Source organism: Psychrobacter sp. ANT_WB68, from assembly GCF_008369115.1.
In the GTDB taxonomy this organism is placed as follows: Bacteria; Pseudomonadota; Gammaproteobacteria; order Pseudomonadales; family Moraxellaceae; genus Psychrobacter.
Genome location: NZ_VOAZ01000002.1, coordinates 115,343 through 230,685 on the forward strand (window position 1 = coordinate 115,343; position 115,343 = coordinate 230,685).

Here is a 115,343-nt window from a genome sequence, read left to right on the forward strand (position 1 = left end):
TTCATCAGAACCCAATGCGTGATGAATATTGCCGGCCCGAGCAAGAGTGAGTAGCTGCTCAACCAAACGCTGATTGCGCTTGAGGCGGATAGCCAGTTTATCCAAGCCTTCTATCATGACATCATCTTCAGCAATGCGCTGTAATCGTTGCAGCTGTAGTGAGATAGCGGTGAGTGGTGAGCGCATCTCGTGCGCCGCATCGGCTATAAAGCGTTGTTGACGCTCAATACTGACTTTTACCAGTGCCAGTAATCTATTTAAAGATCCTGCCAAAGGTAATAACTCAAAAGGTAGGTGCTCAATCTGTAGAGGATTTAAGTCGTTTTCATTACGCGCCCTTATCTCACTATGTAATTCGCGTACAGGTTTCATCATTCGCCACATGATAAAAGGTAGCAAAAATATTAACAGTGCTATACCGATAATAAGTGGTAAAAACGACTGTAGAGCGCTGGCTTTGGCTAAATCATCTTGTAGGTCAGTTTGCTGGCGTAGGATAAGGGCAAATTTTTCGTTGGTACTCGAGGGTTTGATGCTGACGTCACTTCTATAAGTTCTCCAAGTGTGGCCGTCAATTTCTTGATCGCTTATTCCCGATGGGATATCCGCTAATAACTCGTTTGGAATAGGTTTTGAGTAATCATGCCCATTACTTTTATTGTCATTCTGATAATCTTTGACAAGATTAATGGGTTGCACGGGTATCCTGACAATATCAACTGTAATGGCACCATCATCATCATCGGTATCGAAATGAATGTTGGGGCTCGCACTTTTATTATTGTCTGCAAGAATTGTAGTGCTATTTAAACCATTAATATTGAGCGATTGCTCTAATAATGCCGCTGTATTTTTTAGATTGTCATCTTGAAAATCGTTTATCTCGTTATAGCTATACCAAAATCCATAGCCACCGGCGATGATTGCCAATAGTAATAATGACAAAACAGACCAAAACATCAGTTGGAACTGTAGGGAGTTAATGAGCTTTTGAAATTTAGCCATCTTAGGCGACTTCTATGAATGGTAAGATATTTTAGGGTTATGAATTGCTTATATACCAACCCAATCCGCGAACGTTTTTTATCCTATTTTGCCCGACCTTTTTGCGTAAATTATGAATCAAAAACTCAATAGCATTGCTCTCAACTTCATCGCCCCAGCCATATAATGAGTCCTCAAGCTCAGTCTTGGACATGACCTTTTCAGGGGCGAGCATAAAGGTGGTGAGCAGCATGTATTCCTTGGCAGTCAAGTCAACAGGCGCATTATCTATTAGGACACGCTTATGTGCGGTATCGAGGTTTAGGTTGCCAACGCTAAGCTGATTGTCTGATTTGCCTTGTGCACGGCGAATAAGCACCCGCATCCGCGCAAATATTTCTCCAAGCTCAAAAGGCTTAACCACATAATCATCTGCCCCTGAATCAAGACCAGCGATACGGTCTTTTACGTCATCGCGCGCGGTAATGATTAATACTGGAGTATCAATCTTCGTGTCACGAATAGCGGTCAATACGCCCATGCCATCGATTTCAGGTAAACCTAAATCCAATAGGATAATGTCATAAGGTTGAACCTTTAAGGTCAGAATTGCTTGGCGCCCATCTTTTACCCAATCAACGGTATAAGCCTCGTCTTGTAAGGCTTCAGTAAGGCTCTCACCAATCATTAAATCGTCTTCGACCAGTAGCACGCGCATGGGACGTCCTTATATTATTAGTGATGCGATATATCGATAGACCAAAGACCTCATCTATAGGGGCATGGTGTCATTACTAATGTTTTAAATAGTGGTAAGGAGTATTTATTAAGAGCGCTGCCGTTACTTTATTATAGGGTCAAATTTCATGTTCTCAGCTTTAGTCAAATCAACCTTAGCAAAGAAGAGCATCGCCAATCCGCAAGCTAGCGACCATGCTAGCAGCATCGATACCAGAGTATGGCTGAAAAAGTGATCGCCAAATGCCATTTTATATAATCCCATTATCCAGCCTAAAGCAGTGACTATTATAAATATTCTCATACGATAGCGCTGTAGAGTAGGTAGATACGCTAGCCCATATAGCGCAAAACCCGCGCTGGCATGAGCTGCTGGAAAGCACTTCGCGTCGGTTTTGGCGACTATGTTTTGCCAAATACTGAGGTACGGTAAATCGCCATTAAACAAGTATAGATGGTTCGGGCAACTGACGTGTGTGACACTTTTTAGGGTGGCGATAATGGTTGGCACCACAATGATTACCAGCAATAAATATCCAATTTCACGACCGGACAAAGCTGCTGTTGGTTTCAATAACGATGGTTTGATGACCGTAGTATTGGCATTAGAGTGTGGACGCTGCCTGTATCTCCAAATGGATATCATCAGTAGATAAATACCAAACAGTATTAATAATAATTTAGGACCATCATAAAAGAGAAATCTATAAGGCTGTGCGCCTTTTTCTAATAACCAATGCCCATCCGAATAGAAAAGCTCGCTGATACGAACATCCCATTGGCTGTGTTCCAACATCAGCGTAGCGATGACAGTCAAGGTCAACAATAGCAATAACTGCGCAATACCAGATTTAGTCGCTCTATTCATTATCACACCTTAAAAACTGTTAGATCTATAAAAAACCAGTTAGGCATTGCTTAAAATAAAAGCGGTGATAATGCAAGTAACCATAAGATAAACAACAGTAACAATGATAAGAACTGGGCAGCAGAACCCACATCTTTTGCTATTTTAGCGAGAGGGTGTTGAGCGGTTGAAGTATGGTCGACACTGGCTTCAATACCAGTATTAAATAGCTCAACGATAAGCGATAAAAAAGAAGCGCTTATTAACATCATTTTTACATTAATATCAAAAGGCATGACTATGATGACAATGAACAGCACGAGATTGAGCCAAAGGACTTGTCTAAAAGCTGCCTCAAACTTATAAGCCGCTTTAAAACCATCTATAGAGTAACCAGTGGCTTTTATGATACGAGAAAGACCTTTTTTACCTTTAGCATCGCTGGCATAGCTATCGGCTGCGAGCAATTGATTAGAGGTTGGTTGGCTCAAAGGATCATGATTGGTCTTTTCGTCATTGCGACTGCTAAGATGGTCATTGCTCATATAAATTCTCAGTAATCATGAATATCAGGGTTGATGGTAAATTTTAAGCAGTATAAGGCAATGATGATTAAGAAAGCGTTAAGACCATATAGATTCGTTGAGGTAAAAAATCACCAAAATAGCTTCTGATTTAGAAGCGCTATCACTAGTTGCCTAGGATCTAAATACTAAATAAGCAATAGCCGATACCACGTCTAGCATAGTATCAGCTATTGCCTACTTTTAAAGTGGTGGATTAAAAATTAAACCTTTATAGGTTAAGGAGTTAGTTTAGTCATCATCTTCTACATCGACTTGACTGCTTAAGACTTTGCCAGTATTGGCATCTATACTCACATCATATATCTGATTGCCTTTGACAACTTCAATATCGTAAAGAGACTGGCCCTTTTTTAGCTCAAACTCAGCACTAATCACTTTACCATTCACACTTTGTGCTGCTTTTTGCATGGCACTCGTCAGCGTAACTTTGGCTTGCTTCATGGCACTATATTCAGCCATATCCTTTTTATCTAGTTTCTCTTGCTTGGTCTTAAGAACTTTACCGGTATTGGCATCAATCTTCACTTCATAAGCTGTACCTTTTGCCACGAACTCGACTTCATATTTGCTGGTCCCATCATCGTCATCATAATCAAACTCGGCACTAACCAGATCACCTTTGGCATTTTGTTTGGCGATATTGATTGCCTGCGTTAGGCTGATTTTACTTTGCATGGCGCTGACAGCTTCACTTGAGCTGGCTGCAGCTTTAGTGTTGGTAGCAGCTGGCGCTGCGATAGCTGCTGCGCCCACACCTGCAATACTAAGGGCAACAATCATTGATTTGCTTAACATTGATACGTTTTTCATAAGATTCATCCTTTAGATTAAGTCAGTTTCTGACACTCCCTTTAATGGTGTTGTCAGCTACCTTATTGGTATGAATCTATACTAGCAAATGAGACATAGGAGACACTTAGCGCTAATTAAGGGTTTAATTAGCGACCAAAATTTTCTAGGTCATTAGGTTAATAAATGAAAGGCAATCTTTAGCAGTCGTTTAAGTGAAAAAAACAAGCAGAGGGTAGCTGATGAGGTCTTAACGCTTTCTTAATAACTGGGTGGTTAATATGGTTCTATGGCGTAGCAAAAATAGTGCTATCTCATCACTACCTTATAAAAGGAAAGTATCTATGTCTACTTACCAGCACTCTCTACCACCTATAAATGGGGTACCCAAGCAATCAAAATACGCCACCATGCTTAATAAAGTACCGGAAATAACGTTGGTGTTTTGGCTGATAAAAATGATGTCGACCACCGTCGGTGAAACGGCCGCTGACTTTATGATTTTCAATTTCAAATTAGGGTTGCCAACGACGTCCCTTATCATGACAGTGCTGTTTTTAGTTGCTTTGACCATACAGCTAAAAGCAAAAGACTATATACCGTGGAAATACTGGTTAACCGTAGTATTCGTCAGTGTGCTCGGTACGCTCATCACTGATAACATGACCGATAATCTAGGTATACCATTGTCCCTCTCGACCATAGGTTTTAGTGTGGTGCTGGCAATCGTGTTTTCTATTTGGTACGCCAGAGAAAAAACCTTGTCTATCCATCACATCGATACCTTTCCCCGTGAGTTGTTCTATTGGACGGCCATCTTAGCGACTTTCGCACTGGGCACTGCCGCAGGAGACTGGTTTGCAGAAGGGCTTAATATCGGTTATCAAAACTCTACTCTGATATTTGCTAGTGGTATCGCCTTCATCGCAGTAGGATTTTATGTGCTAAAACTTAATAATGTTTGGTGTTTTTGGCTGGCTTATATTTTGACCCGTCCTTTAGGAGCGGCGCTTGGTGATTGGTTGTCTCAACCCATCAAAAATGGTGGATTAGATTTGGGCGTCACTAGCATCAGCATCGTATTTTTACTGATGATAGTGGGTCTAGTTGGGTATGAGACTTATAAAAAGGGTATTCAAAAAAAAGTATGAAACTAAAGGTTTGAAACTAAAGGTTGAGTCTGAAGTTAAACTAATATCTGCTACAAAAGCGTGTTATAAGTAAGATGATTGAAGATTGGTTAAAAGCAAGATCTCATAGGTAGCATGATCTCAATTCCCATTAATGAAGCTTGATTAATACTATGGCAATATCATCAAATACGTTCCTTAGTCATTGGCGCTTGCTCGGCAGTCTCATGATTGGGGCAATTATCGGCTTAATAATAGTGGCAATATGGCCACTCTCTTTTAGTACGGTCTTTATAATTGGTTGGGATAGTGCCATTTTGATTTACATTGTGAGCATCGTTATGATGATGCGGGCAAATACCATTCATGGTCATCTAACCCAACATCACGAAGGCAAAGTAATTATCTTGAGCCTCATCAGTATGGCAAGCTTAATCTGCTTAGTAGCGATCGTGAGGCAAACGCAGCTCGGCAAGGATTATCAGGGCATGGCGCGTATTTTAACTATTGTGCTTACAGTGAGCACTATTTTTATTACTTGGTTGATGATACAAGTCGTTTTTGCGATGCAATACGCTTATTTATATTTCTCTAAGCAACGTAGCGGAGTGACCCAACCTTTTATGTTTCCTGAAGCAATGGTTGAGGATAAAGGTAACAATGAGGAGCCTAAAAAATTGGTAAATGCTAAGTTTGAAGACTTCTTTTATGGTGCCGTTGCGATCGGTACTTCAGGGCAAACGGCTGATATTGCTTTTACCTCAAGCGCTGGCAGAAATCTTGCTACCTTGCATAGCATCATCGCCTTTGTATTCAATTTAGTCATCATCTCTTTACTGATTAATATCATAGCCAGTTATATATAATTGATTTGAGAGTTAGATAGCCCTATTTATCATAAATACTAAAGGTACTGCCACCAGTCTCATTCGCTTGATGGCTCAACTTCTAGTTCATATGAGTCATAATACGGCACGATACTGAGCCCTCAATGGCAATACATTACGAATATTTGCTAGGATTTAGGAATTATCAGGATCAATAACCTGATAGCCAATACCCGCTATAGTCATTATCATAGGCTCAGAAAATGGCTTATCAACTTGTGCACGCACACTGTGCATATGGGTACGTAAGGCATCACTACTTGGAATATCTTGTCCCCATACCTTTTCCTCAAGCTCCGCCTTACTGACGACTCGAGGTGCCACACTCATCAGCGTATGCATTATTTTAAAGCCTGTTGGGGTTAGTTTTAGCACTTTGTCTTCGCGCTTGATACTATGTTCAGCTGCATTTAAAGATAGTTTGCCTATTCTTATACTATGCTCAAAATGCTCATCTTGATGACGGCGTATCAAAGCTTTGATACGGGCTTCTAACTCAACCAGTGAGAACGGCTTAACCAGATAATCGTCAGCTCCGCTATCAAACCCTGCTACTTTGTCCAAAACCGTGTCACGTGCAGTCAACATCAATACTGGCGTCTTGTCATGCAGCTCTTCTCTGAGTGTTTTGCACAGTTTAGTGCCATCCATACCGGGAAGCATTACGTCCAACAGTATCACGTCGTAGCGGTTGCTCGCTGCCAGTGCCAAGCCACTCAGACCATTATGGGCATTGTCCAACTCAAAGCCTTTTGGCTCAAAAAAAGCATAAATATTTGCTACGATATCGGGGTTGTCTTCAATAACAAGTATCTTGTACATAGATGTCTCGAGCATAAATGCTAGCAGTGCTTGGGTTAAAAAGATTCATTAACAGTTTTAAAAAAGGTTGGCGCGGATGCCACTTCTTTAGTAGTAATATTAAAAAAGCTCAGTAGGGTTGGCGTAATAAAATCGTGCGATACTGGCTGATCGGTCATACTAGAGAGACTATTACTATCGATGCTGTTGCCATTAGGAGACCAAATAATCACTGGCACCTGCTTTTGAGCATGCGGTGCAATACTATACGGCAAACCATGTAAGTAGACGTTATTTTCTCCTAAACTCTCTCCATGGTCACTAATATAAACCATCACTACATCGTAGTCTTGCTCGTAGGTTTTTAGCTTATCGATAGTGGCATTTAAAAAGTAATCGGTGTAGCGAATCGCATTGTCATAACCATTGATGACGGATTGAGTATCACACTTGGACAGCTCATTAGTCATACATACTGGCTTATATTCCTCAAATTCTTTGGGGTAGCGTTTATAATAAGCAGGACCATGATTGCCCATTTGATGCAACAATATTAGCGTGTCTTTTGGCGCCGTGTCTGACTTAAGTAATTTATCAAACCCATCGAGCATACCTATATCGCGACATTCAACATCGCAATTAGGATTTTTATCGGGAGTTTTATAGTCCTCAAAAGTCACGCGGTCTGCAACGCCTTTAGAGCTAGAGTTATTATCCCGCCAAATGACATTGACGCCTTGCTTGTTGAGGGTATCAAGTACGTTTTCATTATACTCAGCAGTATCGACATCATAGTCTTCGCGATTGGCATAACTGAACATACAAGGTACTGAATAGGCGGTTGAAGTGCCACAAGCGGTAGCATTCTTGAAGCTATAAACGTCTGGTTGGCTGGCAAGTAATGGCATCGTCTCGCGCTTATAACCATTCAAACCAATGTGATCAGCACGCACCGTTTCGCCTACCACAAATACCATCAGCTTAGGCTTTGTGCTACCAGCAGAACTTGTGCGCTTAGCATCTACGGCGTGAGCAGTCATAGTATCAGGACGGCGCAAATCATCGACGTAATTCTGACCCAATTTAACGACCGAATAAATAGGGGTAATCGGGTTGGCGTAATAACGGACTTGTTTGTGTTGACGAAAGAAGCTGGCGTACTGGTCACCAAAGGGTAACAGGCAGACCGCGATAACCGCGATCGACCCTATTAAAGTGGCGGTTTTGTAGCCTATCGCTCGTTGGCACGAGGGACGTTTTAAGCGAATTCTACTAATAATAAAAGCAGGTAACACCCCTAATAACAGCAGTCGAATAATAAAACTTGGTGCCATCAATCCCATTGCTTCCGCTTGATCTGTCTGTAAGCTGTTCACCAGCATATTAGGGTCAAATATCGTCCCATACGCATCGGTAAAATAACCACATATCGCGGCAATAATAACCATTATGATCAGCACAGGTTTTGCTATTGGGCGGTAGCATAGCAGCTGTAATATCAGCCACATCAAGCCAAATAATAATCCTGTCAGAGAGAGAATAAATCCCGTATTGTCAGCAAACGGATAAACAGCCAATACTTGCTTAAAAAAGCCGATATTTGCTGTAGCGACCAGATATAGCGCAACGACTATAAGCAGATAGTTGAGGTTAAGCTCACGATTATAGAATTTGCTTTTAGCATTGATTGCAGTATTAGCCTTTGCAAGACTTGCATCATTGGCTTCTGCAACTCTTGTATCAGTAACTAAGTTTTTTGACATACATGGACTCTTAATAGGATGAGTGAGGACTGTATTCGCTAAAATAGCATATACTGCGTTAAGAATGTGTTAAGAGGCTTAAATGAAATACGTGATTGATACCGGAGTTCATATGATATGTGATCACTTAAAACCAATAAGAGGCTGCTCAAATGATTGCTAAAAAACTACTGGTTATTTTGCCTATGCTGTTGGGGTCTGTGAGTGCGATGGCGATGGTCGGCGAAGTTGCTGGAAATACGACTTGCACCACAGTGTCATTGACCAATAAAAAAGTGCTGAAAAAGACACCTTGTAGTTTTGAAGGTGCCATAGGCGCCAGCATGGTCTACTCGGTTCAGCAGCTTAATTTTACAACAACCTCAAATGAGACATTTTCAACTGTCAATAATGCCAGTTTTAGATTTGGTGATAATGCAGAGATGCTGGATCTAGAAGAAACTATCAGTCTCAATGATAAGCCGGCAGAGGTCATAAAACTTGACTCACGTACTCTAAAAAGGTTAACAGAAACTGAAATTAATACACTCCATAAAAAGAAAAACCCTGATTTTTCCAAGGTTTTACAATGCTTTAAACCTCTTAAGAAAAAGACTGCTTTTTGTATTCCTTATGGCTTAATTTATGGCATGTCATAGGGCAATGCGTTTGAGGTAAATTGGTAAGTTGTATCCATGAATGCAAAGGACCTATACCTACAAAAAGCTCTCCAAAATGAGTTCTCTTACTTATGATCAATTTTATTCAAACAAATCAGCCGTTGTTCACCTTAGGTAGCCTGCTTCTATTGGTGATTATTGTGTTGTGGATTTTGCAGTATGGGATTATTCGTTACGGCAGAAAAACGCTTACTCAAGCTATGCAATATTGGAGAAGGCTGCAACAGTATTTTGGATTAGACAAACGAATCGCCCAATTTAAGACCAGCTATCCAAAATCTTATTATTTTTTATCACAAAGGCTCCATGTAGAGCATTTTTACGGTTTACCTCTTACCCTTTTGGTTTTAGTAATGGGCTATATTTTGGTTTTGTTTATCGGACTGGTTGAAGATGTCGTTACCTCAGATTCGATTGTAGCCATGGATCACTTTGTGTCACAACAGATGAGTCTACTGAGTGAATCACCTGTGGTAAATTTCTTTATTTTAATTACCAGTTTAGCTTCTACGCCACTTACTCTTTTGATTGTATTTTTGACTGGTGTCATATGCTATGTCATTCGCCAACGCTACCTGTTAATTGGATTGCTGATAGCGGTTATAGGAAGCACTGTATTTACCTATTTAAGTAAATTACTGTTTCATCGTGAGCGACCAGTAGATATTCTATTGCTTGAGCGAACATACTCCTTTCCGAGTGGACATGCGACGGTTACTATTGCCTTATATGGCTTTATTGCTTACATGGCCATTCGTTTTAGCCAAGATTTTAGCAGACAAGTGCGTATATTGGTGATCAGCGTCTTTTTTTGCATACTGGTGGGATTGAGTAGAATTGTGCTCAATGAGCACTATATGAGTGATGTGCTGGGAGGATATTTGATAGGTGCATTATGGCTAACGGTAGCGATTAGTATGACAGAGTGGCTAAGGACGAGAAATAAAGTCAACTGGCACATAGATTGGTCTACCTCTCAGGTTCGTCTGGTTTGGCTCAGCGTCGTTTGTGCAATGATAGGCGTTCTCATATATGCTAACGTTTATCAATTTCCGTTATTGCTCTAGGTAAATCAGGATACAGCCCATAAATTGATGCCTGCCTCATACAGAAGATGAGCAGATAGTAAACTTAGTTGGATGGGTGGTCATCTATACTGAACAGGATGAGGGTAATCCGTTGCCCGATAATCTAACCGCTGGTACATCAATAAAAGGTCTCACTAACTTTATAAAGTACCGATTACTGTTTTTGTTGTTGAAAATTAAAGCACGTTATCAACACTACTAAAAAGATTTAGGTAAATATACAAACACAAAAAAACCTCAAACAATATAATGTTTGAGGCGAAACTTGCTTAAACTCGAGAGTTTAAATTCGTTTTAAATATGGCGCAGCGGACGGGACTCGAACCCGCGACCCCCGGCGTGACAGGCCGGTATTCTAACCAACTGAACTACCGCTGCTTAGGTCGTTTTTAGCATCTTACCCTTATTAATAGGGCTCACTCGCTAAAAGAGTGGTGGGTGATGACGGATTCGAACCGCCGACATTCTGCGTGTAAGGCAGACGCTCTACCAACTGAGCTAATCACCCTGAGAACCGTTGAAAAATTGCAATGCAATTTTAGATTCACAATTGAAATCCTTTAAATAGGGTTTCTTGAAAGCTTTAACATTCAGAGCTGTCACACTTCGAATAACTTTCAACAGAATATAGCTAACTAAAGCCTCGCTCTGTGGGTGTGTATTATATACATTTACACATGGCTGTCAAATATTATTTCAAGTATTTTTAAAATTGTGGTTAATAACCAGTATTAACGGTCAAAGAAAGGTACATGTAGGGTGATTGTCAGACGATAGAGCCGCGATACAGTTTGCTATTGCGTGCCCCCTAAAAGACACTATACTGATAATGCTTTTTGCGTCTAACTAACAAAGCGTCTAGTTAGTAAGACAGCTGGCTAATAAAAATAGGTAAATAGTTTGAGTGATATAGGTTCATGGAGGCGAGCATAGATATTTTTAATATAGAGAGCTTTTCTATTGAAGACTACTTTACGACATGGTCGTTAGGAGACTTTGCTGGATTGGGTCTGATATTGCACGTGGTTCTCATGATAGTCATGACACTGCGCATCGTCTCGGTACAGCGCAATATCGGGGTATCGATTGCTTGGGTTGCTGTGCTCTATACCTTGCCTGTGGTTGGTTTTATCGCTTACCTACTCCTAGGTGAGCCAATGATTGGGCGGCGTTATCGTGCGCGTATGAATCAGGCAAGGCTACTGATGAATAATATGGCTAAGCGTGAGCAGCTAGTGTTTGACCAAGGACAAGAGCTACTGACCGATAACTACCGCGGTGTCAGTAAAATAGGCACGCGCTGGACAGGGTTTGGGGTGTTCCCCGATCATCAGATGCAGCTATTGACCACACCGAGTGCTATCTTTGGACATTTGATTGAAGACATCAATGCTGCCCAGCGCATCATCCTAATGGAGTTTTATATTATTTATCCAAAAGGTCAAATACTCGAGGTCATGGATGCGCTGATGGCAGCGGCGCAGCGTGGTATAGAGTGTCATATATTAGCGGATAGTGTGGGTAGTTTTAGCTTTTTTAATAGCAAACAGCATCGTATGTTAGAAGAGGCCGGGGTTTTTGTGCATCAATCGCTACCAGTTGGCCTATTTAAAACCTTATTTAAGCGCTCAGATTTGCGTAATCATCGCAAGATTATCGTCATTGATGAACACATAGGGTATATCGGTAGCTTTAACTTGGTGGATCCGAAATTTTTTAAACAGAATAAAAATGTTGGTCAATGGATTGATGTGGCGATACGTAGTGTCAGCCAAGAGCCGATTAGTATTGCCACGGCGATGGCAAAAGTAGTGGTCACTGATATCGGTGCGGAAAATAAAGACAATTTAGACGCGCTCAATCACCGCGTGAATACCTATACCCGTAAGCTCTATGTCATGCACCCGACCATTAATGATATCAACAGCCGCGTCAAAGTTTTAGACGAATTTAGTGATGCTGATGAGCCGCCCGAGATTGGCTCGACATCGATTTTGATACCGCGCATGCCAGTGGTAGAAGATGTGCTGGCGCAGCTGATACCTTCGGCACCGCAAGTGACGGCGCATGTGATTTATAATACGTTGGTGACGGTTATTCATCGCGCCAACAAACTTATTCGCATTACCACGCCGTATTTTGTCCCCGATGAAGCTTTATCAGGAGCGCTGACTACCGCAGCCAAACGCGGGGTTGAGGTAACGATTATTGTCCCCGAAAAAGTGGATTCGTTTTTGGTGCAGCACGCCTCCCAAGCTTATTACCAAGAACTACTCGAAGCAGGGGTGACCATTGCTTTATTTAAAGGTGGGCTGCTACACGCTAAGACGGTGGTCATTGACGATGATTATTGTCTGTTTGGTACGGTGAATATTGATATGCGCAGTTTTTATTTGAATATGGAAGTCAGCTTAGCGATTTATACCCCAGAGATGGTTGCGCAGGTTGCTGATTGTCAAGAAGTGTACTTGCAAAGCTGCCGTTTTTTGACTTTAGACGAGTGGCAAGAGCGTCACGGGGCAGAGCGCTTGTTTGATAATGTGGTGCGCTTATTTAGTCCTTTATTGTAGCGCTTTCGATTTTCAGTTAAGGTAAACTACTTATTTTTATTATCAGCCAAATTGCGTCATCACTTCTATGATTGTTTTTAAAGGATAGGCTTACTTTATGTCTGCATCACTCTTAACGCCCCTTGATTATATTGCAGCAGGCTATTGGCAAGATTTTTTGGCTGGCCGCCCTATTGCTGGCGGCATAGCTTATGAAACTGAATTGCATCACTGCAAACTGGATGGGTCGCTAGCAAGTTTACAGCGCGTAGATATCCTGCTGTCACAGATACGCCGCGACATGATTAAGACTGGTATATGGGATGAGGCTTCGCTGTTGACAGATGAGCGTTATCGTAATTTTATGGTGTTTTTAGCGTTTTATGCAGGACGAGTATTGGCACAGCAATGGCAATATGCGCCGCATTGGTTTGGTGATTTCGAGCTACGGAAGCGTTATCCTGCATTGCCACTGCTGACTGCTGACTTTTATCAACATATGGCAGTGGTTTATCGTGATGACATTGAAGCCACTGATAAGCCTAATGCGACTGCATCGCTCTTTTTTGCGTTAGAGCCGATAGGGTTGCGTCTGTTTGGTCATATTGATCGACCGTTTCAAGCGGTGCAAGGTGATCAAGTGGCAAGCGGACTATATCAAGCGGTTAATGCAAGACTGCCAAACACCATTGATAACCATGGATTACCGGTATCTACGGCTATGGAGTCTGCCACTAAGCAAGGAGTTGAAACATTAGCGGCGCAACATAGCAGCCAAAGTATTCAGACAAATAGTGATGCTGTTAATAATACTTCTTCTTATAATGAGCTTCAAACAACATCTGAAATCTCTCAAACAGAGGCGCTATTAGCAAAAGCTAATTCATCAACGGCTTCATTAACTGTTCCATTAGAAGTCCCTTCAACAGAAACTGCGCCAGTAGAACCTTTACAAGCAACATTAAAAGAAGTAGCAGTAAAACCAACTATAAAACCAGCAGTAGAAGGATCGCCAACCCCAGAGCTTTTTATCCAATTGCTCATAGAGCTTGATGAAATAGAGGTGCCGCAAACCGCTGGCAAGACAGAATATGAGCAAGCCTGCAAAGTCTTGGATCAATTTGAGCAGCATATCGCTAAACAAAAGAAACCGCGCGCGCAAGTTATATTTTCAGAAAAGCATTTGGCAGCAAAGCAGCAAGCCCTAGCAAAATTGCAAGAAGCTGCCGATGCAGGTAACAGTACGGCTATGCTACGTTTGTCTATGTATGAGCTACTTGGTGAAGGGATATACGCTGATAAACTGGCTGCTATGGAATCAGGAGTTGAATGGGTTAAGCAAGCGGCCAGCAAAAATGACAGTCGTGCTCAGCGTCTATTAAGTAAGCTGTACTATCAAGGGTTTGGCGTGCCACAAGATATGAATAATGGAAAATATTGGCTTGAGCAAGCGGCCGAAAACGGGCACATAGAAGCGGCAAGCTTGGTCAGTCAGTGGCAGCAAGCACAAATGTTAATTAGCACACAAAAGCAAGAGCAGCATAGCTTAAAACGTTATCAGCTATTATTTGTAGTAATTATTGTTATCGCTATATTAATCTTCATTATTGTCTAAGCGATTATTTTAAATTCGGATTTTTAAAATCTGACTTTGAAATTCTTGTTTCTAATAACGAGTGCTTAAAAACTATTGTTTAGCATTAAATTCAGGTAGAATTGGCGCGCTTTTTATCGCCACTTCTTATCGTCCGATCCATTACTAATCTGGGCTTCTTCATGCCATCTTCTGATAATTCCTTACCCTCTTTTGATAAATCGACTCAGCCACTGCAAAGCCGAGCCGTTTATAAGCCACCTGTTTATTATCAGATGACGATTGGTTTGCTAAAACCGCTATATCGTATGCAGGTATGGCGTCGCTCGCATAAACGTGATAATTATCAGCAAGAGGTGGAGCAGCGTTTTGGTAAGCGCTATCCCGCGCCGCCCATGCTGGATACAAATATGAAGTCTAATACGGCGGATTATATATCTGCTGCAAAAGCTGACGAGAATGGCAAATATGGCAATGGCAAAAAAGTCATCTGGTGCCATGCGGTGTCTTTAGGGGAGACCAATACTGTCGCGCCTTTGCTCGACGCGCTATTAGCAAAAGGCTATCAGATATGGTTGACCAATACCACGCAGACAGGGTTTGCGCGTGGTGCCAGTCGTTTTGCTGATGATATTGCTCAAGGTCGTTTGAGTCATAGCTACGTTCCTGTCGACAGTCCTGCGGTGATTGAGAGGTTTTTAGCGCATGTGCAACCGGTTGCGGCATTGTTTGTAGAAACAGAGCTTTGGGCGAATATCTTAACTAAATTGTCCGAGCATCATATCCCGAGTATCTTGGTCAATGGTCGGTTATCTGCTGCTTCTTTTAAAAGTTATCAAAAAATTGGCGCGGTCAGTACCAGTATGATGAAAAACCTGAGCCTCATCATTGCGCAAGACAATGACTCTGCAAAACGCTTTCGGCAATTGGGCGCTCATAGTGCTCAAATCCGCGTGGCAGGCTCGCTGAAATGGGTGATTAATACCGCGAAGCTGAATGATAGTAGTGCTAAAGAAACTGAAATAGAAAATGATGCCGAAGATTTAGGTATAGTAGGTCGTCCGATTTGGGTGGCAGCAAGTACTCATAGCGGTGAAGAAGAGACGGTATTATCATGGCAGCAGCAAATCCTCTCTAACCCTTTATTAGCCGATACCTTGTTAATTATCGTCCCGAGGCATCCTGAACGCTTCGATGAGGTGGCAGGCCTAATCGAAAAGTCTGGTTTGGCAATGGCGCGGCGTAGTGATGCACTGGCTGTTAATCCCGACACTATTGATGGCGACCCTATTAATCCTGATACCATAGACGAGTATATTATTCATCCAAATACCCACGTTTATTTGGCTGATAGTATGGGTGAATTGATGACATGGTATGCGCTGGCGGATGTGGCGTTAGTGGGTGGCTCATTAGTCGATGTTGGGGGGCATAATCCGGTTGAGCCGGCGAGTGTAGGGACACCGGTATTGATGGGTGCTTATACCCAGTCTTGCCAAAGCGTGGTTGATAAGCTCGCTAGCGTCGGGACGTTATATCAACCACATAATGCATTTTATAGCGCTATTGGTACGGATGGGCAGCTATCTCAGCAGCAAAAAATTGACAGTAATCTGCCATCTAGCGATGACGATAGTCTTCTTTATCAGCAGCTGCAGTTTTGGCTCAGTCATCTAGCATTGGCAAAACAGGCAGGGCAAGCGGGTGCAGAAATGACACAGCAGCAGCAAGCGGTATTGAATCGTCAGTTATCAATGATTGAAGATGTGATTCAGCAATACGCAAAACCATCTTTCAATCAAGACGTGAATCAAGAGCTGATATAAGTGACGCTATGAATTGTATATTACTACCAGAGACCAGCTTTCAACATGACACTGCGCACATTTATGACTTGGCGCAAATTGCTCATGTTAATAAAGTATTAAGCGCGAAGGTGGGTGATTCTTTAAAAATTGGGCAATTGGACGGCAAGCTTGGCAGCGCTATCATTGAAGATATCGCGCCCGACCGTATTCAGTTGGGTGATATACAACTGACCATCAATCCGCCACCGAAGCTCAATCTTACGGTGGTACTGGCATTGCCACGACCAAAGGTTTTGCGCCGTCTGATCATGGATATGACCGCGCTTGGCGTCAACGACATCATTCTTATCAATAGCTACCGTACGCAAAAAAGCTATTGGCAAAGCCCGATGTTGGGTCGCCTTGATGAGTTTGTACTAGAAGGGCTGCAACAAGGCGTCGATACGATTGCGCCACGGATTAGTCTGCAAAAACGCTTTAAGCCCTTTGTTGAAGACGAGCTTGCAAGTTTAATAACCAATCGTGCCATTGTCGCTCATCCTTATAGTGCGCTGTCGTTTTCGCAATATGTGCAACAGCTAGGCAGCAATGAACCACCTCATAGGTCAGTTGGTTCATTGCTGCCTAGCATGGTCTTTATCGGTGCAGAAGGCGGCTGGATTGATTATGAGATTGACTTACTTGCCACTCAAGGTTGCGCGGCAGTCAATATAGGTCCGCGTATATTGCGTACGGAAGCAGCGGTTAATGTCATTTTGGGGCAGTGGCTGCTTTAGGGTAGGGCGACTTTAATATCAAGATAAGTCCATAGAAAGTGATAAAAATCCTACTGAAAAGCAGCTATCCAAAGGGTGTTGATAAGCGATGATTTTGCATCATTGTTGTCATAAATAAATGTATTGATAATTAATCTCATTTCGATTAGTATATTGTGTCTCAGACATTAATGTCATATTAATCGCGCTATACAATCATTTTTTAGTGATGTTAATGTCCTTTTATCTTACTTATCCGTAGCACCATTATGGGGAAAGCCATGTCATTAACTGCTATTAGTGCAAATCTATCTTCTACTAAGCTTACTTTACCTGTTGCTGTATTTGGCATGATGTTGGGGCTCGCTGGCTGTAATAATGCATCGACGCCAACAGAAAACGTGGATGCTGAATCTGCGACAACTGGTACTGAACAATCTAGCACTGAGCAAGAAGTGGCCAAAGATGGCGCGACAGGGGCTGGTGGGCAAACGGTAACCATCTACTCATCACGTAATGAGCAGTTAATTAAACCATTATTAGACCGTTATACTGAGCAAACGGGCGTTAAAATTGAGCTGGTAACCGATAAAACTGGTCCACTGATGGCACGCTTGCAAGCGGAAGGTAAAAATACCCCTGCTGATATGCTGTTAACGGTTGATGCGGGTAACTTATGGCAAGCAGCAGAGCAGGGTTTATTACAACCAGTTGCCTCTAGCGTGTTAGAAAAAAACGTTCCTGCTAAATATCGTGATCCAAAAGGTATGTGGACAGGTCTATCATTGCGTGCCCGTACTATTTTTTATGATCCGAGTAAAGTTGATGCTGCCCAGCTATCAACCTATGCTGATTTGGCCGATCCAAAATGGAAAGGTAAGCTTTGTCTACGCTCATCAAAAGCGGTCTATAACCAATCATTGGTTGCCAGTATGATGGAAAATTTAGGCGAAGAAAAAACAGAACAAGTCATTCGTGGTTGGGTTGATAATTTAGCAACTGATGTCTTTAGTGACGATACCAACATGTTAGAAGCGATTGCCGCTGGTCAGTGTGAAGTAGGTATTGCCAATAGCTACTATTATGGTCGTCTGCTTGATGAAAAGCCAAACTTCCCCGTCAAAATATTTTGGGCAAACCAAGGTACTACAGGAACGCATGTAAACATTTCTGGAGCGGGTGTGATAACAGGCTCAGACAATCCAGATGGCGCGCTGAAGTTGATGGAATGGTTATCCTCTGATGAAGCACAAGGTCTCTATGCCAGCTCTGATAAAGAATATCCTGTGAAAGACGGTGTTGATGAGTCAGAAATGCTTAGATCTTGGGGCCCATTCAAACAAGATAGCATCAGCGTACAGAAATTTGGTGAGCTACAAACCAAAGCCATTCAAATGATGGATAAAGCTGGTTATAAATAACAGGCTAGAAGTAGCTGAGTGGTTGGTTTTTAGCTATTAGTTGTTAGTAAATGCTCATCTAATAGCGTCATTATGCGTATGACACGGTAACTATTTATGATAACAATGCCAGAAGCGTCTGCTAATCAAGACAATACTGTCAATGAAACTAATAATGACAATAGTAGCCCATCTATTAGTCACGACCACGTCGTCCGCAAACGTATTATCTCGAAATCAGTCTTAGGACTGATTTCGTTGTTTATGCTAGTACCGATTTTAATCGTATTATTATCATGGACGCAGCCGGTCGCTGATATTTGGACCCACATGCGCGAATATGTACTGCCGCAAGTGTTAAAAAATACCGTCATTTTATTGATGATGGTGACGGTGATTTCTGGCGTTGTCGGTACATTGCTTGCTTGGGTGACCAGTATGTACCGCTTCCCTGGACAGCGGTTTTTTACGTGGGCGCTGATGTTGCCCTTAGCCATACCAGCCTATGTATTGGCATTTGTTACCGTTGGTATCGTTGACTTTAGTGGACCGCTGCAAACCGCCTTAAGAGAGTTTGGTTTTGCTACTGCTATCCCATCGGTACGTAACGTCTGGGGCGCAGGTTTGGTATTGTCATTGGCATTTTATCCTTATGTCTATTTGCTGGCACGCCAAGCGTTTTTATCGCAAGGTAGGCGAGCAATTGAAGCAGGGCAGATGCTTGGGTTAAGTCGTCGCAAGGTATTTTTTCGGCTGGCATTACCACAAGCGCTACCGTGGATCATTGGCGGCTTGTTGCTCGCCAGTATGGAAACGCTTGCAGATTTTGGCGCAGTGTCGGTATTTAACGTCGATACTTTTACGACGGCAATTTATAAAGCCTGGTTTGGCTTCTTTAGTTTAACCACCGCCGCGCAGTTGGCCGCGCTATTAATCGGCGTGGTCTTTATCGTTGTCTTGTTTGAGCAGTATTGGCAAGCAAAGCGTGGTAGTACAGTAGCTCAAGGTAGCAGCCAACGTTTCGAAGCCAGTAAGCCTGCTAGGTGGGGCATGGCGTTACTTTGTACATTGGTATTTTTAGTGGCGTTTTTGATTCCTTTTTTGCAGCTGCTCTATTGGACTGCCTTAAATTTCCAGCAAGATTTTGATGCGCGTTATATTGATTTTGTCACTAATAGTCTTATGATTGCGAGCATGACCACCATATTTATCGCTTTTTTGGCGATTATTATTGCGTGGGTTAAGCGTCAATATCCGGATAAATCGACTAAGCTGATGAGTACCTTAGCCAATTTGGGTTATGTGGTGCCGGGTACGGTATTGGCAGTTGGGATATTTATTCCGATTGCGTGGCTTGATAATCAGCTGATAGCTTTTGGTATTACCTCAACGCAATTTTTATCTGGTAGTGTTATTGTGATGCTGCTAGCCTTATCGACGCGCTTTATGACCGTGAGCTTCCAGCCGGTCGATCGTCAGCTACAGCGCTTAACGGTCAATCAAGAAGCGGCTGCTAAATTACTCAGTGATAGCCCATATCAGCGCTGGCGGCAAGTGATGTTGCCTGTATTGAGCCCAGGGGTATTGACTGGGTTATTAATGGGCTTTGTCGAAGTCATGAAAGAGATGCCGATTACTTTAATGACGCGGCGGCAAGGCTGGGATACGTTGGCGGTACGGGTGTTTGAGATGACCAGTGAAGGCATGTGGGGACGCGCCGCATTGCCAAGTCTGTTGATTGTGTTGGTCGGTCTTATTCCTGTTTGGATATTGCTGCGTCAAAGCGATAAGCAAGGTTAAGCGCGTCTCTTATTAAATGCTCATAATTAAATAGCTACATTAAAAAGAACCCCATTAAAAAATAACCATATTAAAAAGAGCCTTATTAAAAACCGCGCTAATGATGGGTTTTATTCACTAATAGCTTACTGGTACTGTCTATGTATACTGACTTGATGAACGATTCAACCAATCCAGCAGCGCCTAAATCTGTCAGGGTTGGCGGCAAGCCAAGACCGGAGTATGTAAAAAAAACACCCGTCACGTTATTAACCAAAGCTCAGATAGCACAGCTTCAAGCTGATAAAAGCTTGCCTCTAAACACCTTACATCAAGGCGTTTCAAATCAAAGTGTTCTAAATCAAGAAACAGCAGAACAAAGCAGCTTTCTAGATAACCATGCTATTAATGCATTTAGTAAGAACACTAGCGCTGATGATGCTTATTTTAGCGTTCAAGATTTAATCGTTGGTTATGATGATACGATAATCGTTAATGGCTTATCGCTTGATTTGCAACAAGGTGAAATCGGTTGCTTTTTAGGCTATAGCGGCTGCGGTAAAACCACCGCATTGAGAGCAATTGCAGGCTTAGAGCAGAGCCGTGGTGGCAAGATTCGCTTAAATAATCAGCGTTTAACGGAGCAGACAGCACGTACTACCTTTGCAGTCGCGCCAGCCAAGCGCGGTATGGGCATGGTGTTTCAGGATTATGCTTTATTTGGACATTTGAGCGTGGCAAAAAACATCGCTTTCGGCCTTAATAAATGGTCGGCTGCTGACAAAAAAGCTCGAGTTAAAGAGATGCTAGAGCTTGTCGAATTATCTGAACACGCGGATAAGCGTCCTAGCGAACTATCGGGTGGACAGCAGCAGCGGGTAGCGTTGGCACGCGCATTGGCACCAAAACCCAAACTTTTGCTACTTGATGAACCGTTTTCTAACTTAGATGTGGTGCTACGTGAATCACTGGCGATGAACGTCCGTGATATCCTTAAACGCACCAATACTACTGCTATTTTGGTCACTCATGATCAAAACGAAGCCTTTGCTTTAGCTGATAAAGTCGGGGTGATGGATAAAGGTAAGTTGGTTCAATGGGCGACGCCAAGTGAGTTATATCATGAGCCGGTTAGTCCGTTTGTCGCTGAGTTTGTCGGCGAAGGGGCAATGATAGACGGTATCATCAAAGAAGGTCATGTCGAAACTGCGCTTGGGGATATTTATCGCCGCATGGAAGTCTATGATGAGTCAGGTCAGCCGCAGTATTGCGAGTATGACTATCCGAATGGTACACCGATTAAGGTGCTAGTACGTCCCGATGATATCGTCCATGATGATGAAAGTACGCAGACGGCTTTAGTAGTCGGACGCGTATTTCGTGGGGCAAACTATCTTTATCGCTTGCAGCTTGCCGATGGTCAAACCGTATTATCGTTAGTTGCCAGTCATCATAACCATGAGATTGGCTCGCAAATTGGTATCTTACCTATCCTAGAGCATGTGGTAGTGTTTGATGAAAAAGACATCAATGCCACCACGTGGTCGGAGTATGATCGGTCAGAACGTGTGTAAGACGTCAGATAGTTATCAAATTTAAACTTGGCACTGCCTTTTAAACTTAACGAAGACGTTAAGCGTGACGCGTTGCCAATATATGCAAATAGCGCCCCAACCATTTATATGGCTCGAGTTGTGAGTAGCGCAGCTCCATGCGTATCACCGCATCAGGGTCGTTATGACCGCCACGTTTGAGCGGTGAATAATCATGAAATACGCGCAAGCCACTCGCAAGTATCGTTTGATACTCATGCGCCTTTAGCCAAGATTCAACCTCTTCTTTAGCGACTGGATGATTGGGTGTGAGGCTTTTTTTATTGTCCGCTTTATACTCGGTGTTATCCAATAAATTAAAGTTACCCATGATTAGGTTGCGATAATCGAAACTCGCCGGATTATAAAAGCACAGCGAGAGCGCACCATTTTCAGTCAAATGCTTATCGAAAAAATCCATCACAGCTGCCGGTTCTGCCAACCATTCAAGCAGCGCATGACACATAATCAAATCAAACTTCTCTGTGTTACCCGCTAGCTTCTCTTCAAGCTCTTGATAGGGGCATACATGCCAGGTGATATCCAGTTTTTCATTGTTTTGATTGCTTTCACCGCTTTGTACGACGCTCGCTTGGGCTTTCTCTAACATATTGGCTGAGATATCATTGATAACCAGCGTATGCCCTTGAAGGGCAAGCTCAATCGCAATCTGCGCCAGCCCTGCGCCCACATCTAGGATACGTAACGGTCGCCCAAGCGTTTGGCTCATGTTTGCACAATATTCAAAAATATCACGGCGCAATACTGCTAAACGAATGTCACCCTTTAAGCCGCCGTAAACCTTTTTTTCAAAGTGATCCGCAATCTCATCAAAGCTGCGATCTGTGCGCGTATCAGATTGTTCAACTAATGGTGTGATGGTTTGATTGCTTGGCTGGCTAGTTGCTTGACTAATGGATGGACTGCTTGCTTGGCTGATTTCCTGATTCATAACGGGCTCTGTTTTATCTAAAGTATTCGAAAGGGTTTTTCATAACTTTTTATTGGATTTTAATAGGGTTTTAGCGTATAAATAGTAGCGTTGAAGCAATAATTTTCATTAAGCAATCTTACTTAAAATTCTATATTAAGGCTGTTTTTATTAAGGCTATCGTTAAAAGAATGTCTATTAAAATATCTTAACTAAGCTGCACCTACCAATTGCCAAGGATTCTAGGCAATTTTTTGCATTATCACTGCTAAGGATAGCAATCATGGTCTTACCCAATTCCTCCATTATAAACAAACCCATCATGACGCGCGGCCTCTTATCGCTAGCCATTGCCAGTAGCTTATTGCTTGTTGGTTGTAATGATGATGACAATGAGCGTTTCGTTGAATCACCTTCGTCCTCTGCCAGCGCTAAGTTTGTAAAAACCTTTACGGCAAATGATATCAATAGTGGTCTTGGTCTGGGAAGTACGGCAACACCTGCAGCTAAGTGCGGCGTTACGATAGAAAAAGTCAGCTATGATACCAAAGGTGCCGCCGATGAAGATACCAATGCTACGGCTGCTTTGATGCTACCTACTGGCGACGCTGCTGAATGCAAAGGTGATCGCCCAGTATTATTGTATGCGCATGGTACAACCACTGATAAAGGCTATGACTTTTCCCAAGTAGGTAACACTAAAAATCCTGCGGTAGGGGAAGCCAACTTAATTGCCGCAAACTTTGCCGCTCAAGGCTATATCGTCGTCGCCCCTAATTATGCAGGCTACGATGAATCGAAGCTTGACTACCATCCTTATTTGGTTGCCCAGCAGCAGTCGACCGACATGGTTGATGCGCTAGATAGCGCGCGTAGTATTATCGAACGCAAAAAACGCGCCAATGATGCCAATTACAGCAAAATTGATGATTCAGGGAAGCTGTTTATCGCTGGTTACTCGCAAGGTGGCTATGTCACTATGGCAACCGCAAGATTGCTAGAAGCGCAAAAGAAAGCAGTGACGGCGATTGCACCATCATCGGGCCCTTATGCGTTGGCCGCCTTTGGTGATGAAATCTTTACAGGCAATGTCAATATTGGGGCGTCGCGCTTTGCACCATTACTTGGTATTGGCTTACAGGCAAAATACGGCAATATTTATACCAAGAAATCAGATATTTTCTTAGATAAGTATGCGGACGCGCAGTTGCCTAGTAATACCCCATTTGGTGAGTTAGTTCAAGCAGGAAAACTGCCTAACAATGCTTTATTCCAAAAGAATCCTAGCGATCCAAGGCTGGCAGATTTATCACAAGGTAAGCTGTTTTCTATTTTAGGTGGCTACGATGAGACGGATTATCTGATTAAAACGGATTTCCGAGCTGCTTACGTGGCTGATGCGCAAAAAAATCCTGATGGTTTAACGTTAGCCAATGGTAATAATTTACCGGCTGGCAATCCGCAAAACAACTTGCGTAAAGCATTAAAAGATAATGACTTACGTGGTTATGTGCCTACTATGCCAACGTTTATTTGTGGTGGCAACCAAGATCCGACTGTGTATTTCGATACCAATACCGGCTCGATGGTAAACCTGCTACAGGCAGAAGTGGCTAAAAATTCTGCTAAGAAACTTAATGTTACGGTTTTAGATGTGGATGCAGATAATAAAGCAGAGCGCCCAGATAAGCAGGACTTTATCATGATTGGGCAGGCGTCAATGAATAAATGGGATGCGGTTGCTGTTAAAAATAGCGTACAAACCAATTTTAGTAATAGTGTTAAGAAGATTAAGGATGATGCAGCCCCACAGGGCGGTGTAGCGTCGCTATTGGCGTTTTATACCAATTATCATGGCGGTTTGGTCAGTCCAGCCTGTACTGAGGCAACCCGCGAATTCTTTAATCAGGAATTTAAACCTGTTTAAAATGCTTTCTAACTAAGCATATAAGTAGTTTTAATCTCACTCGCAAAAAGAACTGTATCCCTCGGATGCGGTTTTTTTATGAAACAGCCTTTAAAAACGGTAAAGAAAACACTCTGTCATTAAAGTCGTTTTGGTATATCTTACCAGATTCAGAAATCAGCGCTAATAAGCTGTTTTGCTTGATTTTAATAGCATCTAGAACCCCCTAAATTGACAAAAATGTGCTAAAATAGCTTCTTTTATTAAACATTACTTTTAACAAAAACCGTATCGCCATTTTCCTATGGTTTTGATCGTTTGATGGTGCTTTTTAGAGTAGATATAGCAATCATAGTTGCGCGTTTGTGCAGCTATATTTTTGCATAAGCTGAAGCACTTTTAAGGCGCGCAATCCTTAGAGAAAGTATGTGAGTGAAGGAGTGTATATGAGCGACTCGATCAGTCCTATTGCCATCGTGGATGAATTAAAGCAGTCCTATTTGGATTATGCGATGAGCGTGATCGTCTCGCGCGCGCTGCCTGATGTGCGTGATGGGTTCAAACCGGTACACCGCCGCGTGATGTACGCGATGCATGTGCTGTCTAATGACTATAATAAAGCCTATAAGAAGTCGGCACGTGTGGTCGGTGATGTCATCGGTAAATATCACCCGCATGGCGATAGTGCGGTCTATGATGCGATTGTACGTATGGCGCAGGACTTTAGTCTGCGTTACCCTATGGTCGATGGTCAAGGTAACTTTGGTTCGATTGATGATGATCCACCGGCAGCGATGCGTTATACCGAAGTCCGTATGACCAAGCTGACTCACCAAATGCTTGCTGACTTGGACAAAGACACCGTCGACTGGGAAGACAACTACGATGGCTCTGAGCGTATGCCAAGCGTGTTGCCTGCGCGTATTCCAAACTTATTGGTCAACGGTGCAACCGGTATTGCGGTTGGTATGGCGACCAATATGGCGCCGCACAATCTAACTGAGGTGATTAATGCGTGTTTGGCTTATGCTGAAAATCCGCAAATATCTGCAGAAGAGTTGATGTCGCATATTTCAGGTCCTGACTTTCCAACGGGCGGTATTATTTACGGTCGCGCAGGTATTTTAGATGCTTATCGCACCGGTAAAGGTCGCCTGCATGTACGTGGTCGTTATATTATTGAACCGATGAGCGAGACGGGTGTGAACCGTGACCGTGAACGTATTGTCTTTACCGAAGTGCCTTATCAAACCAATAAAGCTAAGTTGATTGAGCGTATCGCTGAACTGGTACGTGACAAAAAAATCGAAGGTATTACCGAAATTCGTGATGAGTCTGATAAAGACGGCATGCGTATCGCTATTGATTTGCGTCGCGGTGAGACGGCAGAAGTGATCGTTAATAACTTGTTCCTGCAAACGCCTCTCGAATCTAGCTTTAGTATCAATATGGTGGCACTCGATAACGGTCAGCCAAAACTATTGACTTTACGCCAGCTGATTGCGGCATTTGTACGCCATCGTCAAGAAGTCGTGACGCGCCGTACGATTTATGAGCTCAATAAAGCCCGTGTTCGTGGTCATCTGCTCGAAGGTTTGGCCGTGGCACTGGCCAATATTGACGATATTATTGTGACGATTAAAGCGTCTGCTAACCGCGGCTTGGCACGTGAAAGCTTATTAAATAACACTTGGGGTTCAGGTAGCGTCGTCGCGATGCTAACTGCTGCAGGTAGCCAGTCGGTACGTCCAGATTTTATCGAAGGCGAAGATCCCAAAGCGCCGTTTGGCTTAATTGATGGTTCAGTTGAAGGTGAGCAACGTTATCGCTTATCGCTTGAGCAGGTCAATGCCATTTTAGACATGCAGTTGCATCGCCTAACCGGTCTTGAGCAAGATAAATTGACCGAAGAATATCAAGATTTACTGCGTGAAATTGCCCATTTAGAATCGATTCTTGGTGATTTTGATAAGCTGATGACGATTATCTCAAACGAGATGATTGAGATTCGTGAAAACTTCGGTGATGAGCGCCGTACGGATATCATTGATTCACGCATGGACTTCAACCGTGAAGACCTTATCCCAGAGCAGACTGTAGTAATGACAGTTTCTCGTACGGGTTATGCAAAAACTCAACCAATTGATGATTATGTCGCGCAAAAACGTGGTGGTAAAGGCAAATCTGCGACCGCGATGAAAGAAGATGATGTGATTGATCATTTAGTTGTGACATCTACGCATGCCACCGTATTATGCTTCACCGATAGCGGCCGTGTCTTTAGCTTACGTGGTTTTGAAGTACCGATTGCCAGTCGCGGTGCCCGTGGTCGTCCATTAGTGAATTTAATTGGTTTAAATCCTGATGAAACGGTTACTACGATACTGCCTATTCCAAAAATAGTAGAAGAGCTGTCGGTGAAAGGTGAGGCATCATCAACAAGCACTTTAGTAGATGGTGATGATGAGTTATTAGACGATAGCACGCAAGCAGAGCCGCCTTTTGTATTCTTTGCAACCGCCAATGGTACCGTGAAGCGTGTCGAGCTGAAACAGTTTGCTAATATTCGCTCGAACGGCTTGATTGCGGTTGGTTTAGAGGAAGGTGATAAATTGGTGAGCGCTCGTATCACCAACGGTAGCCAAGAAGTGATGCTATTTGCTTCAAGTGGTAAAGCCATTCGTTTTGATGAAAATGATGCGCGTGCCATGGGTCGTACGGCTAAAGGCGTTCGTGGTATGCGTCTGGCGGCTGATGAATTTATTAAGTCATTGGTGGTTATCGAAGATGATGTCCGCGAAATCCTCATTGCTTGTGAAAATGGCTTTGGTAAACGTACCTTTATCGATGAGTTTAATACCCAAAATCGTGGTGGTGGCGGTGTGATTGCTATTAAGACCAGTGAGCGTAATGGCGCGTTAGTTCGTGCGACCAAGGTAGATCCTGAAGATGACATCATCTTAATCTCAGACAAAGGCACCTTAGTACGTACGCCAGTTCAGCACGTTGCCAGCTCAGGTCGTAACACCCAAGGTGTGACGCTGATTCGTCTTTCAAAAGATGAGAAGCTAGTCGCTATGGCGCGTGTTGAACATGAAGAAAGCGACGATGAGCTAGTCGATGCTATGAGAGAAGATGGAACGTTTGCAGTAGACGGTCAAGAGCAAATTGATATTGATGCCGAAACTGGCAATACAGCGACGACCGATATCAATGACGTTATTGATGGTGCAAACGACGACTTAGTAGACAACGAAACATCGAATGATGAAAACACAGACGATGAAGAATAAATATCTCAGTTGTTAGCTTTTTAGTTTAGTTAGCAATACTGCTCTAGAAAAAGCCTCTGACGATATCGTTGGAGGCTTTTTTCTGAGTGCTGTTTATTTTTAAAGTTTGTTTTTTAGCTTTTAATCTATATCTCTTAGCTTTTATCTTCTAACCTTTATAAACTGGTTATAAATTATAAAAAATACTCATTAAGCGCTATTTTTAAGGCCGTTGTTATGCTTACGACCAATCAAACTTTTCAGGGAACCTTAGCAGCCGTATCATCCAGTTTTTTATTTTCATTGATGTTTTTGTTTGGGCTATTTATGTTGCCCTTAACGGGTACACAAGTGGCGTCATGGCGGGTGCTGATGATGCTGTTGAGTTTGCTTATATTGGTAAGTTTCACTAAGCAATGGCAACATGTTTTTGATTACCTGAAAACTTTAAAAACCCTGAAAGAATGGCTGATATTTATATTACCTACGCCGATATTGGGTGGGCAGATTTGGCTATTTATGTGGGGTCCTGTCAATGGTTTCGGGCTTGATGTCACCTTGGGCTACTTTTTATTGCCGCTGGTGATGATAATACTGGGGCGCTTTTTTTATCGTGAGCATATGAGCGCGCTACAGTGGACCGCAGCATTATTCGCAGCATTGGGAATTGGCTATGATATCTTTCAATATGGAACGGTATCATGGGTGACATTATTTGTATGCTTGGGTTATCCGCCTTATTATCTACTGCGGCGTAAGCTTGCCGTACCGCCGATTACCGGTTTGCTTTCAGATTTGACCTTGCTGACGCCGGTGGTGCTCATCATGCTGTATAGCAGCGGCGGCTTTAGCGTGGCGGCACAAAACATAAAGTTTTGGTATTTATTGCCGCTGCTCGGTGCTTTTAGTGCGCTTGCCATGTCGCTGACCATGGTTGCCAGTAGTAAGCTGCCAGTGTCATTATTTGGCGCACTCAGCTATGTAGAACCCATGCTGTTGTTTGTTTTGTCCATCACGGTTTTAAACCAAAGCCTCGATGAAGGCGGCTCGCTATTTATGTATGGCATGATTACTCTGGCGTTATTTATTATGATTGCTGATAGTGTCAAAGGCTATCTCATTCGCCGTCGTGATAATCGTTTACATGGCTACCGAGAGCCACAAGTAGGCGGTTTTCCTCCGCGCCGCCGTCTTATTAATCACCGCATAGAAGGCGTTTTAACCGCGCATCGCTTCCGTAAGATTCGTCGTTATCAAAAAAAGATGGATAGAGTACAGCGCAAAATAGAACAGTTAGATGGCAAATAAGCCGAGCTATTGATGCAGATTGAATAAACCAGGTATAGAAATGAATAAATGGGTTAAGTCAATGTATTGCTTATCTATTCTGACTTTGACATAATGTAAACCTTGAGATAAATACCCTATATATACCGCCTTTATCTCAGCATGATACGATTAAGTTATCAACAAAAGATTTTATAGACAGAAGGCCTCTGACGTTCGCGTCTGAGGCTTTTGTTTTTTTTCAAAATTGCCAAGGATGTGCGCTTATCTTCAAAGGCTGTTGTTATGTTTCCCACCAATCAGACATCTCAGGGCACCATCGTTGCAGTGGCAGCAAATTTTCTCTATGCATTGCTATTTTTATTTGGTCTATTGATGCAGCCATTATCGGGGACGCAAGTTGCTTCTTGGCGTGTGCTGATGATGCTATTGAGCTTGGTGCTACTGGTCAGTGTCCTTAAGCAATGGCAGCATATTTTTGATTACCTCAAAACCTTAAAGACGGCAAAAGAGTGGTTTTTATTTATCATACCCACACCGATTCTGGGCGCGCAAATCTGGATATTTATGTGGGCGCCGGTCAATGATTTGGGTCTAGAGGTGACATTAGGGTATTTCTTATACCCAATGATTATGATTATCGTGGGGCGCTTTTTTTACAATGAAGACATGACGCTGCTACAGTGGGTGGCTACTATCTGTGCTGCGCTCGGTATTGCTTATGATATCTGGCAGTATGGCGCTATTTCTTGGGCGACTTTATTTGTCTGTTTGGGTTATCCGCCTTATTATCTCCTGCGTCGCAAGCTTGCTGTGCCGCCAATTACAGGGCTTATTTCGGATTTGGTTTTATTAACGCCGGTGGTTATCATTGTCTTGTATATGAGCGGTGGTTTTGAGCTGGCGATATCTACCGACAAATTCTGGTATCTGTTGCCGCTACTGGGTATCATCAGTACAGCGGCGATGGCACTGACTATGGTCGCAAGCCAAAAGCTGCCCGTCTCGCTATTTGGCACTTTATGCTACCTTGAGCCGATATTCCTATTTATATTTTCCATCACCATTTTGCATCAAAGTATCGATGAGGGCGGCTCATTATTTATGTACGGCATGATTGTTATTGCGCTGCTGATTATGATTGCCGATAGTGCGCTTGGTTATGTGACTCGTAAGCGTGACGACCGTTTGCATGGGTACAATGAGCCACAGGTGGGCAGTTTCCCGCCACGTCGCCGTCTAAAAAATCACCGTATCAAAGGCGTGTTGACCGCGCATCGTTTTCGTAAGATTAGAAAGTATCAGCAAAGAATCGACAAGATGACGCGCAAAATTGAAGCGTTACATACCAAATAATACTTGCTGGTTAAGTAAGTTGAGTTTGACTTGGTTAGCATGATTTTTCGCTATTTCTCTACATAGTTTCTGTGTTAAAGGGGCGTCAATTGCGTTATTATCGACAGCAGTGCTGCCACGCTTAATAAATTTTATTAATACAATGCGTAGCACCAACTATAAATATTATTACTTATTCACACGATAACTTAATAATTTTAATAACTAGGATGGTTTATGTTACACCTTCATCATTTAGCAAACTCACGCTCGTTTCGTATTATTTGGCTATTAGAAGAACTTGGCGTCGACTATCACCTGACGTGCTATGAGCGCAATAAAGCTTACCGCGCACCTGACAGCTTAAAAAAAATACATCCGCTCGGTCATGCGCCCATGTTAGAGGTAAACGACCGTGTGCTCATCGAGTCAGGATTTATCATCGAGTATTTGATTAAGCATTACGACACTGAGAAGCAATTCAAGCCTGCGGATGATAATGAAACAGCGTGGGAAGCTTATACGTTTTGGCTTCATTTCGCTGAAGCATCAGTGATGCCGCTATTGGTCATGCGTTTGGTATTTACCAAAGTGGTTGATCAGTCACCCATGCTCATCAAGCCTGTCAGTAAAAGCATTCGCAATCAAGTCGAAAAAAGCATGATAAGCAAAAGTTTAGATACCATATTGGCTATGATGGAGAAGCATTTGCAAGACAATCATTGGTTTGCCGGGGCTGAATTTAGTGCCGCTGATATTCAAATGCATCTTGCGGTAGTCGGTGCCAATGCTGGTGCCGGTTTAGATAGCAGTAAATATGCCAATATCTTAAACTGGCTTAAACGCTGTGAAGAGCGTGATGCCTTTAAGCGTGCAGAAGAAAAGGGCGGTCGTTTGAAGTTCTAAACGCGGCACATTTAATTATTAATAAATTATTAATTTGATATGACAATAAAAGGTTTTGTTTATTCATAGACAAAACCTTTTTTAGGATAAAAAATGACAGACTTGGATAAATCAAATAACAAAAATACCGATACCGATATTGTTGCTCAACAAGCGCTGAATACTGCCAACGGTCATGTGCCTAGTCAGCAAGTATCGATCAAAGCATGGTCACAAAAATTGCTCGTAGTGATTCTATGCATCGCCAGCTTTTATGGCGGCTGGAAATCTTATGAGTCCAATATGGTCAATGAATGCACTGCCAATGGCGGGAAAATGATTGAAGGTCAAAGGACCATGATATGTCAGTCGTTATAGAGCATAAGTATTTAGATAGAAGAGCTCGTCCATGTTAAAACTAACCTTTTTGGGCACCTCAGCAGGCGTGCCAACTAAGCAGCGTAACGTCACGGCATTGGCAGTTGAATGCCTCAATCCTTATAGCTCAGGGACAAATCAACAGCAAAACAAAAAGTCGCGTCCTTGGGTTTTGATTGATTGCGGTGAAGGCACTCAGCAGCAGCTATTACATACCAAGTTATCTTTGCATCAACTGACTGCCATTTGTATTACTCATGTGCATGGCGACCATTGTTATGGTTTGCCAGGGCTGCTGGCGAGTGCGGCAATGTCAGGACGTACCGCACCGCTGATGCTTCTTGCCCCAAAAGCAATTGAGGCGCTACTTGAGGCGATTACCTTAACGACAGAACTATACTTTCCGTTTGCCATTAACTTTATGGCGATAGAAGATTTGCTGCCTGAGCCAGATAGTAAAAATAAAGGCCAGGTAACGATCGGTTTAGACAATCAACATCAGCTTGTCATAGATATTCATCCCTTATCTCATCGCGTCGCTTCTTATGGCTTTGGTCTCACGCAGGCTATCAGCCGTCGCACCCTTAATACAAACAAACTGACAGTCGATGGCATCCCAGCAAGCGCACTGTGGGGCAAACTGCAACAGGGCAACGATGTTATGACCGAAGACGGTCGCAAGCTTCGTTCAGTGGATTATGTCGATAATGAGAGTCAGTGTACAAAGGTAGTAGTTGCTGGAGATAACGATACGCCAGAGTGTCTTAGCGCTGCGGTAGTCGATGCCGATTTACTGGTGCATGAAGCCACTTATACCAATGACGTGTTAAATAAGATTCAGGCAAAAAAACCAGACTTTGACCCGATGCATAGTAGCGCGCAATTGGTAGGCAGATTTGCACAGAGTATCGGGCTAAAAAACTTGATTTTAACCCATTTTAGTGCCCGTTATCAGGGCTTTGATGACCGAAATAGCAGTACGCCAAATATGGGGCATATTCGATTAGATGCCGACAGTGTTTATCAAGGCAATTTATGGTTGGCAGCAGATTTTGACCAATATATGGTAAATGGTGCAGCGGAATTAGCAGATGGAAAAGAGAATAGCCGCGTGCAGTATCTAGGCGCTGCACGCGATGAAAGAAAATAACTTCAATTAAGTTTTATGATTGACTGTCTTCAGCTGCCAAGCGTGTCTGTCCTATCCAATAGCGGCTGAACTGATATGCTACTCGCCCCGAACGTCCACCGCGCTCTGATGCCCAACGTAATGCAGCTGCTCTGATATAATCAGGTAGTGTATTATTTGTTGTTTCAATATCAGCTTCTTTCATATCATTTACTTCACCGTCACTGACTTTGACATCATTCGCATTATCTAGAGTTTGTTTGGCCGAAAGTGATAAATAATGGCGCACGATGTGTAAATAAGTATTTTGATCCATTGGATGAAATGACAACCATAACCCAAAGCGATCAGATAGCGATACCGTCTCATCAATGGTTTCGTAAGGGTTAACCTCATCGGTTTGACCATTATAAATATTGACGTTATCTTTCATCAGCTGTGGCAAGAGGTGGCGGCGGTTACTGGTGGCATAGACCAATAACTTGTCTTGCTCTGAGTCTATCGAGCCGTCCAGCACGCTTTTTAACGTTCGATAACTCTCGTCTTGACCGTTAAATGCCAAATCATCGCAGTACACCACATAGTGACAACCACAATCCGCTGGCAAAGCATTAATGGCGGCGCGAATCTTATCAAGTACCCGCAGGTCATCACGGGCAATTTCAATAATACGCAGCCCTTCGTTATGGTAGGCTTGTAGCAATGCTCTAATCAGCGACGATTTACCGGCGCCGCGTGTCCCTGTCATCAGCACGTGATTGGCAGGATGGCCTTTTAGGAATTGTCGCGTGTTTTGTACCAGTTTTGACTTTTGCGTATCGATACCATGCAAGTCATCTAAACTTAAAAACAGATTGACCGCTAACGGCTCTAAATATCCAGTCTGCCCACCGACCCAGCGGTAGGCAAGCTGCGCAGGATCAATGTTGATAGTTGGCGTGACTTGCTCTTGCAGGTACTGTCCGAGCAAATCTAATAAATGGTCGGGCAGGGCATAACTCATAACGGGCTTGGGTAATTGAGACATAATACTTGGTTACTCATAAAGAATTAAGATGACATTTGGTATATTAGATACATAGAGGTATCACTTTATCATGAGAAATAGTGCCAGCATTCCCTCTACAATACAAGCAGGTGCAAAACAAGCCTTACAAAGGCACGCACAGCAAATACTGCCAGCATTGACGGCTCTATTCTCAGACTTGAATTATAGTGAGATAGCGCATCAGCGTATCAGCCAGCAAAGTAATAGTGGCGAGGTATTTTACCAAGGTTTAACGTGCGCCCAGCATCCACAGTTTGCGACTGTGATGATTAAATGGCAGTTAAGTATTGATGCCAATCAAAACTCGGCTGATTTAATCCATGAAGCTGGCATTTTAAGATCGATAAATAGTTTATCGAACAATCAGAATGGTGTTGCCGCTATCGCACCACCAATACTCGCCTATGACAACCTAAGGGTGCAGATCTTAGCGCAGTCTTTGCCACTGACAATACTTGTTATGCCTTATTATCCAAATGGGAACTTGGCAACTCAGCTTAATTCTCGAAACCACCTATCATTAACCGCTCAAAAAAAGCATCGTTTCATCGTGCAAGCTACCCATCTCGTAGCCAACCTACATAACGCTGGCTGGCTACATAATGATATTAAGCCCAGTAACATTTTGCTAGATGGTTCCATGCAAAATCATGCGGATAATAGCCGTATTACGTCTGATGTATTGTTGACTGATTTTGCCCTAGCAGAAGGTCTTAATGCACCAATCTTGGCAAGCCCTGCGGGTACACCAGCGTATCTCGCACCTGAGCGCTGGCAAGGGTACGCTGCAACACTACAGTGCGATATCTACGCATTTGGGATAATGGTTTATGAGATATTAACGGGCATGCGACCATTTAATATTGCCAATCAACGTAGCGAGCCGTTAAAAGAATGGGCAATTCAGCATTGCCAACAGCCTGTTCCGACCTTGTCATTAGAGTATAGTCGCTATCAAGACATAATTGATAAAGCATTGACAAAGCGCGTAGAGAAAAGGTATCAGAGTATGGATGAGATACTTTTGGATTTAGAAAGTATGGGAAAGTAATTGAGCTAAAAAACTGACGTTAAAAACATAAATCAGCCGAACGTTAAATGCAAAAAAATAGACGAAAAAAAACCTGCTAAAAAGCAGGTTTTAATATTTGGTCTAAGATGTACTATCCGAAAATGGTGGGGCTGGAGAGACTCGAACTCTCACACCTTGCGGCGCCAGAACCTAAATCTGGTGCGTCTACCAATTCCGCCACAGCCCCATTTTCGTTACTCTATCATCAAAAGCAGTTAAATTCAAATGCTATCAAGATAGTTAACTGATTCGGTAGTGCGTCTCAGTGGTTGGCTATTATATAGAGTTTGAATGGTTTGGCAAGCCCTATTTGTGATTATTTTTAATTATTTGGCAATTAATTTTAATGATTTCTATAAATTATTGATATTACTAATATTTTAATTCGGCAGTTTGTGGTTTTAATTCCAATTATTTGGCGTTTCTGATGCGGTAATCCCTAATTGCTGCAATTTACGCGTCAAAGTATTGCGTCCCCAACCAAGTAAGTTAGCGGCTGCTATCTTTTTGCCACCACTATGGTTTAAAGCAGCCTTAAGCAACACACGTTCAAATTCTGGCGTTGCGGTTTGCAAAATATCTGTTTCACCAGTTTGCAGAGACTGCTCAGCCCATATGGCAAGTGCCTGCTGCCAACTCTGGTTTTCATTAGTTTGGCTGACTTGATTGTTTTGAACGTTTTGCTTGTTTTGATTGGGACTATACACGCCATCACTGTGCTGCTGATTTTGAGTGGTTTCTATTACGGAAAGATTTTGCTGTGGATGCGGTTCTTGAAGCGAGAGCGTATTTTCAAGCATCTCTGGTGGTAAGTCCTCGACCATGACAGTGTCGCCCGTTGCCATCACGGTCAACCAAAGGCAGACATTTTCAAGTTGACGGACATTGCCACGCCACTCAAAAGATTGCATCACCTGTAGCGCCGTGGAGTGCAATTGCTTCTCTGTGCTATTCATCTGTTTAGCGGCGCGCTGCATAAAGTAGGTAGCTAATGCTGGAATGTCTTCAGGTCGCGTTCGTAATGGCGGTAAGGGTAGGCGAATCACATTGAGGCGATAAAATAAATCCTCACGGAATTTGCCTTGTTTGACGAGCGCTTCCAAATTTTGATGGGTGGCGGCAATGATGCGCACATCTACTTTGACCGGTTGTTGTCCGCCCACACGAAAAAACTCACCATTGGCCAGTACGCGCAGCAAACGCGTTTGGGTGCTATAGGGCATGTCACCGATTTCATCTAAGAATAGCGTCCCGCCGTCAGCTTGCTCAAAACGACCTTGCCTAGTCGTCGTTGCGCCAGTAAACGCGCCTTTTTCATGACCGAATAACTCAGATTCAATCAAATCATGTGGAATTGCTGCCATATTAAGAGCAATAAAAGGTTGCTGCGCTCGCGGAGAGTGCTCGTGGAGTGCGCCTGCAACCAACTCTTTACCCGTACCTGATTCACCAGTAATCAGAACGGTAATAGGTGAGTGTGCTAAACGTCCAATAGCGCGAAACACTGTCTGCATGGCTTGTGATTGACCAACAATACCGCTGGGATTGTTATTAGCATTGCTTTTAAATTCAGCGTTATTTTTGGTAGTTTTATTAGGCTTACTGATAGTATCAATCTTGCTAACAGGTTTAATCGGTTGCTTTATCTTATTGCTGTTTTTTGAATAAGCATTGGTTTTTGAGATGGTCTCAGATGGAGTGTCAGTTATTATATCGGTAGCAGGCTCATTTGACTGATTTACTAGCTCCTTATTCGGCTGATAATTAATGGCTTTATAAATCGTGGCGACCGCGTCATCTAAATCAAAGGGCTTGGGCAGATATTCAAATGCCCCAGTTTGATAGCTACTGATCGCAGAAGTAAGATCAGAGTGAGCTGTCATAATGACAATTGGCAGCTTAGGAAAATGCTTATGTACCCAATCACTAAACGATAAACCATCCATCATCGGCATACGAATATCGGTCAATATCACATCTGGTAGTTGGTCGGCTGCTTCGTGCTGTTGCAAAACATCGTTAAGGCGTGTCCACGCTGCTTGCGCATGGGTAAAGCTAATAACGTTGAGACCGGCATCCTCAAAAGTATCTGCCAATACCAAACGCAGCGCCGCATCATCATCTATAAGCCATAACGTTGCTGGATTATCATTAGGCGCGTTATTCACGGTGACCCTTGAAATTTGCTCATTGCTCGTAAGGTGTTGAGTATCATTATACTGAGTCATGTGTTTCGCCTAATAAGCAGTGAGAGGAGGGAAGTGGCAGCATTAACTGGCAGCGATTGGCTGCTGAAAAGGTAGGTAAAGGGTAAAGCGGGTCTGACTGTTGTTGTAATTATAACTGGGATTATCGCTTTGTGATGAATTTGAGCTGACGTCAATCATACCATGATGGCGGCTGATGATATCTTGTACGATAGATAAACCAAGACCCGTACCTGCTGCTCGGCTGGTCACCATCGGGAAAAATATTTGACCAATCAGCGCGGCATCTATCCCTGACCCATTATCAGTAATGGTGATTTGCAAGACTTGTTTGTGCTGCTGGCTACCGATGGTATGTTGAAAGGCAACACGCGTTTGAATATGCAGCTTGGGTTGATAGCCATCATCAATGTCAAGATTATTCAGCGGAGTATCTGATGTTAATTGACTGGGTACGGCTGGCATGTTTTGCTGCAGTGTTTGCTCAAACTCAGTCATCGATTCACAAGCATTATTAATGAGGTTTAAAAAAACTTGGATTAATTGATCTTTATCAGCGCATAACTCAGGCAATGACAAATCATAATCACGCTGTAGCACTACTTCTGGATATTGATTAACTATTAAGGCTAGAACATGCTCTAGCGGCTCATGAATATTTAGCATTTGCCAGTTTGGTAACTGACTTGAGCCAAGCAGTTGTCCAATCAACTGGGTCAAACGATCGGTCTCTGAAATAATGATATCGGTATAATTTCGGAGCTTTGCCGCGTTTTTTTGCAGGTTGTTATTATGGTTTAAATCAGCACTTTCATTGCTAATAGTGTTGATAGCCTCTCCGTCAAAAAAAGAGGTGTTACTAAGTTTAATAAATTGCCGCTGTAATAATTGCGCGGCACCGCGAATACCAGCCAATGGATTTTTTATCTCATGGGCGACCGAACGCAGCATATGACGGGCAACGCTGTATTGTTGCTGCTGTCGTTGCTCCTCCGAGATACGACTTTGGCGATCTTTACCCCACATCTCAATAATGAAATAAGGCTGCTGCTCGTAGACGACAGGCGTTACGCTATAATCTACTAATAGCGTTAGTCCGCCATTTAGCTGGGTGTGTATGAGGTGGTCATGATCGATAAAGGGTTGTTGATATTGCTTTGCCTGCGTAAAGCGCTCCGTTAGCGGGCAGGTTTGCTTATCGGTATTTTCATCAAAACCGTTATCGACAGCATTACTATCTAAATCGCCATTATCGGCATTGTTATCATTAGGGTTGGCGCTATCTGTTGATTTCAATTCTTCAGGTGCCAGCAGTGTCAATATGGATTGATTAAGTAAGCGTCCACTGCTGATAGCTAATATTTGTTCCGCTTGGGCATTTAGCCAAGTGATAGACAGCTCGTCATTGATCCATAAGATAGCCGTGAATAAATGCTGTGATATAAATACCAAATCTGGCGTCGGTTTTGCTGTAATCAAATCAGCTGTCATGAGTGCTGCCTAGAGTAAAGAGGTGCGCAAGATAATATTTAACCATAAATCAACACTATAGAGCGGCAAAACTGGCGGTTTTTGCAAAAAAAACGTACAATGCGCACAGCCATTTTTCTCTAGCAAGGTCAGCCATGCCCAAAATTTCTACCGAGTCGGTTAATACGACTGTTACCACCTCACAGACAGCTTCTACTGCCCCAAAAGACACTGCCACCATCTTTAATCCTGCTAAGTCGACAGCAACACCCGCGCAAAGCTCGACCGACAGTGTTCAGCCTTACCACCATAAAGCTAACCACAATCAAAATCGCAGCATTGAGCAAAGTAGCCATTTAAATTCAGCTTCTTCATCTGCGCCAGTGAACGCAGCACCGAAGATTGGTTTTGTGTCGCTCGGTTGCCCAAAGGCACTAGTGGATAGTGAACGCATCATCACAGAGCTTAGCCGTGATGGCTATCAAGTTGCGAGCGACTACGAAGGCGCTGACTTAGTGGTGGTCAATACTTGCGGCTTTATCGAGTCAGCGGTACAAGAGTCGCTTGACGCCATCGGTGAGGCTATCAGCAAAAACGGTAAAGTTATCGTTACAGGTTGCTTAGGTAAAGAAGCGGAAAAAATTCGTGCCATGCACCCAGCCGTGCTAGCCGTGACGGGTGCGCATGCTTATGATGAAGTGATTACGGCAGTAGCGCAGCATGTGCCTAGACCAAACCGCAGTCAGGATGCTAATTATGATCCAAAAATAGATTTGATTAATGAGGCGGGTATCAAATTGACCCCAAGCCATTATGCTTACCTCAAAATATCGGAAGGTTGTAACCATCGCTGTACTTTCTGCATTATTCCAAGCCTACGCGGTGATTTGGTCTCACGTCCGATTGATAGTGTGATGAATGAAGCGATGGCGCTTAAAAATGCTGGCGTGAAAGAGTTGCTTATTATCTCGCAGGATACCTCTGCTTATGGGTTAGATTTGAAGTATAAGACCAGCTTTTGGAATGGTATGCCGCTAAAGTCGAAATTTTATGACTTATGCCAAGCGTTAAATGATTTGGGTATTTGGGTGCGTTTGCACTATGTTTATCCGTATCCTCACGTGGACAAAGTCGTTGAATTGATGGGTGAGAAGAAGCTATTGCCTTATCTCGATATTCCCTTCCAACATGCTAGCCCGCGTATCCTAAAAGCCATGAAACGTCCAGCACATAGCGAAAACACCTTGGCACGTATCAAAGCGTGGCGTGAGATTTGCCCTGATATCGTCATTCGCTCAACCTTCGTTGTTGGCTTCCCCGGTGAGACAGAAGAAGATTTCCAATGCCTACTTGATTGGTTGGTCGAAGCTCGCCTTGATCGCGTTGGTGCATTTACTTATTCAGAAGTCGAAGGTGCGGTCGCCAATGACTTGCCAAATCATGTACCTGAAGATATTAAGCAAGAACGCTATGAGCGTTTGATGACGCTACAACAGGACATCTCAGCACAAAAACTACAAGAAAAAGTTGGTAAAACCTTGATAGTTTTGGTCGATGAGATTGATAGTGAAGAAGGGATTGCGATTTGTCGTAGCTATGCGGATGCACCAGAAATTGATGGTCATGTGTATGTTGATGAGATTACCCCTCAAGTCAAAGTTGGACAGTTCTTGACAGTCACTATCGATGACGCCAGTGAGTATGATTTGTTTGCCAGTTATAAAGGCTAAGCAGTCACTACAATAGGCGCGTGAAAATTGCCCAATCGTGGGCAGTTTTTGCTACAATTAGCGCAATTTAGCCTTTTTACACGTTTGTCATCAGTGGTAGTGCTTTTATGGCATTTCGAGTCAGTTCAAAGGCGAACTCTATTTGTGTTTTACCGCTCATTTTACTTATAATTTAATGCTAACAAGGTGCCCTCATGTCTGACAAAAACCCGCGTTACTCTCGTATCTTGCTGAAACTCTCTGGCGAAGCCTTAGCTGGTGGCAAGGAGATGGGAATTGATACCGAAGTGCTCGATAAGATGAGCTTGTCTATCGCCCACTTGCGTGGACTTGGGGTGCAAGTCGGTATCGTCGTTGGCGGTGGTAACTTATATCGCGGTGCGCAGCTACAAAAAGAAGGCTTGGTCGGTCGGGTTACTGGTGACCAGATGGGTATGCTAGCCACTGTGATGAATGGTCTGGCCATGCGTGATGCCCTTGAGCGCCGCAACATCAAAACCCGTTTGATGTCAGCCTTGCCAATCGGTGAAGTCACTGAAAGCTATAGCAGTCGTAATGCCATCCGTTATTTAAAAAACGGCGAAGTTTGTATCTTTGTTGCGGGTACTGGTAACCCTTTCTTTACCACCGATACTGCCGCTTGCTTACGTGGTATCGAAATCGAAGCGGGTTTGATTTTAAAAGCGACCAAAGTAGATGGCGTTTACGATAAAGACCCCAGCTTACATGCCGATGCCAAAAAATATGATGGTTTAACCTTTGATGAGGTGCTTGAGCAGAAACTTGGCGTTATGGATTTAACAGCGATTGCCTTATGCCGTGAGCACAATGTACCGCTACAAGTATTTGATATGACCAAGCCCAACGCATTGTTAAACGTCATTATGGGCGAAAACGAAGGTACCCGCGTTTATCATTAAGCCCCCGCTTCATCATGAGTATGAAATCACTGATGTGGTCAGCATTAATATTTGAATAAGCTTTATACCTAACAATAATGAATGATTTATCGGTATCGATAAATAAGGATACATAATGATTAATGAGATTAAGAAAGACGGCGAAGCACGCATGCAAAAAACCTTGGAAGCGCTTGAGAGTACCTTTAGTAAGGTACGTACCGGACGGGCTCATCCAGGAATGTTATCAGGTGTGATGGTCAGCTATTACGGTGCAGATACGCCATTGAATCAAGTGGCGAGCGTCAACGTCGAAGATTCACGCACGCTATTGGTGCAGCCTTTTGAGCGTACTATGGTTCAAGCAATTGACAAAGCCATCCGCGAAGCAGACTTAGGCTTAAACCCGATGACAGCTGATGTGATTCGTGTGCCGATGCCAGCGTTAACAGAAGACACACGCCGTGACATGCAAAAGCTTGCCCGTAGCGAAGCTGAAAACAGCCGCGTTTCTATTCGTAATATCCGCCGCGATATGATGAATGATATTAAAGAATTGGCGAAAGAGAAAGAGATTTCAGAAGATGATGAGCGCCGCGCCAGTGATGACATTCAAAAAATCACTGATAAATATATTGAAACGATTGATAGCCGCTTAAGCAAAAAAGAAAGCGATTTGATGGAAGTGTAAAAGCGACCTTTCTCTTCTTCTATTGAAAGACGACATTTTATTCATATTCCTTTTCTAAAAATCAACAGTCAATATTGCATGGTTATTGGCTGTTGATTGTCGTATATAGAGCCAAGTCATTATTAAAGCATTTATTTTATAGCGGCTTTCTAATAAGCCCATGGCAAATAAGCACTATATTTTTTAAGAGGCTATAGCGCGCCTTATAATTACTTTATCCAAACAACCAACAAGTCAGCCTATGTCTAATCCCACTGCTTTAGCTTCAGATCTACTTCCTCGTCATATTGCTATCATTATGGATGGCAATAACCGTTACGGTAAAATCAATCATTTAGGCGAAGGTCAAGGGCATATCGCTGGCAAAGACGCGCTAGACCCTGTTGTCGAATACTGCGTCAGTACTGGCATTGAAGTCTTGACGGTATTTGCCTTTTCCAGTGAGAATTGGCAACGTCCACCGAGTGAGGTAGCACTGCTGATGCAACTATTGCGCTTAACCATCAATGAACAAATGCCACGTATGCAGCAGTATCGCATTCGCCTACGTTTTATTGGTGACCGCGGCCAGCTTAGTGAAGATTTGCAAGCATTAATGGCAGATGCTGAGGCAAAAACAGCTGACTTTACAGCGATGACCTTGGTAATCGCTATTAGCTATGGTGGTCAGTGGGATATTGCGCATGCTGCCAAACAGTTGGCACAGCAAGTAGAGGCAGGGCAGTTACGAGCTGAGGATATCGATAAGGAAATGCTCGGTGAATATGTTCAATTAGCAGATACACCAGCAGTAGATATGTTGGTACGGACTGGTGGCGAATACCGTCTGTCTAATTTTTTATTGTGGCAATCTGCCTATGCCGAATTGTTCTTTACCCAAACCCTATGGCCAGACTTTAAAGTCAGTGAGCTGGCAACGATGATAGCAGAGTTCGCCCAACGTCAACGCCGCTTTGGTAAAACGAGCGAACAAGTAGTGACAGAGCAACAGACGCGTTAATAAAACTTAAGCTGAGCACTGCAGCCTCTAATCGATTTAAAATAGTTTGTTAAAACGTGCTAGAGATTCGAATTACACTTGTTTGGTAAATGATAAGCTGTTTTAATGAGCGTTAATCATAATTAATGGGCTATTTGATTCACTGTTCTAGTTCATCGTTATGATGCATTTTGACCAAATATTCTTCGTTATATAAGGCTCGATAAGTATGTGGCAACGAATTAAGACGGCAATTGTTCTCGTTATTATCGTTGGTATTGCAATGTTTGCGAGCCAAACCCCTATTTTATTTGCACCGTTGCTAGCGATTGGCGTCATTATCGCCGCCCATGAATGGACGAAACTGATGCCAAAATGGCGCCAACCTGCGCTATTTGTGCTCTTGGTTTTGGTATTGACCCTAGTATCGCTGATGTTTAAAGTGACCTGGCTGTTTTGGTGGGTGGCTTCAGTTGTCATCTGGTTAATGGCGCTGTCTTGGGTACGGGTTTTTCCAACTCATACCAATTGGTATGGTAAGAAATTAGCATTGATGGGTGCGGTGATATTAACCGCTGCCATTACTGCCATGTTTTACTTATGGCAGCTTTCAGCATGGTGGCTGCTCTATGTGTTCTTACTGGTATGGTGTGCCGATAGTGGCGCTTACTTTGTTGGGCGTAAGCTCGGTCGCCGCAAGATGGCACCAAATGTCTCACCCAATAAGAGCATGGAAGGACTGGCAGGCGGATTAGTCACAGGTTTAATTGTGGTTATCGTCATTAGTGTCTTTAAACTACAACTGACTGGCGTGCCATTAATCGCTTTTGTGGCATTGTCGGCGTTGACTATTTTAGCCTCTGTACTGGGTGATTTGTTTGAGTCTATGCTAAAACGCCGCGCTAACGTCAAAGACTCTGGAACGATTTTACCTGGTCACGGCGGTGTATTAGACCGTATTGATTCGCTATTATCTGCCACACCGATATTTGCACTGGGTTTTTGGGCAATACAGAAGCTTGGCTTAATCCTAGTATAAGAGAAAAAAGCTATTATACTGTCAGTGATAAGATTGTAAGTTAGCAAACTAAGACTAGTAGGCTAAAAAGAGGTAAAGGCTATTTTATAACCACTAAGTCGCCTTGATGCTGTGATCCTATTGGTTAGATTTTATTTATCATGATAAATGGCTGACGCGCTTTAAGTCTGGTATGTATGCTCTTTATTTCTCATTTAATTTTCCCTGTATTATAGGCACAAATGGTTATGACCCAACGCATCGCCGTACTAGGCGCGACAGGCTCGATTGGCGATAGCACGTTAGCAATTTTGGCGGCGCAACCACAGAACTATGAAGTTTATGCCTTATCAGGCTACCACCGTTTAGATAAGTTGTTAGCGCTCTGCAAGCAGTTTTTGCCCAAACGTGTCAGTGTGCCGACAGCAGCGGTCGATGATTTCGCTCAGCGTCTTAGCGCAGCAGGTCTCGATATCAACGTAGTCGGCGGTGAAGCAGGTCTGATCGATATTGCGACTGACACGCAAACTGATACCGTGGTTGCGGCCATCGTAGGCGCAGCAGGTCTGCCTTCTACCTTAGCTGCTGCACGAGCAGGAAAGCGTATCTTACTGGCTAACAAAGAAGCGCTGGTGATGGCAGGGAAAGTCATGATTAATGCGGTTAAAATTCATCATGCCACCTTGTTACCGTTAGATTCAGAACACAATGCCATTTTTCAGTGTTTGCCATTAGCAATTCAGCAAGACAACACCCAAGTGCATCAGCCAAATCATGGTGTGCGTAAATTATGGCTAACGGCGTCTGGCGGACCTTTTTTGCAGCAGTCATTTGTGCAGATGCAGCAAGCTAGCGTCGCTGAAGCAGTCAAACATCCAAATTGGTCAATGGGTCAAAAAATATCGGTCGACTCGGCAACTATGATGAATAAAGGGCTTGAATTAATCGAAGCCTGCCATTTATTTGATTTGCCAGAAAATAAGATAAATGTCGTCATTCACCCACAAAGTATTATCCACTCAATGGTAGAATATAGCGATGGCAGTTTCTTAGCGCAGCTCGGCAGTCCTGATATGAAGACTCCAATTGCCCATGCACTCAGTTATCCTGACCGTATCGATAGCGGCTCGCAGCCATTAGATTTATTTGCCCTAAGTGCACTTGAATTTATTGAACCTGATTTACAAAAATTTGCTTGTTTGCGTTTGGCAAGGCAGGCGATGCAAGCGGGTACACAGGCAACGATTGTGCTAAATGCCGCCAATGAGATTGCGGTTTCCGCATTTTTAAATGGGCAGATTCGTCTAACAGATATTGCGGATATTAATGAGCAAGCATTGGATGAGATACAAGTGCCGTTATTAAATGAAACGGCCGATATTGAAGACATTTTGTCGATTGATAGCCTAGCGCGTCAGCATACCGATAAGCTGGTGGCAAAGTTGGCGTAGTCTTCTTAAAAGTCAGCTATTTGACAAACGATGTTAAAAGATATTACTGAGAAAAGATCATGACGTTTTTATTAACGCTGCTTGCGGCAATATTTGTCTTAGGTCCGCTCATTGCCTTACATGAGTGGGGCCATTACATTGTGGCGCGTCTTTGCGGCGTTAAAGTGCTGACGTATTCGATTGGCTTTGGTCCTAAACTCTTTGGGTGGACCAGCAAAAAAAGCGGTATTGACTATCGCATTTCGGTATTACCACTTGGTGGTTATGTTAAAATGCTTGATGAGCGTGAAGGCGAGGTGGCAAAAAATGAGCTGCACTTAGCCTTTAATCGTCAGCATCCGCTCAAAAAAATTGCCATTGTCGCCGCCGGCCCTATCATGAATTTTGTCATCGCTATTGCGCTGTTTTGGGTGTTATTTATGACCCCATCAGAGCAACTAGCGACAAAGATTGGGCAAGTATTACCGGATACCCCAGCAGCGATGGCGCAGTTGCCCGTTGGTGATAAAATCGTTGCAATTGATGGTCATGACGTGCAGACGTGGGAAGGTATTAACTATCGTCTGGCGGGGCGCATGGGTGAGACTGATAATGTGAGTATCACTCTACAATCAGAAACACAAAGTAATAACGCTACCAAGACCTACCAAGCCCCTATCAAAGAGTTTATGCAAGGCGCAGCGCAAGGCAAAGATGCCTTATCGAGCTTCGGCATGATACCGTGGCAGCCGCAGATTGAACCAGTGGTTGGTGATTTAACGCCTGATGGCGCAGCTACTCGCCAAGGTTTACAGGTCGGTGACCGCATCACTGCCATTAACGGTGAGGAAATCAAAGACTGGATCAGTGCCACGCGTATCATTCGTGATAGCCCTGAGGTATTGCTTAATTTTACCGTATTACGTGACGGAAAACTGGTCCAGTTATCCATCATGCCACAAGGTAAAAAAGACAATTTAGGTAACGATTACGGTCAAATTGGTGCTATGGTGGCACAGTCTAAGATTGTGATTCCTGATGCCTACAAAACTACGGTCGTTTACGGTCCAGGCGAGTCACTGGTGAAGTCATTTGAGAAAACCGAACAGTTAGCGGTTATGACCGTGAGCTCGATGGGCAAGATGCTGTCAGGCATAATTGGTTTAGAGAATTTATCAGGTCCTATTACTATTGCAAAAGTTGCCAAACAAAGCTTTGATATTAGCTGGCAGATGGTATTGTCAACGGCAGCTTTGATTAGTTTAAGCCTTGCAGTATTGAATCTTTTACCCATTCCAGTGTTAGATGGTGGCCATATTGTCTATTACCTTATCGAGCTGATACGCGGTAAGCCCCTCTCTGAAGGCGTGCAAATGGTCGGCTTGAATATCGGTTTACTCTTGCTGGCAGGTTTCATGGTGTTAGCAATTGGTAATGATATCAGTCGGCTGTTTTGACAAGTAATGGCGCAGTTTAGCAACTAAAGCACTATGGATTAATGGTTGTGCGCTTCTCAAGGCCTTTTTGTTAGGGCGATACGGTGTTGATTTCATAGTATCCCTACTATACTAATTTTATTTTTTAGTTTATTTTATGATGCGTTTTATATAAAGTGTCCTGAGTCTCCCACGCTGAAGTTTACGACTTTATGCGAAATGGGCTAGACAACACGTGCTTTTTACCTTAACTTAAGCAAGTTTTTTATTGACGGATAGTGTTTATGCGTACGCCTTTATTTATGAGCGCGGCTGGGTTGCCGTTAGTTGTAGCGATGATGAGTATGCCCGTTCAGGCTGCAGAGTTTGTGGTCACTGACATCGGTTTCAATGGTCTACAACGCCTAACTCCTGATAGTCTCTATCCAGTTTTACCTATTACAGTGGGTGACACGGTTAATGATAGTAGTTTGGCTGCCAGTATTAAGGCGCTATATGCGACTGAAAACTTCGCCGACATTCAAAGTCGTGTTGAAGGTGGCAAGCTGCGCTTTGATGTTGTCGAGCGTCCTATCATCGCTGAAGTAAACTTTGAAGGCAATAAACTCATCCCAAAAGAAGGGCTTGAGCAAGGACTTGGCAATGCTGGCTTGTCTGTCGGTGATGTACTTAAACAAGCTACGCTACAGGGCGTCGCCAATGAGCTGCAGCAGCAATATATCAGTCAAGGTTATTACAACAGTAATATTGAAGTCGATCAAACGCTGCTTGATGGCAATCGTGTAAAACTTGACGTGCGCTTTATCGAAGGTAAGCCTGCTAAAGTGGTCGATATCAATGTCATAGGCAATAAACACTTTAGTGATGAAGAGATTAAAGACGTCTTTGCGGTAAAAGAATCGTCATGGACACGCCTGTTGTCTAAATCTGATCGCTATGCCAAAGAAAAACTGGCGGCCAGTTTAGAGAATCTAAAAGCCCTTTACCAAAATGATGGTTATGTGCGCTTTTCGGTAGACAATGCCGTGCTTAATATTAGCGAAGATAAAAGCAGTGTGTTTATCGAAGTCAGCTTAAGTGAAGGCGAGCAATATCAGTTTGGTGAAGTTAACTTCTTAGGTAAGCCAACCTTTGATACCAATGAGCTAAAAAAGCTGGTCAGTTTTGCGCCTAATGAAAAATACTCACAAGCCAAGCTTGACGATACAACGGCCGCACTTAAGAGTCGTTATGGTAATGAAGGCTATTATTTAGCGCAAGTCAGACCGGTTCCTCGTATTAATGATGAGACCAAAGTAGTCGACGTCGATTACTATATTGACCCTGCGCGTCCTATCTATGTTCGTCGTATCAACTTTACCGGTAACATAAAGACCCAAGATGAAGTACTGCGCCGTGAGATGCGTCAGTTAGAGGGCGCTCTTGCCTCTAGTGAAAAAATTCAGCTGTCACGTACGCGCCTGATGCGTACCGGTTTCTTTAAAGGCGTCAATGTTGATGTGAAGCCAGTACCTAATCAACCAGATCAAGTTGATGTGAATTACATGGTTGAAGAGCAGCCTTCTGGTAGCTCAACGATTGCTGCGGGTTATTCACAAAGTGGTGGTGTGACTTTCCAGTTGGATTTGACCCAAAACAACTTTATGGGCACGGGTAACCGCGTTAAAGCCGCACTCTCACGTTCAGAGACGCGTGACTCTTACAGCTTGGGCTATACCGACCCATACTTCACTGAAAATGGCGTTTCACAAGGTATTAGCGCTTATTATCGTGAAACTAAATATGATGACAGAAACGTTAGTAACTATGTCACCGATTCTTACGGTGCAACATTAAACTACAGTTATCCTGTCGATGAAACAAAACGCGTTAGCGCGGGTCTAAACGTTGATAATACCTCAGTAAGGGGTGGTCGTTTCCTTGGTGTATCAAACGTACAGCAAATTATTGACGATGGTGGTACTTTCGAAGATTTTAAAGATAATGAAGGTAAACCTACTGGGCGTACCGGTTTTAAAAACGACTACCAAACTTACAACCTACTGTTCGGTTGGGATTACAGTACCCTAGATCGCCCAGTATTTCCAAATAAAGGTATGAGCCATACGGTTGATGCTACTATTGGTTTGGGTGATGCCAGCTATCAAAAGCTCGTTTATCGCGGTAACATTTATTATCCTATTTATAAAGATTGGGTGGCTCGCGGGTATACTAAGCTTGGTTATGGTAATGACTTACCATTTTATGAAAACTTCTATGCTGGTGGTTATGGCTCTGTACGTGGTTATGAAGCCTCAACACTTGGCCCAAAATCACAAACCTATTTTGATGCTATCGATGACACAGTACGTTACAAGGACGAAGAGATTGGCGGTAATGCCTTAGTTAGCTTCGGTACAGAACTGATTTTGCCGATGCCATTTAAAGGCGATTGGGCAGACCAAGTGCGTCCAGTATTGTTTGCTGAAGGCGGTCAAGTATTTGATACGACAAACAAAGAAGACCGTACTTTCATCAATCCTAATACGGGTGTCGATACTGGAGTACCTTTATTGACGCAAGATAATAATATGCGTTTTAGTGCGGGTGCAGGGGTGACTTGGTATACTCCAATCGGTCCAATTTCTCTGAGTTATGCGATTCCTATCGGTGACAAAGAAGGCGATGAAACTGAAAAAGTACAGTTCCAAATTGGTAACACCTTTTAATTTTATAAAGCCATGTAACGATAAGTCATGTAACAATATTTAATTGCTTTGGTTTATGCAGATAAGTAAATTAACAGACAATTAGATGCTAGCGGGTCGCCAAGATGATATCTCAACTTGGCGACCATCTTATTCATACCAATACTAATACTAACTATGATAACGATTGAGCAACTCATCACTCGGATTGAGCAGCGTCAGCCTGTTCTTAATAAGGCTGAACTTAGCACTGAGCAATTATGTCTAAATTTAGACGGTATTGGTAATTTAACGACGGCCAATCCGCAACAATTAAGCTTTTTAGCCAATCCTCATTATATTCCCAGTCTCGCTAGCAGTCAGGCAGGGGCTGTGCTCGTCACTGCAGAACATCGCAATGAAGTCGTAAAAAGCGCTGTGGCATTAGTCGTTAGCACACCTTATTTGGCTTATGCCAGCGCCAGCCAACTCTTTGCTCATCAATCCTTGGTAAGCGGTATTCATCCGAGTGCTGTGATAGCTGAAAGCGCAGTGATTGGCAATGAGGTGACTATCGGTCCTTTTTGTGTCATTGGTGAACAGGTGCAAATTGGTGACCGTAGTATGCTTGATGCCCATGTGGTCATCGAGGAAAATACCAGTATTGGCACGGATTGTGTGTTCAAGTCACAAGTGGTGATTGGGCATGATTCTGTACTTGGCAATTATGTTAGATTGCACGCTGGAGTCAGTGTAGGGGCGGAAGGTTTTGGTTTTGCACCCACAAGCAACCCTAGTGTTACTGGTTGGGAGCGTATTGCTCAGCTAGGGCGTGTGGTGATTGGTGACTATGTGCGAATTGGTAGCCAAACCTGTATCGATCGTGGGGCTATTGACGATACAGTGATTGGCGATCATGTTATTATTGATAACCTTGTACAAGTTGCCCATAACGTCCATATCGGTGATGGTACTGCCATCGCGGCACAAACTGGCATCGCAGGTAGTACCACTATTGGCAAGCGCTGTATCATAGGTGGCGCTGTTGGCATTACCGGTCATATTGAAATCGCCGATGATGTGACGTTATCTGGCATGACCATGGTAACCAAATCCATTACAAAGGCGGGTTCGTATTCTTCTGGAACGGCCGCCATGCCGACTGCCAATTGGCGCCGTGCGGCGGTGCGTTTTCGCCAGCTTGGACGTGACTAATACTTTTAAAATGAACATTTAGTTAATGCAACAGTACATTATTTATAGAGTTTAAAATCACAGCAACGCTTAAAAATAAAGCGAAGCTTAGCATATAGCAAGGAAGCGCCATTATGAGCACGACTGATATTGATAGACCTAGTGATGAAGACATCAAAAGCTTGGCTGAACAAGGCTTAACCTTACCATTAACATACCATACACTTAAACATTACCTGCCGCATCGTTATCCGTTTTTGCTAGTAGATAAGGTGGTATCTTGCACACCTGGTGAATGTATTACTGGTATCAAAAATGTGACCATTAACGAAGAGTTCTTTAATGGCCATTTTCCTGATGAGCCAATTATGCCAGGCGTCTTGATGATTGAGTGTATGGCGCAGGTATCTGGTGTGCTTGGTTTTATTAGCGCGGGTTTGACGGCAGAAGACGGTTATCTTTATCTGTTTGCAGGGGTAGATAAAGTGCGCTTTAAACGTCGCGTTATCCCTGGTGATCAGCTGATTATCCGTTCTAAAATTGTGATGCAAAAGCAGGGTATTTATAAGTTTGACTGTACCGTGCATGTTGAAGATGAACTTGCTGTTAGTGCGCAGATTATGATTGCCCGTCAGGAACAATAAAATATTCTTTATGAGTGTTGCGCGGCGAGTCGGTAAGGTTGTTTAGACCTTACCGCCAATCGTGAATATTAAAGTCATATTGGTATTTTAGACAGAGTTATATTATCAAAACTGTTGTACTTTTAGACAGAGCCAGCTTTAGGCATAATTCATGCCACTAAGCTGTCTGTATTTGTTTTACTAATTTATTTGCATTCGATGATACAAAGGCCTCTATTATGAGTCAGATCCATCCAACAGCACTCATCTCACCATCCGCTAAGATTGATGAAACTGCAACCATTGGTCCTTATTGTATTATCGGTGATGAGGTTACGATTGGTGCACATACGGTTCTACATCGGCATGTGGTCGTGGCAAGATTGACGCGTATCGGTGAGTACAATCAGTTTTATCAGTTTGCTAGCATCGGTGAAGATCCACAGGATTTAAAGTACGACGGTGAGCGCACTTGGCTTGAGATTGGCAATCATAACACCATTCGTGAGGCATGTAGCTTACACCGCGGTACTGAACAAGATGGTGGCTTGACTAAAATTGGCAATCACAATCTTTTGATGGTCAATACCCATATTGCTCATGATTGCTTAATCGGCGACCATAATGTATTGGCTAATAACGTTGGTATTGCAGGGCATGTGACCATTGGCAATCATACGATTATTGGTGGTAACTCAGGTATACATCAGTTTTGTACCGTTGACGATTACAGCTTAGTCGGAGGCGCAAGTCTGATTTTAAAGGACGTGGCTGCTTTTACTATGGTGTCCGGTAATCCTGCGAAAGCGCATGGTTTGAATGTTGAGGGTATGCGCCGTAAAGACTGGTCTAAAGAGACCATTGATGTACTGCGTCAAGCGTATCGTACTGTCTATCGCTCAGGCTTAACGACGCCTCAAGCGCTAGAGATATTGAAGGAGGAGCTGTTACCACAAGAGCCAAAAATTGCTCTGCTAATAGACTCCCTACAAAAAAGCCGTCGCGGCGTTGTGCGCTAAATATTATTTTACTAAATATATGAGCAGTATATAAAAATAATGTTACAGCCTAAGTGTTAAATATAAATCTTAAAACAGTAAATGCTTGTAAGTAGCGATAAATATAAAAAGCCATAACTATTAGTTATGGCTTTTTATATTTATCGCTACTTGACTTTTTTGGTCGCTTAGCAGAAACTGAGCGTTTACGATATTGTAAACAATTCTTTCGTAATGTTGCTAGACGTGTCACATTGAGACGTTGATTAGATGGCCCACTAAGATAAGGGGTGGTTTATGATAATCAAGGAAGATTATAAGTAGCATTAATTGAAGCACGAGGAAGGCAAAATGGCTATTAATAAACAAGAACATGCTCAGTGGAGCTCAAGTTTTGGCTTCGTACTGGCAGCAGTAGGCTCGGCAGTTGGTTTGGGAAATATTTGGAAGTTCCCTTATATGGTAGGTGAGAGCGGGGGTTCAGCTTTCGTTATCGCTTATCTATTTTGTATTGCTTTGGTTGGTTTTCCAGTCTTGGTTGCTGAGTGGCTTATCGGTCGCCGTGGTCAAAAGAATCCTATTAATACGTTCAAAGATGTTGCGGCAAGTGAAGGCAAGTCAAGCAGCTGGGGCATTGTTGGCGCAACCGGTATCTTAGGTGGTTTCTTAATACTTTCTTTTTATAGTGTTATCGGTGGTTGGGCGCTGAACTATATTACTAAAGTTGGCACGGGCAGTTTTGCTGGTCAAAATAGTGACTCTGTTGCGGCAACCTTTGATGCGATGCTAGCGTCGGCTGGTACGTTGACGATTTGGCACACGGTATTCATGGTCATCACCGCGCTTATTGTCGGCATCGGTGTAACACGCGGTATTGAAAACGCTGCTAAAATCATGATGCCATTGTTGGGTGTGATTTTATTTGTCATCGTTGGTTACAACGTGATCAATGGTGGTTTTGGTGAAGCGGTTAGCTATTTATTTGCGCCTGATTTGAGCAAATTGACCGTTGATGTGATGCTAGCTGCATTGGGTCATGCATTCTTTACGTTATCTATTGGTATGGGCATCATGGTCGCTTACGGCTCGTACCTAGGTCGTGAAGTAAACTTGTTAAAAACAGCTCGTACCGTGGTTATCTTAGATACGGTAATTGCTTTAGCAGCTGGTTTAGCGATTTTCCCAATCATCTTTAATAACGGTCTTGATCCTGCATCAGGTCCTGGTCTGATCTTTGTAAGCTTACCAATCGCGTTTGGTAGCATGGCGGGCGGCGCTATTATCGGTACGTTATTCTTCTTATTGATTACCTTTGCTGCTGTGACGTCATCGATATCACTACTAGAGCCAAGTGTTGAGTTTCTAGAAGAGCGTACGCCAATGAACCGTACAATGTCTACTATTGCAGCAAGCTCTATTATTTGGTTGTTGGGCGTTGCAGCGCTATTGTCGTTCAACCTATGGAGCGACTTTACTATCATGGGTAACGGTATATTTGATGCGCTAGATAAAGTTACCAGTAAGTTCTTATTGCCGTTGACCGGTCTTGCAGGCATTGTCTTCTTTGCTTGGAAAATGGATCAAAGTAGCATTCAGCAAGAGCTTAATTTATCAAATGGCACTTTGCAGATTTGGCAAATCGTCACTAAATTTGTGGCACCAATCGCGATTATCGTGGTATTTGTGGCGGCATTGGTAGGCTAATTATTGATAGTTAGTTTATTAAAATTTGGCGAATAAAAAAGGCTTAAGATGAATCTTAAGCCTTTTTTTTATCTATTATATTTGCCTTCAAAGAATGACGGCTATTAACTAACGCAAATTCAGCTCTGGCACCGTTTGACCACGTTTACTATAAAATTCATTCACAAATTCATCAAACGTATCTTGTTCAATCGCGTCTCTGATATCCTGCATCAAACGTTGATAGTAACGTAAGTTATGAATGGTCGCCAACTGCGCACCCAGCATCTCTTTGCATTTATTAAGATGAGATAGGTAAGCACGACTAAAGTTTTTACAAGTATAGCAATCACATTCAGGGTCTAATGGACCTTCATCAGTACGATATTGGCTATTGCGTATACGTACCACGCCCGCATTTTCAGCGTCGCCTGCGACAAAGTAATGACCATTACGCGCGTTGCGAGTTGGCATGACGCAATCGAACATATCGACGCCGCGGCGAACGCCCTCAACGAGATCCTCAGGCTTACCCACACCCATCAAATAGCGTGGCTTATCGGCTGGCATATCATCTGCGATATAGTCTAAAACCTCTATCATCTCTTCTTTTGGCTCACCAACCGACAAACCGCCGATGGCATAACCATCAAAGCCAATTTCAAGCAGACCTTCGAGAGATTGCTTACGCAAATCGGCATACATACTGCCTTGGATGATGCCAAATAACGCATTGGTACTACCAAGTTTTTTGTGCTCATCGACGCAGCGCTGTCCCCAACGTAATGATAGCTCTAAAGACTTCTTAGCTTCATCATGGGTAGCAGGATAGGGCGTACACTCATCGAATTGCATGACGATGTCTGAGTTCAAGCTATACTGAATCTGCATCGATTTTTCTGGCGATAAAAATACTTTCGCACCATCGATAGGCGATTTAAAAGTTACGCCTTCTTCTGTGATTTTACGCATCGCACCCAGACTGAATACTTGGAATCCGCCTGAATCGGTGAGGATTGGTTTATCCCAATGCATAAATTTATGCAAGCCACCGAATTTATCAATGATATCCGTACCCGGACGCAGCCATAAATGAAAGGTATTGCCTAAGATGATGTCCGCGCCAATCGCTTCGATATCACGAGGCAGCATACCTTTAACGGTACCATAAGTACCTACTGGCATAAAAGCAGGCGTTTGCACATCGCCATGATTGAGATGAACCGTACCTCGACGTGCACGCGTGACGCCGCTGACCGTTTTGTGTAAGACAAATTGCATAAGATAACCGCTATATGAGCTATGAAAATGGCGCCAATTATAGCATTGTTAGGCATTTTTTTGGACACTGATATTTATAGCACAGCCCATTCAAATAAACAGCAGTGACAGCTATTAAATAGCCTACGTAAAATAATTCTATGCTTGAAAACTTATTTTTTTTGATACCACGGTATAACCAAAAGACACAGACATCTTAGCCAAATCGTTGCTAAAGTAGAAAGGTGACTACTGCAAAAATACTTTTTGCACGGCGGAGAGATAATATGAGCAAAGCAAAGGACTTATTATCGAGTAGTTTCTTATTAAGTGGCGTGTTATTAACCAGTACCTTATTGCTATCAGGAGCAGCTATGGCGACCGAAGAGCCGAAATATACCGTATTGTCGCAAACTAAAGACTTTGAGTTGCGTCGTTATGAAGCACAATTGGTGGCGCAGACTTGGGTGTCTGGTGACCAAAATGCGGCTAGTCGTGCAGGGTTTAAGATACTAGCGGACTATATCTTTGGTAATAATATGGCGCCCAGTGGGGAGAGTAGCAAGATTAGTATGACAGCGCCTGTAGCCATGCAATTTGAAGCACAGCAAACTGAAAATAAAAATAGGGGTAATGAGTCGCAAAAAATCGCTATGACAGCACCAGTTAGCATGCAAGAGAAAAATGGTAAATGGCGCGTGCAATTTACCATGCCAAGCCAATACAGCATGCAGACGCTACCCAAACCAAATAATTCAAATATCAAGATTGTTGAAGTGCCAGCGCAGACTTATGGCGTTATTAAGTTTTCAGGGGTGGCTGGTACTGAAAAAGTCGCTGCTAAAACCATAGAGTTACAATCTTGGATGCAGGCGCAAAAATTAACCATAATAGGCAGCCCTGAACTGGCACGTTATAATCCACCTTGGACACTGCCGTTTATGCGCCGTAATGAAGTGATGATTGCCTATCAGCCCAAATAACGCCAACACCAAGAGATATGATTGGCTGTACCCAACTCGCTTAGATTACTAGGTAATTGCCCTGCTTTTCCTTGCTACTCAAATTTTTAGAAATGGTATACCCATAAAAAAAGACAGTAATCACTGTCTTTTTTTATTTAAAATCAAACCAGTTAATTTAGCTATTTTGCTCGCGGATGATATTGAGCATGCGGCGTAATGGTTCGGCTGCACCCCATAGCAACTGGTCACCAACGGTAAATGCGCCTAGATATTCAGGTCCCATATTCAGCTTACGCAGGCGACCCAAAGCAACGGTTAAGGTACCGGTTACTGCCACTGGCGTCAGACGGTTCATAGTAGCTTCTTTATCGTCTTCTACCACGTCCAACCATTCATTACCACTATTCTTCAATGCCGCTTCGATTTCTTCTAGCGGAATGTCTTTTTTGAGCTTAATCGTTAAGCCTTGTGCATGACAGCGCATGGCGCCAACGCGGACACACATGCCATCGATAGCAATCTTATCCACTTCAGAGTTACCAAGAATTTTATTGGTTTCAACGCCGCCTTTCCATTCTTCACGAGACTGCTTATTCTCTAATTGAGAGTCAATGTAAGGAATCAAGCTACCGGCTAATGGCACGCCAAAATACTGTTTAGGGAAATCGTTTGAGCGCTGAGTTTGAGCGATTTTCTTATCAATTTCAAGAATGGCGCTGGCAGGATTGGCAAGCTCATCTTTAACGGCATCATGTAGCACACCCATGCCTTCGATTAACTCGCGCATGTTGTTGGCACCAGAACCACTGGCTGCTTGATAAGTCATGGCGCTGACCCATTCGACCCAACCTTTATTGAACAGCTCACCAATCGCCATGAGCATGAGTGACACCGTACAGTTGCCACCGATAAAGTCTTTTTTACCCTCAGCAAGTGCGCTATCAATAACATTGCGGTTAACCGGGTCTAGAATGATAATGCTGTCATCTTCCATGCGCAAGGTGCTTGCTGCATCAATCCAGTAGCCAGTCCAACCACTATCACGCAATGGCTGATGTACCTTTGAAGTATAGTCACCACCTTGACAGGTGATAATCACATCACAAGCGGCAAGAGCGTCAATATCATGAGCATCTTTTAGTTGGCTAGTCTTAATACCATCAAAGCTTGGTGCGTCGCCACCTGCATTGCTGGTTGAAAAAAACACTGGTGTGATACTGTCGAAGTCTTTTTCTTCACGCATACGTTGTATCAATACAGACCCGACCATACCGCGCCAGCCTACCAAGCCTACTGTTAAATTACTCATGAAACTTAATCCTTTTTACAATAAATTGTTGCATCGCCAACCAATAACAATGCCGTGAATGGCCTCAAAAAGCAAGGTTTTTTAGAGGGTTTTCCGTGTTTTATAAACACTGTGTATTATGTTCACTATCATGTGGGGTAATATTTATGAATATAATTCCGCTATGACGGGTTATTTATTATGAAGCAGACTGTTTATGAAACTTATTATTTATGAAAGTGGTGGTTTATTCGTGGCAGTTTATCAAGGGTGTCGACTCACCTTAAACGTAAATCAAGCTTATTGAAATGGATTTATAAAGATATATTGGTCACTTTCTGAATAAATTCGAGTTACCAGCAAGAGGAACGTTTATTAATATTTTGCAATCGTTTAAAGATATCAAGATTGTAATTTTTTATAGTTGCTAGCGCTTAATTAATTTTCAACAGTAGGCGTTGGTGTCATGAAATGCTAGAGTAAGCAGCTATTGCTCAACGCGATATCAAAGTTTTGGATATGTGTAGTTTAGATAGCAACCATATTCGAATCATTCACTGTCAATTAGTACAAATAGTCAATGAATACAATCATTGGCTTAACTATTCATTTAAGAAACGGTCGATACACATTATGGATTTCTCCCTATTATATTATGGCGCACAGTGGTTAGCGGGGCTAATCGTATTTGTCACCATTTGGGGCTGGCTGCCACTTGATCACTGGTGGGTGCGCGGTGTTGAGTTCCCACGTATCCAAATCATGATACTTGGCATTGCGGCTTGGCTTGGTATGTTGATATTTTGGTCAGACTGGCAGCTTGGACAGTGGCTGTTATTTATAGTTTTGAGCATCAGTTTAGCATTTCAACTTAGAATGGTCTTGCCCTACACCAAACTGTGGAAAAAAGAAGTAAAAAATGCCAAAAACAAGCCAAAGGGGCAGGCTCATCAACTCAAGATTATGGTCTCAAATGTATTGACGCCTAATGATGAGACTCAAAAACTGGTGGACTTGGTAAAAGAAAAACAGCCTGATATCTTAATTACCCTAGAAACAGATGAGAAATGGGAGAAAGCTCTCAATCAAATTGAAGCAGATTATCCTTATACGGTAAAAGTTCCATTAGACAATCTGTATGGGATGCACCTGTATTCCAAGCTTGAGCTGATAGATCCTGAAGTTAAGTACTTAATTATTGATGACATACCTTCTATTCATACGCAGATGCGCTTACAGGGCGGCCAAGTTGTTTGGCTGTACTGCTTACACCCGATGCCACCAAGTCCAACGGAAGCCGATAAATCTACGACTCGCGATGCCGAATTGCTGATGGTTGGAAAGCATATTAAAGAGAATCAGCAAACAGCTATATTGGCGGGTGATCTAAATGATGTTGCTTGGTCAAAAACCACTCGTCGCTTTCAGCGTATATCAGGCTTGCTAGATCCGCGTATCGGGCGGCATTTTATTAACACCTTTCATGTTAAGTACCCATTTTTACGCTGGGCATTAGACCATATTTTCCATAGTGCTTGCTTTACCGTAGTCGATATCAAGCGTATGCCTTCTATTGGCTCCGATCACTTTCCGGTGATGACGACATTGCAATATGAGCCAGAACAGGCAAGTAAACAAGAAAGCAACGCGCCTACTGAGCAACCAGCAGACATCAAAGAGGCAAAAAATACAATCGAAGCGGGCAAAAAAGAGGGCTGCAAAGTATCAAAAGAACACGCAGAAGTAGAATAGAAAAGCGATTGTTAGATAGATGGTTTAGGTGTTTTTATAAAGTGCTTGTAACACGCGATTGAGACGTAAGCAAATGCTTACGCTAAATAAGGTCATTAGCCTCTAGTCGTCTCTCATTAATTGGCCTAGAATACAATCATCAACACAAGGATACGCAAGGATGCAGTGTTGAGACAGTATCAATAAAAGCACAGGTCAGCCCGCTGTCTTATAGAGTACTGTTAATGACTTAGGATGAGTCAGCATGGAAGAGATAATAACAACAATATGAAACGCCATAGCCCCGAACCCATCGCCCTAGGTTCGGGGCTTTTCTTTGTTTATAATTCTTATTGCTATTTAAAAATCATTTGCAACAGCCAATGAAAGCGTGAGCAATGAAGTATGGTAAAAAGTAAATATATAATAGTTCTAAAGATTTTTGATAGGCTAGTGTTTTTATTAAAAACATAGAGTAAAGCTTATTTCATGGAATCTTATGTTTTTAATTAATCGTTCAGATAAAAAAAGAGCACATGCATCGGCACATACCCTTTTTTTATAAAATATTTTAGCGAATAAATAGTTACCTAAGTAACAACTAGCCAAGTATCTGAATATAAGCGCCTGCACGTAGTTCTTGTAGCCAGTCTTCCTTGGCTTGGGGGGCAAGACGCTGATATAGGGCTTGACGTGCCATATTACGACGATACTCATCGCTGACATCTTGTTCACGCTTACCTTCGACTTTCAAGATATGCCAACCAAACTGAGTTTTGAATGGCGCGGAATAGTCACCGACAGCGGTATTCTTCATCATCACTTCAAATGGTCCGACCATTTCTTCTTGACCAACCCAATCCAAATCACCACCACGTCCTGCTGAGCCGGGATCGTCTGAATAAGTCGATGCTAAGCTAGAAAAATCAGCACCATTACGTAGTTGATCATAGAGATCATTGATTTTTTGTTCAGCAAGGGCATCCGTTTGCAACTCATCAACTTTGACTAAGATATGACGCGTATGCCATTGCGGCACTAGCATGGTATCACTAGATTTTTTATCAGCCAGTTTAATGATATCAATCCCTTCAGGGGTTATTAGTGGGGCACTTACTGCGCCGACTTCAAGTTTGGTGATTTCGGTTGCAAGTTCGGTCGGTAAGGCTGCCGCTTTATGGAAGCCCATATCGCCACCTTGCAACTGAATAGGATAGCTGCCTTGACTTGCTGCGATAGCTTCTGTTACATCAACATTTGGTGCTTGTAATCGTGTACGCAGACGCTGCGCGACTTTTAACGCCTCATCACGCTGGGCTTCTGACAATCGGCTGTAGTCATCCATATAGGGAATACGAACGTGGACGGTTTGATATTCGCTTTGGCTTAAGCGCTTGGCTTCAGGGGATGCCAAAAATGCATCGATATCTTGTTCGCTAATGCGCACGCGACTAGATATTTGACGTTGTTGCAAGGCTTGAATAGCCGCATCTTCGATTAATTGCGCGCGTAGGGTGGCGTAGCTACCCGGTTTTGCAGCATCTAAACGTTGTTGCAAAGCAGCAATGCTATTAAGGCCTTCCGCTTGTGCAATTTGAGCCAAGCGTTGATTAATGGCTGCTTCATCAGCATTTAAACCGACGCGTTTGACCATTGATAGCTGTAATTCACGCAAGATAAGGGCGTTTAATACTTCAGACTGTAGCTGTGCTGAATTGGCAATCGGTTCACCCGCTGCTTGAGCACGCGCTTGAGTCTGCGCCATAGCAGCGATTAAATCACTTTTTAAGATAGCATTTTCATTGACCAATGCAATGATGCCGTCTGTACTATTGGCAGGCGTCAAACGGGTCACGCTGTTTTGCTCAGCTGCGACATTTGCTTGAGTGGTTTGTGCTTTTGCAGGCTTAACGGTTGCTGCTTGCGCGCTCACGCTCAGGGCAATAGCGCCAGTCACGCTCATGGAAAGCAATACCGCTCGGCTAGTTTGACGTAAAGAAAAAAATCTCATGATGCTCCTCATCAATGTCATTGCATCGGATGGTAATCGGTTAAGCCTATTGACGATACTCTTGATACTCAAGTAGCGGCTAAGGTTGTCTATAATATACAAACAATGTTTTAGAATGTTATATCACAAATGATAGTCTATAAATAACGCCATCAATCATACGTTAATCTAAACGTATAGACGACGTTTTATTAATCCTTCCATGCGTTTTGAACGGGCTCAAATCCTAGGACTTTGTCAGAAAGTAAGCGCGTTAAACGACTGCTACCGCTACCAAGACCGTTGAGTCTGATTTCTGCCATAATCGCTTGCGTGGGTTTGTCTTTGATATTTAAGTCATTATAGTAACGACGACCGTAAACTGCAAAACCAAAACAGCAATCCTCATAATCGACACCAACTAATGAATCAAGCATCTTATCACGATTATAATCATACTGACCTTGCGCCAATACGCGCCAGTTATTATTAATAGGGAACACCGCTGATGCGGTAAATGCTGACAATGGTAATTGGTCAGTGTTTTCATCACGCATACGCTTCACAAAACCGACGTTAAATAAGCTGTTATCAGACGGCTGATAACGTAGCTCGGTAGTGATGTAGTTTAAATCATAATCATTGGTAAGGGCGCCACTCATATCGACCCAGACGTTGTTATAGGGCTGAGTACTGGTATCCCATACCAATCCTGACGAAGATGACGTCAGTACGGGTTTTTCATCGTCAAGGGTCACGCGTCCGTCGTCGAGATAAAACTGCTCTGCAATGCTACCATCAAAACGTGTCACACCCGTTGCATCGATGTAACGATAATTAATACCCGGTGTAAAGGCATGCAAATCTTGCAGACGGTCGTGCCCTAGGAACCAGCTGTCCGAAAAAAGCTGCTCATAGTTGATAGAGGCAATACGAGTATTAAAGTTAGGAATCTGGTTTTGATCTTGATAAGGCGAGTAAGTGTACTTTAAGCGTGGACTCAATAAGCGATAACCGCCCAAAGTATCGTCAAATGCACCAAAAGGTGAGCCTGCTTGATAAAAATGTAAGCCTGCGTCAATACTGGCTTGTGGTACAAATACCGATTGGCTACCATCGTCTTTGTTCAGATCATTATCCGCTAAACTGTCTTCGTCATAAGACGTATACAGATGCTGTAAGCTGAGCTTGGGCTTGATATAGCCCCAAGATTTTTCCATTGGGTAAACGGCGCTGAGTTTGTTATAAATCCGCGTACCACTTTTTTCGCTTTCAGAACCGTCATCGATGGACTTTTTAAAATAAGCGGTGTCACTTACACCCGTGATATCAAAGCTCTTGGCCCATGGTAAACGATAATCAAGTTTGAGCTGTGGTAGGCGCGAGTAAGGCTTATCTTTATCTTGTAAGGGCTGCCCATTATTGGTAATGGCATCTAGCGTCTGGAAAGTTTCAACTTTTAGCTCACCATTGACATAGTCATTATAATAATTCACTCGAGCACGGCGAGGTAGGTTTAAGGTGTTGTCTGATAAACCTAAGGTATCAAAGTCGTTCAGATAATCGGCATCGGATACATAGCTATATTTTGCATCGCCACTTAAGCGAGGAATGCTTTTAGATGACCAATAATGATCATAAAATAAGCTGCTGCGATCTTCACCGTCATACTTTTTATCATTAGGCAGATATGAGCCGTTAAAAATACCTTCGCCATACTCTTCAGTCAAATAGCGAAACTCACCTGAGAGCATCGGGTTACGGTTGGTATAGACATGGGTATTAAGGGTTGCATCATAGTTGGGTGCTAAATTAAAGTAATAAGGTACATCAACTTCAAGACCGCTTTCGCTACTGATGCTAGCGCTGGGCAGTAAAAATCCGCTACTGCGTCGACTGTCTATAGGAAAGTTAAAATAGGGCAAATAGAATACCGGCACATCGGCAATACGGAAAGTCGTATTATAAGCTTCGCCGCGACCCGTTTCGGTATCTAAGTCGATACTTTTGGCATCAAACTGCCATTTACGATTGGTGGGCGGGCAGGTGCTGAACATGACTTCATCAAGCTCATATTGTGTCTCATTGGGGCGATTTAAGCGCTTAGCATAACCGTGTGCTTGTAGCTCTACGCTAGCAAAAGCCACGTCGTTGGCGGTTGATTGCCCCGTTTCTGTATTATAGTTTAAGCTGTCCGCGACACCGATGAGGCCACCTTTTGAGGCTTTATCAGTGAGGCTGGTTTTATTCTCTTGAACATTGCTAGCTTGTGATGAAATACCAGATGGGTTGCCATTCGTAGTGGCTTGATCGGTAAACATCACTTTACCTTGCGCGGCTGCCACGCCGGTGGCCAAGTCTAATACAATTTTGTCTGCTTCGATATGTTGGGTACCTTGGTCCACAATGACGTTACCAGATAGTTCGGCATAATCGACATTATCATAGTAACCATAATCCGACTCTGCGAATAGCGGCGCTTGGTTATTAGGAATGCCAGTTAGGTTAGGTGCTGGTTGACCGTTGCTCGCACCTGTCTCATTGACAGCTCGTTGATAATTGGGGTTTTTCTTTGGGTAGACCCATTGACCTTCACAGCGTTGGGCGCTATCGACGCTATTTGGCAGGAGCTTTAAGTCATTACCTACTGCTGGAATGGTTTGCATGGTAAATGTATTTTGAACATCGCCTTGGCTAGTATTTACTACATTATTATTAATACTGCTATTTAACTTTGAAGGCTCAGTATCAGGCGTTAATTCGTAAAATTCTGCCAAGCGCCTGAGACTTTCTTGAATACTTTCATCACTGTCATTAACTTGGCGGTCGTTGGCTTTAGTCTCAACTGTGCTGCTATTATTTACTGGCGCAGCGGTGTCATTTTTACTATTACCATTTGCACTATTAATGTCACTACTGTCATTAATTTCCGTAATATCTACAGTGCTATTATCTAGAGTGTCACCATTAGTCAAAACAGGATTATTCACCGCTGTATTATTAACTTCAGCTGCTATATTTGCTGTTTGCTCATTGGTTTTGTCAAATCGGGTATTTTTAGAGCCGGTATTTTGCTTATCATCGCTTGGATAACTGATGTCTTGACTGAGGTTGCTATTAATGTTGTTATTGGCGTCAGTAGCGACCTTCGAGGTATAGGCGCTCGCACTGTCGACGGCTAACGGCTCAGTCATCTGCGCATCAGTATTATTAATAGCCGCATTGACGGTCAAGCTGGATAAGCCTAAGGCGCCAAATAGAATCAAACGGATGCTTTGGTAAAGCGGAGAATATAACAAGGGCACACCTATGTATGATTGTAGAGCCTATTGGATTGCGATCATTAGATTACTTTGGGTATTTTAGCGATATTTAGCAGCTAATAAACCAGTAATTCACACGATAATCTCGAAAATCAGAACGTTTTACATATAATGATGACTAATCATAGTCAAAAAAAACCAAATCAGCTACACTATTTACCAAAATTTATAATATAGCTTAATATAACTGGGCGAGCTTTGTTAATAGAGCGCTCGGATAGTGGTTTATACAGATACAGACTGACTCTATGCTTAGTCATAAAGATGGCTTGATGTAATGATTTGCTTAAAGCCGCTACTAGCGTGAGTCAAGTGCTTCCTATTTTAACAACTATTTGCCTCACTTATCACTAATTTAGTCGTTTACGACTGATATTTAACCTGCGATGCTTTTTATGACCGATAAAACCATGTTAGAACCTAATGTATCCGCCAATGATACTCGCCAGCAACAGTTAGAGTGCTGGTTGCAAGAAGTATTTGCCAATCAACCATTCGTTCTTGATAGTCTGCCCGGCGATGCCAGCGCACGCCAATATCATCGTATCCAGCTATTAGACAATGATGGTGTAGAAAGCGCGCGCTATATTGTCATGGATTCGGCTGATGAACAAGATGCGTTGCAGCAGTTTATTAATGTGGCGAAGTTGATGGCGCCGGCAATCAATGTACCGACACTGGTCGCTCAAGATATAGCAAAAGGGTTTTTGGTATTACAAGATTTTGGGGCAGTAGAGTTTGCTCATCTACTGGTTGGTGCGCCGCCTGTCCAGATTAACGATTATTATCAATTGGCGATGCGTACCTTGGTGGCACTACAAACGGTACCAGTGGCAACTGCAAAAGCTGACTACCAATTACCAGATTATGACACGGCATTATTGACCCGTGAAATGAATCTATTTAGCGAGTGGTTTATCCCTTATATTGGCGTGGAACTTGAACAGACGCTATGGGAAAATCTCAAATCTGCCTTAATAGCTGAGATTTTGTCACAGCCGCAGGTCATTGTGCATCGTGATTATCACAGTCGCAATCTCATGCAAGACCAAGCAGATCATACGCGCTTAGGCGTCATTGATTTTCAAGATGCGGTAGTAGGTTCGTATACATATGATTTGGTATCGTTGGTAAGAGATGCCTATGTAGAATGGCCAGAGAGCCAAGTAACGAGCTGGGTTCAGGATTGTTGGCAATTACAAAAACAGGCAGGGCTTAAAACTGCTGATAATGCGGCCCAGTTTGAAAATGATGTGAATGTCATGGGCGTACAACGGCATCTAAAAGTGCTGGGTATTTTTATCCGCTTATTCGAACGTGATGGAAAAAGTCGCTATTTAGCCGATATTCCAAAAGTCATGCGTGACCTGATTTTTGAGCTAGAATGGCTTGCAGAATACGGCAATCCCGATATGAAGCAGGCAGTCAGCCCTTTTAATGAATGGTTGCGAGAGGTTATCTTGCCTGCTTATCAAAATAAATTTGTGCAACAATACATCTAGATAGCATTAATAAAGTAAAAGCGATTGCAGTATTTATTGCTTTTGCTTAGTCAAAAAATTAAAAATAGGCAGCAATACAGCCAACGATAAGGAGCGTGTATGTCGGTAATAACGCAAGCGATGATTTTGGCTGCTGGCAAGGGTACACGCCTGCGTCCGCTAACACTTGAGACGCCAAAGCCTTTGGTTGAAGTGGGCGGGCAGCCACTGATTGTTTGGCATATCAAAGCGTTACAAGCCGCTGGTATCACTGACATCACTATCAATGCGTCATGGCTTGCGGACAAGCTGATGCAGACATTGGGCGATGGTGCCCAATATGGGGTCAAGCTGCATTGGTCGATAGAAGAAGATGAGCCGCTTGAAACGGCAGGTGGGATTTTTAATGCCTTACAAACCGGCAAGTTGCAAGATGCGCCCTTTATCTTAGTCAACTCTGATGTTTGGACGACCTATGATTTTGCTCATTTGCAGGACTATACGCTGGGTGCGGACCAACTTGCACACTTATTGTTGATTGATAATCCTGAGCATAATAATGGTGGTGATTTCGCGATTAGCAATGGGCTTGCGAGTGCGCAGCCCATTGCTGACGCAGACAAACATACTTTTGCGGGTATCAGTGTGCTATCCCCTAGACTGGTCGATGGACTCGTATCAGGACAGCCAGCACCACTTGCGCCATTGTTGAAACAGGCAATGCTAAAATTCCAAATTACTGCTGAAGTCATTAAAGACAATTGGATAGATGTTGGTACTCCCGAGCGCCTAACGCAAGTCAATGACTATATAGAAAGTCACGGCGTCGATAACCATCGCGGCGCATGATTTTTATGAAAGGACTGTATTGTTAACCATTATTCCTAACCGCTCCCCTTAAAACAAAAAATCAGCGCTAATGACTCAATCATCAGCGCTGATTTTTTTATGAATATAGAACGATAGGTAAAAGGGTAAGTTTTAAACGCCCATTGCCAGTTTAATTAACTGTGCAATCGTAAAAATAACCAAAAACCCTGCCACATATAAGCCAATAAACCATGCCCATTGTGACTGTTTTTTACTGAGCTTTTTCATCACTGTCTCCCGTCAATCTCCTAATAATGTATCCATCAGCTTGGTGAGCTAAGCACCGCTATTATCAATCATGCTGAATAGATAATAGCCAATGCTATCCTGACTTAATACATGTGTTCATGATCGGTTTTGCCCTTAAAGGTATAATAAGCAAAAGCGGTATAACTCAAAATGATTGGCAGCATAATACCGGCACCGATGAGCATAAAGGATAGCGAGGTATCGGCAGCCGCCGCTTCATAAATGGTCATCTGATACGGTACGATATATGGGAATATAGCAAAACAAACCCCGATATAGCCCATCAAAAATAGTGCGACAGTTAATAAGAATGGACGATATTCACGTTCGCCGGTCAAATCTTTACGCATCAAGAAAAATAACAGCACAACGATAATTGGCATCGGTGCAAGATACAGCAGACCTGGGAAACTAAACCATCCTTCAAGTGCCTCTATATCAGAGAAGTACATAAATACCGTTACCGCAATCATCGCTACAACTAAAGCAGAAAGCAGCCAGCCTGAGACTTTGCGTGCCCATACTTGTAAGCTATGTTCGGTTTTGATAATCAGCCACGTAGAACCCAATAAAGCATAACCAATTAGCAGGGCAAATCCACACATGATGGAGAACGGTGAGAACCAATCAAAAGGACCACCGGTATATAGACGATTACTTGCCTCTAAACCTTGCACCAACGCCCCAAGCATAATACCTTGGGTAAAAGTCGCTACGACAGAGCCGATAAAGAAAAAACTATCCCAGACATATCGATGTGAAGTGGCTTTAAAGCGGAACTCAAATGCCACACCGCGCATAATCAAACCAAATAACATAAAGATGACGGGCAAATAAAGACCGGTCATAATGATGCCGTAAGCGACAGGGAAGGCGGCAAATAAACCACCACCACCGAGCACCAGCCAAGTCTCATTACCGTCCCAAAAAGGGGCGATAGAGTTCATCATGCGGCTACGGTTTTTATCGGAGCCAGCAAACGGAAACAGAATGCCGCAGCCCAAATCAAAGCCATCAAGCAAAACATAAATAAAGACAGACAGAGCAATTAAGCCGCCCCAAATTAAGGGCAAATCTAATACATCACCATAGTTAAACATTAGCGTAACCCTCCATCGTCGACGTCGTCAGCAGGTTTATCCAAATCTTGTTCATGCCCTTTGGTTTTATCTGCGGCATGCTTATCACCGCTCAAGGTGCGACCTTGCGCTTCAGTGACAGAGTGATCATAAAACTGATCTTCGGACGGATCTTCGTAAGGTTTCGGACCTTGTGCAATGAGACGTAGAATATAAAAACTGCCTGCCCCAAATACAAAGGCATATAGGACGATAAAGCCAATTAAGGTTGTCGCAACTTGCTGCGCTGCAACTGGTGACATACTTTCAGCAGTACGAATGACCCCATATACCGTCCATGGCTGGCGACCGGTTTCAGTCACAAACCAACCGGCAAGTAGGGCAATGAAACCAAGAGGCGTCATCATCATCCAAGCACGGTGGAACCATTTGCTTTCAGGATTGAACTGTTGTTTTTTGAAGTACTTATAGAGACTAAACAGTCCTACAAATACCATCAAGGTACCAATAGCAACCATTACTCGGAATGACCAAAACACGATAGGGACATATGGACGGTCTTCTGGTGCCCAGTTTTTAAGACCTTTAACTTCGCCATCTAACGAATGTGTCAAGATTAGGCCTGACACATAAGGAATTTTAATTTCGTAGTGGTTCTTTTCCGCTTCTTGATCTGGAATACCAAATAACACGAGTGGTGCACCGCGCTCATTCTCCCAGAGACCTTCCATTGCTGCGACTTTTGCCGGTTGATGCTCAAGGGTATTAAGACCATGCATATCACCGATCAATACCTGCGCTGGTGCCACAAATATCGCCATAATCATTGCCATACCTAGCATGACACGACCGTGCTGGCGATGTTCAGTATGTTTTTTGGATTGTAAATAATAAGCACCAATACCGCCAATAACAAAGGCAGTGGTCAAGAATGCCGCCGTCATCATATGCGCATAGCGATAAGGAAAGGAGGGGTTAAAGATAATCTCAAGCCAATTAGTCGGATATAGCAGCCCATCCGCACCCATCATAAAGCCTTGCGGGGTTTGCATGAAGCTGTTAGCCGCCAAAATCCAAAACCCCGATATCATCGTACCGATGGCAACGATGGCGGTTGAGACAAAATGCATGCGTTTACTCACGCGTCCCCAACCAAACAGCATAATACCGAGGAATGAGGCTTCTAAGAAGAAAGCGGTGAGAACTTCATAAGCGAGCAGGGGGCCGATGACGTTACCGGCTTTATCAGAAAATACCGCCCAGTTTGTTCCGAACTGGTAGGACATTACCACGCCCGAGACCACACCCATACCGAACACCACGGCAAATATTTTTACCCAATGTTTATAAACTTCGGCATAGATAGGTTCACCAGTTTTGAGCCAACGAAACTCAAGTACGGTTAACCAGCTGGCAAGGCCGATAGAGAAAGCTGGAAAAACAATATGCCAAGATATAACGAAGGCGAATTGAATACGCGCAAGCATCAACGCATCCAGTTGATCAATCATAAATGTAGCGAACATAAACGGTTACCCTTATCTATTAGCTGAATAGCGCTGGCTTCCATGATACGCTCAAGTAACTGTCCGTAACCGTCCATCAATCAGGGCGTCAATTATTACGGGCAATGGCTAAGTGTTATTTAGCGGTAAATGTTGGTAAGACAAAACCTTTGGCTAAAATAGCCTCACTAGTTGCTATGCTTTAGTAACTATTAGGCAGTAATGCCTGCTATATCTTAATAGCTACTATTTAGCTAAAGTAAATAATTCATATCCTTATAAATTATTAGGTATTCATCAAATGACAGTCTTGCTGATAGTGCATGTTTAAGTATTATGCGCCTGCCTATTCGTACGCGCAAGTTGCACAAGCGTGTTATCACACACCTATCGGTCATAAACTATTTACAATGTTAGCGAAACTAGTTTTAAATAACAGTCATTGTTTAAATATTGTTATCAATAGATACAAAATAGTCATATAAAAAAACATCTTTTAATAATGGGTTTTTAAAGATCATTACACAGGGGATGGTGGTTTGGCAAAATCATCACTAAAAACGTAGCGTTATTGCTGTAATTGTTGATGCAAGATACGGCGTAAGGTCAAAATAGTTTGTGGATTTTCTTGAATACTATGACCACCATTAATCACGGTCTCTGATGCTGCTCCTTCAAGATGAGCACTGGTATAGGGCACAATGCCGTCTGAAAGGCGCTCTGTTAATGCTTGCCCAATCTCACCATCAACCGTCACTGCAGCAACAAGGGGCTTGCTTGGTAACTTATCTTCATCAGATGATAACTCATTGGCATTGTTGGTTTTGCTTAAGCTGGCGTCATCCTCTACTATCTCATGGGATAAATCGAGCTTTGCGCCGGCTGGTTGCATTTCTGCCAGCCCTTTGGTGATATCGGCATCGTTGTTGGCGATAATTGAATGATAAGTGATGCGCTTATTGATACTGATGTCTTTGGTTAATTGAATAAAAGAAGATTTGTCGCTCAATTGACTGGCGCCATTTTGTAAGTATAGCGCGCCTAATGGATTTTGTGCCAAGTCACCTTGAATGGCAAGCGTTGCCAAGTTATCGGTGACCGTCTTCACCAAACCGACTGGTAAATAAACAATGCGGCGTAGCGCACGGGTAAACCAACGATCAGCATAGTCGGTGCCGCGAAAAGGTGACGACAAAAATACCGCCGTATCCACTTGAGGTAGCGCTTCTAGCTTGAAGCGCTCTTGTAGCTCTTGTTGGCCAAATGATTGTTTAAGCGCATCCCGTATTTTGCCCTTCTCATTCATTGACAATATATTTTGCTCATCCAGTCTGTCTAAGTCATCGACCAAATTCTCATCAGACAGCATCATACGTGCAATGATACCGCCCATGCTATGGCTGATAATCACACTGTTTTTGCTGGCAATGTTTTGCCCCTTTGGGTCTGTCTGTTGATAAGTAGTATTGATTAGCTTTTGGATTTGGTAACGATTTTCTAAAATAGGCAAGTTGGTTGGATAAAAAATTTGCCAGACTTGATAATTATTACGCAATTTATCGTCATTAAAAATATCGTTGGTTAAGTTCACCCACGTTGCTGGGCTTGATGCCAAACCATGTATCATAATGATGACACGCTTATTAGGGTCATAAGGCTCTAGCATAAAAAGTTTGGGTAAGCTGGCCTCTTTTTGGCGGGTAATAAGATTTAAATAGCCCACACCATTCAGCTGGTTTTCTGCCAGCCATAAGCCGTATCCTGCCGAGAAGTTGGCGGCAAGCGGATAATCATCACCTAAGATATTGATGCTTTCGCTACGGTAGGGGTTGTATAGATGAATATCGAGCTGATTGCTACTGAGGGTATCGAGTACGCTATCACCAGCGGGTTTAATCAAACCAGTCATCAGTAAATGTCCAGTTGGATAAATACGTGTACTGGCATCATCACTATCTAAACTGCTGTTCGAGCTGTCATCTGTACTGCGATTACTAACTTCTTGCTGATTGACTTCTTGATTAAGTCTACCCGATAACGAGGAAACCAATAATTGGCGAATGGTAGTGGTGTAACGATCATCTAAGGAGGCGACCAAACTGATGCCTAAACCTGGGCGCTTACTAATGGAGTTCAGTCCAGAGAGTCGCAGCTCGTAGGTTGAAACCAAATCTGCCAACGCAGAGGTTTGTTGGTTGGCGTTTTTTAGATAGTTATTTTCATTGGGCAAATAAACATTGAGATTGTAGTCGTCTATTTGCATTTTCATGACTTTGATTTGATCAGTCGGCTGACCATTGACGGGCGTACGATTGGCAATCGCTGCTTGCTCGCTGCTATTACGAATACTACTACTTGCTGTTGTTGGTAAGTACTCTATTTTGGCATTGCCCATCATTTTATTGCTGCCGTCAGCTGACTGATAGAGCTGGGTAATGACATCGTTACTAGCGGCGTTATAGATATCTTGGGTTTGAATATCCACGTCGTTTGGAATACGGCTTTGCGCCCGCGACCGACTGGTTTCTTTATCCGCGCCTTCAAAGTCATGTTCTAAACTGTCATAAAATAAATAGGTATAGCTGGATTTGATGGCATCAAAAAGATTTTCTTGATAGCCAACCAAGCAGCTATCGGTTCTTTTCTGCTGCGTTTTCGCATCAGCATCGCTTAAAGGCGCGTTGGCATAGTAAGGGTCAAGGGGCGGGCGGGCAAGGGCATTACGGCAGTCTTTTGACGCAGCAAGCTGGCGCGCTTTTGCATACTGCAATTCGGCAAAAATAGCCAATGCTGGACGATAATGTTCATTGAGCATACTGTCCGTCAGCTGCGTTAGGCACAGCTCAAACTGCTGCATACAAGCTTGCTCGTTGAGTCCAGCTGACAATAAGGCCGAGGCAGTATCGCTACTGAGTTTTTTATCGGTGACGATGTTGCCGCGTTGAGCAGAAATGGTCTTTGCCGACGCTTGTTTATTGACAGAAATAGTACTACAAGCAGGCAATATCGCCATTGTTGCGACCACTGCCAATAAAGCGATAGGCTTTTTGTTTTTATGGGTTGGCGTCGGTGCATTATTGGCAGGTTCGGCGAAAATCATAGGTAATTCCAGTGAATAATAGTCAGGAATGCACAATAAAGACAGGATAGATGACACATTTATCTGTCCATAGAAGTGTAGCGCAACTTTTGTTAGGAAACTATTGTATTTAATTAAGAGAATGTTTAATTAAGGAACTTCTAATTAACAGGCTATTGAAATAAAAAATTTTAGGAATAAAAGATTATAGGCTAATGAGTGAAAATTGCTAGTTTAGTGAGAGGCTGATGATAAATGAGTGAGTCATTAAAATAAGATTGGCGTTTGTATTAGGCATCAAAAAGCGCGCTGAATTATTGATAGTAATAATTTAAGCACGCTTTTTGGTCTTTATTCTAGCTATTCGGTAAATGTCTAAATTATTAACCTTAAATAACTAGTATCTAAAAATAACGATTAGCTAACTAGGTACTTGGTTTGATATTGACGTCTGGTGCAGGGATATCCCAAATATAGAACTTACCATCTTCGATAAGTTTAATTTGTTGATGAATAACCGCATTATCAGGCACTTGTTGTGCTAAACGACGCAAGCGCTCTAATGCTTTATCGCGGCGATCACTCAAGACGTCAGACTGCGCCAAGCTTTGCTCGGCTTCGGTATAGCCTAGGTTGACTGCTTGGTCGAGATATTTTTGACCTTCTTTAAAGCCGCCGCCTTCTGAGAGCATCATGCCATAAATGAAGTTGGCTTCACCACTATTAGGCTTGAGTTTAATCGCGCGATCGACATATTGTCCGCCGCGTACTGTATATTCTGAGCCTAAGTCTAAGTTACGTCCCATTCCATTAAGCTTGGCAGCACGAATTAGCACATCATATGAGGCATTTGGCGCTTTAGCATATGGCTCAATCCATTCGGTCATTACTTTGATTTTTTCACGCGCATTGTGACGTTGGGTGCGGTTAGGGAAGTTTGGTGGGTAATGGCGCGCATTTGGCGAGACCTCTTTAATAAAGTCATCCAGTAAGCTGACATCCAATTTATCGGTGCCAAGGCCTTGTTGCTGGGGTATTAGAACCGTAGGGACAAAGCTGATATCTGAAATATTAACTTGTGGCGCTGGAATATTTGGCAGCTGACCGCCACGCAAATCAATCCCTGTTGCAGTCATTGGCCCACGCTCATAAACACGTGTGGTACCTGTCAATTCAGGCATATCTGGTGTTTGTACTGCTGGTGGCTGGGTCGTATTCAAAGGCGCACGATTTGGTTGAGCATTATTTGTTTGAGCGTTAGCTTGTGGCGCATTACTGCTCTGAGAAACTGTTGGTTGAGCCACGTTCTGCTCAACGTTATTTGGAGCCGCAGTATTTGCCTGTATATCTGGTTGAGCAGTGTTGACAGCCGCATTTGGTTTGGCAAGGCGAATTACGCGTTTGCTTGAATCGATAGCGCTCGGTACAGCGGTGCTAGCAGGAGCAGCTGCCGTATCGGCTTCAGCTGCATTGGCAGGAGCAGAGAGCATCATGGCACAAGCAGCAGCTAAGGCAGTTAAAGTCGCAAACTTCGGCGACTTGTTAGAAGTATTCGGTTGGTTGATCGCTTTCATAAAAATAGTTACCTTATTTAATAATTATCGTTTAATAATCATTTCGTTTACTGAATCGTTATTTATTAAGCCATTGGTTGGTCGTTATGTCTTGTCATTGCGCAAAATCGTACAAATTTTTAATACCCTAACAAATTATTCTGAGTGCTAACAGTAGTAGGATTGTTAAAAGTAAGTATTGAGATGCTATCAGTAGCCGCTATAACAAAGACTCACCCTAATGTATAATGCGTATTATAGATGATAAGCAGTGGCTTTCATCCGATTGGCCATCCAACGCATGGCATGACGTACCGGTGGTGACAATGCAGCACCGCCATTGGCCAGTGCCAGCTCGCGATGGTGTAGTTCTTCAATATCCATTTGTGCCAGTATTTCTCTTGAGCGCTGATCTTGTGCCGGTAATTGCCCAATATGGTCTTGCAAATGCTCACTGACTTGCGCTTCAGTTTCTGCAACGAAGCCCAAGCTAAACTCGTTAGAAATAGCACCGGCTACCGCGCCAAGTCCGAACGACATGCCATACCATAATGGCGTAAAAATACTAGGATGGCTGCCCAGCTCATCCAAACGTACCTCGCACCACACCAGATGATCGACCTCTTCTTCAGCGGACTGTTGCATGGCTTGTTTGACGTGATCGTCTTTTGCCGCAAACGCTTGCCCGTGATACAGCCCTTGCGCGCATACTTCGCCGGTATGGTTAATACGCATCAAGCCTGCGACATGCCGCGCCTCGGTTATACTCAGCTCAGGAATCTCGTCGCTACTCACGGGCAGCGGGCGAGTGCTAGGATTTGAATGCGGTACGACCGCTCGCAATGCCTTGTCCACCCCAAGTAATAATTGGTCAATTTTCGATAAGGGACGCAGGGCCATGGTTCACTCCTGATGGCTGTGTTTATTATAAATACAATTTATGATTAACGGGTTTGAGCTATTTGAAATTCTCTTAAAACATCATGTTTATGTGCGTAGCAAACACAGCCTATAAGCGGCTAGATTTGCTTATGAGCCTTACTATAGCAAACAACTATAACAAACAATATAGAATGTCGGCAGCAAAATTAACGGCTTGGTGATTCGCTCATAAAGACAGCTCACCATAGTATGGCTGGTTCACATTGCCAACGTTTTTAATCTTGTCGATTACGTTCGTCATCATGAGTTTGGATGACCGCTCGTTTGATATGTTTATTGAGCTTGAAGTATAAAAACACCCCGAAGATAAGGTTGAGGATGCCGGTTACTAAGAACAATTGCGGTAATGTTAGACCTAAAGCATTTAAGACAACAATCGAAAAAATCGCCGAGCCGACCATAAAAATAGCATTAAAGATATTGTTGGCACCAACAATGCGCGCACGATGGCTTTTGGGCGCATAGGCTTGCATAGAAGCATATAAAGGCACGATATATAAACCGCCGCTAAAGCCTAGAAGAAACAAGTCGGCAAACACGCGCCAGCTACCACTCATACCCCATAAATCACTAATACCGATTAACGCTTCGGTATTCACATTAATATTTAATCCTGACAAAGAAAAATATAAATCAATTGCAAAGATGCTGAGACCGGCGATACCAAACGGCAATAAGCGCAGACTGACTTGGTTTTTGGTCAAGGATTTACAAAGCAGAGAACCAATCGACACACCAACTGAAAACAGCGTCAATAGGAAGATAACCACTGACTCATCGCCATGCAAAATGACTTTGCTAAATTCAGGCGTTTGGGTCAAAAATGTGGCACCATAAAACCAAAACCAGCTATTACCAAGAATGACAAAGAATAAAAAAGGCAGCGAATATAAATAGCGCACCGTCGCCATGCTGGTGGTAATGATATTCCAATTAATTTTAAGGTCAGGCTGCATCGCTGGCATGGTTGGAATAAAACGGGCGGCAAAATAACCTATCGCAGCTACAAACAACACAGTAACACTAATCCAAAATAGCGGCTGCGTTATCTGGGTCAATACCCCAGCGATAATCATACCGAGCAGGATGGCAAGCGAGGTACCCATTTGAAACAAACCATTGGCACCGACCAGCTCATCTCCTTTCATCGCTTGCGGTAAATAGGCATACTTAATCGGACCAAAAAACGTCGATTGGGTCCCCATCAAAAACAGCGCCACAAATAATAGCGCATACCATTCAAAGACAAAGCCTACTGCGGCAATTATCATAATGGCTATTTCAAGCAATTTGATCAATCGCGTCAGTTTTGATTTTTCAAACTTATCGGCGATTTGTCCTGCCAATGCTGAAAATAAAAAATACGGTAAGATAAATAACATCGCTGCCAAGTTATTTAAAATACTGACTTCCATGCCTAACTGACTGGCAGCGGTATAGGTCAGCACCAGTATCAGCGCTTGCTTAAAGATATTGTCATTAAACGCGCCCAAAAACTGGGTAAAAAACATGGCGCTAAAACGGCGGCGCTTAAATAATTGAAACTGATTGGCCATGAAAATTCCTACAGCTGGGTCGCGGCTAATATAGTGAGGAGAATGTAAAATGCAGTGATTGATATATAAACAATTATCAACAGTATCAAAAACTTATCAAAATATAGCATAGGTTTTATCAATATTAGGCCGTATAATAGCAAGGGTTTGGTAAAAATACATGCGCTCGATGCTATGATTTGATAATTAACTAAGTTATGATTTGTAAATTTTAGCCGATCAAACCAACAATCTTAGTTAACGGCTTTACGTTTATTCACCGGTAAAACGGGGCGATTGCTATCGACCGTAACCTTGTGCCGCGTGAGGTGATAGGAAATAAATATGAAACATCAGCCTTCAACTCTAGCGCACAACTCATCGGTTATGCCGCGTGATACGTCAGACATGTCACAGCACTCAGTCAAGCTTACTCATTCCAATCATGTTAATCGTAGCGATAAGGCTGGCGTTTATTTTACACGCACGGCGATTTTTAGTGCGTTGACCACAAGCTTTGTTGGTTTTGGGGTAAGTATCGGTATGGCTCCTGCCGCTTTTGCCGCTACCGATTTAAACAATACTACTGCCAATAACCAGAGCAGTAGCCAAATTGTCGAAAATGAGGGTGCAATTGCCCAGCCATTAACGCCACAACCTCCCTCTAAATCCTCGTCTAAACGAGCGCTTTCTAATGATGCGTATGAAGACAGTCAGCTTGATATCGCTTTGGATGCTTTGCGTTTAAAGAAAGCGGTTGAACAAGGCATTATCGATCAATCGGTATTGGACGATTATAGCGAGCAAAACTTAGGTATCAAGAAGCCTAATGCAAAAAAAACAGAGACAGACGCTAACAAAGCATCTAAGAAAACTCCTAGCACGCCAGTAAACAACGCGGATGATTCCCAGTTATTAAATAATGATGTCGATAGTATTAGTGACTTCGCTAATACTCTTGGTAATGGCATGGATAATCTAGGCAGCAATCAAGCATTTGATACCAATGAAAACTTAGAGCAGCAAGTGAGTGCCGTACAGCAGCAGGGCTATCAGATGATGACGCCTGAAGAAATCGATCGTGAGCTGGCGGCGATGGATAGGCAAAACGCAGAAGATATTGACAGCATTAATCAGAGCCATGACGTTAATAATATCAATGGCATTCGTCAAAATGATAGCGACTTTTATACATTGGATGCATTCGATGCCCCAGTGGCGACGCTAAATGATACAACCCCACCGATTGGGCTAGACGTGGACTTGGATGCGACCAGCTTGCCAGCACCAAGCAATCTTGAGACCTTAGGTAAGAATGAGACGGCTGCTAAACAGGCAGAGACTGACGACGTTATGTCGCGTCCTATTAACGTCAGTGATTCTGTCAGTAGTGGCAATACTAGTGCGGAAGTGGATAGCGATATCCTAGCCAATGGCGTTTTAGAGAATGACGGTGATGCTATTAATATGGAAAACGCCCAGTCAGGTAGCATTAACCCTGATGATTATTTACCGAACTACGAAAACGATATTAATGCGGTAAAAGAAAGTATCGAACAAGCAGCAAAACCCAAAACTATGGCGCGCAATAAGAAAGGTAATATCGTTAAGCGTCTTTATAATCGCTTTTTTAATGATGGCGCGATAGCCTTACCACACGTTGAAACGACTGTTTATTTACAACCAGCGGCGGCAGATAGCGTAAGTAGTAACACCAAACCGAAACTAACCAAAGCGGATGATGATGTTCAACCTTTTAAGAATATCAAAGCTGCGCTTGATGAAACCACGGTTCAGTCGGTGGTGGATTTTACCGCTGCGCTACCGCGTCTGCGCCAAACCGCATTGGATGCGGCAAAAGCCGTTGGTTACTATGAGGTGACGTTACGTTTACGCCAAACCAATAGCGATGCTATCGATGTCATCATTGAGAAGTTGGGCGAGCCAGTACGCGTTGATAGCCGTATTGTTGATATTCGAGGTGAAGGCAGTGAGCAAGCAGAATTTGTAGCACTTGAGAAAGACTTGCCGCCACAAGAAGGCGATATCTTTAATCACCGCGTTTATAAAGACAGTAAAGCGGCGCTTGAATCGCTCAGTAATACCTATGGTTACTTTGACCAGTATTGGCTAAACAAATCGGTCGATATTATTTTGCCGGATAATACTGCTGATGTGTCACTGGTTTATAATACGGGTGAGCGCTATCAATTTGATGAGGTGGTGTTTTTTACTTATGATCAAGAGTCGGGTACGCTGACAAAAGATCCTGAAAAACTGCCTGTCGAATTGTCCTTACTACATCAGCTGCTGGGTTTTAAAGCGGGCGACCCTTTCTATCGTCCAGCAGTGACTAAGTTTAGTAATGATTTATCGGCGACCCGTTACTTTAATACCGTCAACGTCGAGTCGATTTTGCCGCCAGACGAACGCAGTGAAGGCAGTACCTTAGCGTTTGATAATTCACCTAATGACAATAGTGCTGACAATGGCATTGACGGTATTGATAATGTTTCTTATGTCAGTAATACTGAGCAAAGTGGTGATGTCAGCAACCAGAGTGAGAGTGAGCGCTACGCTAAGAGTGGTGAGACAGTTAATCCAGCCGACATTGCCGCTATTGAGTTTGAAGCAGACGAAGAAACACTCGATAAACTGCAAGCCATTAAACAAAAAGCCGAACGTTTAAGCCGTTTGCCAAGCGATCGTGTATTGGACGAAAAAGACCAGGAAACTAATAGTATTTTAGGTAAAATCAGTGACTCTATTACTAATATTGCGCAAAAGATATTCCCTGATGAGAAAAGTATCCTTGCTGATGAGAACTTTGTACCGCCGACACTTGCCGGACGTAAAACACCGCAAGAAGTACTAGAAAACAAAAAAGTACCGCTGTATGTCTTTGTGTCAGCAAACAAACCACGTGATGCCCAAGTTGGTCTCGGTTATGGTACAGACACGGGTGTGCGTGCAACCGCTAAGATAGATTATAATCTGCTCAATCGTAAAGGCTATCAAGCAGGGGCTGAGACTGAAGTCTCACGAATCACAAAAAATGTTGCTGTTTATGCCAGCCGCCCGTGGAAGCATCCGTTAAATGATAAGTTGGATGCACGTTTGACTTATGAAGAAGAAGTCATCGACCAAGGCGAAGGGAATTTTGACTTGTCTACCAGAACCTTAAAAGCGGCTTTGGCGCGTAATATCCGCCGTGAAAGTGGTTGGGATCGCAGCTACTCTGTTCGCTACCGTTTAGATGAGCTGGAGACGGGCCTTGATGAGGAAGAGCTAGCTAATCTTCCAGTACGCTTTACTTCCTCTAAACCCAAACAGCAAGCCTTGTTGTTTGGTTATGGCATGAGCAAGACAGATGTCGATAGTGCCGCCAATCCTACTCGTGGTATCCGCCAGTATTACTCGCTTGAAGCAGGTTCAGAAAGCGCGTTCAGTGATACGGATTTGGCGATAGTGCGCGCGGGTGTGAGTGGTATTTATAGCTTTGGTACTGACGATAAACACCAAGTACTAGGTAGCTTAAATACGGGTTATATTTGGGCAGATGATTTTTATGAAGTGCCTTATAAACTGCGCTTTTTTGCTGGCGGCGACCAAAGTATCCGTGGTTATGATTACGAAAGTTTGTCACCGCTTGATAAAGGTTATCTGACGGGTGGCCAAATCCTAGCCGTCGGTAGTGCTGAATATAACTATGAGTTTAGACCGGGTTTTCGCGGGGCATTTTTCACTGACGTTGGTAATGCTTATGACAAAGACTTTGAGACAGACACCAAAGTTGGCGTTGGTGTGGGTATCCGCTGGGCGTCGCCGGTCGGCGTGGTGCGTGTAGATGTGGCAGCTGGTGTGACAGAAGAGAGTATTCCGGTTAGATTACATCTGTTTATCGGCTCGCCTTTATAGGCGGCTTCTATTTATAAACTGCTGTTATACTCTAAAATCAATGCTTAATATACGCAGCAGTATAGTCCTGTTTTTTTATTCTAGCCCTTGCTGGTAATCCTTCTTTAACGTAGTTGAGTGTCATGTTGACCAAAAATACCCCGCCAAATAAGCCCTCTGATGAAGATCCAGCACAACGTGATGCCCGCGCCGTAAGACGTTGGTATCCATTGTCTTTTTTACTTAAATTGACAGTGCTCATTCTTATCGTGCTGGCGATTATGTTTGCTATATTTCTATATGCGGCGGGTACCGAAGCAGGTACCAAGTTCATTTTAGAAAAAATCAGCGCCGAGACGGGTATTGAATTTAAATATGGTCGTGGCAATCTGCGCGATGGTATTTGGGTGACTGATATTGACATCAAGGCAAATGAAGACCTTGAAATATTAGTCGATAAAGCCTATGTCAAAATAGGCTGGCGCGCGGTATTTGCTAAAGAAGTTCATCTGCGTGATGCCGATATCCAAACCATTGAGATTATCAATAACAAGCCGCCAACGGGCGAGGCGTTCGATTATAAAACCCTCAGTTTGCCGGTCAATCTACGTTTTGATCAAGCAAAAGTAAAAACCGTTATTTATAAGCAAGTGACTAAAGATCCTATTGTCGTACATAATATTGAAGCGCGTGACTTGACGTGGGTCGGTAGTGTGGTGACGGTCGGTCGTGGTAAATTACAGTATGCTGATATTGTTAAAGTCAGTGCTTTAAAAGGATATGCAGATTTACAAGGCGATTATCCTTTAGATTTGAGCGCTATTGCCGAAGTCAGCGCGTTAGAAAAGGCCTATATTGCCCCATTAAATATCACTGCAACGGGCACGTTAAAACGCACCGTTGGTAAAGTGCGTAGCCGCTATAATGACAGCGATGTCAGCGGTGATTTTGTGGTGCAGGGCTTGGACAAGGATTCGCCATTTCAAGCGAAGCTTGAGTGGGATGATATTCTTATTCCTTATGCAGAGAGTCAAAATATCCATCTCAAAAGTGGCATGGCGACGGCATCAGGGGTTATCTCTGAGATACGCCTACGCGTCAATACCGAACTGACCGCCAAAGACATTCCATCCGGGCATTATCAAGGTCGCGGCATCATCGCAAATAGCCAACTGCGCGTTGATCGCTTAGATGCTCAGGTGCCAGCGGGCAACTTAGTACTACAAGGTATTTTAGACTGGAAGGGCAGCTTTGATGCAAAAGTGCGCGCGACTGGTAGTAACTTTGATATACGTCGCGCAATTCCTGATGATTATGCTGACTTTAAAGCTTACGCGCCGCAAAAGCTTAACGGTCGACTGTCAGTACATTATCAGCATAAAAACAAAGCTGGCAACCTAGAGATGGCTGCCGATTTGCGTCAGCGTGATGGCGAACACGTCAATGCCAAAATTGTTCAGGGCAAAACCTTAGCCCGTGGCAGAACATCAGCCAAATCTAAACAAGTGACGCCTTGGTATATTGATGCTAAATGGCAGAATCTTGTGCGTCGTAATGTGCCTAATATCGGTAATATTGACAGCCCAAGCGGGCAAGCAGATGTCATTATTCGCGGCTCAAACTTATCAGTCGATGGTAATGCGGTGATTAATGAGCTAAATGCTGCCCCTAAAGGCAATTACGATGTCCGTGTCCGTAAAGCGGGCGATGTCATCGATATCAACCGCCTTAATTATAAAGGAATAGTGGGCGACTTATCTGGCACAGGGCAGATTCAATTGGCAAGCAAAAAACGCCCGTTGACGTGGCAGATTGATGCGCGTACCACAGGTTTATTACCCAAGCAATATCGTAGTGATTTACCACTTGAGCGTCTAAGTGGGCGTATCAATGCGCGCGGACGTATGCTTAATATTAGTAAAAACCGCGTCAAAGGTCAGCGTCATATCATCAGTTTTGACAATACCGATCTGCAAGTAAACCTCGATGCCAGCCAAGATAGCCGCGCTATTGGTATCACGGGTGGCGGTGATGCCAGTGTCGATATTATCGGCGGTGAGCTATCCGTCTTTGACGCCCGTTTTGATGGTCACATTGATACCGCTGATGTGCCAAAAGGTAGCTTATCGATTGATGCCGCTGGTACGCCAAAGCTGGTTAGCATTCGTAAACTAAATTACAACGGTGAAGCTGGTGCTGTAAAGGCTAAAGGCGTCATTGACTTGCGTCAGAATATCGGCTGGACGATAGATGGCCGTTTCGATAAATTTAACGTTGGGTACTTTTTACCGAATAATGCTGCCATTATCACTGGTGATTTGAAAACCAGCGGTGTGTGGCAAACCGCGGCAAAAAATAACGCCAATGCCAATAACGCCAAAGGTAAACTTAAAAACTTTGCGGTAAATTTTGATGGCATCTTAGACGCTGAGCAATTGCCAGCCGGTAAACTCACCATTGATGCCAGTGGTGACGCTCAGCTTATTCGTATTAAACGTTTCCGCCATGTGGGTGCGGCAGGCAGTATCGATGCCAACGGTACCGTTGATGTGCGCAAAGGTATCGCTTGGGATATTAATGCGGTGATGAATCGCTTTAACTTGGGCTATTTCTTTAAAGACATTCCCAGTACGATTACTGGCACTATTGATACCGATGGGCGCTGGAGCGACAATCAGCAAATTATTAATATCAAACAAGTTAATTTAAGTGGCATGTTAAAAGGGCAAGCATTGAGCGCCAAAGGGAGTTTGGCGGCAAAAATGCGCTTACCAAAAGACTTAGCCAGTTATTTTAGGCGCTTGCAGGCACAAGATGCACAGGCACAATATAAGCAAGTCAATGCCTTAATCGATAGCTTAAATGCCAATAATTTGGTGCTACGTTGGGGCGACAATTACCTCACTGCCAATGGTAACGCTAAGCAGCTACAGGCTAAAATTAATATCACCAGTCTCGACCAGCTCTCAGACAAGCTTGCTGGTAAAGTGACGGGTGGTGCAACGTTATCGCAGCCAGCAGGACAAGCGCTGCCAACTATTTATATTGACTTGGTTGGTGAACGCCTTGCGCTGCCAGGCTTTATTTTGCGTCAAGGTCGTATACGTGGCAAGTTGGTCAATTTGGCCAATAGTCCAAGTCAGCTTATTGTCAGCGCTGAAGGATTAGACGTTGCAGGACAAAGCTTTAAAAAGGTCAATGCGACCTTTAATGGTACTGAGCAGGCGCATGTGGTCAATCTTGATGTGGCAAATGACGAGCTTGATATCTCAGCTAGGCTCAAAGGTGGCTTTAATCGCGATAAACTCAGCTGGTCAGGGGTGATTGGTAAAGGTCGAGTCAAATCGAAATATGCGACGTTAAATCAACTACAACCTGCCCAGCTCATTGTGAACCTACCCCAAAAACAAGGCAAAAACTCAACGGACTTAAAAGTGCAGCTCGCAGCCCACTGTTGGCAAGCGACTGATCAAACGGGCAAGCTGTGTTTACGTGAAAACTTAATTGCCTCACCAACCAGTGGTCAGGTCAATTTGGCCGTACAAAATCTGGATACGTCGCTATTCTCAGTGTTTTTACCCAAAGATATCGATTGGCAAGCGAAAATTAATGGTAAAGCGATCGTCGGTTGGCAACGTGGTCGTCCGCCGACGATTAATACCACGCTGTATTCTGACAACGGCAAAATCAGCTTGATTCAAGATGGTGATAGCGAACCGGTAACCTTGCCTTATAAGCGTGTGTCATTGATTGCCGTCTCAGTCGCGGATGGTCTAAAGATACGCAGCGATATTAATACCGGTCAAGGTGCGCGTGGTTATGCCGAAGTCATCGTTGACCCTTATAAAACACCAAAACCAATCTCCGGGGCGCTGGTACTCAACGAGCTTAATTTGGCGATATTTAAGCCATTTTTCCCTGGTATGCGGGTGCTAGAAGGTAATATCACTATGGCAGGTGGTTTAGGCGGTACTTTAGATAAGCCGCAGTTCTATGGTGATGTGAAATTGACTAAGGGTCGCATCGCGATGCTTGATTTGCCAGTGAATTTACGGAGGGTGAATGTCGATGCCAAAATTCGTGGTACGCAAGCGACTATTGACGGTAAGTTTAATAGTGGTACAGGCGCTGGTACGCTAACGGGCACGGTTAACTGGCAACAAAAGTTACAGGCCAAATTGAGCATCATTGGCGAGCGTCTGGTATTAACCCAGCCGCCATTGTTGGTCGCTGAGGTCAATCCTGATATTGATATCATCGTGCGTCCGGGTGACCGTTATGTCAATATTACTGGCGCCGTTAGTGTGCCGTCAGCGACGATTCGCCCACCAGAAGCCAGTGAGGATATTATTACCCAAACCGAAGACGCTGTTGTTCTTGATCGCCGTTTGATTGGTAATATTGATGAAGTTTTAGCCATCTCAAAACCTTGGTCAATCAATGCCGACATCGGTATCGATTTAGGCGACGATATTAATTTCCGCGGTTTTGGCGCTGTGATTCCTTTAGCAGGCGCAATTAATGTCACACAAAATGGCACTGGTATCATGCGTGCCAAAGGTGTCGTGCAGGTTTCGCGTCGTACCAATATTAACGCCTTTGGTCAGAGTCTAGAGCTCAATTATGGTCAAGTGCGTTTTGATGGTGATGTGATGAAGCCAAATCTTAGCATTGAAGCGGTTAAAACCATTAGCGGTAAAACGGTTGGCGTGCGCGTCAAGGGCAATACAGAAAATCCAAACATTATCGTCTTTAATAATGCTGGTCTCACCCAGCAGCAAGCGATGAACGCCTTGATAACGGGTCGTATTAATAATAAGAGCGCCACGCAAATCAGTGAGCAAGGCTTTAAATCGCAGGTCACCAATAACCTTGCGGCGGCAGGTTTGAGCTTTGGCCTCAGTGGTACACGTACCCTGACCAACCAAATAGGTCAAGCGTTTGGCTTACAAAGCCTGACGGTTGATGCTTCAGGAAGTAGCGAGGACACCAATGTCAACGTCACAGGTTACGTTACTCCTGACCTATATATTCGCTACGGAGTGGGCGTGTTTAATGCCCAAAACAGCCTGTCTATTCGTTATCAGCTGACGCGGCGTATCTATGTAGAAGCAACCTCAGCGGCTGAAAATGCAGTGGATGTGGTCTATAGTTGGCAATTCTAGTGCTCCAATCGTATGGCTGCCATTTTGTCAGTAGATGATTGAGTTAATTCAATACTATAAAAAAACGCCTTTATCAGAAGGCGTTTTTTTATGAGGCTGACAGCTTGTTCATTTGGTTAAAATTAAGCGGTTGTTTCGAGTTAAGCGTAAGCGATATTCTTCGCCTTCATGCTCGATACGCACCTCTTTAGTCAGCGCAAATAAATGCTCTGACTGTAAAGTAGGCAAGCGGTTTTCGCGGTAATTTAAGTAACGAGAGATGACCGTGCTCATAGTAAATTCCTTTTGATAAAATAGTTGAACCCAAAATAGTCATATAAGACAAGTTATTAACGATAATGATTATCATTTGTATTAGTAGTTTTTGCAAGCTATTTGATAAAATAAATGACAGTTATTATGTAAACTTATATAAAGCTTCATTTACAAAGGCTATAAAGGTTCTAAACCAAAACAATCGTGTGGCGATAAATATATTGATAAAGGGCAGTAAGATGGCAATTCAAACAACAACCTCAGTAAAGCATCCATCAGATATAAATAAGCCAAGCAAAACTAAGGCAATAACTTATGTCAATGTGGCGGTAGCGGTCATTCATTATCAGAATCAGTATTTGCTGGGTTTTAGAGATATCTTACAGCATCAGGGCAATCGTTATGAGTTTGTAGGCGGCAAGATAGAGGGTCACGAAACGGCGAAGCAGGCACTTATACGTGAGGTCGCAGAAGAAACGGGCATTGATATTGCTGATAACACGAATGTGAAGCTTGGGCGACTACATCATGACTATGATGATAAGCAAGTATGCTTACAGGTGTATAAAGTGGCGTTGAGCGCGCAACAGTATGAAACGCATAAATATCGTAAACAGGGGTTAGAGGGGCAGGCGCTAACGTGGGTGGATAAATCGAGATTGTTGGCAGGAGAGTACCACTTGCCCGCCGCCAATAAGACGATTCTTGAATGGTTGCGATTACCGACACAGATAGCGATAACCTATCCATTGGCACACTTTGGCGACGTAGCTAATCCCGCAGCATGGCTGCAGTATCACGCGACGCATTTGACGCAAGACGCTTGGGTTTATGTCCGATTGAAAGCAGTAGATTTAGGAAGTAGTGTAGAGCAGTTGCTGCGCTTACGTCCAGATATCCATGCGATTTTGCCCGCTGCGTTCAATAACAATGAGGCGAGCGTGAGCGAAATAGCTATAAATCCCCAGATCGTAGCAAAGCATTTAACACAAACGCAGCTTATGCAGTGGTCAAGTAGTCATCAGAGTAATGATGTATCTCACTGCAGCATTACTTCAAGTCAGTCATCAAGCTATGCATTGATAGTGAGTTGTCATGATACTGATAGTATTTATGCGGCTAATAAGTTGGCGCACGCGCGTCTGCAACAGCAATTACCGCCCGTTATCGGTATCTTATTATCGCCTGTTTTAGCCACTCAAACTCATCCTGAGACCGCGCCGCTAGGTTGGCAGGCATGGGAAGAATTGGCAGCGTTAGCAGATATGCCAGTGATAGGTTTAGGCGGCTTATCACCCATGATGAGTGCACAAGCGGAACAGTATGGCGGCGTTGCTGTCGCTGGCATTCGACATTTTTTGCAGTAAAATTCAAGGTAATTTTACGTCATTATAACGGCTTTCTTAGAGTCGTTATTAAAATATAAAGGGGTTTAAGTCGTTATTAAATAAGCGCTTCAAACAAGATATAAGGCAGTTTAAAGGTAAAGACCACATTATTGTAAGCATCTGTTTTTAAAACTGTTTTAACAGTCGGTAACTATGTGTTTGTTCTATGATGCAAACGTAGAATTACTTACAAACCGTTGCGTTTCCCTACATTGCGACACTGTTCTCAACGAGCCTTTGCCATTACTATGAACCATCAAATTATCAAAGGGCGCTGAGTGACTTTCTTAGAGAATACTTATCTAGCTTAGAGAGCACTTATTTAGAAATTGTTTATCTATAAGTTATTTATCAAAAGAACAATTATCAAAACAACTTATCTATCGATATTTACTTATTCAGCGCTGCTTAACAGTTATAAGGCATATTAGTGATGACTGTCCTTGATTTTCAGTCATGCTTCTTTTGTGTTTAAAGTGATCATTGACAACTATCTCATGCTTATTTAATAAGTAATGTGATCAGTAAAGAATTTTTAACTAACCCTATTAACGAATGGTACTCCTATGAAAACCAATAAGTTACCTAAGTCAGCATGGTCTGATTCTCAGGCAGCTGGTTCTCAATCGCCACAAACTAGCCAGTCAAGTCAGCACTATTTTGAAAATCACCATCTTAAAAAGAGCTATCTTAAGAAAGACTATTTAACTAAAGGTTATCTAAATACAGATACACCTTCAAAGGCTCATAATCATAATGCTAGTAATGACGCTAGCTATCATTATGAGAGTTATAACGACATATACTCCAATCATTTGGCGGCAGATACATCGGTACATGACAGCTATTTTGGCTACAGAAGCATTGAAGAAGGCCTTACTGAGACAACAGAGTCTGCAATGAGTAAGAACAGCAACCGTAAAGCCCGTAGCTCGGATACTAGCGATATGAAAAGTCATGCTATTACGAGTAATCGCACAAATAACAACCATAACAAAAGTGATAAAAGCCCTCGAAGCTTACAAATTCCTCAAATAAATCACGGGTATAAAAGAGCGCATAGCTATCAGAAGGTGAAAAAGACGACTGATATAAGCATCAATAAAAGTGTGAACATAAATACGCAACCATCAAAGCTTCAGTCTATTGAAAATGATATCTTAGAAGCGCAGACTAATACTGTGAATAGCCTAACTAAAAAAAATAAATCTAACAATCATCTTTCTTCTGAAACTGCACTTGCAGGGATAACAGAGATACCGGAGCGCATATTTATGAATGGACTGATCAAGCACACAGGTATTGCTTTAGCTATTATCATACCGTTGGCGGCGTTTTCAGCCTATGCGGCGACGCCACCCGCCACTACTGCGGCTAAAGCTAATGTGACAGCTAATGCAACGACGGATAAAACCAGCATAGAGACATTATCCATCAAGCCGAGTGCTATCATTCATAAGGCTGCAAGTGTACCAACCACAGTAGATAGTGTTGATCTTAAAAAGTACGCGGGCACGTGGTATGAGATAGGTCGTTTACCAATGTATTTCCAGCGCAATTGCGCCAGTGATGTGACTGCGAATTATGTTGAAAAAACAGACGGTTCAGGCATCAAAGTGATTAACCAGTGTAAAGCGCAAGACGGTTCAGATATCATAGCTGAAGGCTTAGCCAAACCAGCTGATACGACGGGTAGCAAATTAAAAGTTACTTTCTTACCCTCTTGGATTCGTTGGTTGCCTGTTGGTCGCGCGGATTATTGGGTACTAGCACGTGATGCAGACTACAAAACGGCACTGGTCGGCACACCAGACAAAGACTATTTATGGTTACTGGCGCGCTCACCAAATGTGAGCCAAGAAACCTACGCAAAATACCGTCAAATTGCTCAACAACAGGGCTATGATTTAAAAGAGTTCAAACTGACGCCGCAGACCAATCAAACGGTCAAGTTGGTTCCATAAAAATCTAATTGTCAATTATTGATAGCTGATTTTATTAATCGCTACTTTGATAGTTGCTTCTTGATAAATATTGACTGTATCACTACTTAAGTATTTTATATTAATAGTGTTTTGCCTCGGTTTTAGCTACTTAAAAATAAAGACAGCAAGTTATGCTGTCTTTATTTTTAATAAGTAGGCCATATATCAATAATATTCTTTATCAGAGCGGCAAATTCGGTTATCACTAGCAAAATAAGGCATTTTAGGCTAAAATCTCCCTTATCTAAAGACTACGCTGATAAAAACGGTGACCATAACCATCGAAGCAACAGTCGAGCGTTATCGTTTTAGAATCATTACTTAACTTAATGATGACCTATCTATTTATATTTCTTCCTACTTTACTGATTACCTAATTACTGACCATAAGGATGTTTCTCGTGAGCAACGCTGATACCTTACGCCAATTACATCAAGACCACTTGAGCAATTATAACCAACAAGAGCAACAAGCTATTGAGCTGATGGGGCTATTGAATAAGCTTTATAACGAGCAAGATGTGCAAGTGACTCTATTTGGCGATACTCTAGATACGACGTCTGTGGGTCAAATATTGGCATTGCATCAAAAAGTGGCGCTACGTGAGCAAGGTGCTAAATCTATCGATATCGCTGATACCTTAGCGATGGTTAAGGCGCTTGCAGAGAATAAAGATATTCAAGCGGCTCGTATCGATGTCGGTCAGCTGATTGCGAATGACAGTGATTTACAAGCGGCTTTACAGTCTATTGGTACTGATAAAGGCACTAGCAATGGCGCAACTGATGTGGTGCTATATGGCTTCGGTCGTATTGGTCGTATCTTAACGCGCCTATTGTTGTCACAAGCATCAAGCGCCAAGGGTATGCAGTTAAAAGCTATTGTGGTACGTCCTGCAGCAGCGGGTGATTTGGCTAAGCGTGCCTCATTGCTTGAACGTGATTCGATTCATGGTAGCTTCGCTGGTGGCGTCGTTGTCGATAACGAAAACAACGGGTTGATTATCAATGGCCGCTTTGTGCAAGTGATTTATGCTAAAGACCCAAGCGAGATTGATTATACTGCTTATGGTATTGACGATGCATTGGTCATTGATAACACGGGCATTTGGAAAGATGAAGCCGGTCTTGGTAAGCACTTACAGTCTACTGGCGTGAAAAAAGTATTGCTAACGGCTCCTGCTGGCGGCGATATCAAGAACGTCGTATATGGTGTGAATAATGACACGGTCGGTGATGACACTATCGTCAGTGCGGCGAGCTGTACGACCAACGCGATTACCCCAACGTTAAAAGTGTTAAATGACGAATACGGTATTGAGAATGGTCATGTTGAAACCATACACTCGTTTACCAATGATCAAAACTTGATTGATAACTATCATAAAGCCGATCGCCGTGGTCGTAGTGCAGTATTAAATATGGTTATCACCAGCACTGGCGCTGCAAAAGCAGTTGGTAAGGCACTACCAGAGCTTAGCGGTAAATTAACCGGTAACGCTATTCGTGTTCCAACGCCAAACGTCAGCTTAGCGATTTTAAACTTGAATCTTAAAACTGCGCCAGCTAGCGCTGATGCGTTAAATGAGTTCATGCGTAAAGTTTCTAATAGCAGTCAGTGGCAAACACAAATTGCTTATACAGACTCTACTGAAGCGGTATCGACGGATTTTGTCGGTGATACGCATGTGGGTATCGTCGATGCTCAAGCGACGATTTTGACAGACAACCATGCTATCGTTTATATTTGGTATGACAACGAAGTAGGCTATAGCACGCAAGTATTACGTTTGGCAACGCAAATGGCAGGCATCAGCTACGCACAGATTCCAGCTTAATACATTTAAGTGGTATTAATGAGTTTTTAATATTGAGGTACTCTTCATAAACTAGAGTGCTTCAATAGTCACTTTTAGTTTGGACAGATAGATGTGATTTTTAAAGTTAAGATATACAGCACCCGATAGTCCAATTGGTTATCGGGTGTTATTGTCATAAACAAAGCAATGATTAAGAGCAAGATAGACGCAAGTCTCCCATTTTTTAAAAGATAACTATAGGCAAAAGAAGCGGTCTATGACTGTCATTAAGCTTATAAACTAGAGTGTAAATAAAGGAACGTAAGATGCGATTTATTGATGAAGCCGTCGTAACGGTAAAAGCAGGTGACGGTGGTAATGGAATCGCCAGTTTTCGCCGAGAAAAATATGTCCCGCGCGGTGGTCCTGATGGTGGTGATGGTGGCAAGGGCGGGGATGTTTATGTCATTGCAGAGGATAACACCAACACCCTAGTTGATTATCGTTATACCCGTCGTCACGATGCTATGCGGGCTGAGAATGGTCATAGTAGGAACTGTTCAGGCAAGGGCTCTGATGATCTTTTTTTACCAGTGCCTATTGGTACGACGGTCGTTGATACCGAAACCGACGAAGTATTAGGTGATTTAATTGAAATTGGTCAGACTTTACTGATTGCCAAAGGCGGTGATGGTGGTTTGGGTAATACCCATTTTAAAAGCTCGACCAACCAAGCGCCGCGTAAAGCGACGTCAGGTTTTGAAGGTGAGCTAAAAGTGCTTAAGTTTGAGCTAAAGGTCGTGGCTGATGTTGGCTTAATTGGTTTACCTAATGCAGGCAAATCGACTTTTATCCGCCAAGTCTCTGCTGCTAGACCAAAAGTGGCTGATTATCCGTTTACCACGCTGGTTCCTAATCTGGGCGTGGTCGATATTGGGCGTCATCGCTCATTTGTCATGGCTGATATTCCAGGTTTAATCGAAGGCGCTTCAGAAGGTGCCGGTCTTGGTATTCGTTTCTTAAAGCATGTCGCTCGTACGCGCCGTCTGCTACACTTGGTCGACGTTAAGCCGATTGATGGCAGCGACCCAGTCGAAAACGCCCGTATTATCTTAAATGAGCTCGAGCGTTTTTCACCTGAATTGGCGAATTTGCCACAGATTTTGGTGTTGAATAAAATCGATCAGGTGCCTGAAGAAGAGTTAAATGAGCTTTGTACGCATATTGTGGCAGAGCTTGGTTGGACAGGTATTGTATTTCGCACCGCGACGTTGACGGGCGAAGGCGTCGATGCGATTAAATACCATTTAATGAATGAGATTGAGCGTGAGCGTGAGCGTGAAATCGAAGATCCTATTTTTGCTGAAGCACAAAAAGCGCGTTTTGAGCGCTTAGAAGCAGAAGTACGTCTGAACACGGAAGCGCAGCGTGAAGCGTATCGTGCGGCTCGTAGAGCGGCACGTGAAGGTACGGATTTAAACGACGATGACGACGACCTAGATGATGATGGCGTTGAAGTGGTTTACGTTCCTTAAGTGTGCTTTATTTAAGTTTACGTTTTTTAAATTGGTGTTCGCACAGTTTTTAATTTAATCCCCGTAATCACTTTACACTAGCAACAGGAGTTTATATGGCAGTTGACATAGAGAACACGACCGAAGAAGCAAGGTTTGTTGAGCAAGCACGGAACTTTGATATTCAGCGCGTTATTGTCAAGATTGGCTCATCGTTATTAACCAATAATGGGCGAGGGCTTGATCGAACTGCCATTTACGAGTGGGCAAAGCAGATTGCCAAGCTGCATAAGCAAGGCATGGAAGTATTATTGGTATCTTCAGGTGCGGTTGCTGAAGGCGTGGTGCGCATGAATCTTGAAGAGCGCCCTAAGAAATTGGCGGCGCTGCAAGCTTGTGCGTCTATCGGCCAGATGGGTTTGATTGAAACTTGGTGGTCAGCATTGATTCAGCATGGTATTCAAAGCTCGCAGTTGCTACTGACCCATGATGATTTGTCCAACCGTAGTCGCTATTTGAATACCACTGGCGCGCTAACACAATTATTAGAATGGCGTGTGCTCCCAGTGATTAATGAAAACGATACCATTACGATTGATGAGATTAAATTCGGCGATAATGATACCTTAGGTGCGATGGCAGCGGCGATGGTCAATGCCGATTTATACATTATCTTAACCGATCAAGAAGGGGTCTTTACCGATAATCCGCGTAATAATCCTAATGCCAAAATGATCCGTCAAGAGCGCGCAATGGCTGATTATTTATTTGATATCGCAGGTGATGGTGGCAAGCTTGGTCGCGGTGGTATGCTCACCAAAATCCGTGCCGGACGCTTGGCTGCCATGGGCGGTTGTCCAACAGTCATCGTCAGTGGTGCTATCGACGATGTCATTACTCGTGTGGTATCTGGTGAAGCAGTTGGTACGTTACTGACGACGAATGACCAAGATAAAATCATTGCTCGTAAACAGTGGCTGGCGGCGCATTTGCGTATGTCGGGCTCTTTAATTGTCGATGCCGGTGCTGCAAAAGCCGTGGTTGAACATCACAAGAGCCTGCTACCGGTCGGCGTCGTAGAAGTACGTGGCGATTTCGATGAAGGCGATGTGGTTGAAATTGTACACCAAGATACGGGCGAGCGTATCGCTGTCGGTCAAGTGAACTTCTCATCGCGTGATGCCTGCCGTGTGGCTCGCGAGCGTACGGAACAGTTTGATAGAATCCTTGGTAACAATGAAGAGCGCGTGGTCATGGTACACCGTGATAACTTAGCGCTGACCATGTAGACGTTTAGGGTATTTACCCTATTTTAGATATAAGCACGATATTATTGATTAAAGGCTAACAGCAAATGACGCTCTAAAAGTGCTTAACATTATCTGATGAAGGTTAACCTAACGATTGCTAATCTGATGGCTATTCACCAAGAACCAATCATTCAGTGTGTTTAAATTTTTGTAATAGAGTGTCGCTATCTGAGCGTTTTAATATTCTTTTCTTTAACTTATTTTATCTAGCTTCTTATTCATTTTATTGGATATAGAGCTGTTTTGGAGATTTGTACATGAGTGCTTCAGACAATAATAACGCGCTAGAGCAGAATTTTGCGCCTTTAAAAAACGATAGATTGTTACGAGCGCTGCGCTTTGAGCCCATAGATACTACACCTGTGTGGATGATGCGCCAAGCCGGTCGTTATTTACCAGAATATAAAGCCACTCGCGCTGAAGCTGGTGACTTTATGAGCTTATGTAAAGATACCGCCCGTGCTACGGAAGTCACTTTGCAGCCTTTACGTCGTTATGATTTGGACGCTGCTATTTTATTCAGTGATATTTTAACCATTCCTGATGCGATGGGATTGGGTCTATATTTTGAAACGGGTGAAGGTCCGAAGTTTAAACATCCTATTCGTACGCAAGCAGATTTAGATAGATTGCCGGTACTCGATGTAAATGACTCTCTCGATTATGTCATGCGTGCGGTGACGAGTATTCGTACTGCGCTCAATGGTCAAGTACCATTATTTGGTTTTTCTGGCAGTCCATGGACGCTAGCGACTTATATGATTGAAGGCGGTAGCTCAAAAGATTATCGCTATACCAAAGGTTTTCTATATAGTAATCCTGAATTTTTACATCAATTATTAGACAAGTTAGCAACGTCAGTGATTGATTATTTGGATGCACAAGTTGTAGCAGGCGCACAGATATTACAGATATTTGATAGCTGGGGCGGTGCGCTTGGTCATCGTCAGTTTGTCGATTTCTCTCATGCTTATAATAAGCGCATTGTCGCTGAGTTAAAGGTACGTCATCCTGAAATACCTGTGGTGCTATTTACTAAGGGTGGCGGTATTTGGCTTGATGTCCAAGCGGATAGTGAAGCTGATGCCTTGGGCCTAGATTGGACGATGCCTCTTGATCGTGCCCGTCAAGTCTTGACGGAAAGTCAGCGTCAATTGACTAAGCAGCATAAAAAACTACAAAGTAGCAAAGCGATTCAGGGTAACTTAGATCCCGCAACTTTATATGGCTCGCCTGCAACTATCCGTGCTGAAGTCAATGCCATGCTGGATAGCGCTTATGCGAGTGGCGAAAAAACAGGCTATGTAGCAAACTTAGGTCATGGTATTACCCAGTGGGTCGACCCTGATAATGCCAAAGTGTTTATCGATGCGGTACATGACTATAAGATTTAACGCTGCTAATTTTTAAGAAAGCGAGCATTTAACAGTGCTAATAACCGCGTTAACATCAATAAGCTATGAAACCAAAAGCTAGAAAGCTAGAAGTTATAATGTTTATACTGAGGTGTAAACATTATAGCTATCTACCATTAATTGAGTAACACACTGAATAAAGAAAAAAGGGCTATCTTATGATTTCAGCAGCGATTGTCGGCGGCACAGGTTATACAGGTATTGAGCTGATTCGCTTATTATCTGCCCATCCTGAAGTGTCTATTGATTTGCTAACATCCCGTAGCGAAGCTGGCACCCGAGCTGATGAGATCTTCCCAAGCTTACGCGGCATCTCAGATATCGTTTTTAGCGACTTAGGTGATGAGACGCTAGCGACATTGCAAAAATGCGATGTGGTGTTTTTTGCGACTCCACATGGCGTGGCAATGAAGCAAGCAGAGGCGTTAACTGCAGCGGGCGTAAAAGTCATTGATTTAGCTGCGGATTTTCGTTTGCAGTCATTAACGGAATTTGAGCATTGGTATCAGCAAGCGCATGCCTGTCCTGAGCTATTAAAGACAGCTGTTTATGGTTTGCCTGAAGTCAACCGTGAAAAACTGGTCAATGCTTTGGTCGTCGGTAACCCTGGCTGTTATCCAACCACGGCTATCTTGGGCTTAAAACCCATTATAGATGCCCAAAATCAGCAAGCAGCAAGATTGGTTGAATCACGTATCGTTATCGATGCTAAATCTGGTGTTTCGGGTGCGGGTCGTCAAGCAAAGCTTGCACTTAACTATGCTGAAACCACAGATAACTTCAAGGCCTATAGCGTTGAAGGTCATCGGCATCTACCTGAGATTGAACAGGGCGTTGCCCAATTATTAGATAGTAAATTTAGCCATCGTATTCGTTTTTTACCTCATCTTGTGCCGATGATACGCGGAATGTTGAGCTCTATTCATCTTGAGCTTACTGATGCAGGCGCTGCTATTGATTGGCAGCAAATATTTGACACAAGCTATGCTGCAGAACCTTTTGTGGATGTGATGCCAAAAGGTGTTTATCCCGATACGCGCAGTGTACGTGCCAGTAATCGTTTACGTATTGGCATCCATCAAGACAATGAACGTGCTGAGCTGACAGTGATTGTTGTGCAAGACAATTTGGTAAAAGGTGCCGCTGGGCAAGCAGTACAAAATATGAATGTGATGTTTGGTCTCGATGAATCAATGGGTTTAAACTTTGCGCCTATCGTTCCTTAACAAATGTTTATCTACTATCAGATCCTTCCTATTTATGGCGCTAGGTATTGATTATAAATTCCGCTATAATAACCTGCCCTTACTATTAAGAGATATTGTCTAAATGCGTTTGAAGAGTGTACTACGCCTTTGCCCACAGCCAGCACGTTTAACGTGCCAAGACTCTATTTCCTATGATTTGGGGCGTAGTCCGCATCTCTCTTATCCTCGTTATCATAGTAATGGTGCTGCTATAAGTAGCCATGGTATTAATCATTCACAGCAAGGCGCTTCTACCTTGGTATTAGCATTATTTGTGGTAGCGATATTGGTGACAGCAGTGGTTGGACTGTTATTTGGTCACAAGCTGGGTTATCAGCGTGGCTATTATTCAATGCAAACGGAAGCTAAGCAAGCGGTCATCACGAGTAAAGAGGCGACACAAGAGCTGAAAGATTTACGCCTTAGCAGTAAAATAGCCACCAATGAAGCGGCTACTGCTAAGCAAGAGCTAGAAATAAGTTTGGCAAATTTGAAAGAGCTACGCGAAAATCAACAGGAACTTAAGGTTGAAAACAAACAATTGGCGCAGCTTAATCAAATATATGCCGAAATCATTAGCGATCAAGGCGGTATGCCCTTGCAGATACTTGGTGCTAGGATTGAACCTTTACCTGAGAACGCTTTTGAATATGGCTTCGATATTGGCATGCTTGCCAGCGATGGTAAAGCCAAGCGCTTAAAGCCAACGTTGACCTTGCTCAATAACGATGACTTTGTAGAAGTACCGTTGGAACCATCGAGTTATAGCATTGAGGGTATTACGCGTATTCGTGGTCGCTTTATGCTGCCATCAGGCTTTAAGCCTTTGCAAGTTAAACTGAGCTTGAGAGCAGGTGGACAGGAAGTAGAGCAGCTATATGATTGGAGGCTTGGCGCTAAGGTTGATAATATGCCACTGTCGTTATTAGACCTACCAGAGGTTGATGAAAGCCCGATTGAGCCTTGATTTTTTAGTGCTTCGATATTCCATGTCCAATGGCTTTCACCTAGTAACATGTCTGCTAATATTTTTTAACTCTTCTTTGTATTGTTATAAACACACCTATTAAATTGTATTCTAATTATGATAAAACAAACCATATTACAGTCAACGCCCACCGTTGCGGATTGGCATTTTCCCAATATGCCGACGCATTTTGCTCAAGATGGCGATACCGAAAGTGAGACTTCACCACAAGCTGATGTATTAGTGGCAGAGCCAGAGGTGGCAAAGCCTCCCATGTATGCTGTGGTGATGTATAACGATAACTACACGCCGATGGAATTTGTCGTTTATGTGCTGCAGTCGGAGTTTCGTCATAGTATGGATTCAGCCGTTGAAATTATGCTGACGATTCATAATAGTAGCAAAGGTATTGCGGGCATTTATCCCAAAGATATCGCTGAAACTAAGGCAAAAAAGGTTAATAGCCTTGCGCACCGTGAAGGCTATCCTTTATTGACTCAAATTGAACCACATCAGGGCGAATGATTTTTTAGCGCACTTTTGTAGTAAGTTTTTCCTGTTTTTATTATTGCACTTTCTATCTCACTCCATTCTTTGTTATCTATACAGTCAAGTTTTACCCCTAAAAATACTTTCTAACATAGAGCAAACCTGATCAGTTATCTGATTGTTTGCTCTAACGTATCTATCTACTCTAAGTTTAGCCATTTTAAATTTGGTACACATCCTGACGCCTATGGTCTTCTAATCTTGTTATTCCTTTACTTTTAAACTTGATTTCCCTCTGATACAGCCCTATATACTAAAGTATGCTCTTGTACACTTAGTTTTATATCGTCCCTCATTTTTTCAAATCGTTTTAGTATGTTTTATCTCTATCCTATCCAATAGCCAGTTTTAAAGACATAGGCTCAAAGTGTTTTATGAGCTGCTAGTTTTAGTAACTGTATAGACGCTATTAAAAGGTTTGTCAGACACTTCGATACATTTTAATCAGCTTTAATAGATTGACTATCCTTAATTATCATGTTGATATAAAGGGAAGATGAAAATAATACGCTAGTCATGGAAGTCATCATTGAATTACATTCAGTAAAGTCTCTTAATAATCCTAACATTGCCCTTGAACAATCCATCTATCGCCCTGATTTAGTTACTAACTCATTCATAAAGCTATCAATAATAAGATAGGTACAACCGTAGGAAGTCCTTATGTTAAGTCGTCATCTTGAAGTTTCTTTGCGTTTAGCAATGACACTTGCGCGCCAAAAATCGCATGAGTATCTCACTGTTGAACATCTACTACTGGCATTATTAGAAAATACCAATGCTGCCAATACGTTGACTGCTTGCAATGCCAATGTCTCAACCTTGCGTAGTGAGCTAGAAGCTTATATCAATAAGCATACGCCGACGGTCGATGCCAATACCGAGCAATCACCACAACCGACCCAAAGTTTCGATCGAATTCTGCAACGGGCTATTTTCCATGTGCAGTCTATCGGTGGGGGTCGTTTGGTCGAAGGTTCTGATATTTTAGTATCGATGTTTTCTGAACATGATACCTATGCAGTTTATTTGCTTAAAAAGCAGGGTATTAGCCGTCTGGAGCTGACCCAGTATTTATCGCATGGTCAAGAGAAAGACGAGCCATCTGAGCCCCGTGCTTCGATGACTGGCGAGCGCCGTAGTGTCTCAGAAAAAACCAGTAAAGACCCATTGGTCGAATTTGCGACCAACTTAAACCAACGCGCCGCTGAAGGTAAAACCGATCCATTAATTGGACGTGCCCCTGAAATTGAACGCGCCGCCCAAGTGCTGTGCCGTCGCCGTAAAAACAACCCATTATTGGTTGGGGAGCCAGGCGTAGGTAAAACCTCGATTGCCGAAGGTTTAGCGTGGTTAATTATCAATGATAAAGCACCGAAGCCACTTAACGGCTGTGTGATTTATAGCTTAGATATTGGCTCATTAATCGCTGGTACTAAGTATCGCGGTGATTTTGAAAAACGGATGAAATCGCTGCTTGATGCGCTAAAGAAAAAACCCAATGCGATTTTGTTTATTGATGAAATTCATATGATTATTGGCGCAGGGTCGTCGATGAGTAGTAATATGGATGTATCAAATTTAATCAAACCGGCCCTTGCCAATGGTGAGTTGCGTTGTATTGGTTCAACGACCTTTACTGAGTACCGTCAGGTGTTTGAAAAAGACCATGCATTGTCACGTCGTTTCCAAAAAATTGATGTTAAAGAACCGAGTGTTGATGACAGTATCGACATTTTACGTGGCCTTAAATCACGTTATGAAGAGTTTCATAATGTCGAATATACTGATGAAGCCTTGGTGACAGCCGTTCAATTATCGGCCAAACATATCCATGAGCGTTTTTTACCGGATAAAGCCATCGATGTAATCGATGAAGCCGGTGCTTATAAGCGTTTGGGTATCGTGGCTGATGCGGATGATATTGATGCAGAAGAAAGCTTCATCGCTAATTTGGAGCAAGATTTTGATGCACAGATCGATGCTGATGAAGAAGGTTTTGACAGTATTGATGAGATGGACACGGTCAACGAGATGCAAGAGGAAGCAAATGCTGCAAAAGCCAATGATCGGGCGACAGCTAACAGTGCTAAAAAGTCTAAAACCAAGCGTGCTCCGATAAAAATCGATGTCGCAGATATTGAAGCCATCGTTGCTAAGCTTGCCCGTATTCCACCTAAATCTGTATCAAGTGATGATAAGAGCATTCTTGAGCATTTAGATCGTGATTTGAAGCACTTGGTGTTTGGGCAAGACGAAGCCATTGCGACCTTGGCAGATGCAATTAAATTATCTCGTGCTGGCTTAAAAGCACCGGATAAGCCAATTGGCTCCTTTATGTTTGCTGGTCCTACTGGTGTTGGGAAAACAGAAGTATCACGTCAGTTAGCGAACTTATTAGGGGTGGAGTTAGTACGCTTTGATATGTCAGAATATATGGAAGCCCATACCGCTTCGCGTCTGATTGGTGCGCCTCCTGGCTACGTCGGTTATGATCAAGGGGGTTTATTGACCGAAAAAATCAATCAACATCCGCATTGCGTACTGCTGCTTGATGAGATCGAAAAAGCGCATCCTGATGTCTTTAATTTGCTACTGCAAGTGATGGATCATGGTACCTTGACGGATAATAATGGTCGCGTCGCTATCTTTAAGCAAGTCATTGTTATTATGACCACCAACGTCGGTGCCGATAGTATCAGTCGCTCTTCTATGGGCTTCACGCAGCAAGACCATAGCCGCGATAATACAGAGGCGCTCAAGCGTGTGTTTACGCCTGAATTCCGCAACCGTTTAGATGCCATCATTCAGTTCAATCCATTAGACACATCAGTTGTGGTATCTGTAGTTGATAAGTTCTTGGTCGAGCTACAAGTGCAGCTTGATGATAAGAAAGTAACATTAGAGATTGATGATGAAGTACGGGATTACTTGGCTGATAAAGGCTATGATCGCCTAATGGGTGCCCGTCCAATGCAGCGTCTGATTCAAGACGAGATTAAGAAACCATTGGCAAGCATGATTTTGTTTGGGGACTTGGTAAATGGCGGTGTGGTCCATCTGACCTTGGAGCCTGAAGATGCTAAAGATCAAGATGGCAATTCTGTTAAGCTTGAAAAAAGTAGCAGTAAGGGCTCAGACAAAGGCTCGGCAGACAGTCGTATTATCTTAACAGTCGTTGAGACTCATGAGCCACATCCAGACTCTGAGTCATTAGCCAGCTAAGTCTTTGCGGTTAGTATCATAAGAATGGTTACGACGTTATAAAAACGGTTACTGCGGTAGCCGTTTTTTATTGCTAATTATCACGTAGCAAAGCCAATATTTTGCTAATATCAGTGTTAGCGTATCCTGATAACAAATAAAAAGGATTGATTATGACATTACTTGATGTACAACCAACAAAGACAGAAGCACAAAAACAAGCGATCTTAGACAACGTACGCTTACCAGAAGACTGGAAAAATGCCTTAGCAGAAGAATTAACCTCTGACAATATGGATAACTTGCGTGCCTTCTTAAAGGAAGCCTATCAATCAGACGATAGTATCTATCCACCAGCCCCTTTGATGTTTAATGCGTTAAACCTAACGCCTCTATCACAGGTTAAGGTTGTTATTTTAGGCCAAGATCCTTACCACGGACCAGGGCAAGCAATGGGCTTATCGTTTTCAGTGCCCAAAGCCATTCCAAAGCCACCTTCACTGAATAATTTGTTGAAAGAAATGGCGAGTGATATTGGTATCGCGCCTTCAAAGCATGGTGACCTGACTTACTGGGCACAGCAAGGCGTATTACTTTTAAACAGCTCATTAACTGTGAGAGAAGGAGAGCCAAACAGCCACCAAAATCAAGGTTGGGAGCAGTTTACCGATGCGGTCATTGATGTGGTCAATGAACAAACAGAGCATACCGTATTTATTTTATGGGGCAGTAAAGCGCAGAAGAAAGGCAAGTATATCAACACTGATAAACATCTCATTTTGACGGCTGTTCATCCTTCACCACTGGCTGCCAACCGTGGCGGGTTTTTTGGTTCTAAGCCATTTTCTAAAACCAATGATTATCTGGTACAGTACGGTCAAACGCCTATCGACTGGCAGTTACCGCAGTAGAAGTTAAAGATGGTTGTCAAAAGTGGTTTTCAAAATAATTGTTGTCACAATAGTTGTACTAATAAATGAAGCATACACAAACGATAAGCTTGCAACCATATCAGTTAGCGAGCGGTCTGATATCAACGAGTACATTTTGGTCACTTCAAGATGTTCACTGGATGCAAGAAGCAATTGAGCTTGCCAAGCAAGGCGCTGCGCGTGAAGAAGTGCCAGTAGGGGCGATACTGGTGCACAATCAGCAGATCATTGGGCAAGGGTTTAATGAGCCGATTGGACGTCATGATGCGACTGCTCATGCGGAAATTATCGCGTTAAGAGATGCTTGCAGACGTTTAAATAATTATCGCTTGCCATTACAGACGACGTTATATGTGACTTTAGAGCCGTGTACCATGTGTATTGGAGCGCTGATTCACGCTCGCGTCGATAGACTTGTCTATGCGGCAAGTGAGCCGAGGGCTGGCATGGTTGGTAGTCAAATGAACTTGGCGGCACAGGCCTTTTATAATCATAGTATTCAAGTACATAAAGGCTTGTGTAGTCAGCATAGCAGTCAGATGCTGAAGGATTTTTTTCGACAACGCCGCCAAGCGGTAAAAGAGAACAAGCGGTAAAATTTTCAGTCACCATAAATCATTAACAAGATATTATTTGCACTGCTAGTGATAGGGAGGTTTGTTTGCTATACTATCGCCCTATTTGCTTATGAATAAGTTTATTGACGTGCAAGCGTTTGACAAACCAGTAGAAATTTACGCCCTTTACTACGATGTAAGCTGTGCCGACGATTAAGTGAGTGTTATGACTGCTTTTATACCTGATACTAATGATAATAGTGACACGCCGTCATTGCGCTATCCAGTTATCTGTATTGATGGTCCAAGTGGGGCAGGTAAAGGTACGGTTACCTGGCGCTTAGCACAAACGTTAGGTTATCAATTGTTAGATTCAGGGGCCTTATATCGCATTGTGGGTCTAAAGGCGTTTGAAGCAGGTTTGTTAGAGGTGAATGGCGAACAAAGCATTGATGAGGCGGCGCTGTTAGCATTGACCCAAAGCTTGCAGATTGTTTTTGAGCCTAACAATGATTCAGGGCGTGTGGACATCATTGTCAATGGCACTAAAATTGGTGAGCAAGTACGCAATGAAACCGTCGGTGGTTACGCCTCTCAGGTTGCTGTTTATCCAAAGGTGCGTCAAGCGTTGCTTAAATTACAGCAAGATATGGCAGCCCAATCAGGATTGGTCGCCGATGGCCGTGATATGGGCACCGTGGTTTTTCCAGATGCCGATGTTAAAGTATATCTGACAGCAAGTGCCAAAGCCCGTGCAGAGCGTCGTGTAAAACAGCTACTCAATGCTGGTCAAACAGCAGATTTTGAAGCGATTCTTGCCACGATTAAAGCCCGTGATGATCGTGATGAAAACCGCACAACAGCACCGTCAAAACCTGCAGACGATGCGCTAGTTTTAGATAGCTCCAACCTAGACGCTGATGCGGTTTATGAGCTTGTGAAGAGACATTGTCAGGATCAAGGTATTTGCTTCAATCGTTAATAAAAACAACATATTAAATACTAAAAAGTTTCCTATGGGTTTCATTTTAGTATAAAATTATAGTAGTAAGTATAAGACTGTTGTTGCTAATGATTTCGATAAATAAGCTATTTATTAAGCGGTACTTATAAAACCGTGTTTATGAATAAGGCGCTTATTAGCAACAAACGTTTTTATATATGACTGCATAGGATATAAAACCAGTATTCTCGTTTTATGCAATCATACATTTGATCCGTACTGTGCTGGACAGGATACGGCTATACAAAGGTAGACATAATGGAATCATTTGCTGAACTATTTGAAGCGAGCATCGAAGAAACAGGTCTGGATATCGAGCGTGGCTCGGTTATCACCGGTACTGTTGTCGCCATCGATAACGACTGGATCACTGTCGATACTGGTCTGAAATCTGAAGGTATTGTCGCTCGTGAAGAGTTTTTAAGCGAAGAAGGCGAACTTGAAGTTGAAGTTGGCGATACAGTAGACGTAGTGGTTGAAGCGGTTGATAACGGTATGGGTCAAACCTTACTGTCACGTGAAAAAGCCAAACGCGTTGAAACTTGGAATTTCCTTGAAAAAATCTCTGACAACGATGAGATTGTGAAAGGTATTATTTCTAGTAAAGTAAAAGGCGGCTTTACCGTAGATATCGGTTCAGTTCGCGCGTTCTTACCAGGTTCTTTAGTAGATGTACGTCCTATCCGTGATACGACGCATCTAGAAGGCAAAGAGTTAGAATTTAAGGTTATCAAACTTGATCAAAAACGTAACAACGTTGTGGTGAGTCGCCGCGCTGTTATGGAAGCTGAAAACTCAGCTGAGCGTGAAGAGCTATTGAACAAGCTTGAAGAAGGTATCGAGATCGAAGGTATCGTTAAGAACCTAACTGATTACGGTGCATTCGTTGATCTTGGTGGTATTGATGGTCTATTGCACATCACTGATATGGCATGGCGCCGTATCAAGCACCCATCTGAGGTGGTTGAAGTTGGTCAAGACCTTAAAGTTAAAGTACTTAAGTTTGACCGTGAGCGCAATCGCGTAAGCCTAGGTCTAAAACAACTAGGTACTGATCCTTGGGATAACGTTGGCGGTACATACCCAGTGGGTAGCGTCGTTAAAGCTCGCGTAACAAACTTGACTGATTATGGTTGTTTCGCTGAAATCTCTGAAGGTATTGAAGGTCTAGTACACGTATCAGAGATGGATCATACCAACAAAAACATCCATCCATCAAAAGTTGTTCAAGTGGGTGATGAAGTTGAAGTAATGATCCTTGATATCGATGAAGAACGTCGTCGTATCAGCTTAGGTATCAAACAAACTCTAGCCAATCCTTGGGATGAGTTTGATAAGAAACATGAGCGCGGTGATAAAATCACTGGTACGATAAAGTCAATCACTGACTTCGGTATCTTTATCGGTCTAGATGGCGGTATTGATGGTCTAGTTCACTTGTCAGATATTTCTTGGAATGAAACTGGTGAAGATGCTATCCGTAACTACAACAAAGGCGACACCGTTGAAGCAATGGTATTGTCTGTAGATTCAGAAGCCAACCGTATCAGCCTAGGCGTGAAACAATTGACTTCAGATCCATTTAACGAATACCTAGTCAACAATGACCGTGGTGCTATCGTTAACGGTAAAGTAAAAGAAGTAGACGCTAAAGGTGCTACTATTGAACTTGCTGACGAAGTTGAAGCGTATCTACGTGCCTCTGAGATTCAACGTGACCGCGTTGAAGATGCGACTAAGCATCTAGCTGTTGGTGATGATGTTGAAGCTAAAATCATCAGTGTTGATCGCAAAACTCGTAACATCAGCCTGTCTATCAAAGCGAAAGACGAAGCTGAAGAGCGTCAAGCGATTAAAGAGCTAAGCAGCACTAGCACGACTAGTACTACTGCTGGTTCTGATGCACAGCCAAAAACAATTGGTGACTTGATCAAAGAACAAATGCAGTAAACTGTATATTGTTGATATAATTAGCATATAAAAAGAAAGCGACTCCGGTCGCTTTTTTTTGTGATTAAATTTGGATATGAGTTAGAATGTTTGAGGATTTCCTTTAAAAGGGGAAACTCTTATTTCCATTTACGCTAATATCCGCTATCATTTGCAACATTGAGTAACGAGATGTGAAGGTCAGCCTAGATAGTCATAAATGATAGTTTACCTCACAACCATCTTATCCATTAATCAATAAGGCCCGTGTGATAATGCAGCAAGCAATTAACAAGTCCGAATTTATTAGTAATCTGAGTGCGAATTGCGACAACATGACAGATACCGTTGTCGATGATGCAGTACGCGAAATATTAAATTTAATGACCGATACTTTAGCCAATGATGGTCGAGTAGAGGTGCGAGGGTTTGGTAGTTTTTGTCTCCATCATCGCCGTGCACGTATGGGACGCAACCCTAAAACGGGCGAAAGCGTACCAGTACCTGCCAAAGCCATTCCGCACTTTAAGCCTGGCAAAGCATTACGTGAAGCAGTCAATGATAAAGTAGCCCACGATTAGTAAGGTAAGCATAATAGTAATGCATTTAATCTTTTAATTATGAGAGTTGATTATTACTAACGCTTCTTACTTTTAAAGCTTTTTACAGCTAAAGCTTTTTGTCCTTAAACTAGTACAATAAGCTAAGATATATAAAGCCAATCTCTTAATATTAGGGATTCAACAACAAGCGTCTTTACTAGCAGTCAGTATGACTGCGTTATTTGCTAAAATTTTCATACTATTCACCATAAAAGGATACGTCTGATGCGCATATTACTGCTGGTATTACTGTTTTTAAGCTTTGCTTATTCGCTAGGTTTAGTATTAGCCAATAACACTGAAGTTGGGGTGAACTTGTTGTTTTCACAAGCACCGACGATGAACTTGGGCTTATTGTTGATTCTGTGTCTGACATTAGGCATCGTCATTGGCATGATACTAGCGTTGCTCATCTTCCGTGTTCTACAAAATAAGTGGGAAATCTCACGTCTACAAAAAATAAATGCCAATCTACAAGAGCAGGTGACACAAGCCAATATTGTGATTGACCGTCAAGCAAATGCGCCGTCGGTACAAGAGGCGGTATATGGTGCAACAGCAACCAATGTGCAAGATGACATTGCCAGCGATATAGAAGACAGTGCAATTTTAACCAAGCAAAAGCGAGACTATTAGTCGATTAGATGACTATTTTATTACTAATAGGTCTGTATATAATCATTTGATAAACCCGATAGAAAGTGGCACAACTATGAATAACGCAAATATTTCTCCCGTCATCGTTGCCTTAGATAATATGACGAGAGATGCCTCGTTAGCACTGGCTGACCAATTAGATCCAGCGTTATGTCGCTTAAAGGTAGGTAAAGAGCTGTTTACCCGCTGTGGTCCTGAGATAGTTAAGGCCCTACATCAGCGTAATTTTGAAGTGTTTTTGGATTTAAAATTCCATGACATTCCTAATACCACTGCACAAGCGGTATTAGCGGCAGCTGAGCTTGGCGTATGGATGGTCAATGTGCATGCAAGCGCGGGTTTAGAGGCAATGTCATTAGCCAAACAGCGCTTGTTAGATGGTGATTTTGAGACCTTACTGATTGCCGTCACCGTGCTGACTTCTATGGACAATCAAGCATTGATGCAAACGGGTATCACTGATGGCTTAGATGCTCAGGTTGGCCGCTTAGCACAGCTGACCAAACAAGCAGGCCTTGATGGCGTGGTTTGCTCAGCCCAAGAAGCGAAAACGCTCAAGGCATTATGTGGTCAAGATTTCAAGCTAATCACTCCGGGTATTCGTCTATTAGACGACAATGCGGATGATCAAAAACGCATTTGTACGCCGAAACAAGCGTTAAATGATGGCTCTGATTATTTGGTGATTGGTCGGTCCATTACCCAAGCAGCAGATCCCGCGGCTAAATTACAAACCATACTTCAAAGTATTTAATGATTGATAAAATCTCTAGGCTTTCATAATCAGCTAGGGAATTTTTAGCAGCATAATCATAGAAAAGACAGCCTAACGTGCTGTCTTTTTTACTTTTTTTCAATTATCAAAAAAGTGCTACACTGGTTAAATTTATGCTAATAGCAAGCCTAGCAGTAGGCTTTTTTTACTTTCAAGTTTTCGCAAATGTCATGATAGGACAATAGTAAACCCTATGAAATTACAGATTTTAAGTGACTTACATATTGACAGCTATGCTCGTCAATCGCATCCACTGGGACATATCCCTAAAACGGACGCTGACGTAGTGCTAGTAGCAGGTGATACTGCCAATAGTGACAGTGGTATGCCATGGCTACAAGAGCAAGCAGCACGTTTACAAGTGCCATTAATTACCATCTCTGGTAATCATGAGTACTTTAACGAAGATGTGCTGCATTTTGATAAAAAGCTGGCGACTTGGGATAATTATGATATCGAGTTGCAGCAAGGCGTGCGAGTTTTACAGTGTCAGCATATCGATATTGGTGAGGTAAGAATTTTAGGCTGCACGTTATGGACGGATTATCAATATCAAGCCAACGAGGACACGATGGCAGCTGTGAGACGTTTTATGCGTGATTATAAGCAAATTTATGCGGGTAGCGAGCTGTTTTCACCTGAGATATCAATGCAAATTCATGCTGAGCAGCGCCAATGGCTACAACAAGCATTAATGACTGCTAAAGCACTGGGTAAAAAAACCGTCGTAATGAGTCATCATAGTATCAGTCCATTATCCGTGTCTGAGAAATATGCTGAGCTACCAAGTAATGCCGCTTTCGTCAGTGATTTATCAAGCTGGATGTATGAAGATTGGGCGCCCACGCTTTGGGTGCATGGACATACCCATGAAGCTTTTGATTATCAGATTCATAAAACGCGTGTGATCGTCAATCCGCGTGCTTATCCAAATGAGGTAAGCAGTACGGCATTAGCATTTGCTTGGGATAAAGTGATTGATATCGGATAAATCGCCTTAACTAAGCGTTTATACTGACATTTATAAGGATAGGCCAGATTGCAACCGAACTTATATTTTGTTCATTCATGTCAAAAAATCTGCTACGCTTGATACCATGAGTAAACTCCCTAATAAAACCCTATCAAAACTATCCGCTGAGCAGCGTGCGAGCCACACGCCAAGTGCACCAGCACCCTCTCACTTACCTGACAGTATGATGTCTTCGGTCAGCTTATTGCCTACCGATAAACGGCTGATTTTATTTACCAGACATTCTTTACGTGAGCGCTCTGATGGTAACGGTTTTGCCAGTTATCAATTGCCGCTGACGCAAAAAGGTCGAGTGTTGGCAAAGGCTTGGGGACGTTGGTTGGCAGGGCATCTGCCGTACTCGCTCGATGTCGATAGTATTTCAAGCCCAATTGGTCGCTGTATCGATACCGCGCAGCTGATGCAAGCAGGTGCGGGACTACAACGCGATATTTACCACCAGTCATTATTGGTTGAACCCGGTAGTCTGGTGACTGAACCTGACATTGCCAATCCCGTATTTAAAGAAATTGGCGTGCTCAACTTTATCAATCGCTTCTTACAAGGCAATCTTGAAGGTACCAAAAATGCTTATCAAGGTGGTCTCGATATTTTATCGCTGTTTTACCAGAATCAGCCCCAACATGGGCATTTAATGCTCGCTGTCAGTCATGATACTTTGCTATCAGCATTTTTGGCAGTGATGTTCGATGTGACTGAGATCGATTGGAATGATTGGCCAAAGATGATGGAAGGGGTGTTCTTGTGGTTTGATGATAAACCGTTTGAGCAAGCCAGTGCCTATTTTGTCTGGCGCGGTGAGGTTTATGTACGTCCGATTTCTACCTTATTAGAGGGTTACCGTGCTGCCGGCTTTCATTCAAATAAACTGCTGTTGCCACCAGAAGTAAAATGGACCTAACTGTTTTTTGCTAAACATCATTTTATAAATCTGTTAAACACTTTTAAGCAGCTATAAATAATAAATAAAACAATAAGTAAACAGCCATAAAAAAACCTTGCCCCAGTATTAGAACTGGTAACAAGGTTTTAGTCATCACGCTATAAAGGCGAGATGCGGTCCAAACGCAACCAATCTTAAGCTTGTAGGCCTTTGATAGTTTTGTTTAGGCGGCTCTTACGACGAGCAGCTTTATTCTTATGAATAATACCTTTGTCAGCCATACGATCAAGAACAGGTACCGCTTTTTTGTAAGCTTCGGTAGCCGCGTCATAATCTTTAGCAGCGATAGCCGCGTCAACACGTTTTAGATAAGTACGAACCATAGAGCGTTGTGACGCAGAGTTCTGACGACGTTTGGTGTTTTGACGGGCGCGTTTACGAGCTTGTGCAGTATTAGCCACGCGTATCTCCTTGATAAAGACAGATAAAAATATGAATGTTGATTGCAATAATAATGGGTTTAACAATCATCGGTGACGAGCAGCCTCTCGCCAAACATGATGTCGATGTCTGATATTAGAGTACCTATCTGTTATTAAAGGCACCTAAATTAGTAATAGATCATCGCAAGCGCCAAAACTGTTTGGAATAATTAAACAGCGTTGACGTGTAAAGCCGGTTATCTTAGCAAATTATTGCGCTTAGAACAATATATTTGATGATTAATGCGTAAAGAAGTTATGCTAATACACGGATAGCTGGTTTTTAGGGTTTTTAATAAGCGTTTTATCAAGCAAACTAGTAGGATATTGAGCTAAAGAGATGGCTCAAAGTGGGTGATTGGCGCAATCAATTTCATGGCTGATAAAATCTCTTACAATAAACTATGTAGAATAACGTCAGTTATCTCTGAATTTAGGTATGATACAAAGTGCAAAGACATTGATGAATAGCGTTGACGATAGGCTCTTAAAGCTCATCTTTATCATCATTATACATATTCCAACATTATATAAATGGATAGGCTATGCAGCGAAAAGCGATTTTGATTGGCGCCACAGGATTGGTAGGACAGCATCTTGTGAAGCAGCTTAGTGAGCTTTATGACACGTTAATTGTGCTTGCACGGCGACCGCCACGCTATATTAATGCCAGCATGCGCTTCTATCAGGTGAATGATTTTGACAATTTAGCTGAAATATTTGCCAGCGTTGGCGCTGATAGTAAGACAGATGCTTTTAGTTGCCTTGGCACCACCAAAAAGCAGGCGGGTAGTGATGAAGCTTTTCGAAAAATAGACCATGATTATAATGTCAATTTTGCCAAACTCTGCCAAGAAAAAGGCGTGGAAAACTTCTTTTTATTGTCCTCAATGAATGCGGATATCGACAGTCGATTTTTATATAATCGGGTCAAGGCGGAAACTGAGAAGTCTATTATGGCGCTTGGTTTTAAACAACTGGTTATTCTCCGTCCTTCATTGTTGCTAGGCAAACATAAAGGTCGTCCGCTCGAAAGCATTGGTCAAAAAGCCTTTCAGCTTATCTCGCCTTTGGTATCAGAGTCACTATCCTTGCATCCTATTTCTGCAAAGCGTGTTGCCAGTGCCATGGCAATGAGCGCGCATGATGTTTATCAGCGTAATAAATTCCGTAGTGAACCTGCCATCCAAACCACGGATATCATCGAAAATAAGCAAATGCTGGCAATGACCAAAGTTAAAAAATAGCCTAAGCATAAAATTAATTAAACATTTAAATTTAAGATTCCGCCATAGATAACCCAATCATACATAACAAGGAACGTCACTATGTCAGACATGCCAGAATCAACCATGGATAAAGAAAACTTTGTGACCTGTGATTTATTGGATGCCAATCCTGAGTCGCAGGTATGTTTGCCCAATATCGAAGGCAAGTCTTTCTATAGCTTTGGCGGCAAAGACAGATTTTGCGGTGAAATCGTGACCGTTAAATGCTTTGAAGACAATAGCCGCGTCAAGTCGTTATTAAACAGCGATGGCAAAGATAAAGACGGTAATGGCAAAGTATTGGTCGTTGACGGTGGCGGTTCCATGCGTTGCGCACTGTTAGGCGACATGATTGCGCAGTCCGCGATTGATAATGGCTGGGCAGGGGTTGTAGTGTATGGCTGTGTGCGTGATGTTGATGATATGGCAGCAATGGATATCGGTGTGATGGCACTTGGTTGTATCCCACGTAAATCGAATCGCCGCGATGAAGGTCAGACAGATATTGAAATTAGCTTTGGTGATTTAACGCTAAATTCGGGTATGTTTGTCTATGCAGACAATAATGGCATTATCGCTAGTGACAAACCATTAATCTAACACCAGCGTATAATTTAAAAATAGTTTAATAAATAAACATCAAAAACCTCAGCTTAGCCGTTGAGGTTTTTACATTTAATCATCCTGTCTTTATATACGAATATGGTTTTTATCAACTATTTAGCTATTGGTTTTTTAATATAAATGCTAAGTGACAAACCGTTACGGCATAAATTTTGGTAATTGCTGAAATATTCGTATAATAGCTTTCTGACTCTTAACATTGACCCTATCCTTTATGCCTATCACTGCTTTGACTGACGCCTTTGACCCGATTAACCAGCAGTTATTCCCTATCCAGAATGCCCAACGGCATTGGCTAGCGCCTGTGCATGGCGCAGTCAGTAGTTTATGGCTAGCAAGCTTGGTGCAAGCACCAATATGGGATGTTACCAATCGTCTAAAAGTCGTGGTAACCCGCGATCAAAACCAGCTTAATCAAATAGAAACAGAGTTGGCGTTTTGTGGGGTTGATGCTTATGTGTTTCCTGATTGGGAGACGCTGACCTATGATGAGCTGTCACCGCATCAAGATATCGTCAGCGAGCGTATTAATCTATTAACCGATATGCCAACGTCAGGGGTACTGCTAATCTCGGTACAGGCATTGATGCATCGAGTAGCACCGCCAAGCTGGCTGATTGGGCAGCATTTTGATTTGAGCGTGGGTGATCGATTTGATATCAATACCCAACGTGGCTTACTGGCAAAGGCAGGTTACCGAGCGGTTGAGAATGTTTTTGAACCGGGTGAATTTGCCGTACGTGGCAGTATCATTGATATTTTTGCCATGGGTCAGCCGTTTCCGCTACGTCTAGATTTATTTGACGACGAAATTGAAACCATTCGTTTCTTTAATCCGCAGACCCAGCGCACACTGACCGTCGATGACCTCAAAACTATGATGAGTGGCAACGACAGTAATATGGGCAAAGATTCGTTGTCGCTACTGCATAAATTGCCAGATATCTCAAAGCCTATTGAACAGTTTCAGATCCTACCGGCAAAAGAGTTTCCGCTCGATGAAGGGCGCGAGACCTTCCGCACAAACTTCGCCGCCATGTTCCCTAATAGCAGCAGCCGTAAATTTGAGCTACATAAAGATGTGATGGCAGGCATTGCTAGTAGCGGGATAGAATACTATCAGCCCCTATTTTTTGATTTAAAAGACTGGGAAAACGAGAGTAGCTTATTTTCTTATTTACCAAGCAATGCATTGTTTATCACTGATGAACTCATTAATGAAAAACAGGCAGATTATTGGTCGCAAATTCAACGTCGTTATGAAGAACGTCGTCATGATATTGATAAGCCCATTGTCGCCCCTGAGCTTTTGTATTTATTATCAAATACCCTTAATGAGCATCTCAATCATTATCCACGCGTGATTCTCAGTGCACGTGATGAACTGGCTACTATGACAGATGTCGCTGCGATTGATAGTGATGACACATCCTTAGAGCTTGAACAACAACCGGATTTACAGCCACAATTATCAGTCACGCCAAACAAACAGAAAGGCTTGGTGACGTTAAGTGCGCAAGAGCCACCACAACTACCAGTAAACCATCAGAAAGCAGAGCCGTTAGCTGAACTGCTAGACTTTTTAGATGTGCAAGCAATAACGGCAACACCCGTCCTCATCGTTGCGGAAACAGCGGGCCGCCGTGAGATTCTCATCGAACTGTTTAAAGGTAAAATAGATATCAAAGCTTATGATAGCTTTGAAGCGTTTTTAGCAGCGGACAAATCGAAGAATAATGGTAATAAGCTACCGCAGGTTGGACTCACGGTTGCGCCTATTGAGCGCGGTGTTTATGTCCCTGAACGTTTGGTACTGATTAGTGAGACACAATTATTTGGTCGGCAAGTGCTGCAGACGCGCCGTCGTCGTCAAAGCGGGGTATCAGAAGAGTTCTTGGTTAAGAGTGTCACGGAGATAACCGAAGGCAGCCCCGTGGTGCATATCGAGCATGGTATTGGGCGTTATAATGGTCTGATTACACTAGATGTCGGCGATGGTGAGCAAGAGTTTATTCACTTAAAGTATGCTGATGATGCCAGTATTTATGTGCCAGTCGCCAATTTACAAATGATCAATCGCTATAGTGGCGGTGACCCAGCGCTTGCACCATTGCATAAGATTGGTAGTGGTAAATGGGATAAGGCCAAGCAAAAAGCGCTTGAGCAAATCCATGACGTGGCGGCTGAGCTCCTCAATATGCAAGCACGTCGCGAAGCCAAAGTCGGCATTCATTTTAAAATAGACCCATCGCAATATGAGCTGTTTGCTAGCCAATTCGCCTTTGAAGAAACGCCTGACCAAGCCAATGCCATCCATGCGGTGATGGAAGACATGAAGCAAAACCAGCCAATGGATCGTCTCATCTGCGGTGATGTCGGCTTTGGTAAAACGGAAGTTGCTATGCGCGCCGCCTTTATTGCGGTCAGCGCCGGTTATCAAGTGGCAGTGTTGGTGCCGACAACCTTGCTGGCAGGTCAGCATGAAGACAATTTCCGCGACCGTTTTGCTGATTGGCCGGTACGTATCGAAACGCTATCGCGCTTTGGTGGCAAAAAGCATCAAGAAACGGTGCTAACAGACCTCGCAGCAGGTAAGGTCGACATCGTAATCGGCACCCATAAATTATTACAACCAGATGTAAAATTCTCTAATCTAGGTTTGATGATTGTCGATGAAGAACATCGCTTTGGTGTGCGTCATAAAGAGCGAATTAAGGCGATTCAGACCGATGTAGACAGTATGTCGATGACAGCGACACCGATCCCTAGAACGCTCAATATGGCGCTCTCAGGTATGCGTGATATGTCGATTATTGCCACGCCACCGGCTCGCCGTCTGGCGATTAAAACCTTTGTTATGCAAAAAACAGAAGCTTTGATGAAAGAAGCTATCTTGCGTGAGCTGCTACGTGGCGGTCAGGTTTATCTATTACATAATGACGTGGCGAGTATTGAGCGTATGGCAGAGACCATACGTGAACTGGTGCCTGAGGCGCGAGTAGGGGTCGCTCACGGGCAAATGCAAGAGCGTCAACT

The 115,343-nt window shown here is 43.0% G+C and carries 83 protein-coding genes and 3 tRNA genes (2 of these 86 running past the window's edge); 59 read left to right on the forward strand and 27 right to left on the reverse strand.

Annotation, left to right across the window (positions count from 1 at the left end):
• The 5 genes from FQ084_RS05715 to FQ084_RS05735 form a co-directional block, all read right to left on the reverse strand.
• Window positions 1-1,005, reverse strand: the 5' portion of a protein-coding gene (locus tag FQ084_RS05715; RefSeq protein WP_149489689.1) for a sensor histidine kinase. The gene continues 642 nt to the left of window position 1, outside the view; only the first 1,005 of its 1,647 coding nucleotides appear in the window; the start codon lies at window positions 1,003-1,005; its stop codon lies beyond the left edge, outside the window.
• Between the two features lie 37 nt (window positions 1,006-1,042).
• Window positions 1,043-1,702, reverse strand: a complete 660-nt coding sequence (locus FQ084_RS05720; RefSeq protein ID WP_149489690.1) for a response regulator — start codon at window positions 1,700-1,702, stop codon at window positions 1,043-1,045.
• 123 nt (window positions 1,703-1,825) lie between these two features.
• A complete protein-coding gene (locus FQ084_RS05725; protein ID WP_149489691.1) occupies window positions 1,826-2,590 on the reverse strand; it encodes a PAP2 family lipid A phosphatase in 765 nt (254 codons plus the stop codon).
• Between the two features lie 50 nt (window positions 2,591-2,640).
• Window positions 2,641-3,114, reverse strand: a complete 474-nt coding sequence (locus FQ084_RS05730; RefSeq protein ID WP_149489692.1) for a diacylglycerol kinase — start codon at window positions 3,112-3,114, stop codon at window positions 2,641-2,643.
• Between the two features lie 270 nt (window positions 3,115-3,384).
• A complete protein-coding gene (locus FQ084_RS05735; RefSeq protein WP_188032908.1) occupies window positions 3,385-3,966 on the reverse strand; it encodes a PepSY domain-containing protein in 582 nt (193 codons plus the stop codon).
• Between the two features lie 323 nt (window positions 3,967-4,289).
• On the opposite strand from FQ084_RS05735, the gene FQ084_RS05740 reads away from it, so the two are divergent.
• Window positions 4,290-5,096 carry a hypothetical protein gene (locus FQ084_RS05740; protein ID WP_262880676.1) on the forward strand — a complete coding sequence of 269 codons (807 nt, stop codon included), beginning with the start codon at window positions 4,290-4,292 and terminating at the stop codon, window positions 5,094-5,096.
• Window positions 5,097-5,248: 152 nt separating this feature from the next.
• Window positions 5,249-5,941 (forward strand): DUF1345 domain-containing protein, encoded by a 693-nt coding sequence (locus tag FQ084_RS05745; RefSeq protein WP_149489694.1) that lies wholly within the window; start codon window positions 5,249-5,251, stop codon window positions 5,939-5,941.
• Between the two features lie 156 nt (window positions 5,942-6,097).
• Here the strand turns inward: FQ084_RS05745 and FQ084_RS05750 are convergent, their stop codons facing one another.
• Window positions 6,098-6,784, reverse strand: a complete 687-nt coding sequence (locus FQ084_RS05750) for a response regulator transcription factor (protein WP_149489695.1) — start codon at window positions 6,782-6,784, stop codon at window positions 6,098-6,100.
• Window positions 6,785-6,819: 35 nt separating this feature from the next.
• Window positions 6,820-8,526 (reverse strand): phosphoethanolamine transferase, encoded by a 1,707-nt coding sequence (locus FQ084_RS05755; protein WP_149489696.1) that lies wholly within the window; start codon window positions 8,524-8,526, stop codon window positions 6,820-6,822.
• 152 nt (window positions 8,527-8,678) lie between these two features.
• Here FQ084_RS05755 and FQ084_RS05760 point away from each other — a divergent pair, with 152 nt between their 5' ends.
• Entirely contained in the window at window positions 8,679-9,164 is a 486-nt protein-coding gene (locus FQ084_RS05760; RefSeq protein WP_149489697.1) for a hypothetical protein, read from the forward strand.
• A 92-nt stretch (window positions 9,165-9,256) separates the two neighbouring features.
• Window positions 9,257-10,252 (forward strand): phosphatase PAP2 family protein, encoded by a 996-nt coding sequence (locus FQ084_RS05765; RefSeq protein ID WP_149489698.1) that lies wholly within the window; start codon window positions 9,257-9,259, stop codon window positions 10,250-10,252.
• A gap of 322 nt (window positions 10,253-10,574) precedes the next feature.
• On the opposite strand, the gene FQ084_RS05770 is transcribed toward FQ084_RS05765, so the two are convergent.
• Together FQ084_RS05770 and FQ084_RS05775 are read right to left on the reverse strand one after the other, a co-directional pair.
• Window positions 10,575-10,651 (reverse strand) — tRNA-Asp (locus FQ084_RS05770).
• A 54-nt stretch (window positions 10,652-10,705) separates the two neighbouring features.
• Window positions 10,706-10,781, reverse strand: a tRNA-Val gene (locus FQ084_RS05775).
• A 409-nt stretch (window positions 10,782-11,190) separates the two neighbouring features.
• On the opposite strand from FQ084_RS05775, the gene FQ084_RS05780 reads away from it, so the two are divergent.
• The 7 genes from FQ084_RS05780 to FQ084_RS05810 all read left to right on the forward strand — a co-directional run bounded on the left by FQ084_RS05780 (window position 11,191) and on the right by FQ084_RS05810 (window position 21,732).
• Window positions 11,191-12,843 carry a cardiolipin synthase gene (locus tag FQ084_RS05780; RefSeq protein WP_149489699.1) on the forward strand — a complete coding sequence of 551 codons (1,653 nt, stop codon included), beginning with the start codon at window positions 11,191-11,193 and terminating at the stop codon, window positions 12,841-12,843.
• 97 nt (window positions 12,844-12,940) lie between these two features.
• Window positions 12,941-14,437: a tetratricopeptide repeat protein gene (locus tag FQ084_RS05785; RefSeq protein ID WP_149489700.1), complete on the forward strand. Its 1,497-nt coding sequence runs from the start codon at window positions 12,941-12,943 to the stop codon at window positions 14,435-14,437.
• 161 nt (window positions 14,438-14,598) lie between these two features.
• Window positions 14,599-16,242: a 3-deoxy-D-manno-octulosonic acid transferase gene (locus tag FQ084_RS05790; RefSeq protein ID WP_149489701.1), complete on the forward strand. Its 1,644-nt coding sequence runs from the start codon at window positions 14,599-14,601 to the stop codon at window positions 16,240-16,242.
• A gap of 8 nt (window positions 16,243-16,250) precedes the next feature.
• The gene (locus FQ084_RS05795; protein WP_149489702.1) at window positions 16,251-17,000 is read left to right on the forward strand and encodes a 16S rRNA (uracil(1498)-N(3))-methyltransferase; all 750 of its coding nucleotides are present in this window, start codon (window positions 16,251-16,253) and stop codon (window positions 16,998-17,000) included.
• Between the two features lie 260 nt (window positions 17,001-17,260).
• On the forward strand, window positions 17,261-18,400 hold the full coding sequence (locus FQ084_RS05800; protein ID WP_149489703.1) for an extracellular solute-binding protein: 1,140 nt from the start codon (window positions 17,261-17,263) through the stop codon (window positions 18,398-18,400).
• A gap of 96 nt (window positions 18,401-18,496) precedes the next feature.
• Entirely contained in the window at window positions 18,497-20,179 is a 1,683-nt protein-coding gene (locus FQ084_RS05805) for an ABC transporter permease (protein ID WP_149489704.1), read from the forward strand.
• A gap of 140 nt (window positions 20,180-20,319) precedes the next feature.
• Window positions 20,320-21,732, forward strand: a complete 1,413-nt coding sequence (locus FQ084_RS05810; RefSeq protein ID WP_188032909.1) for an ABC transporter ATP-binding protein — start codon at window positions 20,320-20,322, stop codon at window positions 21,730-21,732.
• 58 nt (window positions 21,733-21,790) lie between these two features.
• Here the strand turns inward: FQ084_RS05810 and FQ084_RS05815 are convergent, their stop codons facing one another.
• Entirely contained in the window at window positions 21,791-22,702 is a 912-nt protein-coding gene (locus FQ084_RS05815) for a methyltransferase domain-containing protein (RefSeq protein WP_262880677.1), read from the reverse strand.
• Window positions 22,703-22,964: 262 nt separating this feature from the next.
• Between FQ084_RS05815 and FQ084_RS05820 the strand changes: the two genes are divergently transcribed.
• From FQ084_RS05820 to FQ084_RS05850, 7 genes are all read left to right on the forward strand, one after another.
• Window positions 22,965-24,608: an alpha/beta hydrolase family protein gene (locus tag FQ084_RS05820; RefSeq protein WP_149489705.1), complete on the forward strand. Its 1,644-nt coding sequence runs from the start codon at window positions 22,965-22,967 to the stop codon at window positions 24,606-24,608.
• A 425-nt stretch (window positions 24,609-25,033) separates the two neighbouring features.
• Window positions 25,034-27,880 (forward strand): DNA gyrase subunit A, encoded by a 2,847-nt coding sequence (gene gyrA / locus FQ084_RS05825; protein WP_149489706.1) that lies wholly within the window; start codon window positions 25,034-25,036, stop codon window positions 27,878-27,880.
• A 216-nt stretch (window positions 27,881-28,096) separates the two neighbouring features.
• The gene (rarD, locus tag FQ084_RS05830; protein WP_149489707.1) at window positions 28,097-29,167 is read left to right on the forward strand and encodes an EamA family transporter RarD; all 1,071 of its coding nucleotides are present in this window, start codon (window positions 28,097-28,099) and stop codon (window positions 29,165-29,167) included.
• Between the two features lie 264 nt (window positions 29,168-29,431).
• The gene (gene rarD / locus FQ084_RS05835; protein WP_149489708.1) at window positions 29,432-30,502 is read left to right on the forward strand and encodes an EamA family transporter RarD; all 1,071 of its coding nucleotides are present in this window, start codon (window positions 29,432-29,434) and stop codon (window positions 30,500-30,502) included.
• Window positions 30,503-30,718: 216 nt separating this feature from the next.
• Window positions 30,719-31,387: a glutathione S-transferase gene (locus FQ084_RS05840; RefSeq protein WP_149489709.1), complete on the forward strand. Its 669-nt coding sequence runs from the start codon at window positions 30,719-30,721 to the stop codon at window positions 31,385-31,387.
• Window positions 31,388-31,480: 93 nt separating this feature from the next.
• Window positions 31,481-31,744, forward strand: coding sequence for a hypothetical protein (locus tag FQ084_RS05845; protein WP_149489710.1), 264 nt, complete (start codon window positions 31,481-31,483; stop codon window positions 31,742-31,744).
• Window positions 31,745-31,775: 31 nt separating this feature from the next.
• The gene (locus FQ084_RS05850) at window positions 31,776-32,894 is read left to right on the forward strand and encodes a ribonuclease Z (RefSeq protein ID WP_149489711.1); all 1,119 of its coding nucleotides are present in this window, start codon (window positions 31,776-31,778) and stop codon (window positions 32,892-32,894) included.
• A gap of 13 nt (window positions 32,895-32,907) precedes the next feature.
• Here the strand turns inward: FQ084_RS05850 and FQ084_RS05855 are convergent, their stop codons facing one another.
• Window positions 32,908-33,900 carry an ATP-binding protein gene (locus tag FQ084_RS05855; protein WP_149489712.1) on the reverse strand — a complete coding sequence of 331 codons (993 nt, stop codon included), beginning with the start codon at window positions 33,898-33,900 and terminating at the stop codon, window positions 32,908-32,910.
• Between the two features lie 70 nt (window positions 33,901-33,970).
• Here FQ084_RS05855 and FQ084_RS05860 point away from each other — a divergent pair, with 70 nt between their 5' ends.
• Entirely contained in the window at window positions 33,971-34,972 is a 1,002-nt protein-coding gene (locus FQ084_RS05860; RefSeq protein ID WP_149489713.1) for a protein kinase domain-containing protein, read from the forward strand.
• A 123-nt stretch (window positions 34,973-35,095) separates the two neighbouring features.
• On the opposite strand, the gene FQ084_RS05865 is transcribed toward FQ084_RS05860, so the two are convergent.
• From FQ084_RS05865 to FQ084_RS05875, 3 genes are all read right to left on the reverse strand, one after another.
• Window positions 35,096-35,180: transfer RNA gene (locus FQ084_RS05865), tRNA-Leu, on the reverse strand.
• Window positions 35,181-35,394: 214 nt separating this feature from the next.
• Window positions 35,395-37,221: a sigma 54-interacting transcriptional regulator gene (locus FQ084_RS05870; protein ID WP_149489714.1), complete on the reverse strand. Its 1,827-nt coding sequence runs from the start codon at window positions 37,219-37,221 to the stop codon at window positions 35,395-35,397.
• Window positions 37,222-37,263: 42 nt separating this feature from the next.
• Entirely contained in the window at window positions 37,264-38,691 is a 1,428-nt protein-coding gene (locus tag FQ084_RS05875; RefSeq protein WP_149489715.1) for a two-component system sensor histidine kinase NtrB, read from the reverse strand.
• A gap of 134 nt (window positions 38,692-38,825) precedes the next feature.
• On the opposite strand from FQ084_RS05875, the gene rimO reads away from it, so the two are divergent.
• The 12 genes from rimO to FQ084_RS05935 all read left to right on the forward strand — a co-directional run bounded on the left by rimO (window position 38,826) and on the right by FQ084_RS05935 (window position 54,038).
• Entirely contained in the window at window positions 38,826-40,400 is a 1,575-nt protein-coding gene (rimO, locus tag FQ084_RS05880) for a 30S ribosomal protein S12 methylthiotransferase RimO (protein ID WP_149489716.1), read from the forward strand.
• Window positions 40,401-40,594: 194 nt separating this feature from the next.
• Window positions 40,595-41,320 (forward strand): UMP kinase, encoded by a 726-nt coding sequence (pyrH, locus tag FQ084_RS05885; protein ID WP_149489717.1) that lies wholly within the window; start codon window positions 40,595-40,597, stop codon window positions 41,318-41,320.
• A gap of 115 nt (window positions 41,321-41,435) precedes the next feature.
• Window positions 41,436-41,990: a ribosome recycling factor gene (gene frr, locus FQ084_RS05890; RefSeq protein ID WP_149489718.1), complete on the forward strand. Its 555-nt coding sequence runs from the start codon at window positions 41,436-41,438 to the stop codon at window positions 41,988-41,990.
• A gap of 241 nt (window positions 41,991-42,231) precedes the next feature.
• Window positions 42,232-42,990 carry a polyprenyl diphosphate synthase gene (gene uppS / locus FQ084_RS05895; RefSeq protein WP_149489719.1) on the forward strand — a complete coding sequence of 253 codons (759 nt, stop codon included), beginning with the start codon at window positions 42,232-42,234 and terminating at the stop codon, window positions 42,988-42,990.
• 208 nt (window positions 42,991-43,198) lie between these two features.
• A complete protein-coding gene (locus FQ084_RS05900; RefSeq protein ID WP_149489720.1) occupies window positions 43,199-44,008 on the forward strand; it encodes a phosphatidate cytidylyltransferase in 810 nt (269 codons plus the stop codon).
• 221 nt (window positions 44,009-44,229) lie between these two features.
• Window positions 44,230-45,438 (forward strand): 1-deoxy-D-xylulose-5-phosphate reductoisomerase, encoded by a 1,209-nt coding sequence (gene ispC, locus FQ084_RS05905; protein WP_149489721.1) that lies wholly within the window; start codon window positions 44,230-44,232, stop codon window positions 45,436-45,438.
• A gap of 59 nt (window positions 45,439-45,497) precedes the next feature.
• A complete protein-coding gene (gene rseP / locus FQ084_RS05910) occupies window positions 45,498-46,874 on the forward strand; it encodes an RIP metalloprotease RseP (protein ID WP_149489722.1) in 1,377 nt (458 codons plus the stop codon).
• A gap of 263 nt (window positions 46,875-47,137) precedes the next feature.
• Window positions 47,138-49,561 (forward strand): outer membrane protein assembly factor BamA, encoded by a 2,424-nt coding sequence (gene bamA / locus FQ084_RS05915; RefSeq protein ID WP_149489723.1) that lies wholly within the window; start codon window positions 47,138-47,140, stop codon window positions 49,559-49,561.
• Between the two features lie 156 nt (window positions 49,562-49,717).
• On the forward strand, window positions 49,718-50,734 hold the full coding sequence (gene lpxD, locus FQ084_RS05920) for a UDP-3-O-(3-hydroxymyristoyl)glucosamine N-acyltransferase (RefSeq protein WP_149489724.1): 1,017 nt from the start codon (window positions 49,718-49,720) through the stop codon (window positions 50,732-50,734).
• 113 nt (window positions 50,735-50,847) lie between these two features.
• Window positions 50,848-51,357 (forward strand): 3-hydroxyacyl-ACP dehydratase FabZ, encoded by a 510-nt coding sequence (fabZ, locus tag FQ084_RS05925; RefSeq protein WP_149489725.1) that lies wholly within the window; start codon window positions 50,848-50,850, stop codon window positions 51,355-51,357.
• A 218-nt stretch (window positions 51,358-51,575) separates the two neighbouring features.
• Complete coding sequence (gene lpxA, locus FQ084_RS05930; RefSeq protein WP_149489726.1) at window positions 51,576-52,355, forward strand: acyl-ACP--UDP-N-acetylglucosamine O-acyltransferase; 780 nt, start codon at window positions 51,576-51,578, stop codon at window positions 52,353-52,355.
• A gap of 330 nt (window positions 52,356-52,685) precedes the next feature.
• Window positions 52,686-54,038, forward strand: a complete 1,353-nt coding sequence (locus FQ084_RS05935) for a sodium-dependent transporter (RefSeq protein ID WP_149489727.1) — start codon at window positions 52,686-52,688, stop codon at window positions 54,036-54,038.
• 108 nt (window positions 54,039-54,146) lie between these two features.
• Here FQ084_RS05935 and tgt read toward each other — a convergent pair whose 3' ends face one another.
• Complete coding sequence (tgt, locus tag FQ084_RS05940) at window positions 54,147-55,298, reverse strand: tRNA guanosine(34) transglycosylase Tgt (RefSeq protein WP_149489728.1); 1,152 nt, start codon at window positions 55,296-55,298, stop codon at window positions 54,147-54,149.
• A gap of 266 nt (window positions 55,299-55,564) precedes the next feature.
• On the opposite strand from tgt, the gene FQ084_RS05945 reads away from it, so the two are divergent.
• Window positions 55,565-56,260, forward strand: coding sequence for an SOUL family heme-binding protein (locus tag FQ084_RS05945; protein ID WP_149489729.1), 696 nt, complete (start codon window positions 55,565-55,567; stop codon window positions 56,258-56,260).
• A 157-nt stretch (window positions 56,261-56,417) separates the two neighbouring features.
• On the opposite strand, the gene asd is transcribed toward FQ084_RS05945, so the two are convergent.
• Window positions 56,418-57,551: an aspartate-semialdehyde dehydrogenase gene (gene asd / locus FQ084_RS05950; RefSeq protein ID WP_149489730.1), complete on the reverse strand. Its 1,134-nt coding sequence runs from the start codon at window positions 57,549-57,551 to the stop codon at window positions 56,418-56,420.
• Window positions 57,552-58,163: 612 nt separating this feature from the next.
• On the opposite strand from asd, the gene FQ084_RS05955 reads away from it, so the two are divergent.
• A complete protein-coding gene (locus FQ084_RS05955; RefSeq protein WP_188032910.1) occupies window positions 58,164-59,282 on the forward strand; it encodes an endonuclease/exonuclease/phosphatase family protein in 1,119 nt (372 codons plus the stop codon).
• Between the two features lie 580 nt (window positions 59,283-59,862).
• Here the strand turns inward: FQ084_RS05955 and FQ084_RS05960 are convergent.
• Both FQ084_RS05960 and lptD read right to left on the reverse strand, forming a co-directional pair.
• Window positions 59,863-61,272: a peptidylprolyl isomerase gene (locus FQ084_RS05960; protein WP_149489731.1), complete on the reverse strand. Its 1,410-nt coding sequence runs from the start codon at window positions 61,270-61,272 to the stop codon at window positions 59,863-59,865.
• Window positions 61,273-61,463: 191 nt separating this feature from the next.
• A complete protein-coding gene (gene lptD, locus FQ084_RS05965) occupies window positions 61,464-64,550 on the reverse strand; it encodes an LPS-assembly protein LptD (protein WP_149489732.1) in 3,087 nt (1,028 codons plus the stop codon).
• Between the two features lie 410 nt (window positions 64,551-64,960).
• On the opposite strand from lptD, the gene FQ084_RS05970 reads away from it, so the two are divergent.
• Both FQ084_RS05970 and murU read left to right on the forward strand, forming a co-directional pair.
• Window positions 64,961-66,076, forward strand: a complete 1,116-nt coding sequence (locus FQ084_RS05970) for an aminoglycoside phosphotransferase family protein (RefSeq protein ID WP_149489733.1) — start codon at window positions 64,961-64,963, stop codon at window positions 66,074-66,076.
• A gap of 99 nt (window positions 66,077-66,175) precedes the next feature.
• Entirely contained in the window at window positions 66,176-66,904 is a 729-nt protein-coding gene (gene murU, locus FQ084_RS05975; protein ID WP_149489734.1) for an N-acetylmuramate alpha-1-phosphate uridylyltransferase MurU, read from the forward strand.
• A 132-nt stretch (window positions 66,905-67,036) separates the two neighbouring features.
• On the opposite strand, the gene FQ084_RS13455 is transcribed toward murU, so the two are convergent.
• The 7 genes from FQ084_RS13455 to FQ084_RS06005 all read right to left on the reverse strand — a co-directional run bounded on the left by FQ084_RS13455 (window position 67,037) and on the right by FQ084_RS06005 (window position 76,888).
• Complete coding sequence (locus tag FQ084_RS13455; RefSeq protein ID WP_372829867.1) at window positions 67,037-67,153, reverse strand: DUF2474 domain-containing protein; 117 nt, start codon at window positions 67,151-67,153, stop codon at window positions 67,037-67,039.
• A gap of 104 nt (window positions 67,154-67,257) precedes the next feature.
• Window positions 67,258-68,274 carry a cytochrome d ubiquinol oxidase subunit II gene (cydB, locus tag FQ084_RS05980; RefSeq protein WP_149489735.1) on the reverse strand — a complete coding sequence of 339 codons (1,017 nt, stop codon included), beginning with the start codon at window positions 68,272-68,274 and terminating at the stop codon, window positions 67,258-67,260.
• Window positions 68,274-69,779 (reverse strand): cytochrome ubiquinol oxidase subunit I, encoded by a 1,506-nt coding sequence (locus FQ084_RS05985; RefSeq protein ID WP_149489736.1) that lies wholly within the window; start codon window positions 69,777-69,779, stop codon window positions 68,274-68,276. Before FQ084_RS05985 ends, cydB begins: the two co-directional genes overlap by 1 nt.
• Before the next feature lie 547 nt (window positions 69,780-70,326).
• Entirely contained in the window at window positions 70,327-72,858 is a 2,532-nt protein-coding gene (locus tag FQ084_RS05990; RefSeq protein WP_149489737.1) for an esterase/lipase family protein, read from the reverse strand.
• A 404-nt stretch (window positions 72,859-73,262) separates the two neighbouring features.
• Complete coding sequence (locus FQ084_RS05995; RefSeq protein ID WP_149489738.1) at window positions 73,263-74,411, reverse strand: hypothetical protein; 1,149 nt, start codon at window positions 74,409-74,411, stop codon at window positions 73,263-73,265.
• Window positions 74,412-74,645: 234 nt separating this feature from the next.
• Window positions 74,646-75,284 (reverse strand): 2-polyprenyl-3-methyl-6-methoxy-1,4-benzoquinone monooxygenase, encoded by a 639-nt coding sequence (gene coq7, locus FQ084_RS06000; protein ID WP_188032927.1) that lies wholly within the window; start codon window positions 75,282-75,284, stop codon window positions 74,646-74,648.
• Window positions 75,285-75,547: 263 nt separating this feature from the next.
• Window positions 75,548-76,888 carry an MFS transporter gene (locus tag FQ084_RS06005; protein WP_149489740.1) on the reverse strand — a complete coding sequence of 447 codons (1,341 nt, stop codon included), beginning with the start codon at window positions 76,886-76,888 and terminating at the stop codon, window positions 75,548-75,550.
• A gap of 324 nt (window positions 76,889-77,212) precedes the next feature.
• Here FQ084_RS06005 and FQ084_RS06010 point away from each other — a divergent pair, with 324 nt between their 5' ends.
• Together FQ084_RS06010 and FQ084_RS06015 are read left to right on the forward strand one after the other, a co-directional pair.
• The gene (locus FQ084_RS06010) at window positions 77,213-80,785 is read left to right on the forward strand and encodes an autotransporter assembly complex protein TamA (RefSeq protein ID WP_149489741.1); all 3,573 of its coding nucleotides are present in this window, start codon (window positions 77,213-77,215) and stop codon (window positions 80,783-80,785) included.
• 122 nt (window positions 80,786-80,907) lie between these two features.
• A complete protein-coding gene (locus FQ084_RS06015; protein ID WP_149489742.1) occupies window positions 80,908-85,929 on the forward strand; it encodes a translocation/assembly module TamB domain-containing protein in 5,022 nt (1,673 codons plus the stop codon).
• 108 nt (window positions 85,930-86,037) lie between these two features.
• Here FQ084_RS06015 and hemP read toward each other — a convergent pair whose 3' ends face one another.
• Window positions 86,038-86,202, reverse strand: coding sequence for a hemin uptake protein HemP (gene hemP, locus FQ084_RS06020; RefSeq protein ID WP_149489743.1), 165 nt, complete (start codon window positions 86,200-86,202; stop codon window positions 86,038-86,040).
• A gap of 221 nt (window positions 86,203-86,423) precedes the next feature.
• Here hemP and FQ084_RS06025 point away from each other — a divergent pair, with 221 nt between their 5' ends.
• From FQ084_RS06025 to FQ084_RS06115, 19 genes are all read left to right on the forward strand, one after another.
• The gene (locus FQ084_RS06025) at window positions 86,424-87,551 is read left to right on the forward strand and encodes an NUDIX domain-containing protein (protein WP_149489744.1); all 1,128 of its coding nucleotides are present in this window, start codon (window positions 86,424-86,426) and stop codon (window positions 87,549-87,551) included.
• A 587-nt stretch (window positions 87,552-88,138) separates the two neighbouring features.
• Window positions 88,139-89,536, forward strand: a complete 1,398-nt coding sequence (locus FQ084_RS06030; RefSeq protein ID WP_149489745.1) for a lipocalin family protein — start codon at window positions 88,139-88,141, stop codon at window positions 89,534-89,536.
• Between the two features lie 413 nt (window positions 89,537-89,949).
• Entirely contained in the window at window positions 89,950-91,395 is a 1,446-nt protein-coding gene (locus FQ084_RS06035; RefSeq protein ID WP_149489746.1) for a glyceraldehyde-3-phosphate dehydrogenase, read from the forward strand.
• A 287-nt stretch (window positions 91,396-91,682) separates the two neighbouring features.
• Entirely contained in the window at window positions 91,683-92,891 is a 1,209-nt protein-coding gene (gene cgtA, locus FQ084_RS06040; RefSeq protein WP_149489747.1) for an Obg family GTPase CgtA, read from the forward strand.
• A gap of 95 nt (window positions 92,892-92,986) precedes the next feature.
• A complete protein-coding gene (proB, locus tag FQ084_RS06045; RefSeq protein WP_149489748.1) occupies window positions 92,987-94,159 on the forward strand; it encodes a glutamate 5-kinase in 1,173 nt (390 codons plus the stop codon).
• 278 nt (window positions 94,160-94,437) lie between these two features.
• The gene (hemE, locus tag FQ084_RS06050; RefSeq protein WP_149489749.1) at window positions 94,438-95,574 is read left to right on the forward strand and encodes a uroporphyrinogen decarboxylase; all 1,137 of its coding nucleotides are present in this window, start codon (window positions 94,438-94,440) and stop codon (window positions 95,572-95,574) included.
• Between the two features lie 179 nt (window positions 95,575-95,753).
• Window positions 95,754-96,821 carry an N-acetyl-gamma-glutamyl-phosphate reductase gene (gene argC / locus FQ084_RS06055; RefSeq protein ID WP_149489750.1) on the forward strand — a complete coding sequence of 356 codons (1,068 nt, stop codon included), beginning with the start codon at window positions 95,754-95,756 and terminating at the stop codon, window positions 96,819-96,821.
• 103 nt (window positions 96,822-96,924) lie between these two features.
• Window positions 96,925-97,809, forward strand: a complete 885-nt coding sequence (locus tag FQ084_RS06060; RefSeq protein WP_149489751.1) for a hypothetical protein — start codon at window positions 96,925-96,927, stop codon at window positions 97,807-97,809.
• Window positions 97,810-97,926: 117 nt separating this feature from the next.
• Complete coding sequence (locus tag FQ084_RS06065) at window positions 97,927-98,334, forward strand: ATP-dependent Clp protease adaptor ClpS (protein WP_149489752.1); 408 nt, start codon at window positions 97,927-97,929, stop codon at window positions 98,332-98,334.
• A 687-nt stretch (window positions 98,335-99,021) separates the two neighbouring features.
• Entirely contained in the window at window positions 99,022-101,583 is a 2,562-nt protein-coding gene (gene clpA / locus FQ084_RS06070) for an ATP-dependent Clp protease ATP-binding subunit ClpA (protein ID WP_149489753.1), read from the forward strand.
• A gap of 152 nt (window positions 101,584-101,735) precedes the next feature.
• Window positions 101,736-102,473 carry a uracil-DNA glycosylase gene (locus FQ084_RS06075; RefSeq protein ID WP_149489754.1) on the forward strand — a complete coding sequence of 246 codons (738 nt, stop codon included), beginning with the start codon at window positions 101,736-101,738 and terminating at the stop codon, window positions 102,471-102,473.
• 65 nt (window positions 102,474-102,538) lie between these two features.
• Window positions 102,539-103,090, forward strand: a complete 552-nt coding sequence (gene tadA / locus FQ084_RS06080) for a tRNA adenosine(34) deaminase TadA (RefSeq protein WP_149489755.1) — start codon at window positions 102,539-102,541, stop codon at window positions 103,088-103,090.
• 187 nt (window positions 103,091-103,277) lie between these two features.
• Window positions 103,278-104,033 (forward strand): (d)CMP kinase, encoded by a 756-nt coding sequence (gene cmk / locus FQ084_RS06085; protein WP_149489756.1) that lies wholly within the window; start codon window positions 103,278-103,280, stop codon window positions 104,031-104,033.
• Window positions 104,034-104,312: 279 nt separating this feature from the next.
• Window positions 104,313-106,004: a 30S ribosomal protein S1 gene (gene rpsA, locus FQ084_RS06090; protein ID WP_149489757.1), complete on the forward strand. Its 1,692-nt coding sequence runs from the start codon at window positions 104,313-104,315 to the stop codon at window positions 106,002-106,004.
• A 254-nt stretch (window positions 106,005-106,258) separates the two neighbouring features.
• Window positions 106,259-106,564: an integration host factor subunit beta gene (locus FQ084_RS06095; RefSeq protein WP_149489758.1), complete on the forward strand. Its 306-nt coding sequence runs from the start codon at window positions 106,259-106,261 to the stop codon at window positions 106,562-106,564.
• A gap of 246 nt (window positions 106,565-106,810) precedes the next feature.
• Entirely contained in the window at window positions 106,811-107,221 is a 411-nt protein-coding gene (locus FQ084_RS06100; RefSeq protein ID WP_149489759.1) for a lipopolysaccharide assembly protein LapA domain-containing protein, read from the forward strand.
• A 76-nt stretch (window positions 107,222-107,297) separates the two neighbouring features.
• Window positions 107,298-107,996: an orotidine-5'-phosphate decarboxylase gene (gene pyrF, locus FQ084_RS06105; RefSeq protein WP_149489760.1), complete on the forward strand. Its 699-nt coding sequence runs from the start codon at window positions 107,298-107,300 to the stop codon at window positions 107,994-107,996.
• Between the two features lie 214 nt (window positions 107,997-108,210).
• Window positions 108,211-109,008, forward strand: coding sequence for a metallophosphoesterase (locus tag FQ084_RS06110; protein WP_149489761.1), 798 nt, complete (start codon window positions 108,211-108,213; stop codon window positions 109,006-109,008).
• Between the two features lie 106 nt (window positions 109,009-109,114).
• Entirely contained in the window at window positions 109,115-109,951 is an 837-nt protein-coding gene (locus tag FQ084_RS06115; protein ID WP_149489762.1) for a histidine phosphatase family protein, read from the forward strand.
• Window positions 109,952-110,127: 176 nt separating this feature from the next.
• On the opposite strand, the gene rpsT is transcribed toward FQ084_RS06115, so the two are convergent.
• Window positions 110,128-110,394: a 30S ribosomal protein S20 gene (gene rpsT, locus FQ084_RS06120; protein WP_010200097.1), complete on the reverse strand. Its 267-nt coding sequence runs from the start codon at window positions 110,392-110,394 to the stop codon at window positions 110,128-110,130.
• A 566-nt stretch (window positions 110,395-110,960) separates the two neighbouring features.
• Between rpsT and FQ084_RS06125 the strand changes: the two genes are divergently transcribed.
• The 3 genes from FQ084_RS06125 to mfd form a co-directional block, all read left to right on the forward strand.
• The gene (locus tag FQ084_RS06125) at window positions 110,961-111,662 is read left to right on the forward strand and encodes an NAD-dependent epimerase/dehydratase family protein (RefSeq protein ID WP_149489763.1); all 702 of its coding nucleotides are present in this window, start codon (window positions 110,961-110,963) and stop codon (window positions 111,660-111,662) included.
• Between the two features lie 90 nt (window positions 111,663-111,752).
• Window positions 111,753-112,283, forward strand: a complete 531-nt coding sequence (gene rraA, locus FQ084_RS06130; protein WP_149490196.1) for a ribonuclease E activity regulator RraA — start codon at window positions 111,753-111,755, stop codon at window positions 112,281-112,283.
• A gap of 238 nt (window positions 112,284-112,521) precedes the next feature.
• Window positions 112,522-115,343, forward strand: the 5' portion of a protein-coding gene (gene mfd / locus FQ084_RS06135) for a transcription-repair coupling factor (protein WP_149489764.1). 913 nt of this gene lie beyond the right edge of the window; only the first 2,822 of its 3,735 coding nucleotides appear in the window; it begins with the start codon at window positions 112,522-112,524; its stop codon lies off the right edge, out of view.

Bases quoted from the DNA above. Each gene is read 5' to 3' on its own strand.
- FQ084_RS05720 (WP_149489690.1), bottom strand. From the start codon at position 1,702: ATGCGCGTGCTACTGGTCGAAGACGATTTAATGATTGGTGAGAGCCTT.
- FQ084_RS05725 (WP_149489691.1), bottom strand. From the start codon at position 2,590: ATGAATAGAGCGACTAAATCTGGTATTGCGCAGTTATTGCTATTGTTG.
- FQ084_RS05730 (WP_149489692.1), bottom strand. From the start codon at position 3,114: ATGAGCAATGACCATCTTAGCAGTCGCAATGACGAAAAGACCAATCAT.
- FQ084_RS05735 (WP_188032908.1), bottom strand. From the start codon at position 3,966: ATGAAAAACGTATCAATGTTAAGCAAATCAATGATTGTTGCCCTTAGT.
- FQ084_RS05740 (WP_262880676.1), top strand. From the start codon at position 4,290: ATGTCTACTTACCAGCACTCTCTACCACCTATAAATGGGGTACCCAAG.
- FQ084_RS05745 (WP_149489694.1), top strand. From the start codon at position 5,249: ATGGCAATATCATCAAATACGTTCCTTAGTCATTGGCGCTTGCTCGGC.
- FQ084_RS05750 (WP_149489695.1), bottom strand. From the start codon at position 6,784: ATGTACAAGATACTTGTTATTGAAGACAACCCCGATATCGTAGCAAAT.
- FQ084_RS05755 (WP_149489696.1), bottom strand. From the start codon at position 8,526: ATGTCAAAAAACTTAGTTACTGATACAAGAGTTGCAGAAGCCAATGAT.
- FQ084_RS05760 (WP_149489697.1), top strand. From the start codon at position 8,679: ATGATTGCTAAAAAACTACTGGTTATTTTGCCTATGCTGTTGGGGTCT.
- FQ084_RS05765 (WP_149489698.1), top strand. From the start codon at position 9,257: ATGATCAATTTTATTCAAACAAATCAGCCGTTGTTCACCTTAGGTAGC.
- FQ084_RS05780 (WP_149489699.1), top strand. From the start codon at position 11,191: ATGGAGGCGAGCATAGATATTTTTAATATAGAGAGCTTTTCTATTGAA.
- FQ084_RS05785 (WP_149489700.1), top strand. From the start codon at position 12,941: ATGTCTGCATCACTCTTAACGCCCCTTGATTATATTGCAGCAGGCTAT.
- FQ084_RS05790 (WP_149489701.1), top strand. From the start codon at position 14,599: ATGCCATCTTCTGATAATTCCTTACCCTCTTTTGATAAATCGACTCAG.
- FQ084_RS05795 (WP_149489702.1), top strand. From the start codon at position 16,251: ATGAATTGTATATTACTACCAGAGACCAGCTTTCAACATGACACTGCG.
- FQ084_RS05800 (WP_149489703.1), top strand. From the start codon at position 17,261: ATGTCATTAACTGCTATTAGTGCAAATCTATCTTCTACTAAGCTTACT.
- FQ084_RS05805 (WP_149489704.1), top strand. From the start codon at position 18,497: ATGATAACAATGCCAGAAGCGTCTGCTAATCAAGACAATACTGTCAAT.
- FQ084_RS05810 (WP_188032909.1), top strand. From the start codon at position 20,320: ATGTATACTGACTTGATGAACGATTCAACCAATCCAGCAGCGCCTAAA.
- FQ084_RS05815 (WP_262880677.1), bottom strand. From the start codon at position 22,702: ATGAATCAGGAAATCAGCCAAGCAAGCAGTCCATCCATTAGTCAAGCA.
- FQ084_RS05820 (WP_149489705.1), top strand. From the start codon at position 22,965: ATGGTCTTACCCAATTCCTCCATTATAAACAAACCCATCATGACGCGC.
- gyrA (WP_149489706.1), top strand. From the start codon at position 25,034: ATGAGCGACTCGATCAGTCCTATTGCCATCGTGGATGAATTAAAGCAG.
- rarD (WP_149489707.1), top strand. From the start codon at position 28,097: ATGCTTACGACCAATCAAACTTTTCAGGGAACCTTAGCAGCCGTATCA.
- rarD (WP_149489708.1), top strand. From the start codon at position 29,432: ATGTTTCCCACCAATCAGACATCTCAGGGCACCATCGTTGCAGTGGCA.
- FQ084_RS05840 (WP_149489709.1), top strand. From the start codon at position 30,719: ATGTTACACCTTCATCATTTAGCAAACTCACGCTCGTTTCGTATTATT.
- FQ084_RS05845 (WP_149489710.1), top strand. From the start codon at position 31,481: ATGACAGACTTGGATAAATCAAATAACAAAAATACCGATACCGATATT.
- FQ084_RS05850 (WP_149489711.1), top strand. From the start codon at position 31,776: ATGTTAAAACTAACCTTTTTGGGCACCTCAGCAGGCGTGCCAACTAAG.
- FQ084_RS05855 (WP_149489712.1), bottom strand. From the start codon at position 33,900: ATGTCTCAATTACCCAAGCCCGTTATGAGTTATGCCCTGCCCGACCAT.
- FQ084_RS05860 (WP_149489713.1), top strand. From the start codon at position 33,971: ATGAGAAATAGTGCCAGCATTCCCTCTACAATACAAGCAGGTGCAAAA.
- FQ084_RS05870 (WP_149489714.1), bottom strand. From the start codon at position 37,221: ATGACTCAGTATAATGATACTCAACACCTTACGAGCAATGAGCAAATT.
- FQ084_RS05875 (WP_149489715.1), bottom strand. From the start codon at position 38,691: ATGACAGCTGATTTGATTACAGCAAAACCGACGCCAGATTTGGTATTT.
- rimO (WP_149489716.1), top strand. From the start codon at position 38,826: ATGCCCAAAATTTCTACCGAGTCGGTTAATACGACTGTTACCACCTCA.
- pyrH (WP_149489717.1), top strand. From the start codon at position 40,595: ATGTCTGACAAAAACCCGCGTTACTCTCGTATCTTGCTGAAACTCTCT.
- frr (WP_149489718.1), top strand. From the start codon at position 41,436: ATGATTAATGAGATTAAGAAAGACGGCGAAGCACGCATGCAAAAAACC.
- uppS (WP_149489719.1), top strand. From the start codon at position 42,232: ATGTCTAATCCCACTGCTTTAGCTTCAGATCTACTTCCTCGTCATATT.
- FQ084_RS05900 (WP_149489720.1), top strand. From the start codon at position 43,199: ATGTGGCAACGAATTAAGACGGCAATTGTTCTCGTTATTATCGTTGGT.
- ispC (WP_149489721.1), top strand. From the start codon at position 44,230: ATGGTTATGACCCAACGCATCGCCGTACTAGGCGCGACAGGCTCGATT.
- rseP (WP_149489722.1), top strand. From the start codon at position 45,498: ATGACGTTTTTATTAACGCTGCTTGCGGCAATATTTGTCTTAGGTCCG.
- bamA (WP_149489723.1), top strand. From the start codon at position 47,138: ATGCGTACGCCTTTATTTATGAGCGCGGCTGGGTTGCCGTTAGTTGTA.
- lpxD (WP_149489724.1), top strand. From the start codon at position 49,718: ATGATAACGATTGAGCAACTCATCACTCGGATTGAGCAGCGTCAGCCT.
- fabZ (WP_149489725.1), top strand. From the start codon at position 50,848: ATGAGCACGACTGATATTGATAGACCTAGTGATGAAGACATCAAAAGC.
- lpxA (WP_149489726.1), top strand. From the start codon at position 51,576: ATGAGTCAGATCCATCCAACAGCACTCATCTCACCATCCGCTAAGATT.
- FQ084_RS05935 (WP_149489727.1), top strand. From the start codon at position 52,686: ATGGCTATTAATAAACAAGAACATGCTCAGTGGAGCTCAAGTTTTGGC.
- tgt (WP_149489728.1), bottom strand. From the start codon at position 55,298: ATGCAATTTGTCTTACACAAAACGGTCAGCGGCGTCACGCGTGCACGT.
- FQ084_RS05945 (WP_149489729.1), top strand. From the start codon at position 55,565: ATGAGCAAAGCAAAGGACTTATTATCGAGTAGTTTCTTATTAAGTGGC.
- asd (WP_149489730.1), bottom strand. From the start codon at position 57,551: ATGAGTAATTTAACAGTAGGCTTGGTAGGCTGGCGCGGTATGGTCGGG.
- FQ084_RS05955 (WP_188032910.1), top strand. From the start codon at position 58,164: ATGGATTTCTCCCTATTATATTATGGCGCACAGTGGTTAGCGGGGCTA.
- FQ084_RS05960 (WP_149489731.1), bottom strand. From the start codon at position 61,272: ATGAGATTTTTTTCTTTACGTCAAACTAGCCGAGCGGTATTGCTTTCC.
- FQ084_RS05970 (WP_149489733.1), top strand. From the start codon at position 64,961: ATGCTTTTTATGACCGATAAAACCATGTTAGAACCTAATGTATCCGCC.
- murU (WP_149489734.1), top strand. From the start codon at position 66,176: ATGTCGGTAATAACGCAAGCGATGATTTTGGCTGCTGGCAAGGGTACA.
- FQ084_RS13455 (WP_372829867.1), bottom strand. From the start codon at position 67,153: ATGAAAAAGCTCAGTAAAAAACAGTCACAATGGGCATGGTTTATTGGC.
- cydB (WP_149489735.1), bottom strand. From the start codon at position 68,274: ATGTTTAACTATGGTGATGTATTAGATTTGCCCTTAATTTGGGGCGGC.
- FQ084_RS05985 (WP_149489736.1), bottom strand. From the start codon at position 69,779: ATGTTCGCTACATTTATGATTGATCAACTGGATGCGTTGATGCTTGCG.
- FQ084_RS05990 (WP_149489737.1), bottom strand. From the start codon at position 72,858: ATGATTTTCGCCGAACCTGCCAATAATGCACCGACGCCAACCCATAAA.
- FQ084_RS05995 (WP_149489738.1), bottom strand. From the start codon at position 74,411: ATGAAAGCGATCAACCAACCGAATACTTCTAACAAGTCGCCGAAGTTT.
- FQ084_RS06005 (WP_149489740.1), bottom strand. From the start codon at position 76,888: ATGGCCAATCAGTTTCAATTATTTAAGCGCCGCCGTTTTAGCGCCATG.
- FQ084_RS06010 (WP_149489741.1), top strand. From the start codon at position 77,213: ATGAAACATCAGCCTTCAACTCTAGCGCACAACTCATCGGTTATGCCG.
- FQ084_RS06015 (WP_149489742.1), top strand. From the start codon at position 80,908: ATGTTGACCAAAAATACCCCGCCAAATAAGCCCTCTGATGAAGATCCA.
- hemP (WP_149489743.1), bottom strand. From the start codon at position 86,202: ATGAGCACGGTCATCTCTCGTTACTTAAATTACCGCGAAAACCGCTTG.
- FQ084_RS06025 (WP_149489744.1), top strand. From the start codon at position 86,424: ATGGCAATTCAAACAACAACCTCAGTAAAGCATCCATCAGATATAAAT.
- FQ084_RS06030 (WP_149489745.1), top strand. From the start codon at position 88,139: ATGAAAACCAATAAGTTACCTAAGTCAGCATGGTCTGATTCTCAGGCA.
- FQ084_RS06035 (WP_149489746.1), top strand. From the start codon at position 89,950: ATGTTTCTCGTGAGCAACGCTGATACCTTACGCCAATTACATCAAGAC.
- cgtA (WP_149489747.1), top strand. From the start codon at position 91,683: ATGCGATTTATTGATGAAGCCGTCGTAACGGTAAAAGCAGGTGACGGT.
- proB (WP_149489748.1), top strand. From the start codon at position 92,987: ATGGCAGTTGACATAGAGAACACGACCGAAGAAGCAAGGTTTGTTGAG.
- hemE (WP_149489749.1), top strand. From the start codon at position 94,438: ATGAGTGCTTCAGACAATAATAACGCGCTAGAGCAGAATTTTGCGCCT.
- argC (WP_149489750.1), top strand. From the start codon at position 95,754: ATGATTTCAGCAGCGATTGTCGGCGGCACAGGTTATACAGGTATTGAG.
- FQ084_RS06060 (WP_149489751.1), top strand. From the start codon at position 96,925: ATGCGTTTGAAGAGTGTACTACGCCTTTGCCCACAGCCAGCACGTTTA.
- FQ084_RS06065 (WP_149489752.1), top strand. From the start codon at position 97,927: ATGATAAAACAAACCATATTACAGTCAACGCCCACCGTTGCGGATTGG.
- clpA (WP_149489753.1), top strand. From the start codon at position 99,022: ATGTTAAGTCGTCATCTTGAAGTTTCTTTGCGTTTAGCAATGACACTT.
- FQ084_RS06075 (WP_149489754.1), top strand. From the start codon at position 101,736: ATGACATTACTTGATGTACAACCAACAAAGACAGAAGCACAAAAACAA.
- tadA (WP_149489755.1), top strand. From the start codon at position 102,539: ATGAAGCATACACAAACGATAAGCTTGCAACCATATCAGTTAGCGAGC.
- cmk (WP_149489756.1), top strand. From the start codon at position 103,278: ATGACTGCTTTTATACCTGATACTAATGATAATAGTGACACGCCGTCA.
- rpsA (WP_149489757.1), top strand. From the start codon at position 104,313: ATGGAATCATTTGCTGAACTATTTGAAGCGAGCATCGAAGAAACAGGT.
- FQ084_RS06095 (WP_149489758.1), top strand. From the start codon at position 106,259: ATGCAGCAAGCAATTAACAAGTCCGAATTTATTAGTAATCTGAGTGCG.
- FQ084_RS06100 (WP_149489759.1), top strand. From the start codon at position 106,811: ATGCGCATATTACTGCTGGTATTACTGTTTTTAAGCTTTGCTTATTCG.
- pyrF (WP_149489760.1), top strand. From the start codon at position 107,298: ATGAATAACGCAAATATTTCTCCCGTCATCGTTGCCTTAGATAATATG.
- FQ084_RS06110 (WP_149489761.1), top strand. From the start codon at position 108,211: ATGAAATTACAGATTTTAAGTGACTTACATATTGACAGCTATGCTCGT.
- FQ084_RS06115 (WP_149489762.1), top strand. From the start codon at position 109,115: ATGAGTAAACTCCCTAATAAAACCCTATCAAAACTATCCGCTGAGCAG.
- FQ084_RS06125 (WP_149489763.1), top strand. From the start codon at position 110,961: ATGCAGCGAAAAGCGATTTTGATTGGCGCCACAGGATTGGTAGGACAG.
- rraA (WP_149490196.1), top strand. From the start codon at position 111,753: ATGCCAGAATCAACCATGGATAAAGAAAACTTTGTGACCTGTGATTTA.